Origin of the sequence: Burkholderia sola, assembly GCF_905400185.1 — a bacterium.
Lineage (GTDB): Bacteria > Pseudomonadota > Gammaproteobacteria > Burkholderiales > Burkholderiaceae > Burkholderia > Burkholderia sola.
Genome location: NZ_FR989677.1, coordinates 572,386 through 687,728, shown reverse-complemented (window position 1 = coordinate 687,728; position 115,343 = coordinate 572,386). Strand labels below are relative to the sequence as shown.

Sequence of the window (115,343 nt, the reverse complement as noted above, 5' to 3'; positions counted from 1 at the left end):
TATCGCTCAAGGCAGTCGCGGTTTTCGCGCTGCGTGTTTCGATTTGTTAGTCAGCGACTCTCTCGCGGATGGACGAACTGGAGCGCGTGGTCCGGTTCGTCCCCTGCAGGGGGCACAACAGGAGCCAGTCATGAGCGATATCTTCTTCCCCACCGATCTGCTGGCGGAATTCGACCGCCTGCAACGGCAGATGGCCAGCGCATTTACGGGCTTTCCGGCCAGTCTGCGCGCGCCGCGCCCCGGTACGTTTCCCCCCGTCAACATCGGCAGCACCGACGACACGGTCGAGATCGTCGCGTTCGCGCCGGGTCTCGACCCCGCGAAGATCGACATCTCGGTCGATCGCCGGCTGCTGACGATCAGCGGCGAGCGGACTCCCCCGGACGATGGCACGACCGACGACGAGCGACGCGTCTACGCGAACGAGCGGTTCATGGGCGCGTTCCGCCGCGTGGTCGAACTGCCGCAGCACGCGGACCCCGACAAGATCGACGCGCGCTATGCGAACGGCTGCCTGACGATCAGCGTCGGCAAGTCGGAAGCCTCGAAGCCGCGGGCGATTACCGTCCAGTAAACAGCACGACGTCACGAACGCATGACGGAGGACATCATGAGTGACACCAACACCACTGAACTGACGACCCGTTCGACCGATACGCGAACGGCCGTGACGAACCGTGAAGCGGCTCAGCGCGACACGCCGCGCACGCGGATTGCGCCCGCCGTCGACATCGTCGAGGATGCGCACGGCATCACGCTGTACGCGGACCTGCCGGGCGTGCCGCGCGACAAGCTCGACGTCCGCGTGCACGACGGCAGCCTGGCCATCGAAGCGGAAGCCGTCGTCCCGACGCCGGCGGGATTGCGTCTGCAGCACGGCGAAGTGCAGCATCCGCACTTCTCGCGCGCATTCACGCTCAGCCCGGATTTCGACGTGTCGCGCATCGACGCGCAACTGCGCGACGGCGTGCTGAAACTGAGCATCCCGCGGCGCGAAGAAGCGAAGCCGCGGCGAATCCAGGTGACGGCGGGGTGAGGAGGTTCGCCGCAAGCGCTACATGAAGCGGCGCAAGCCGCGAGGCTTGCGCCGCTTCATGCGCAGAATGCGAGCGTCCCGCGTCGGCGCAGGCGGCCCGGGCGTTGCGCGTCGACACGCGGCTGTCGAACGGCCGACCGATCATCCGAGCCACGACCGGATGTCGCTCGGCACCACGTCGATCTACGTGTCGCCGGAAGAGGCGCGGATGCGCCGCGAGGCGGCGAAGTACCATGCCCGGCTAACACGCGACGTCTGAGTGCGTCTCCCGATCTTATGAAAAGAACGCGAGCAGTCGTTGCAGCAACGGTATGCGTGCCGTCCACCAGTCCGTTCGGGACGGCGGCATGGCAATGAAGCGCAACGGAGACGACTTCGACTGGTCGTAGTAGAAAATGTTGTCGTCGCTGTACCGCAGTTCCGTGGGTGCTGCATCGTTGAGCGTGCGCACCGCAAAATAACGCTCCGCCAGCACGTCTCCTGCCGGACCCATCACCCGGAGTCGAATTTCGTCACCATCGGCAAAAGAGCGGGGCGCCCCACATAGCTCGATCTTGTACTTCTTGCCACCGAACTCTTTCGTTCCCCCGTTAAGATCCTGCGTATAGCTCTCGCAACCTTCGTATGACTTCCGTAACGCAAGAGACGGAATCGCTAGTACCAAGACAAGCGCGATCGCGATTACATGTTTTCTGGTGATCTGCATATTTCGCCGAGATTGATCTTAATGGGATTGGTCAGCTTGAGATATTGCAGATTTGAATATATCACGAAATCCTCTCCGCGATTATGCTTGTTTCTCCAATCGTTGTACGTTCGGTTGAAAACAGGATAGTGCACGTCGCACGCTCTAAATTTTTTGACGATGCCTTTACGGGTATCGATCGGTTTATCTAGAAAGTCATCAATCAGATAATTCCATTTGATCTTGGACTCGACGTCGGGCGAATTTCCGAGGTTCGAGTTCACGCCGCTCCGGTACAGAAGCTCCGAATTCTCCCACCATTCGTGATCACCATGCCGCTTTTATTCCAGTGTCCCAAATACTGACTGCTCGATCCCGGCTTCCCGTCATTGAAGGAGTAGCTGTCTTTTATGTAGGCGTAGATATGGGTTATGGATGCAGTCAGGTCAGCGCAGTACGATTTCGTCTTCTCCTGGTTGTTGTATTTGTAATATCTGTCTCCGGAAAACTCGACGCGCCCGATCGCAGCATAGATGTTGAAGTTGGCCAGGGCAGCGGTCAAATCGGTCGGCGCATAAGGAAGGCCGCCCGTCGTGTCAAAGCTGGACACTTTCACCCACTGGAATTGCCACTTCCTGCAAAACTCGACGAGATTGCCCTTGTCGCCAACCGTCTGGAAATCAAAATCCACCGACGAGCCGAATTTTTCCTTCACCACATCCCGCAGCAAATCTCTCAACAGCACTCTGGCATTCTCGTTGTAGATGCTTTTCGAGATAAGCTCGTCATAACGCTCGCGGACCTTCCCGAACTTTAGCGCCCATTCAAGCGTCACGATCGTGTTATCAAAGGGTTGGTCCGTTTTGAAACTGTTATCCCAAACGTGTTTCGGGCCGCTGAACCATCGCCTGGCAAGCTTGGCTGCAACAGGCCATTTCATCCGCTCCATCGCAGTGGGAACGTCCAGTAAATCGAAGGGTGGGGGATTCTCGCAATCCTCCGCGTCGGCTGGCTCTGTCGGCTTGGGAGGTGGAACCTGCTTGGCGGGTGGCGCCTTTGCCGGCTCCGACGCTTTCGTCGTCTCGGGCTTCGTCGGCATGGGCTCCGGAAGCTTGAACGGCTTGGGTTGGCCAGGAGCAAGCCGATCCATGCAGATGCCTTGCGTTGTATTCAAAGGAACGCATCCATCGGCCCCGGCGTATTCCTTCCACTTCGGCAGTGAAAATGGAATGGACGACGACTTAATTTCATAATACGGCACTTTCTTGACGTCTGGCATAGGGCCTTGGATATCGACTTTTCAAACGGACAGGCATCAGATTAATCGATGCATCTGAAAATCGAACGGCAATAATGAAAACAACTGTCAGATCAAGCCGCGATCGCGCAGGATGAAAAGGTAGGGGCAATCCGCCGGTGGCACGATCGACACGGAAGGCTTGGTCGCCAGCCGAGCCAACATTGCGCTTTCGAGTTCGGCCGCCTGGTTGTCCAACCACCCTGGCTGCCACGCTCGGGCCCACGCGAGCCAGGCCGCTGGCGACAGGCTGGCGGCCGCGGTCGGCCTCGATGGCACGTAAACCGCGTCACGCCACGAGAGGCCCGAATGGAACCGCACGCCAGTGACTCGAAGATGCTTGCGTGTGCAAACGAAGATGAACGCGCGGTGTGGCCGCTCGTCATACAGCACATCCGGCTCATGCACACCTCTCGCCGGCGCAGCGGAAACCGGTCCAGTCCATTCGAATTCCAGGGTAGCGCCGGTTCGCTCGGCCTGGTCGCGGTTGTAGAGGCCACCATCAATGTAGGCGTTCATGCCTGCGTCACCGAGGATCGGGCCGCCGATAAACGAGCCGGATTCTACGATGTCGCGCGCAATGTACGGCGCTGTTTCATGCGTCAATTTGATCGGCATAGCTCGACACTGTGTTAGAAAAGTGGCCGGCCATGCCGGCTTGGTTGTACGTCACCGGATCCCCGCTGCCTTACGCTCGAGCGGCGAGAATTTGCGTAGCGACGCGTAGGGATCGACGAGCCGTCGCGGCGCACGAAGCAGCTTGACGCCAGGTGTTAGCAAGCCGCCAAAGCCCAAGCCGGCGACGACTCCGGCCGCTATGCGCAGATTCGACCAGTCTGCTGGCATGATGCAAATCAACATGATCGCGATGATGCTGACGCCGAACATTACCTTCAGAAAGAACCATGGTGCTGAGAGCGCGTCGATGTCGAGGATCGAGCACGGAATCTCTTCCGATTCGTATTCCTCTTTCTCACGGACCAACTCCAAGTCGAGCGGTGCCGGCCGACTGGAGACCGGATTGACCAGGCGTTCGGTAAGCGCTGCAGTGACCACGTCAACCGCAGGGAACTCGTGCGGCCACCGATGATGTTCCGCCACACCGTAGGCCCGCAGGATCGACAGCACCCAGGCAGGATGGTTGATCGGTTCTAGCAGTTGGCCGTCTAGCACGACCCAATACATGGTCTGATGGGCGTGCATCGCCGCGTAGATCGCGAGGCGATCGGCGGCCGGGTAATCGTACGGCGCAACGTGCGCCGGGATCCATTGCGCACCCATATCGCGGAAGAATCCCACGCGATTCTTGCCCTCGTGCGCCAGAAATAGACCGAGCGGTTTGATCCAGATGAACTCGGCTCGATCGTAGCCTTCTGCCGTCGCGCGAGCCGGGTCTTGCAACCTGGCCAGCAGAGCCGGTCGCTCGTTCTCAGGAACAGAGGAGGTAGTCCATCGCCAGCTCGCGCCGATCGTCTGCGAAACAGGCGCAAGCGCGCTAAACGAATCGCCGCACGGTTCGAGTTTGCTGAACGGAAAGACGGTTCTGAAAAAAGATGCTCCGATCCGTGGGCCGTAGGCACCGTCGTGGAACGGTTCAATGAGACGCCGACCGGCCGCACTGCGGCATGCGAGCTCGTCGACTTCGTATTTTGCGTCGACGAGCAGCTTGATCTCGTCGCGCAGCTTCGAGGAAATGTTGTCCACGACGGCTTCGAGTGAGGTGGTAGTTGCGCTCATCGCTTGTTCCATTTTCAAGTCGCTCTCAACCGACTGACCGGGTATATATGTGCCTCGTGCGGGCGTAGCTTTACATTGAAATCAAAATCTAGAGACGTATGAAATGCAACATTTGCACATGGACGTCGCATACCCGTCTTCGAACCTGTGCCGCGAAAAACGGAAACCGACCGTATTTGTGGTTATGCCGGAACCGTGTCGACGAGACCGAGTTTGCCGACTAGGCTACTCATTCGCTGTTTAACTGATTATCCTCTGTCTCCATGGCAACTTATCTTGAATTGAAAGCGCAGGCTGATGCATTGGCACAGCAAGCAGAAGAAGCACGTCTCGCTGAGCTGGACAACGTCATTGCAACGATGCGCGAGCAGATCGCTGAGTACGGCATCACGGCAGAGCAGCTGTTTGGTCGCCGACGTGCCGTAGCGGCAGTAGCGCGCGCGCCGCTGGCACCTAAGTATCGTGATCCGAAAACGGGTGCGACCTGGGGTGGCCGCGGTAAGGCGCCGCGATGGATTGCAGGGAAGAATCGTGCCCGCTTTCTGATTCAGGAAGCCGAATAACTCGAAAGTTTGCCTAACGGAGTTGCGGTGATCGGGTAGACAGACTGGGTCCGGACGTGACGGCTTCGAGCTCGGATCTCGTCACGACACCGGGGAGGACAGTTGCCGCAGCAGGCGAACTCGTTCTGGCTCGATAGCCGGCAACGGACATGGTTGCACCGTTTGCGCGCGACGTGGGGCGAAGACGTCGTCGTTCAGATATACGGCGGGTGGGTACGATTGCGCGGCGATGACGGCGACTGGCGCTTCGCCAGCAAGGCGGAACTCCATTTCGCGACGCTGCGCAGACGGCGTCAAAGCCAATCAGCAACTCTTTGATTAATAAGTACCTTATTTAAAGGGCGGACCGGAGAGCCTTGTCGCAGCTAGATCGGCCTACACCGGTAAACTGCACCGAAATCCAGGGGACCCCATCATGAGTGACACCAACACCACTGAACTGACGACCCGTTCGGCCGATACGCGAACGGCCGTGACGAACCGTGAAGCGGCTCAGCGCGACACGCCGCGCACGCGGATTGCGCCCGCCGTCGACATCGTCGAGGATGCGCACGGCATCACGCTGTACGCGGACCTGCCGGGCGTGCCGCGCGACAAGCTCGACGTCCGCGTGCACGACGGCAGCCTGGCCATCGAAGCGGAAGCCGTCGTCCCGACGCCGGCGGGATTGCGTCTGCAGCACGGCGAAGTGCAGCATCCGCACTTCTCGCGCGCATTCACGCTCAGCCCGGATTTCGACGTGTCGCGCATCGACGCGCAACTGCGCGACGGCGTGCTGAAACTGAGCATCCCGCGGCGCGAAGAAGCGAAGCCGCGGCGAATCCAGGTGACGGCGGGGTGAGGAGGTTCGCCGCAAGCGCTACATGAAGCGGCGCAAGCCGCGAGGCTTGCGCCGCTTCATGCGCAGAATGCGAGCGTCCCGCGTCGGCGCAGGCGGCCCGGGCGCTGCGCGTCGACACGCGGCTGTCGAACGGCCGACCGATCACCCGAGCCACGACCGGATATTCACGCGCATCGCGCCAGCCGAGATTCCGTAGCGCTCATGCAACGTCGGCAGCGCGCCCGCGGCGAGATACGCATCCGGCAGCGCGATCTGCCGGAACGGCACCGCCACGCCCGCCGCAAGCAACGCGGTCGCGACCGCTTCGCCGAGCCCGCCGATCGTCGTATGGTTCTCCGCGACGATGACCATGCGCCCTTTTCGCGCAGCCTCGCGGACGATGGTCGCCGTGTCGAGCGGCTTGATCGTCGGCACGTGCAGCACGGCGACATCGACGCGATCGGCTTCGAGCGCCTTCGCCACCTCGAGCGCACGCATCGTCATGATCCCGGACGAGATCAGCAGCACGTCGTTGCCGTCGCGCAGCAGCTTGGCCTTGCCGAGTTCGAAGCGGTAATCGTATTCGTCGAGCACGGCCGGCACGTTGCCGCGCAGCAGGCGCGCATACACCGGCCCCTTGTGCGCGGCGATGGCCGGCACCATCTGTTCGATGTCCAGCGCGTCGCACGGATCGATCACGGTCATGTTCGGCATCGCACGCATCAGCGCCAGATCCTCGGCGGCCTGGTGGCTCGGCCCGTAGCCGGTCGTGAGCCCAGGCAACGCGCAGATCAGCTTCACGTCGAGATCGTCTTCGGCGATCGCCTGATGAATGAAGTCGTACGCGCGGCGCGTCGCAAACACCGCATAGGTCGTGACGAACGGCTGCGCGCCTTCGTGCGCGAACCCGGCGGCGGCCCCCATCAGCAACTGCTCGGCCATGCCCATCTGGTAGTACCGCTCGGGGAATGCCTTCGCGAAGAGGTGCAGGTCGGTGTATTTGCCGAGATCGGCCGTCATGCCGATCACGTTGCCGTTCGTGCGGGCGAGTTCGGTCAGCGCATGGCCGAACGGCGCGGAGCGGGTCGCCTGCCCTTCGGCCGCGATGGAGGCGATCATCGCCGACGTCTTCAGGCGCGGCTTGTTGTCGACGGTGCTCATGCGTGTCTCCCTGCTTCGAGTGCGTCGAGCGCGAGTTGCCATTCGTGCGCATCGACCCGGATGAAATGGCTTTTCTCGCGTGCTTCGAGGAACGGCACGCCGCACCCCATCTTCGTGTCGCAGACGATGATGCGCGGCTGCGGTGCGTCATGCTGGCGCGCGTGGTCGAACGCGCGTTTCACCGCGTCGATGTCGTTGCCGTCCACGCGTTGCACGTACCAGCCAAAGGCCTCGAGCTTGTCGACCAGCGGCTCGAACGCCATGACCTGCGTCGACGGGCCGTCGGCCTGCTGGTTGTTCACGTCGACGATTGCGATCAGGTTGTCGAGCTTCCAGTGCGCGGCCGACATCAGCCCTTCCCAGACCGCGCCTTCGTCGAGTTCGCCGTCGGAAAACAGCGTGTAGACGAACGCATCCGAGCCCTTGCGCTTCAGCCCCAGACACCGGCCGACCGCGATCGTCAGGCCCTGCCCGAGCGAGCCGCCGGACATTTCCATGCCGGGCGTGTAGCTCGCCATGCCGGACATCGGCAAGCGGCTGTCGTCGCTGCCATAGGTGTCGAGTTCCGCGGCCGGCAGGATGCCGGCTTCGAACAGCGCCGCGTACAGCGCGATCGCATAGTGCCCGTTCGACAGCAGGAAGCGGTCGCGCCCTTCCCAGTCGGGATCGTCGGCGCGATAGCGCATCGCGCCGAAATACGCGACGGCCAGCACGTCGGCGATGTCGAGCGCCTGGCCGACATAGCCCTGCCCCTGCACTTCGCCCATCAGCACGGCGTTTCGTCGGATGCGGTACGCGCGCTCGGCGAGCGGGACCGCGTCATGGATGGTTTCGGTAGCCATCGATTACTCCAGTATCAGGTCGGAAGGAATGCAAATGAATCGGCGGTTGTCAGCGGTTCACGGACCGGGGCACGACGAACACCAGCAGCGCACCGGCCGCGATCGCGACCGAGATGAACACGAGCCCCGCGGTGGACTTGCCGGTCAGGTCGTTCAGCCAGCCGACGATCGCCGGCGAGAAGAAGCCCGCTAGATTTGCGAAGCAGTTGACCGCGGCGATGCCCGCCGCCGCCGACATCCCGCCCAGCAACGCGGTCGGCAGCGACCAGAACTGCGACGACGACGCGAGGATGCCGGCCGACGCGATGCTCAGGCACACGATCGACGCGCCGACGCTGCCGAGCATCGGCAACGTGGCGAAGCCCGCCGCCGCGACCAGCATCGGCACCGCGAGATGGAAGCGGCGCTCGCGGCGACGATCCGCGCTGATGCCGATCAGCGGCAGCGCGACGATTGCACAGGCATACGGAATCGCGGTGAACAGGCCGACCCACAGCGGATCGGCGACGCCGGCCTTGCGAATGATCGTCGGCAGCCAGAACGTGAGGCCGTACTGCCCGAGCACCACGCAGAAGTAAATCGCGGCCATCACCCACAAGCGGCGATCCGCGACGAACGTTCGAATCGACACATGGGCGGTGGTGTGCGCGGCGTCGGCCGACACGTTGCGCGCGAGCAAGGCTTTTTCCGCGTCGGTCAGCCACTTCGCGCCGGCGATGCCGTCGTCGAGATACAGCAGGATCGCGAAGCCCAGCACGAACGAAGGCAGCGCCTCGAGCAGGAACAGCCACTTCCAGCCGGCCATCGACATCGCGCCGTGCAGCGAGTGCATGATCGCGCCCGACAGCGGCCCGCCGATGATCCCGGCGAGCGGAATCGCCATGAAGAACAGCGACAGCGCCTTCGCGCGCCGCGCCGACGGGAACCAGTACGTGAGGTACAGGATCACGCCCGGCGCGAAGCCGGCTTCGGCGACGCCGAGCAGGAACCGCAGCGCGTAGAACGCAGCGGGCGATTTGACGAACACGAAGCTCGCCGAAATCACGGCCCAGGTCAGCATGATGCGCGCGAGCCAGCGGCGCGCGCCGACGCGATGCAGGATCAGATTGCTCGGCACCTCGAACAGGAAATAGCCGAGGAAGAAGATGCCTGCGCCCATCCCGTAGACCGTCTCGCTGAAGCGCAGGTCGTTGAGCATCTGCAGTTTCGCGAAGCCGACGTTGACGCGGTCGAGATACGCGCCGAGGTAGCACAACATCAGAAACGGGATCAGCCGGCGCGCGACCTTCGCGTAGGTCGCCGCTTCGAACGTCTGCGCGTCGTTCCGTTGCAGAGGCTCGCCATGGACCGGCGATGCGGGGTACTTTGCTCTCATCCTTGTCTCCTGCCATGGCCCCGGGTTGTCCCGGGTGCATGATGGTCGGCGCCGCGCATCGGGCGGCGCCGTTCTCAGTGAATCAGCATCCCGCCGTTGACGTCGAGCGTGATGCCCGTCAGATAGCTCGACAGGTCGCTCAGCAGGAACAGGCACGCATGGGCGACGTCGGCGGCATCGCCGAGCCGGCCGAGCGGAATGCCCTTGACGATGTCCTCGCGCATGTCGGGCGTCAGCTTGTCGCCGGTGATGTCGGTCTGGATCAGGCCGGGCGTGATCGAATTGACGCGGATGCGGTCGGCGCCGAATTCGCGCGCCATCGCCTTCGCGAGGCCGAGCACGCCGGCCTTGGCGGCGCTGTAGTGCGGGCCGCCGAAGATGCCGCCGCCGCGTTGCGCGGACACCGACGACATGCAGACGATGCTGCCGCCGCGCTGCGTCTGCATCGCGGGCAGCACGGCTTGCGACATGTACAGCGTGCCGCGCAGGTTCACGTCGACGATCGCATCGAAATCACGCGCCGAGATATCGAGCGTGCGCACGGGCTGCGTGATGCCGGCGTTGTTGACGAGACCGTCGATGCGGCCGAAGTGCTCCAGCGTCGCGCGAGCGGCCGCCGCGCACGCGTCGCGGTCGGTCACGTCGCACGCGAGGCCGAGATGGCGGGCGCCGAGTTCGGCGGCGGCCGTTTCCGCATCCTCGCGGCGAAGGTCGAGGATCGCCACGCGTGCGCCCTGCGCGGCCAGCGCGCGGGCCGTGGCCTTGCCGATCCCGCGCGGCGACGCGGCGCCGGTGACGATGATGGTCCGGTTGTCGAGCAACATCGCTTGTCTCCTGTGTTGATGTGTTGTCCGGAGTGTCGGCTCACCGGACACCCGCATCAACGCGGAAACGCTCAGCCATAGTTGAGAAAAATTCAGATGACGGCGCGCGGCCCGCCGATGCTGCAACGCAAAATCACGGATGCGCCGCTCAGCCCGCCCCGCCGTGCGCCGCGACCTCCCGCTCGATCCACGCCAGAAAGCGCTTCACGCGCGGCAGTTCCGCGTTCTGCCGCGGGTAAACGAGATGATGCGCGCCGACTTCGACCGCATGGGCGTCGCCGAACACCGGCACCAGCAGCCCTTCGCGGATCCTCACCGACGCGAGCATCAGGCTTTCGAGCGCGATGCCGAGGCCGAGCGCGGCGGTCTCGAGCGACATGTACGAACGGTCGAACGAAAAATCGAAGGTCTTCTGCGCCGCCAACGGCACGCCGGTCCGGCCGAACCACTGCTTCCACTGGACCAGCGGCGTTTCGGAATAGATCAGCCGGTGCGCGAGCAGGTCTTCCGGCGCGTTCACCGGATGCCGTTCGAGATAGCGCGGCGACGCGAGCGGCGCGATGAACTCGCCGCGCACGGTCCGGACCTCGAGGTTGTCCCAGTTGCCGTAGCCGTGCCGGACGTCGATATCGTAGAAGCCGTTCGAGAACGACACGTTTTCGTACGAGCACGCGAGGTTCAGCTGGATATCGCCGTTCGCCTCCTGAAACGACGACAGGCGCGGCAGCAGCCACATCAGCCCGAAGCTCGGGCTCGAATGCACGCGCAGGATATCGACCTCGGTTCGGCTCGACGCGCGCTCGGTCGCGCGGCTCAGATCGGCCAGCGAGCCGGTGACATCGGCCAGGTAGCGTTCGCCGGTCGGCGTGAGGACGAGGCCGCGCCCCGAACGCTGAAACAGCGGCTGCCCGATCTGCGATTCAAGATTGCTGAGCTGATGACTGACGGCGGATGCGGTCAGGCCGAGCTCTTCCGCCGCGCGGTTCACGCTTTTGGTCCGGGCGACGCTTTCGAACGCGATGATGGCCTTGAGCGGCGGAATGCGCATGCTGGAATCCGTTGAAGAGAGCGGCCCGGCGCTGCGCCAGCGCTGGCGCATTGCCCGCCCAAAAGCGATACGGTACATCAGGAAGCGGCGTCGGGCGGCCCGATTCGCGGCTCGGCCCGCGCGATTCCGGCCGGCCGTGCCGCACACCGCGCCGCGCCAACGCGGCCGCATCGACGACGCCACACGCCTGACGCCCACGGAATCATGCAAAATGCTGCGCATCTGAGTGGCGGAGTTCGACCGGTGGGCATCAATTTCGATTTGACGGACTTGCAGGCGTTTCGCGCGGTCGTGGAAACCGGCAGTTTCCGCAAGGCCGCCGAAGCGGTCAGCCTGTCCCAGCCTGCGTTGAGCCGCCGGATCGACAAGCTCGAAGACGCGCTCGGCGTGCGGCTCTTCGAGCGCACCACGCGCCGTGTCGCGCTCACCACCGTCGGCCGCGTGTTCGCGCAGAGCGCCGAACAACTGCTCGACGATCTCGACGCCGCGCTGCTCGGCATCCGCGACGTGTCGTCGAGCCGCCTGGGCCATGTGACGATCGCGTGCGTACCGTCGGTCGCCTACTATTTCCTGCCACCCATCATCGCCCGCTATCATCAGCGCTTTCCGCGCATCCGGGTGAAGCTGCTCGACGCCAGCGCCAACGAAGTGCTGGGCGCCGTCATCAGCGGCGAGGCGGATTTCGGCGTGAGCTTCATCGGCAGCCAGGAGGCGGAGGTCGAGTTCAAGGTGCTGCTCCAGGAGCGGTTCGTCGCCGCCTGTCGCCGCGACCACCCGCTCGCGCGCAAGAAGCGCGTGACCTGGAACGAGCTTTACGAGCACGATTACGTGTCGGTGGACAAGACGTCCGGTAATCGCCTGCTGCTCGACCAGGCATTGGCGGCCGTCGCGCCGCGCAAGCCGAGCGTCTGCGAGGCGCGCCACGTCACGACCCTGCTCGGGCTGATCGAGGCGGGGCTCGGCGTCGCCGCGGTGCCGTCGATGGCGATGCCGGGGCATGACCATCCTGTCCTCACGAGCGTGCCGCTCGTCGAGCCGGCCGTGAAGCGGCGCGTGGGTATCGTCAAGCGGCGCGGGCGCTCGCTGACGCCGGCCGCCGAGGCGTTCCACCGGATGATCGTCGACGCGAAGCGCGGCGACGCCGGCGGCGGCACATCGGCATGACGACGACGGAACGGAAACGAAGGAAGGCTGCATCGTGAGGTGGACCCGGCTGTTCAAATCGCTGTACGTGCAGGTCCTGCTCGCGATGATGCTCGGCATCGGCATCGGTCACGTGTGGCCGGCGGCGGGCGCGATGCTCAAGCCGCTCAGCGACGCGTTCGTCGCGCTCGTGAAGATGACCATCGCGCCGATCGTCTTTTGCACGATCGTGTCGGGCATCACGTCGCTGTCGAACGGGCGGGCCATCGGCCGCACGATCGTGCGCGCACTGGCGCTTTTCTATCTGTTGACGGCCGCCGCGCTCGCGTTCGGGCTCGTCGTCGCCTACGTGCTGCAACCGGGCGCCGGCATGCATATCGACGTCCGTCATCTGGATGCGAGCATCCTCGCGCCGTATGCGAAGCATGCGGAGCCGCGCAGCCTCGTGGCGTTCGCGCTCGGCATGATTCCGGACACGATGCTCGGCGCGTTCGCCACCGGCGAAGTGTTGCCGGTGCTGCTGCTGTCGCTGTTGTTCGGCTTCTCGCTGAATGCGCATCCGCGCGCCGCCCGGCCCGTGCTGGCGCTGATCGACGGCATCGCGCAGATCGTGTTTCGCGTGCTCGCGATGATCATGCGGCTCGCGCCGCTCGGCGCATTCGGTGCGATGGCGTTCACGGTGGGCCGCTTCGGGATCGGCTCGGTCGGCTCGCTCGCGAAGCTGATGGTGTGCTTCTACGTGGCCTGCGCGCTGTTCGTCGCGCTGGTGCTCGCCCCGCTCGCGCGACTGCACGGATTCGCGCTGTGGCGGCTCCTGCGCTACCTGCGCGAAGAGTTGCTGATCGTCCTCGCGACCTCGTCCACGGAGCCGGTCCTGCCGCGCCTGATCGTCAAGCTGGAAGCGCTCGGCTGCGACAAGGGCGTCGTGGGGCTCGTGCTGCCGGCCGGCTATTCGTTCAATCTCGACGGCACCGCGATCTATCTGACGCTCGCGGCGTTGTTCATCGCGCAAGCTTGCGACGTCCCGCTTTCCGCGCCGCAGGTCGCGACGATGCTCGCGATCATGCTGGTCACGTCGAAAGGGGCGGCCGGCGTGTCCGGCAGCGGGCTTGTCGCGCTGGTCGCGACGCTCGCCGTGATGCCCGACCTGCCGGTCGCCGGGGTCGCGCTGCTGGTCGGCATCGACCGCTTCATGTCGGAGGCGCGCGCGCTGACCAGCGTGATCAGCAACGCGTGCGCGGTGATTTTCGTGTCGGTGTGGGAAGGTGCGTGCGACCGCGCGCGTCTGGTGCAGCGGCTCGCGGCGGCCGGGCCGGCGTTGCCGGACGCGGCCGATGAAGACAGTGCCGCGGCAGACGGCGGCGGGAGTGACGGGAAGACGATCTGATGCGCGCCTTCCCGTCGATCGGGTTCAATGCGCGGAAACGGAATCCAGGCCGGTCGACTTCACGTCGGCCTGCACGTCGGGCGACGCAAGATAGTCGAGCAGCGCCTTCGCTTCCTTGGGGTGCTGCGCGCCGACCGGGATGCCGGCGGCGAAGCGCGTGACGGACTGCAGCGATTCGGGGATCTTGCCGACGAAGGTCGCGCCCTTGACGGGCAGCAGCTCGCTGACCTGCTGGAAGCCGATTTCGTAGTCGCCGTTCGCGACCACCGACGCCACCGGAATCCGCGGGATCATCTTCGCCTTCGACTTCACCTGTTCCTCGATCCCGAGCTTCTTGAACAGTTCGCGTTCGATATACACGCCGCTCGCGCTGTCCGAATAGGCGATCGATTTCGCGTGCAGCAGCACCTGCTTGAGGCCGTCGGCGGTGCTGATGTCGGGCTTGGCCGCCCCGTCGCGCACGACCATGCCGATGCGCGAGTCGGCCAGATCGACGCGCGAGTCGGGGATGACCTTGCCCTGCTTGATCAGATCGTCGAGCGCGTAGCCGACCATGATCACGGCGTCGGCCGGCTCGCCGCGCGCGAGCCGGTTCGGAATCGCTTCGGGCGACTTGCCCATCGACGGGCCGAGCGCGGTCGCGAGCGTATTGCCCGTCGTGGACGCGAACCGCGGGCCGAGCACCTTGTACGCGGCGGTGAAGCCGCCCGAGCTCATCACGTGCAGTTCGGCGGCCTGGACGTTGGCCGCGACCGCCGCGGTGGCGACGAGCGCGGTCGCGCAGTATTTCAGGAACAGGTTTCTCATGGTCGTGGTCGTGCGGATGCGTGGGTGGGAATGAACGTTCCGGATCGGCCGGACATCAATGCGCGGGCGTCAACGTCGCCGTGCGGTGACGATACAGCGCGAACGTCGCGAGCAGCGCGCACACGGCGGCGAAGCTCATCCAGTAGCCCGGTGCGGCCTTGTCGCCCGTCGCGTGAATGAGCGCGGTCGAGATGGCCGGCGTGAAGCCGCCGAACACGGCCGTCGCGAGGCTGTACGCGAGCGAGAAGCCCGCGACGCGCACCTGCACCGGCATCACTTCGGTGAGCGCGACGATCATCGCGCCGTTGTAGATCCCGTACATGAACGACAGCCAGAGCAGCACGAGCAGCATGTTGACGAACGACGGCGCGTGAGCGAGGAACGACAGCGCCGGATACGCGGTCACGACGGTGAGCATCGTCATGCCGACCAGCAGCGGCCGGCGGCCGATCCGGTCGGACAGCGCCCCGCCGATCGGCAGCCACACGAAGTTCGACACGCCGACGCACAGCGTCACGAGCAGGCTGTCGGCGGTGCTCAGATGCAGCACGGTCTTGCCGAAGGTCGGCGCGTAGACGGTGATCAGATAGAAGCTCGTGGTGGTCATCGCGACCAGCATCATGCCGGCGATCACGACGCCCCAGTTCTGGACCAGCGTACCGAACACTTCCTTCATGCCCGGACGATGCTTGCGGGCCTTGAACTCCTGGGTTTCCTCCAGGTTGCGGCGCAGCATGAAGATGAACGGCACGATCATGCAGCCGACGAAGAACGGCACGCGCCATCCCCAGGCGCCGATCTGCGATGCGCTCAGCCACTGATTGAGCGCGAAGCCGAGGCCCGCTGCGATGACGATCGCTACCTGCTGGCTGGCCGATTGCCAGCTCGTGAAGAAGCCCTTGCGGCCCGGCGTCGCGAGCTCGGCCAGATAGACCGACACGCCGCCCAGTTCCGCGCCCGCGGAAAAGCCCTGCAGCAGCCGGCCGATCAGCACGAGCACGGGCGCGAGCAGCCCGATCGTCGCGTAGCCCGGCACGAACGCGATCAGGATGGTGCCGCTCGCCATGATCGACAGCGTGACGATCAGCCCCTTGCGGCGGCCGACCTCGTCGATGTACGCGCCCAGCACGATCGCGCCCAGCGGGCGCATCAGGAAGCCGGCGCCGAACACGGCGAAGGTCATCATCAACGATGCGAACTCGCTTTGCGCGGGGAAGAAGACGTTGGCGATCTGCGTGGCGTAGAAGCCGAACAGGAAGAAGTCGAACTGCTCGAGAAAGTTGCCGGCCGTGACGCGAAAGATCGCGGCGGCCTTCGAGCGTTCGGCCGGAAGGCTGGACGAGGGGTGCATCTGGGTGTCTCCTGAAAATCCTGGAATACGCGGGAGGGGCTGGTCGATTGTCGTTTTCCGGCATGTTGGCGCGGTATCGATCAAACGATAAGTGCGATTTTTGGAAGGATTGATGCAGTGTGGTTATCAATCGACGTGATTTGCACGGGTCCAGGGCCGCGCCCGGGCCGTCTCGCCGCATGGCCGCGTGGCCGCACACGTTTGCGTCGTCGCGTCGTGCCGTGGTCGTCGACGGGCTGTCGAAGGGCAGCCATGCAGGCCTCGATTTTTTGTTAACCGTGCCGTTAACGGGAATTGGACCCGCGCCGGCGCAAGTGCAGCCGGCATCTCAACACGAGCGCGAGCATGCCCGCATTCACTTCGATCGAGAAAATCGCCGACTGGGCCGGACGCCACCCGTTCGTCGTCGGCGCGTTGGGCACGCTGATGTCGCTTGCGGCGCTCGCGATCAGCGCGGTGACGCTGTGGGTCGCGCGCAGCGAAGTCGTCGAGCATGCGCACGAGACGTCGCGCAACGTCGCGGCCGTGCTCGCGAGCCAGATCGCGAGGACGGTCGAAACGTCGAACAACGCGCTGATCGCGCTGGCGGCCGACCTCGGCAAGCCGGCCGTGCAGCGCATGGACGCCGGGTTGCGGCACGACCTGCTGTTCGAGCGCACCGCCGCGCTATACGTGACCGGCATGGGCGTGACCGACAGTCGCGGCCGGCTGATCGACGGATGCTGCAGCACGACCCACCGGTGGGACTTCGCCGATCGCGACTACTTCAAGGTCCATCGCGATGCGGACAACGTCGGGCTCTACGTCTCCCAGCCCTATCGCGCACGCTCGCGCGGCGGCAAGGAATCCATCGCGCTGTCGCGACGCATCGAGCGGCCGGATCATGCGTTCGACGGGATCGCGGTCGTCGCCGTCGATCTCGCCTACTTCGAGCAGTTGCTGTCCCGCCTCGATGTCGGGCCGAACGGGGTCAGCGCGATCGTGCGCGCGGACGGCACGATCCTCGCGAGAAACCCGTCGTTGAACGAAGGCCAGATGAACCTCCTGCGTCGCTCGACCTCCTTCAAGCGGATGGTAAACAGCGAATCCGGCTTCTATCCCGCGCGTTCGAGCATCGACGGCATCGTGCGGTTGTATACCTACCAGCGGATACCGGGCACCCCGTTGATCGCGGTCGTCGCGCCGGCCGAACACGACGTGCTGGCCGGCATCCGGCGCCTGTCGTGGACGGTCGGCGTGTCGGCATCCGTGATCTGCGCATTGTTCGGTGCGGTGGTCTGGCTGCTGGCCTTCGCGTTGCGCGACAATTTCCGCAAGCAGACGCTGCTGACCGATCTCACGCGTACCGATCCGTTGACCGGATTGCGCAATCGTCGCGCGCTCGATACCGCGCTGGCCGACGAATGGGAGCGGTTGCAGCGCGGCAGCGGCGGCACCCTGTCGGTGCTGTTCATCGACGCCGATCACTTCAAGCAGTACAACGACCGGCACGGGCATGCGCAGGGCGACACCGCGCTGCGCTTTCTCGCCGAATGCATCCGCGCGCATACGCGGCGGCGCGGTGACCTCGCCGCGCGCTACGGCGGCGAGGAATTCGTCGCGGTGTTGCCCGATACGGATGAAAGCGGCGCCGCGCGGGTCGCCGAAGCGATTCGCCGCGAGGTGGAACGCAACCGGCTCGACGGGTTTGCGGAAACCGTTCCGCCTTTCACCGTCAGCATCGGCTGTGCGACCGGCCGGCGCGCGCGGCACGCTTCCATGCACGCGCTGTCGCACCAGGCGGACATGGCGCTCTACCGCGCGAAGCGCGAAGGCCGGAACCGCGTGTGTTGCGCGCAGCCCGAGCCGGCGTGAACGCGGCGGTTCGGATCGGGACGGACGGCGGCACATGCGCTGCCGATCGCGACGGCATTCCGCTCAGGACGTCGCGACAACGCGCGTGCGCTGCCGCAATCATGGCCGTTTCACTGTCCGGGTTCGATATACGCGGCCAGTTCTTCCGGCTCACCTGACGGAAACGCGTCCTTCAGGTGATCGAGAAACGCGGACACGCGCGTGCTCAATAATCGCCTGGACGGATACAGCGCCCACAGCGCGATATCGGAACCCGGCACGTCGCCCCAACTGACGAGCGTGCCGGCGGCCAGGTCGCGGCTCACCAGTGACGCCGGCAGGCACGCGGCGCCCAGGCCGAGGCGGACCGTATCGCGCACCATGCTCAGCGACGACAGCCGTGCCACGGGGTCGATCGGGATGCGCGCCGTCCCGGCCGGCCCGGCGACCTCCCAGGCAGTGCGCGTGTCGTTCGCGCCGCGCACCACGGCCGGTGCGGGCGCGTCGCCGCCCGGCCGCGGCAGTTCGGGCCGCGCGACGACGACCAGCCGGTCGCGCAGGAACACGCGCCCGATCAGGCTCTCGTCGGGGTCCGGGTTCACGCGGATCACGAGGTCGTACCCTTCCTCGATCATGTCGACGGGCCGGTCTTCGGTCGTCACCTCCAGCCGGACGTCCGGGTATCTCAGCGCGAACGTCGCCACCAGCTTGCCCATCGCGAACTGGGAAAACAGCATCGGCGCGCTGATGCGCAGCCGGCCGCGCGGCCGCTCGCTCCCCGCTGCGATCGCCGATGCGCTGTCGGCCAGCTCCGCGAGCAGCGCGCCCGTCCGCTCGTAGAGCGCGCGCCCTTCCTGCGTGAGCTTCACGCCGCGCGAGCCGCGCTCGAACAGACGCAGCGACAGGCTGTTCTCCAGTTCCGCGACGCGGCGCGACAGCGTCGCCTTCGGGCGATCCGCGACCCGCGCAGCCTCCCCGAAGCTGCCATGGCGGGCGACGAGATTGAAATCGGCGAGAGCGAGCAGGTCCATGTGTTCCACCAGTGAGACGATATGTCTATTTATCACATCTTCCGGATCATAGGTGGATCACATAACTTACGTGGGCAGTCAATCCCATCGTTATCTCAGGAGTGAACATCATGACCATTCTCGTTACCGGCGCCACCGGCCGTGTGGGCCGCCAGGTCGTCCGTCAACTCGTCGATCGCGGCGCCGACGTACGCGTGCTGGTGCGCGATCCGGCCAAGGCCGATTTTCCGGCGGCGGTGACCGTCGCGCAGGGCGACATGCTCGACGTCGACGCGCTGCGGGCGGCCTTCTCCGGCGTGCGCACGCTGTTCCTGCTCAACGGCGTGGCGGGCGACGAATTCACGCAGGCGCTGATCGCGCTGAACCTGGCCCGCGAAGCGGGCATCGAGCGCGTCGTCTATCTGTCGGTCCTGCACGCCGACCGCTTCGTCAACGTGCCGCACTTCGCGGTGAAATTCGGCGCCGAGCGGATGATCGAGCAGATGGGCTTCGGCGCGACGATCCTGCGGCCCGCGTATTTCATGGACAACGAATCGATGGTGAAGGACGTGATCGTCGGGCACGGCGTGTACCCGATGCCGATCGGCGGCAAGGGCGTCGCGATGGTCGACGTGCGCGACATCGCGGAAGTCGCGGCGATCGAGTTGATCCGCCGCAACGATGCGCCGGGCAAGCTGCCGGTCGACACCATCAACCTGGTCGGGCCCGACACGCTGACCGGCACGCAACTGGCGTCGATCTGGTCGGACACGCTTGGCCGCCCCGTTGCGTATGGCGGCGACGATCCCACGCCGTTCGAAGACAATCTGGCGACGTTCATGCCGAAATGGATGGCGTACGAAATGCGGCTGATGGCCGAGCGCTACGTCAGCGACGGGATGGTGCCGGAGGCCGGCGACGTCGAGCGGCTGACCGCGATCCTCGGCCGCCCGCTGCGGACGTATCGCGACTTCGTGGCCGCGCTGGCGCGTTGAGCGGCGTCCCGGGCGATGCCGAGCGCTTACACCCGTCTACTGGATGCACGTCGTGCCGCGCGGCACGCGGCACAACCCGGTCGCCGACGATGAATGCTGGATCGTGCTGATCGAGCCCGTGCCGACGCGGCACACCGGAGACGTGCAGTCGCCGTTGACCCGCGCGATCGACGAGCAACTGGGCCGGACGCACTGACGTCACCGCAGCGCGAGGCAAGCCCGCGCGTGCGGCCGAGGACTACAGCATCGCCTGACTGACGAGTGCGTACTGTCCGCAGACGGGGTCGGCCGGCCCTTCGTGCGCCGACGCCGGCGCGTTGCGCACCATCTTCGAACACGTATCGACCCGCGCCAAACCCTGTTCGGCCAGCCAGTCCGGCAAGCCGGTCCCGTCCGGCACGTCGATGCGGACGAATTCGCCTTCCCGTTGCGTCAGCCAATGGCTGACGAGCGCCTTCGCATACGCATCGTCGCTCGCGCGCGGCGCCGCCACCGGACCGATCACGTCGCCGCGACCGAAGCGCCGCAGCACCGAAAACGCGACCACCTCGCCATCGCGTTCGAGCACGACGCTTTCACCGCGCTGGAACAGCGCGGCCATCAGCGCATCGCGCTGGAGGCCGGACGCGCGTGCGTCCAGCTCGACGAGGCGCGGCCAGTCGGCCGGCGATCCTGCCCGCAGCCGCACGCCTTCGGGCAGGACCACGTCGGCCGGCTGCACCACGTTCCCCTGATACTGGCTCAACGATCCGCACACGTTGAAACCCAGCTTCTCGTACAGCGGCCGGCCGGCCGGCGTCGCATGCAGAAACGTGATGCGCGGCCCAAGTTCGTCGATGAGGATCTCCATCAGCTTGCGGCCGATGCCTCGCCCCTGATGCGCGTCGGACACGATCACATGCCCGATCGCGGCGCGATCCGCACCGTACTTCCAGCACATCGCCGTGCCGATCACCACGCCGTTTTCCTCGGCCGCGAATGCGGTCGACGTGTCGGCGGAAAACTGCCAGTCTTCCGCCCTGAACGGCCAGCGAAGCGCCACCGAGAGCGCGTGGGCCGCGGGGACGTCCGCGGCGGTGAAGCGCCGGTAGCGAAGCGCCGGCATCGTGTCGGAATCGTTCATCTCGTTTTCCTGTTTCATCAAGCAATCGTTACAAAAGTGTCGTCGTGCGCCACGGCCCGACTTCAATGCCGGCTTCGCGCATCATCGCGATCGCGCGAAGTAATGCTGCGCCAACGCGACCCAGTACCGGACGCCGGCCGGAATGATGTCGTCGTTGAAGTCGTATTTCGGGTGATGCAGCGCCGGTGAGGCCGCGCCGTCCTTCGCATTGCCGATCAGCACGTACGCACCCGGCCGTTCCTCCAGCATGAAGCCGAAGTCCTCGGACGTCATGTTCGGCGGCACGTCGCGCTCGACGCGCGCCTCGCCGAACGTATCGCGAATCACCGCTTCGCACAGCGCCGTCTCGGCCGGCGTGTTGACCGTCGCCGGGTAGTACTGAAAAAACTCCACGTCGACCTGCGCGCCATAGGCCGCCGCGAGCCCTTCGCACGCGAGCCGCACGTCGCGCTGCAGCTTCTGCTGCAACGCCGACGACAGCGTGCGGATCGTGCCGCGCAGCTCGGCGGTGTCCGGAATCACGTTGTCCGTCGTGCCCGCATGGAACATGCAGACGGAAATGACCGCCGGGTCGACAGGGTCCTTGTGCCGCGCTGCGATGGTTTGGCACTGCAGCACCATCGAGCACGCGAGCGGCACCGGATCGATGCCCAGATGCGGCTGCGCCGCGTGCGCGCCCTTGCCCGTCACCGTGATCCTGAAGCGCGAGCCCGCGGCCATGATCGGGCCGGTGCGCAACCCGAAATGCCCGGCCGGCAGACCGGGCCAGTTGTGCATGCCGAATACCGCTTCCGTCGGGTATTGCTCGAACAGCCCGTCGTCGATCATCTTGCGCGCGCCCGCGCCGCCCTCTTCGCCCGGCTGAAACACGAAATGGACGGTGCCCGGCAACTGCGGCAGTTCCTTCAGCACGCGTGCGGCGCCGAGCAACATCACGGTATGGCCGTCATGGCCGCACGCATGCATGATCCCGTGCGTGCACGACGCGTGCGCGAAGTCGTTGGCTTCGTGGATCGGCAACGCGTCCAGATCGGCGCGCAGCACGATGCCGCGGCGCGGATCCGCGCCGGGCAGGCTCGCGACGACGCCCGTGCCGCCGAGCCCGCGCGACACCGCATAGCCGAGCGCCTCGAGCTCGCGGGCGACGACGTCCGCCGTCCGGTGTTCTTCGAATCGCAATTCGGGATGCGCATGCAGATCGCGGCGCAGCTTCGCCCAGTGCGCGTGATGCGTTTGCAGCGATGTGTCGGGAATCACGGGGTTGTCCAATTTCGGCACCTTCGGAATGTAGCGGGCTTCGAACTGTACTGCCGGCGCGAATCGCGCGCAGCGACTGCGTCAGTCGTAAAAGCCGACGATCGACTTGATCTCCATGTACTCCTCCATCCCTTCGATCCCGTACTCGCGGCCGTTGCCCGACTGCTTGTACCCGCCGAACGGCGCCTGAGGGTCCCATGCCGGGTAGTTCAGATGCACCTGCCCCGCGCGGATGCGGGCGGCCACCGCGCGTACGCGGTCCTTGTCGGTGCCCTGCACGTGCGCGCCGAGCCCGTAGACCGTATCGTTCGCGATCGCGATCGCTTCGTCGACGGTGTCGTAAGGCAGGATCGCGAGCACCGGGCCGAAGATCTCCTGCTGCGCGATCGCCATGTCGGTGCGCACCTCGGAGAAAATCGTCGGCCGCGCATAAAAGCCGCGCTCGAGACCCGCGGGCCGGCCGGGGCCGCCGGCGATCAGCTTCGCGCGTTCGTCGATGCCCACGTCGATCATCTGCGCAACCCGCCCGAACTGTGCGCGATTGGCCAGCGGCCCGTGCGTCGTGGCCTCGTCGAACGGATCGCCGACGACGAGCGTTTGCATCGCCGCGACGGCCAGTGCCTCGACCTCGCCGAGCACGGCGCGCGGCACGATCATGCGGGTCGGCGCGCTGCACGACTGCCCCATGTTGCGGAACGCGGCGGCCACGCCGGGCGGGACCGCACGCGACAGGTCCGCGTCCGGCAACACGATGTTCGGCGACTTGCCGCCCAGTTCCTGCGCGACGCGCTTGACGGTCGGCGCGGCCGCCTGCGCGACGAGCACGCCGGCGCGCGTCGAGCCGGTGATCGACACCATGTCGACCTCCGGGTGCGACGAAAGCGCCGCGCCCACCGTTTCGCCGCTGCCGCTCACGAGGTTGAAGACGCCGGCGGGCACGCCCGCGTCGGCGAGCACTTCCGCGAACAGCAGCGCGCTGAGCGGCGACAGCTCGCTCGGCTTCAGCACGACCGTGCAGCCGGCCGCGATCGCCGGGCCGACCTTCGCGGTGATCTGGTAGATCGGCCAGTTCCACGGCGTGATCAGCGCACACACGCCGATCGGCTCGCGCGCGACCGCGGTCGTTCCGCGCCGCTCGATGAACGGGTAGCGCGCGAGGTTGTCGCGTGCGACGCGGATATGTTCGGCCGCGAGCGGCACGTGCGCGGCACGCGCATAGCCGATCGGTGCGCCCATTTCCATCGCGAGCGCGGCGGCGAACAGTTCGGCGCGCTCCAGCATCAGCGCATGCACGCGGTCGAGCAGCGCCGCGCGTTCCTGCGGCGACGTCGCGGACCAGCGTTCGAACGCGCGGCGCGCGGCCTGCACCGCGCGGTCGGCGTCGCGCGCACTGCCGAGCGGGATCTCGCCCAGCGTGTCCTCGGTGGACGGACTGACGACTGCGAACCGGTCGCTGCCGTCGGGCAACACCCAGTCGCCGTCGATGAAGAAACGCTCGAGCCGGCCGGCTTGCATCAGGTGAACAACAGGGGAATTCATTGAAAAGAGTCCTTGAGTCGATACCAGGCGCCGACGAACGGCAGGAACCACGGTTTGCCGAAGTGACCCGGAATCGCGGGCCAGTCGAACCCTTTCCACGGGTTGAGGTCGGCGCGTCCGTCCATGATCTCGGCCATCAACGTGCCCATCAGCGTGGCCATGTGCGTGCCGTGGCCGCTATAGCCCATCGAGTAGTAAACGCCGTCTCGCTCGCCCGCGCGCGGCAGCCGGTTGGCCGTCATGTCGACCATCCCGCCCCAGCAGTAGTCGATGCGTACGCTGGCCAGCCCGGGAAACACGGCGGCCAGTTGACGCCGCAGGATCGCGCCGCTCTTTTCGTCCGAACGCGGATTCGACGTCGCGAACCGCGCGCGGCCGCCGAACAGCAGACGGCCGTCGGGCGTCGTCCGGAAGAAGTTGACGAAGTTCTTCGTGTCGGTGGCCATCCGGCGTGTCGGCAGCAGGCGATCGAGCAGCGCGCGCGGCAACGGCTCGGTGACGATGATGAAGGCGCCCACGGGCACGACCCTGCGGCGAATCCAGCCGAACGGCCCGACGTGCGAAATACCGCTCGCGAGCAGCACCTGGCGCGCGCGGATTTCGCCGAGCGGGGTGCGCGCCGCATAGGTGCCGCGCGTGTCCCGCTTCAATTCCAGCACCGGCGCCTGCTCGACGATGTGCGCGCCGCGCGCCTGCGCAGCGCGCGCCAGGCCGCGTACGTAGCGGCCGACATGCATCCCCGCGCTCTTGCCGAACAGCAGCCCGCCGTGATAACGATCCGAGCCGATCTCGTCGCGCAGCTCGGCCTTCGTCACCAGGCGCGTGTCGGGGTCCACGCTCGCCGCGAGCAATGCCTGGCTGCGCGCGAGCTTGTCGTAGTGCTCGGGCTTCGCCGCGAGCTTCAGCTTGCCGGTGCGGGCGAAATGGCAATCGATCGACTCTTCTTTCACGAGCCGCTCGACCGTGTCGACGCCCGCGTCGAACGCCAGATAGAGCCGGTTCGCCAGTTCCGTACCGAGACGTTGCGACAGCGACGCGTAATCCTGCGCGAAGCCGTTGTTGCACATGCCGCCGTTGCGGCCCGACGCCGCCTGGCCGACGGTGCCCGCCTCGCAGACGATCACGCGCGCGCCCTTCTTGGCCAGCGCCAGCGCGGCGGCCGAACCGGTGATCCCGCCGCCCACCACCAGCACGTCGCAGCTGCCGTCGGGCAATTCCGGCGAGTGGCTCACGAATGGCTCCGACGTATCGAGCCAGTACGAACTGAAACGCATCACGCACTCCCAAGCTGTCGCATCGCACTGACGGACCGGCGAACGTTCGCCGCACCGATCCGGCCGCTCGTGGGCGGTCCGGCTCGATGCGCGTCGTACTCAGGCGACCGCTCATCCATGTAACGGCGTTGCATCAAAAATCGGCGACCTTGCCCCATGCGGACTCGCTGAACCGGCCGGGCCGGTACGGCGCCGGGTCCACGAAAGGTTGCGCACCGGATGCGAGATCGGCGATCAGGTGCCCGGCGCCCGGGCCGATCCCGAAGCCGTGACCCGAAAACCCCGCCGCGAGGATGAGCCCCGGCACGCCCGGCACTTCGCCGATGCCCGGCACGCCGTCCGGCGTGCTGTCGACGAACCCGGCCCACGCGTGCGTGATCTTCGCTTCGCGCAGTTCGGGCAGCAGTTCGGACGCGCGTCGGTACGTTTCGGTGATCGTCGGCATGTCGGGCTTCGGATCGAGAATGCGTACGGCTTCCATCGGCGTCGGCGCGTCGAGGCGCCAGCGCTTCAACGTTTCATGGCCGCCACGCACGCCTTCGAGGCCGCCCGGCAGCAGATTGCGCCAGCGTTTCGCGAACATCGGCACGAATTGCGGCGCGAAGCGCAGGAACTGCGGCGTCAGGTCCACGCGCGCGCGGCCGCTGATCGCCAATGCGTAGCGTCCGTCGCTGCGGCGCGTGATGGACACGCCGGACGTGTACATCGCATCCGGCAACGGCGTGTCGACGGGCGACACGCTCAGGATCGACTGACGGATCGACGCTTGCGGAAAGCGAATGCCGAGCTGGCGGCAGAACGACGACGCCCATGCGCCGCCGGCCATCACGGCCGTTCGCGTCTTGATGACGCCCGCCTCGGTGACGACGCCCGCGACACGGCCGCCTTCGAGCTCGATGCCGCGCGCCGCGCAGTGCTGGTGGACACTGCCGCCCAGCTTGATCAGCGCGGCGGCCACGGCCGGCGCGGCCTTGCCCGGATCGGCCGTGCCGTCGGTCGGCGAGAACACGCCGCCCTTCCACTGCTGCCCGGTCGCCCGTCCGCGCTCGGCGGCCTGCTTGCTGTCGAGCATGTATGTGGTCACACCGGCGGTCTTCGCGAATTCGCCCCAGCTGGCCCAGCGGGACAGCTCGGCCTCGTCGTTGCTGAGATACAGCAGCCCGCAGCGATGAAAGCCGGTGTCTTCTCCGGATTCGGCGGCGAAGCGTTCCCACAGATCGATGCTCTTGCTCGCCATCGGCAACTCGCGCGCATCGCGGTTCTGCTGGCGGCACCAGCCCCAGTTGCGGCTCGACTGTTCGGCGCCGATGCGCCCTTTCTCGACGAGCGCGACCGATATGCCGCGGCGGGCCAGATAGTAGGCGGTGAAGACGCCGATGATGCCGCCGCCGATCACGACGACGTCGGCCGCGGCCGGCGGCGTGGACAAGGTTTCGATATGGCGCAGCGGAGGGGACATGCTCAGTCTCGTTCGGTGGAGGGTTTGACGTTCTGCATCACGTAGAACTTCGCGACGCGTTCGCTGCTTTCCCACCCGATCGACGCGCCGCGCGGCACGAACAGCGCGTCGCCGGTGCCCAGCGACTGCACGCTGCCGTCGGGCGCCGCGAACCGGACGCCGCCGTCCAGCAGGAACATGAACTCGTTCGCGCGATGCGGCCGGACGATCCGGTGATACGGCGTCGAATCCCACGTGCCCGCGCAGTACCCGGCGCCGTCGTCGGTGAACACGTTGTCGCTGCGGCATTGCGGCGCGGGGCCGAGCAGCACCTCGGCCGGCAGCGTGGCGGACGGTTTGAAGTTCGCGTCGGCGTGCAGCGCGAAGATGCCGCGTTTCGTCGGTGTCTCGCACGTTGCCGCGCAGAACATCAGCAGTACCGGCGATGCCGCGGCGATACGCAGCGCGGTGCCGCAGCCGATCACGGCGCCTTGCCCAGGGCCGACCACCAGCGGTGCGGCCCCGGGCGCTTCGAGCGTCAACTCGCCCTGGACGACGACGAGGGTTTCGATGTGCGGAAAGCTCGGCACATCCAGTTCGCCCACGAAGCCGATGCGCCCCGCGGCCATCGCGTCGGGGCCTTCCCACGCGATCTCGCGATGCGACGCGAACGGATCGCTCGCGCCGAACGCCTGCTTGCTGAATGCGGTGGAAGACGGTGCGCCGTCGGCCCGGTGCAACACGAAAACTGCGGTCATTTCTGCTCCTGTGCAGTGCGTGACGGATTCGTTCGAAAGCGGTCACGCGATATCGGAAATCGTCGTTCGCCGGCTCGCCTGCCGGAAAATCCTCAGCGGGGCATGTCGTCCATACGTGTGCTTACGCCGCGTGACACGATGCATCGCGGCGTTCGGCGCGCATGCGCGTCGATGGCGCTCGCACCGGTGCGCCGCCCGTACGGGCGACCATGTAATCGCGCGGCGTGATCCCGAGCACGCGCCGGAAATGCCGGCACAGATGGCTCTGATCGAAGAAGCCGACGTCGGTCGCGACGACCGACGGCGCGAGACCGGCGCGCAACAGGTCCTGCGCCCGCCGTATCCGCACGAGACACAGATACCGGTGCGGCGACAGCCCGGTTTCGCTGCGAAAGCGCGCGGTGAAGCGCGACACGCTCAACCCGGCCACCGCCGCGAGCGTGTCGAGGTTCAGCGGCTGCGCGAACGACGCGTCGATCGTGCGCAGCACGTCGCCGATCGCCGGCGACACGGGCCGCGCGACACGCGGCGAGCCAACGAATTGCACTGTCATGTCGAATTCTCCCGGCGCGCGCTTCAATGCAGGAAATCCTGCATCCGGTAATACGCGCCGACGAGCGGCAAAAACCACGCGTGCCCGAAATGGCCGGGTATCGCCGGCCAGTCGAGCTCGCGCCACGGGTTCGACGCGGCCGCGCCATACAGCACGTCGGCCATCACGCGGCCCATGTGCACCGACATCTGCACGCCGTGGCCGCTGTAGCCCATCGAGTAATAGAGCCCGTCGTGCTGGCCCGCGCGCGGCAGCCGGTCGGCGGTGATGTCCACCAGCCCGCCCCAGCAGTAGTCGAGCCGCACGCCGGCCAGTTCCGGGAAGTAGCCGGCCATGCCGGCGCGCAGGACGTCGCCGCTCTTCGCGTCGGAGCGCGGGCTCGACATCGCGAAACGCGCGCGGCCGCCGAACAGCAGCCGGTTGTCGGGCGTCACGCGGAAGTAGTTGCCGATCTGGCGCGACGTCACGTAGGCGCGGCGATGCGGAAACAGCCGGTTCAGCTGCGCATCCGGCAGCGGCTCGGTCACGACGATGAAGCTGCCGACCGGCGCGATGCGTCGCCGGAACCACGCGAACGGCCCGTGCTGCGATGCGCCGGTGGCGACCAGAACGCGGTCGGCAACGATCGTGCCGCGGGTGCTGGTGATCCGGTGGCGCTCGCCGTCGAGCCGGTCGATCTGCGTGACGGCCGCGTGCTCGACCACGCGTGCGCCGGCCCGCACGGCCGCTTGCGCGAGGCCGACGCCGAACTTGCCCATGTGCATCTGTGCGCCGTTGCGCTGCAGGAGCCCGCCGTAGAAGCCGTCGGATGCGATTTCGTCGCGGATCCGCGACGGTTCGATCAGTTCGATATCCGGATCGACGTCGCGCCGCAATGCGTTGAAGGTCTTTTCGAGCCCCGCGAAATGCTGTGGCTTCGCGGCGAGCTTCAGCTTGCCGGCGCGCCGGAAATCGCAATCGATCGCCTGTTCGGTCACGATCGTCTCGACGCTCTTCACCGCGCTTTCGTATGCGAGATAAAACTGCTTCGCCTGCGCGGCGCCGATGCGGGCGGCCAGCGACGCGTAGTCCTGCGCGACGCCCGTATTGCACTGGCCGCCGTTGCGGCCAGACGCTTCGCCCGCGACCTGCGCGGCTTCGAGCACGACCACCGAAACGCCGCGCTGCGCGAGCGCGAGCGCCGCCGACAAACCGGTGAACCCGCCGCCGATCACGACGACGTCGGCCCGCCCTTCGACGGGGCCTTCGCTTCCGGCGCGAAACGCGGGGCGGGTATCCAGCCAGTACGATTCCAGTTTCATCGGATCCTTCTCGAGCATTTCCGCAACGACGATCGGCGACCGTTCAATGAGAATCATTTAATCACCGTCAAAAACCGCAGTTGCCGCGTATTCGCGCGCGGCACGCGTGCAAATTGCCGTTTTGCGCGACCGCCGCGGCAGACTATGCGGCGGCCCGTTCACCGCCCTGCGCGATGCACGGTTCGCGCGCCACGCACTACAGTTGCAGCGGCGCGACACCGGCGGGAATCGGCTCCGCCTGGAAGCGCGCGAGATCCTCCTCGCTGCGATGGCACAGCACCTGCGCGCCGTTGCCGAGCGTGCGCAGCGACGGGGCCGTCCGGTTGCACACGCCGTCCACGCGCATCGCGCAGCGCGACAGGAACGGACACAGCTCGTCCTCGTTCTCGCGCGCGCCGATCGGCACCAGCGGCCGGTGGCAACGCTCGGCCGCATCGTCGAGCCAGCCCGCGCGCAGCTCCGGCGCGGACGACACGAGCAGATGCGAATACGGGTGATAAGGCGGCGCGCACAGCGCGTCGCGGCTGCCCGTCTCCACGCGGCGGCCCGCATACAGCACGACGATGTCGTCGCTGATCGCGCGCACCTTCGCGATGTCGTGCGTGATGAACACGTACGACACGCCGAGCTTCGCCTGCAGGTCGCGCAGCAGCTCGATGATCGCGGCGCCGACGACGGTGTCGAGCGCCGACGTGACCTCGTCGCACAGGATCAGGTCGGGCTCGGCCGCGAGCGCGCGCGCGAGGTTCACGCGCTGCTTCTGCCCGCCCGACAGCTCGCCGGTCCGCCGCGACGCCACCGCCGGCGGCAGCCGCACGAGCTCGAGTAGCTCCGCGACGCGCTGGCGGGCACGCGCGCCCTTGATCCCGTGGTAGAACGCGAGCGGTCGTGCGAGCGTGCGCTCGACGGTATGCACGGGGTTGAGCGCGGTATCGGCGTTCTGGAACACGATCTGCACGCGGCGATGCTGCTCCTTGGTGCGCTTGACGATATCGCGTGCGAGCGGCACGCCGTCGAGCAGGATCTCGCCACCGGTCGCCGGCACGAGGCCCGCGATCACCTTCGCGAGCGTCGTCTTGCCAGAGCCCGATTCGCCGATCACGCCGACCGTCTGCCCGCGCCCGATGCGCAGGTCGACTTCGTGCAGGATTACCTTCGCGGGCCAGCCGTTCGCGGCGCGGCCGCCGTAGCCCGCGATCGCGCCGCGCACGTCGAGCAGCGGTGTGGGCGCGGCCGGCTCCTGTGCTTGCGCCTGCGCGTCGCGCTCCGCATCGTTCGGCGTGACCGCCGCGATCAGGCTCTGCGTGTACGGGTGCGTCGGCGCATGCAGGATCTGTTCGGTATCGCCCGCCTCGCGGATCACGCCGTCGCTCAGCACGACGATCCGGTCGGCCATCTGCGCGACCACGGCCAGGTCGTGCGACACGTACACCGCGCTCATCCCGCAGCGCTTGATCACGTTCTTGAACGCCTGCAGCACGTCGATCTGCGTGGTCACGTCGAGCGCGGTGGTCGGCTCGTCGAGGATCACCAGCTCCGGATCGGTGATCAGCGCCATCGCGGCCATCAGCCGCTGCAACTGGCCGCCCGATACCTGGTGCGGATAGCGTTTGCCGATCGTCTCCGGCTCGGGCAGCGCGAGCGCGCGAAACAGCTCGATCGCCTTCGCCTGCGCGTCGCGCTTCGTCATCGTCTTGTGGATCAGCGCGCTCTCGATCACCTGGTCGAGAATCGTGCGCGACGGGTTGAACGCGGCGGCCGCGCTCTGGGCGATATACGCGACCTTGCGGCCGCGCAGCGCGGTCAGCGCCGGTCCGGAAAGCGTGCACACGTCGGTGCCGTCGAGCTTCACCGAGCCGCCGGCGATCCGGCATCCGGCGCGCGCATGGCCCATCAGCGACAGCGCGATCGTCGTCTTGCCGGAGCCCGATTCGCCGATCAGCGCAAGCACCTCGCCGCGCCCGATGTCGAAGTCGACGCCGTGGACGATCGTCGTTTCGTCGCCGCCCGGCCGGCCGCCGACCACGCGCAGTCCGCGCACCTCGACGAGCGGATTCGATTCGTGTCGCATCAGTGTCCTCCGGCGGCGCCGGCCGCGCCCTTGCGGCGGCCGCGATGCGGCAGACCGTCGATCAACAGGTTGACGCCCACCGTCAGGATCGCGATCGCGACCGCGGGCATGATCGCGACGGCCGAGCCGTCGCCGAGGCTCGCGATGTTCTCGCGCACGAGCGAGCCGAGGTCCGCGTACGGCGGCTGCACGCCGAGCCCGAGAAAGCTCAGGCCGCTCAGCAGCAGCACGACGAACGTGAAGCGCAGCCCGGTGTCCGCCAGCATCGGGTGGATCATGTTCGGCAGCATCTCGACGCACGCGATGTACAGCGCGCTTTCGCCGCGCGCCTTCGCCACCTGCACGAATTCGAGCGTGCTGATGTTGACCGCCAGCGCACGCGCGATCCGGTACGAGCCCGGCATGTAGCTGACCGCGGCGGTGAGCACCAGCAGCGGCAGCGACGAGCCGAATGCGGCGACGAACATCAGCGCGAACATCTTCGACGGAATCGACGTGAGCGCGTCGAGCAGCCGGCTCATCGTCTCGTCGACCGCGCGGCCCGACACGGTCGCGAGCAGCCCAAGCGTCGTGCCGGTCACCGCGGCGAGCAGCACCGCGGCCAGCGCGAGCAGCACGGTCAGCCGCGTGCCGTACAGGATCCGGCTCAGCATGTCGCGGCCGAGGAAGTCGGAGCCGAACGGCAGCTTCGCGCTGAACGACGCGAACACGTCGGGCGTGACGATCGCGCCGACGTCATGCGGCGCGATCAGCGGCGCGAACACCGCAACGAACAGCATCAGGCCGGCCATCGACAGGCCGACGCGGCCGCCGGTCGTCAACGCGAGGCGCGTGGCGCGGCGCTTGCGCGGCTGTTCGGGAGCAGGCGCGGCAGGCGGCATGCTGCCCCGCCCGAGGGGCGGGTCGCCGGAGGGCGGCAGCGCGCTGCTGCGTTGTACGGGTTCGATCGGTTGCATGGGCGGCATCTCGGAAGAAAGACGAAACACTCAGGTGCGCAGTCGCGGGTTCGACACGATCGAGCACAGGTCGGCGAACAGCACGAGCGTCAGGTACGCGACGCAGAAGATCAGCGTGCACGCCTGGACCAACGGGAAATCGCGATTGCTGACGGCGTCGACCATCAGGCTCGCGAGGCCCGGATAGTTGAAGATCGTCTCGACGACGATCACGCCGCCGAGCAGATACGACAGGCTCAGCGCGATCGCATTGGCGATCGGGCCGATCGCGTTCGGCAGCGCATGGCGCAGCACGACGCGCGCCGGGCTCGCGCCCTTCAACGTGGCCATCTCGACGTACGACGCGCTCAGTTGCTCGATCACCGCGGCGCGCGTCATGCGCGCCATCTGCGCGATCACGACCGCGCACAGCGTCAGCACCGGCATCGCATATGCACGCAGGAAATCGTGCAGGCTTTCGATCGGGCCGCTGTACGACAGTGCGGACAGCCAGTGCAGCTTCACCGCGAACACGAGCACGGCGACCGTCGCGATCAGGAATTCCGGCGTCGCGACGAGCGACAGCGTGCCGAGGCTGATCACGCGGTCGATCACCGACTCGCGCTTGACCGCCGCGAGGATCCCGAGCAGCAATGCGATCGGCACCGACACCGCGGTCGTGATCGCCGCCAGCGCGAGCGACTTCGGCAGGCGCCCGCCGATCAGTTCCGACACCGGCATGTCGCCGGAAAACGACCGGCCGAAATCGCCGTGCAGCAGCCCGCCGAGCCAGTGCAGGTAACGCACGTGCGCCGGCATGTCGAGACCGAACTGCTGGCGCAGCGCGGCGACCGTCTCCGGCGTCGCCGACTGGCCGAGCGCGGCCTGCGCGGCGTCGCCCGGCAGCAGGTTCGTGATCGTGAAGATGATCGCGGACACGATCAGCAGCGTCAGCGCGGTGACCGCGATGCGCCGGCCGATCAGCCCGATGAGAATTCGGTTCATGGAGCGACACTCCCGAAAAGCCCCCGCGTGGCCGGCGCGGTCGCCCGCACCGGCCACGCAACGGCGGCCAGCCACAACATCATGCGTTCCACCACACGTTCTCGGCGAACGTGAAGCCCATCATCGGCCCGGTGGGGATCGAGCCGAGGCCCGCGAGCCGCTTGTCGTAGCCGTCGAGGAAGCTGATGAACGCCGGAATGCCGACCCGCCCCTGCTGCGACACGATCACCTGCATGTCGCCGTACATCTGCTTGCGCTTCGCGTCGTCGGTTTCCGAACGCGCGGCGAGCAGCAACTGGTCGAACTTCGCGTTCTTCCAGCCCGACTCGTTCCACGGCGCATCCGACTTGAAGAACTGCGTGAACAGCACGTCGGCGCTCGAACGCGGGTTGATGTTGCCGAACGTGAGCGGGTGCTTCATCCAGTGGTTCGACCAGTAACCGTCGGGCGATGCGCGGTTGACCTGCAGGTTCAGCCCGATCTTCTGGCCGGCCTGCTGCAGCAGCACGGCCATTTCGATCGACCCGTTCGCGTCGGACGTCGCATAGATCGGCGGCAGCGCGGCGCCGAGCGCCCCCGCCTTCTGGAGCAGGAATTTCGCCTTGTCCGGATCGTGCGCGCGCTGCGGCAGCGACGCGTTGAAGTAGCGATGCCCCGGCGGAATCGGCTGGTCGTTGCCGATCACCGAATAGCCGCGGAACACCGCCGTGCGAAGCTGTTCGCGATCGAACAGGTACTTCATCCCTTCGACGAAATCGGGGTTCGCGACGATCGGGTTGTCGCTGCGCATGATCAGGTCGGTATAGAGGCCGGACTTGGTTTCCTTCAGTGCGTAGCCCGGCGTCGACGAGACCCGCTGCGTCGAGCGCGGATCGATCGCGTTGATCAGGTGCACGTCGCCCGACAGCAGCGCGTTCAGGCGCGCGGCGCTGTCGCTGATGCCGATCAGCTCGATCTCGTCGAGATACGGCTTGCCCGGCTTGAAGTAGCTGTCGTTGCGCACGCCGATGGTCGACACGCCCGGCTTGAACGACTTCAGCTTGTACGGGCCGCAGCCGACGCCGGTCGAGAAGTCGGTCGTGCCGTCCTTGACGATCACGAGCTGCGGCGTCGCGAGGATCACCGGCAGATCGGCGTTCGCGCTCGCGAGCGTCAGCGTGACTTCGTCGGGGCCGGTCGCCTTCGCATCCGAGAACTGTTCGGCAAGCGTCTTGACCTTCGACGCGGTGGCCGGGTTCTTGTGGCGCATCAGCGAAAACACCACGTCGGCCGGGCCGACGGGCTTGCCGTCGTGGAACGTGACGCCCTTGCGCAGCTTGATGATCCAGGTCTTCGCGTCGGTCGTCTGCAGCGACTCGGCGAGGTTCATCTGCGGCGTCAGGCTCGCATCGAGCTGCGTGAGACCGCTGTAGAACATGAAGAAGCGCGTGTAGTCCGCGCCCGTCGAGCCCTTGGCCGGGTCGAGCGTATCGGCCGTCGAGCCGGCTTCGTTCGCAACCCGGATCTTGCCGCCGCGCTTCGGCGCGGGCGCGGCGAATGCCGAATCGGGGGTCATCAGCAGTCCGCCGGCGCCGGCGGCCATCATGCCGCCCGCCGCCATGACCTTCATCATGTCGCGGCGCGTGAAGCCGCCCTTGCCGCCGTTGTCGATATCGTCGCTCATCCGAACTGCTCCTGACTGTGGGAAGTGGGTCCAAGGGTCCAGCGTGGTTGTTCAATCGCGCCGCGCCCGCTTGCTGGTGGCGGGCGCGACGTCGTACACATGCAATTCATTTAAGCATCGCCAAAATGCGGTTTGTCGCGATTCGGGCGCCCCGCACGATACGAATCGACCGTTTTAGGCCGCCCGCGCAGCATGAATTGCTGCGTGCGCGCACGTGTCGCCGTTGGCCCGGTGGCGTGTCGCGGTGGTTGCCGAATCGGTGTCGATGCAGGAAATCGTAAGGCCGCAGCCGCCGCAGATTGCGCCGACAAAATTGCCCGTTCGGCATCCGGCGCGCGTTTGGCTCACGCAAACCGCACGTTTGTGTCGAATGCGTGTGCGCATGCCGACGACGGCCGAAATGAGCGGCGCATTGCGGCAGATCGCCGCATGCACGGGCGTCGACGGTGGGGATCGCGACGGGACGTCGCACAGGAAAGTTCAGAGGAATACCGCTCGATCGGAGCGGCTTGGCGGGAAGACGGGAAGATCACGGGACTACCGGGAAACCGGGACCGTGCAGCCGTCAGGCGACGCGTGCGTCACCGGCATGTCGACGCGCACGCCGGGCGGCCGCCAGCGCGGCGCCCGAGAAGCAGAGGATGCGCCGGCCGCGAACGGACGGCGCGAAGCCGTCACGCAGCGAGCCGGAATACCGATACGGCGGCCCGCAGGCGCGCCGCCTGCTCGTCCAGCGACGAGGCGGCCGCAGCCGCCTGCTCGACGAGCGCGGCGTTCTGCTGGGTGACTTCGTCCATTTGCGCGACCGCCAGCCCGATCTGTTCGATGCCGGTGCTTTGCTCGGCCGATGCCGCCGAAATCTCGCCCATGATGTCGGCCACCCGGTCGATCGACCGGACGATCTCCGTCATCCGCTCGCCGGCCGTCTCGACGAGCCGGCTGCCGCTGCCGGCCCGCTCGACCGACGCGTCGATCAATCCCTTGATGTCCTTCGCGGCCGCGGCGCTGCGTTGCGCGAGCGAACGCACTTCCGACGCGACGACGGCGAACCCGCGCCCCTCCTCGCCGGCCCGCGCGGCTTCCACCGCGGCGTTGAGCGCGAGAATGTTGGTCTGGAATGCGATGCTTTCGATGACGACGGTAATGTCCGCGATCCGCACCGATCCATCCGAAATCTGCCGCATCGTTTCGACGACGGCCTGCACAGCGGCGCCGCCGAGTTCGGTCGCATCCTTCGCCTGGGCCACGAGCGCATTCGCCTGACGTGCGTTGTCGGCGTTCTGTTTGACCGTGGACGTGATCTGCTCCATGCTCGCCGCCGTTTCCTGCAACGACGCGGCCTGCTGCTCGGTGCGCTGCGACAGATCCAGGTTGCCTTGCGCGATCTCGCCGGTGCCGGTGGCGATCGAGTGGGTCGTGGTCTGGATCTCGGCGATGGTGTCGGTCAGCCGCGCCTTCATGTCGCCCAGCGCGACGAGCAGGCTGCCGGGCGCGGCGTGCGCCGTATCGAACTGCACGTCCAGTTCGCCGGCGGCGATGCGGGCGGCGATCTGCGTCGCATGCGCGGGCTCGCCGCCGAGCGTGCGCCTGACGCTGCGCAGCACGCCCCATGCGATGGCCGCGAGCGCCGCGGCGATGACGAGCGCGACGGCGCCGAGCACCATCGCGAGTCGGGCAAACGCCGCGTTGATGTCGTCGTAGAAAAATCCGGTGCCGATCCACCAGTTCCAGTCCGGAATCGCGACCACGCCCTGCAGCTTCGGCTCCAGGTCCGCGTCGGGGCTGCGCTTGATCAGCACGTCGACGAGCGCGAAATGCGCCTGCGCCATCCCCGCGCGGTACGCCTCGCTGTCGGTCATGCCGCTGGTCGTGCGGTTGCCTTTCGCGCGCGTGCCGATGAACTTCGCGTTCGGGTGCACGAGGTTGACGCCGTCGGACGTCGTGACCCAGAAGTAGCTCTTCGAATTCGCGTTGAGCGCCGCCAGCGCGGCCTTGGCCTGCTGCTGCGCCTGCTCCTGCGTGAGCGTGCCGCTCGTCTGCAGCGCGCGATACGAATCGACCAGATGCTCGGCCTTGGTCAGCAGAATGACGATCTCTTCGCGGCGGCTGTCGATCAGCGCGTCGCGCAGCGTGTGCAGCGACAACGCGGCGAGCAGGACGACGCCGAGCAGCGCCGCGGCGACGAGCATCAGCAGTTTGGTGGACAACTTCATGCGGGGGCCTCGAAATATTAACCGTTCGGTACATATATCGGCCCGGGCGGCCCCGCCTTGAACGACTCGATATCGGTAATTACCCTCGTTTCGTACGCTGATCGAACGCGTGACGGGACGCGCCGGCATCACGGCTGCGTCCCGTCGCGCGTTCGATGGATCTGCCGGCGCAGCCGGCTTACAGCCCGAGCTGCGTCGCGAGCTGGCCGATGTCCGACACTTCGTAATAGTTGTAGAACGGCGTGCCCGGCTCGTGGCCGCGGTTCACGAACGCCTTGTGCTTGATCCCGAGATCCTCGGCCGTCATCAGGTCGTAGCGCAGGCTCGACGACACGTGCAGCACGTCCTCCGGCTTGCAGCCGAGCTTGTCGAACATGTATTCGAAGCCCTGCATCCGCGGCTTGTACGATTGCGCCTGCTGCGCGGTGAACACCGCGTGGAACGGCGCGCCGAGCTTGTCGACGTTGCTCATGATCTGCTCGTCCATCGCATTCGACAGGATCACCAGCTTGTACTTCGACGCCAGCCGCGACAGCCCGGCCGGCACGTCCGGGTGCGGGCCCCACGTCGGCACCGCATGATAGAAAAGCTCGGCCTCGGCTTCGTCGAACTTCACGCCGAGCCGCGCGCAGGTGCGGCGGACCGAGTTGACGACGACGTCGCGGTACGGCTTCCACGCACCGAGCACCTCGTCGAGCCGATAGGCGGCGAACGCGCGCACGAAGGCCTCCATCGCGGCCGGCGACAGCCGGTCCGCATAGATTTCGCGCGCCGTCTCGGCCATCCGGAAATGGGTCAGCGTGCCGTAGCAGTCGAAGGTGATGTACTTCGGTTCAAACTGGATCATGGTGACGTCCTGTCGGTGTGAAGCCCCGGCAGGGCCGGGGGTGGGCTGGGTTTAACGAAATTGAATCAGGGCAAAAAGTCGTTCGCGCATCGTTCGGCGTCGCTCAAAACGCAGAATCGCCGCGTGTTGCCCGGCACATGCAGCACGATCTGCGGCGCGATCGGGCGCGGCGCGGCCGGCCGGTGGGCGGCGTGCTGCCGCAGCGGGCTCGCCTGCCGGCGCAGCCCTCCGGGCAGGCGGCAGCGCGGCCGCGCATTCATCGTAGCGGCGTTCCCACAGCAGGAGTGGTGGGATTGACCGGCCGCGCCGGCACGATCAGCGCGTTCGTCCGCATCGATCGAACGGGTTTGCGTCGATCTCGCGGGCGCGTCCGTCACCGCCGGAAAACAGGCGAATCGTCCTATCCGCGCCCGTGGGTCGCTGGCAGAGTCGATAGGTCATTTCTACCCATCCGGAGTCCGGCGTGTCCGACCTCAATTCTTCCCGCACGCTCACCTATCGCCCGTTCGCCGAAACCGACCTGCCCGCCGCCCATCGGCTGTCGGAGGCGGTCAAGTGGCCGCACCGGCTCGACGACTGGCGCTTCGCGTTCCAGCTCGGCAGCGGCATCGTGGCCGAAGACGAGACCGGCGTCGTGGGGACCGCACTCGGCTGGCGCCTCGGCGAATCGCACGCGGCGCTCGGCATGGTGATCGTGTCGCCCGAGCGGGCGGGCGGCGGCATCGAGCGCGAGCTCCTGGCCCGCGCGCTCGACGGCTTCGGCACACGAACCGTCTTTCTGCATGCGATGCTGGGGCGCGAGCCGCTGTACGCCGCGTTCGGCTTCGAGCCGATCGATACGATCGACCAGCATCAGGGCGCGGCGTTCCGGCCGCCGCTGATCTCGCTGCCGCCCGGCGAGCGCCTGCGCCCGCTCGGCACCAACGACGGGCCGCGCCTCGCCGCGCTCGCGTCGCGTGCGGCCGGCTACGAACGCGGCGCGGTGACCGATGCGCTGCTCGACGTCGCGAACGGCATCGCGCTCGATCGCGACGGCGAGTTGCTCGGCTTCGCGCTGTTCCGCCGTTTCGGCCCGGGCCACGTGATCGGCCCGGTGATCGCGCCGGATGCGCTGCGCGCGCAGGCGCTGATCAGCCACTGGCTCGCGTTGAACGAGGGGATGTTCGTGCGGCTCGACTTGCCCAGCGACAGCGGGCTGTCCGACTGGCTGGAAGGGCTCGGGCTGCCGCGCGTCGATACCGTCGTCGCGATGGCGCGCGGCACGACGCCGGCGCGCGACCCGGCGCTGCGTGCGTTCGCGATCGTGAGCCAGGCACTCGGCTGAAGGACACCGACGATGAGCTTCCTGTACAAGGCCGACCCGGTGCGCGGCGCGCAGTGGGCGGCACGCTTCGCGCAACAGGCGCCCGACCTGCCGTTCCGGATCTGGCCGGACCTCGGCGACGCCGCGGCCGTCCGCTATCTCGCCGCCTGGCAGCCGCCGGACGATCCGGTCGGGCTGCTGCCGAATCTCGAAGTCGTGTTCTCGGTCGGCGCCGGCATCGACCAGTTCGACCTGTCGCGCGTGCCTTCGCACATCCCCGTCGTGCGGATGATCGAGCCGGGCATCGTCGAAGGGATGGTCGAATACGTGACGCAGGCCGTGCTGACGATCCATCGCGACCTGTTCGACTATGCGACGCAGCAGCGCGACCAGGTGTGGCGCGAGCATCCCGTACGCGCGGCCGCGTCGCGGCGCGTCGGCGTGCTCGGGCTCGGCACGCTCGGCCAGGCCGTGCTCGACACGCTGCGGCGCTTCGGTTTCCCGTGCGCCGGCTGGAGCCGCACGCCGCGCACGCTCGACGGCATCGACTGCTACGCGGGCGATGCGGCGCTCGACGCGTTCCTCGCCCGCACCGACATCCTGATCTGCCTGCTGCCGCTCACCGACAGCACGCGCGGGCTGCTCGGCGCACGCGTGTTCGACGCGCTACCGGCCGGCGCGTCGCTCGTGCAGGTCGGGCGCGGCCCGCAACTCGATGAAGCCGCGCTGCTCGCGGCGCTCGCGAGCGGCCGCGTCGACAGCGCGATCCTCGACGTGACGGACCCCGAACCGCTGCCGGCCGGCCATCCGTTCTGGACGCATCCGCGCATTCGCATCACGCCGCACATCGCCAGCGCGACGCGGCCCGACACCGCGGTCGACGCGGTGCTCGCGAACCTCGCGCGCCATCGCGCGGGGCAGCCGATGATCGGCGTCGTCGATCGTACGCGCGGCTACTGACCTGCTGCGCGCCCGGCCCGCCGGGCGCGCAGCAGAAAATGCCGAAGCGCCCCGCACAAACGCCGCGCGCATACGTTTCAGGCCGCAAATTGAAGACGCACGCGGAATTCTCGCGCGTTAGCATGAACTCACCGCTGACACCTGACGAGAGTCCCGCCTTCCCATGAACCAAGCCGCGCTGATCGAAGCCGATCGTCAACATCTGATCCACCCCGTCGTCAACTACCGTGCGCACGAGGCGCGCGGCGTCACCGTGCTGGAATCCGCGGACGGCGTGTTCCTGCGCGACGCCGCGGGCCACACGCTGCTCGACGCGTTCTCGGGCCTGTGGTGCGTGAACGTCGGCTACGGCCGCGACAGCATCGTGAAGGCCGCCGCCGACCAGATGGCGAAGCTGCCCTACGCGACCGGTTATTTCCACTTCGGCTCGCAGCCGGCGATCGAACTCGCCGAACGGCTCGCCGCGCTCGCGCCGCCGTCGCTGAACCGCGTGTACTTCACGCTCGGCGGTTCGGACGCGGTCGATTCCGCGATCCGTTTCATCACGCATTATTTCAACGCGACCGGCCGCCCGTCGAAGAAGCAGATGATCGCGCTGGAACGCGGCTATCACGGTTCGTCGTCGGTCGGCGCCGGCCTCACCGCACTGCCCGCGTTCCACCGTCATTTCGACCTGCCGCGCGCGGACCAGCACCATATTCCGTCGCCCTACCCGTACCGCCATCCGCTCGGCGACGATCCGCAGGCGCTGATCGCCGCGTCGGTCGCCGCACTCGAAGCGAAGGTCGCCGAACTCGGCGCGGACAACGTCGCCGCGTTCTTCTGCGAGCCGGTGCAGGGTTCCGGCGGCGTGATCGTGCCGCCGGCCGGCTGGCTGAAGGCGATGCGCAACGCGTGCCGGCGTCTCGGCATCCTGTTCGTCGCCGACGAGGTGATCACCGGCTTCGGCCGCACCGGCCCGCTGTTCGCCTGCGAGGCCGAGCAGGTCGATCCGGACCTGATGACGGTCGCGAAGGGCCTGACCGCCGGCTATGCGCCGATGGGCGCGGTGCTGATGTCCGACGAAATCTACGAGGGGATCGCGGGCGACCGCGCCGATGCGCCGGTGGTCGGCCACGGCCATACGTATTCCGCGCACCCGGTGAGCGCGGCGATCGGCCTCGAGGTGCTGAAGCTCTATCACGAAGGCGGGCTGCTCGCGAACGGCCAGGCGCTGGCGCCGCGCTTCGCCGCGGGGCTCGACGCGCTGCGCGCGCATCCGCTCGTCGGCGACGCCCGTTCGGTCGGCCTGCTCGGCGCGCTCGAACTGGTGGCCGACAAGGTGCACAAGACGCGCTTCGACCCGGCGCTGAACGTGCCCGACAAGATCGCGGCCGCCGCGTACGCGAACGGCGTGGTGTTCCGCGCGTTCGGCGACGGCGTGCTCGGCTTCGCGCCGGCGCTGAGCTTCACCGCGGGCGAGTTCGACCTGCTGTTCGAACGCGTGCGCAAGACGCTCGACGACGTGCTGGCCGATGCGGGCGTGCAGCGCGCGCTCGACGCCGCGCACGCGCAGCCGGCCTGACCGGACAAGGGAAAGCCGGGCTTGTGGCCGCCATCGTTCGACTCTAAAGTAACCGGACATTCCATTTTTGCCTTCTCACGTGAACATGACGGACAGCAAGCTGGATCGCATCGACCTGCGCATCCTCTCCCAGTTGCAGAAGCGCGGCCGCATGACCAACGTCGAGCTGGCCGATGCGGTCGGGCTGTCGCCCAGTCCATGCCTGATCCGCGTGAAGCGGCTCGAGAAGGCCGGCTACATCGGCGGCTACGGCGCGCACATCCAGCTCGAGAAACTCGGCGACGTGCAGGTCGTGTTTACCGAGGTCACGCTGGCCGACCACCGGCGCGAGGATTTCGACCGCTTCGTCGCGGCGATCCGCAACGTCGACGAGATCGTCGAATGCCACCTCGCGAGCGGCGGCTACGACTATCTGCTGAAGTTCATCACGCGCAGCGTGAGCCATTACCAGACGATCGTCGAAGGGCTGCTCGAGCAGAACATCGGCATCGAGAAGTATTTCAGTTACGTGATCATCAAATCGCCGTTCGTCAAACGGCACTACCCGCTCGAATCGCTGTTCGGCGAACGTCACTGACGTACGCGCGCCCCCCCTGAACGCGGCAGCCCGCTGTCCGCGTGGGGTCGTCGCGCGCCCGCTCCGCCGTCGTTGTCGCTGTCGTTGTCGTTGCCGCCGAACCGCTTCATTCAAGGAACTGTCATGCCGCTTACGCTGTCCCGAACCGAACTCGTCCGCACCGCCAACCTGATCGACGGCGCCTGGCGCGATGCGCTCGACGGCCGCCGCTTCGCCGTCACCGATCCGGCCACGCTCGATACCGTTGCCCACGCACCCGACAGCGGCGCCGCCGACGCCCGCGCGGCGACCGACGCGGCGGCCCGCGCGCTGCCCGCGTGGCGCGCGACGCCCGCGCGCGAACGCGCCGCGATCCTGCGTGCCTGGCATGCGGCGATCGTCGCGCACACCGACGATCTCGCGAAGCTGATGTCGCGCGAACAGGGCAAGCCGCTTGCCGAAGCGCGCGGCGAAGTCGCGTACGGTGCGTCGTACGTGCTGTGGTTCGCCGAGGAAGCGACGCGCACGTACGGCGACCTGATCCCGCAGCAGCAGCGCGGCAAGCGGCTCAGCGCGGTGAAGGAGCCGATCGGCGTCGTCGCGGCGATCACGCCGTGGAATTTCCCGCTCGCGATGATCGCGCGCAAGATCGCACCCGCGCTCGCGGCCGGCTGCACGGTCGTCGCGAAGCCGGCGGAGGACACGCCGCTGACCGCGCTCGCGCTCGCGTTTCTCGCGCAGGAAGCCGGCGTGCCGGCCGGCGTGCTGAACCTGATTACCGCGTCGCGCGAACGCGGCGTGGAAGCCGCGGCCGACTGGCTCGCCGACGGCCGCGTGCGCAAGATCACGTTCACCGGCTCGACGGCCGTCGGCAAGCTGCTCGCGCGCGACTCGGCGGCGACGTTGAAGAAGCTGTCGCTGGAGTTGGGCGGCAATGCACCGTTCATCGTGTTCGACGATGCGGAGCTCGATGCCGCGGTCGACGGGCTGATGGCCGCCAAGTTCCGCAACGGCGGGCAGACGTGCGTGTCGCCGAATCGCGTGTACGTGCAGGCCGGCGTCTACGATGCATTCGCCGCGAAGCTCGCCGCGCGCGTCGCCGCGCTGAAGGTTGCGCCGGCGACGGACCCGGCCGCGCAGATCGGCCCGATGATCAACGCGCGCGCGGTCGACAAGATCGCGCGGCACGTCGGCGATGCCGTCGAACGCGGCGCGCGCGTGCTGACGGGCGGCAAGCGCCTGACCGAGCTCGGTGCGAACTATTACGCGCCGACCGTGCTCGCCGACGCCACCGCCGACATGCAGCTGACCTGCGAGGAAACCTTCGGCCCGGTCGCCGCGCTGTTCCGGTTCGATACGGAGGACGAAGCGGTCGACGCCGCGAACGACACGCCGTTCGGGCTCGCCGCGTATTTCTACACGCAGAACGTGCGGCGCATAGCGCGCGTGTCGGCGCGGCTCGAAACCGGCATCGTCGGGATCAACGAAGGCGCGCTCGCGAGCGAGGCCGCGCCGTTCGGCGGCGTGAAGGAATCGGGCTATGGTCGCGAAGGCTCGCGTTATGGCCTCGACGACTATCTGTCGATCAAGTATCTGTGCCAGGGCGGGCTCGACTGAACCGGCGTCGCCGCGCGTTCGATTTCCCGTTGCGCGTTCCGCGCCCGCTGGCGGGTCCTTGCGGGTGCGGGCGCCATACCGAATCATGCATGCCCGACGCGGCGTCCCGTCATCCGCGGCGGCACCGCACCCGCGGCCCCGGGTAAAAACGCATTGCCAACCGGAATTTGTGTGCGCATTGTCGGCGGACGCCTCGTCCACCGCCCCACTCGCCATGCATTCCGCTCCGCTGTCGTCCGCCGCAAGCCTTGCCGACACCGCGCCTGACGCGCTGCCGTTGATCCGGCGCTTCGCCAGCGAGGATGTCGATACCCACGCGGAATGCACGCACGGCTGGTCGATCCGGCTCGATCAGCTGTCGCCCGGGCCGTTCCATGGCACGCTGCATGAAATCCGCTTCGACGGCATGCAGTTGCTGCGCGAACGCGTGAACCGCGCGCTGCTCAAGCGCGGCGACCAGTGCGCCGGCAGCACGTCGTTCAGCATCCCGCTGGAAACCGCCGGCGCCGGCTTCTGCGGCGGCGCGCTGCTGCGCGACAAGGCCTTGCTCGTCTCCGGCGGCACCTCGCTGCCGGAACTGCGCACGCCCGACCATCAGGACGTCGTGCTGTTGACGGTGCCCAACGACACGCTGCACCAACTGGCGTGGCTCGGCGATCAGGACGAAGACGGCGACCGCGTATCGTCGAACGAAACCCGCATCCTGCGGGTGCCCGCCGCACGCCATCACGCACTGACCTCGTTGCTGGTGGCCGGCTTCGGGGCGTGCGATACACCGGAGCGCCCGCTCGCCCGGCCGCACACGCGCAAGTCGCTGCGCGACGCCATCCTGGTCGAACTCGTGCACGCGATGGAAGCCGCCGGCCGCCCCGTGCGGCTCGATCCATCCGCGCGGCACCGCGTCGTCGATCGCGTGCGCGAACTCGTCGCGGCACGGCCCGATGTGCCGTTGACGGTGCTCGACGTATGCCGCGAAGTCGGCGCGAGCCGGCGCAAATTGCAGTATTGCTTCGAGGAAATCCTCGGCACGCACCCCGCGTGGTACCTGCGCGTGCTGCGGCTGAACGCGGTGCGCCGCGAACTGCGCGAACATTCCCCGGCGAGCACGTCGGTCAGCGACGTCGCGTGCCGCTGGGGCTTCTGGCACCTGAGCCGGTTCGCGTCGCACTACCGGGAACTGTTCGGCGAACTGCCGTCCGACACGCTCAAACGCCCGCCGCGATAATTACCAAAAGCGGATAACGCGCCGGATTTTGACGTTCCTAGACTCCGTACACATTTCAACTGTACGGGGAACGGCACGATGGAAATCCTCAGACGTCCGCACGGCGTGCGGCGCTGCCGCACACGCACCACCGCCGTCGCGATCGGCACGTTGGCGGCCACGCTCGCCTGCCAGCACGCCCACGCGCTCGAAAACGACGGTCCGATCACGCCGTTCGGCGTATTCGATTTCGGCGCGGGCATCACGCCGCCGCCCACGCCGAACGGCACGCTCGCCACGCGCTTCGCGTACTACTCGACCCGCACGATCCGCAACGGCGGCAACACCGACTTCTCGCTGACGGTCGCGTCCTGGAGCCTCGCGTACATCCGGATGACGAACGCGAAACTGTTCGGCGCGAACGTCGGCTTCGGCGCGGTCGTGCCGTTCCTGAACCTGAACGGCCACGTGAACGTGCCGACGCCGGCCGGCACGCTCGCGATGTCGGCCGATCCGACCAACATCGGCGATGCGGACTTCCAGCCGCTGATCCTCGCATGGACCTCGCCGAACCTGTTCGTCAACGTCGCGCTGCAGGTGCAGGCGCCGACCGGTGCGTATCGCGCCACACGGCTCTTCAATCCGGGCGTCAACCACTGGACCTTCTCGCCGATCATCGGCGCGACGTACATCACCGCTAGCGGATTCGAAATCTCGACCAGCATCGAGATCGATCAGAACACGACCAACCGCGCGACGAACTATCGCAGCGGCACCGGGTTCCGCCAGGAATTCGCGCTCGGCCAGCACATCGGCCCTTTCACGGCGGGCCTGGGCGGCTACATCGAGCGGCAGTTGAGCAACGACCACGGCCCGACCATCGACGGCAACCGCGCGCGCGTGAATGCGCTGGGCCCGGCGATCAGTTACGTCGAGCCGGGCAAGCCCGCGGTCTGGCTGCATGCGTACAAGGAATTCGGCGCGCGGAACCGCGCGCAGGGTTACCAGATCGCGCTGCGTGCCGCGCTGTCGTTCTGATGTTCCGATTCGGGAGCCGTCGATGAATCCGCTTTCCTCAACGCAATCCGCGCCCGCCTACCCGCGTGCCGCCCGGCAGGCCGGTACCCGCCAGGGCGCCGTACTGCTGCTCGGCAGCAGTCTCACCGTGATGGGCGCGGTCATGATCGCGCCGATCCTGCCGAAACTCGCGGCCGAATTCGTGCCGGCCGACCCGCGCATGGCCGCGCTCGTGCCGCTCATCGCGACGGGCCCCGCGCTCGCGATCGCGCTGTGCGCGCCGCTCGCCGGCTGGCTGGCCGATCGCGTCGGACGCAAGATGTTGCTGTTGCTCGCGACGCTCGTGTACGGGCTCGTCGGCGCGGCGCCGGCGTGGCTCGACAGCCTCGCCGCGATCCTCGTGTGCCGGCTCGCGCTCGGCGCGGCGGAAGCGTGCGTGATGACCTGCTGCACGACGCTGATCGGCGATTACTGGCATGGCGAACAGCGGGTGCGCTACGTGAACCGGCAGGTCGTCACGATCGGTATCGTCGGCACGGTGTTTTTCGTGCTCGGCGGCGCGGCCGGCGAGCACGCGTGGCGCTACCCGTTCTATCTGTACCTGTTGCCGATCCTGCTCGTGCCGGCGATTGCGACCGTGCTGTGGGAACCGCTGCGCGACGGTCAGCCCGCCGGGCCGGCCGACAACGGCACGCCGCCGGCCGGCAACCGGCTCGCGCCGACGCTCGCGGTCGGCTACGGGTTGATCTGCATCGGCATGGTCAGTTCGTTCGTGGTGCCGGTGCAGATGCCGCAGCTGATGGTCGACATCGGCCAGCGCTCGTCGACGATGATCGGTGCGGTCGCGGGCGTCGGCCTGCTGTCGACGCTGGCCGGTTCGATCGCGTGGCCATGGTTGCGCGACGCGCTCGGCCGCCGCTTCGTCAACGTCGTGCTCCTGGCGCTGCTCGCGGCGGGCCTGTTCTTGCTGGCCCGCGCGCATACGGTGCCGGCCATCGTCGTGGCGGTCGTGATTCACGGCTTCGGCGGCGGCATGCTGGTGCCCAATGCGATCCTGCCGCTAATGCGCACGCTGTCGCTCGCGATGCGCGGCCGCGGCCTCGGCGGTTTCACGGCCGCGCTCTATCTGGGCCAGTTCGTCAGCCCGCTCGTCGTGCTCGGCTGTGCGCAGGCATTCGGCGGATTGCGCGCGGCGGTGTTCGCGATTGCGGCGGGCACGGCCGTCGCCGCGTTGTCGTGGTTGTTGCCGGCGCTTCGCCGTCGCGACGACGCATAACCCATTCACGTTTTCCCGTTCCCGAACCCTAGACCCATGAAAGATTTTCAGACGCTCATCGCCACGCACGACGGCATCGCGCTCGCAGCGCTCGTCCGTGCAAAAGAAGTACGGCCGACCGAATTGCTGGACGCCGTGCTCGCCAGTCTCGATACGCTCAACCCCGCGCTGAATGCCGTGGCGGAACGACTCGACGACTCGGCGAGACAGGCCGCGTCGTCCGTCACCGGGCGCGAAAGCATACTCGCCGGCGTCCCGACGCTGATCAAGGACCTGTTCATGCCGGTGCGCGGCGCGCGGATGTCGAACGGATCGTTTTTGTTCGGCGACTACCGGCCGGACTTCGACGGCGAACTCGTGGCGCGGCTGCGGCGGGCCGGCATACCGATCGCGGGGACCTCGTTGTCGCCGGAACTGGGCACGTCTTATTGCACGTCGTCCGCGCGTTTCGGCGTCACGCGCAATCCGTGGCATCCGCACGTGAGCGCCGGCGGTTCGAGCGGCGCCGCGGCGGCGCTCGTCGCCGCCCGCGTGCTGCCGTTCGCGCACGGCAACGACGGCGGCGGCTCGTTGCGGGTGCCCGCTTCCTGTTGCGGCGTATTCGGGTTGAAGCCGACGCGCGGCCGAACGCCGAATGGCCCGATGATCGGCGAGGGATGGGCCGGCATGGGCATCAACCACGCGATCACGCGCTCGGTGCGCGACAGCGCCGCGTTGCTGGACCTGACCGCCGGCGCCGATATCGGCGCGCCCTATGCGTCGCCGCACCAGGCCGACACGTTTCTCGCGGCCACGCAGCGCGATCCGCGGCCGCTGAGAATCGCCGTGATCGAGCACGCGCCGCCCTGGCCGCTTCATCCGGCATGCCGAGCCGCACTGGACCATACCGTCGCGTTGCTGCGCTCGCTCGGACATGACGTCGAGCCGCTCGACAGTCCCGTCGATTCGGCCGCTTTCTATGGCCACGTGTTCACGATCATCGGCGCGCAAACGCGCGCACTGCTCGACACGATCGGCGCTCAGCGACACGCGCCGCTACGCGACGACGAAATCGAGGCGCGCACCCGCATCATCGTGCGCGAAAAGGGCAACGTGAGCGGCGCCGAGTACGCGGGCGCGGTCGACTGGATCCATGCGTTGGGCAGGACGTTCGGCCGGTTGATGGAGCGCTACGACGTTTTGCTGACGCCGACGCTCGCGATGCCGCCGCTCGCACCGGCCGCACTCGCGACGGTGGACGACGCGCAATCGTTGAGCGACGTCATCGATCGGTCGCATCGGTTTTCGCCGTTCACCGCTTGGTTCAACGCGACCGGCCAGCCCGCGATGTCGGTGCCGCTTTACCGGGACGAACAAGGTTTGCCGATCGGCAGCCAGTTCGCGGCGGCATTCGGCGCGGAGTCGCTGCTGTTCTCGCTCGCCGCCCAGCTCGAACGCGCCGCGCCGTGGGGCGATCGTGCGCCGCCGGTGTGCGTCGGGCTGTCGGGCGCGTGAACGGTCCGGTGGCCAGCGACGGGTGCGCGGCACCCGGGGGCGACCATCGCCGCGCCCGGTCGACACACACGTTGACATCGGAACCGATCGGTCCATATAATCACTCCAACTTCAGGCACCGCATCGTTTGCGAAACCGATCATGGCAAATCCGGCTGGCGTGGGCCGTCCGCGCGAATTCGAACTTGGCGATGCCGCGCGCGACGCGATGGACGTTTTCTGGGACCGCGGATACGAGGGCGCGTCCCTGCCCGACCTGATGGCCGGCACCGGCCTGTCGCGCGGCAGCCTGTACAAGGCGTTCGGCGACAAGAAGGCGCTGCTGCTGGCGGCGCTCGACCTGTACATGGCCGATGGGCTCAAGGCGACCGCGGACATCCTGTCGCAACCCGGCGCCGTGAAGGATGCGATTCGCGATTCGCTGCTGCGCTATGCGCGCCTGTCCGTCGGCGACGCGGGCCGGCGCGGATGTCTCGCGGTCGCGATGACCACCGAACTGGCCGCGCGCGACGCCGATGTCGCGGAACGCACCGGGCGCCTGTTCCGACGCCTGCAACAGCTCTATGCCGGTGCGATCGTCCGTGGCCAGGCAAGCGGCGAGATCGCGGAGCAGGACGAACAGGTGCTGGCGCGTTTGCTTGTCTGCCAGATCGAAGGGATGCGCGTGCTGGGGAAAACCGGTGTGTCCGAGCACGACATGCTCGCGCTGGTCGACCGCACGATGCGCATCCTCGACTGATATTTTTTTACCCAATTTGGAACCGAATGGTTCCGTATGGAGAGCCGTCCATGTCACGAAATGACCCCGTCTCACCCGACCCGCGCCGCTGGGCGATGTTTGCGGTCCTGCTCGTCGGCGCGTTTCTGCCGCCGCTGGATTTCTTCATCGTCAATGTCGCGCTGCCGTCGATCCGCGCGGAACTGGGCGCGTCGTCATCCGCCGAGCAACTCGTCATTTCATCGTATGCGGGCCTGTACGCGGTGACGCTGATCACCGGCGGGCGATTGGGCGACCTGTTCGGCCGCGGCCGCGTGTTTTTCCTCGGGTTGATCGGCTTTGCGATCGCCTCGACGCTGTGCGGTCTCGCGAGTTCGCCGTGGACGCTCATCGTCGGCCGCGCGTTGCAGGGCGTGACGGCCGCGATCATGGCGCCGCAGGCGCTCGCTTCGATCCAGGCAATCTTTCCCGAAGCGGAAAAGCCGCTCGCGCTCAGCTTGTACGGCGCGGTATTCGGCCTCGCCGCCGTGGTCGGGCAGGCGCTGGGCGGGATCCTGATCTCGCTGAACCTGTTGAATCTGGGTTGGCGCACGATCTTCCTCGTCAACCTGCCGCTCGCGATTCTGGTCGTCCTGTTCGGGATTCCGCTGTTGAACGAAACGCGTGCACAGCATGCGCGCAAGCTCGACCTCGGCGGCACCGCGCTGTCGATGCTGACGCTGGGCGCGCTGATCGTGCCGCTGATCGAGGGGCGCGAAGCAGGCTGGCCCGTCTGGGCCTGGGCGTCGCTGCTCGCGGTGCCGGCCCTCGCCGGCTTCTTCTGGCGCTACGAGCGCCGGCTCGGCCGCCGCGGCGGCGCCCCGCTGCTCGATCCGGCCGCGCTGCGCGCACCGGGGCTGGGCCGCGCGTTGCTGATCGCGCTGTTGCTGTACTCGATCGGCGCGTTCTTCCTGCTGTTCTCGGTGTATCTGCAGAATGCGTTGCACGTCGACGCGCTGAGCGCGGGCCTCGTGTTCTTGCCGTTCGGCGTCGGGTTCCTGCTCGGCCCGTTGTCGACGCCCTTCTGCTCGCGTGTCATCGGCGCTTACGTCAATCCGTTCGGGATGAGCCTCGAGATCGTCGGGCTCGTCGGCCTCGCGTGGTTGATCGACGCCACGCCGCTCGGGATGCCGCTCGCTGCCGTGCCGCTCGCGGTCGTGCTCTTCGTCATCGGTTTCGGACAAGGGCTCGCGCTGCCGACGCTGATGCGCATGGTGACGGGGCGCGTCGCACCGGCGCTGTCGGGCATGATCGCCGGCATCGCCAGCTCGACGCTGCAGGTCAGCACGTCGCTGAGCGTCGCGATCATCGGCGGCATTTTCTATACGACGCTCGGTACGCGCCAGGATCCGGCGGCCATCGCGCACGCGTTCATCGTCGCACTCCTGTCGATCTCGGTGTTCCTCGCTGTCGGCGCCGCGCTGGGCATCTCGCTTGCACGCGCGCCCGCCGCGCGCACGTCGATGCGTGCTGCCGTCCGTCCGGGCTTCGGCCCGGAACGCGAACGGCCGTGAGCGTCGGCGTACACACGAAAGCGAATCCGCGTCGCGGAGCGCATCAGAGCAGCCCGAGCGCCGATGCCTTGAGGGTCGCCGCGGCGCGTGTCGAACATTCGAGCTTGCGGAACGCCTTCTCGACATGGGTGCGCACCGTGCTCGGACTCATCGCGAGCGCCTGCGCGACCTGCTTGTTGCTCGCACCGCGGGAAATCGCCCGCAGCACGTCGATTTCCCGCGCGGACAGGCGCGGGCCAGCGGCCGACGCGCCCGTCGCGATGCGCCGGACCACGGGCGGCCCGCCCGTCACGAGCGCCGCCACCACTTCGCCGCACAGCCGGCCGCCGGCCACTTCTTCCTGCAACTGGCCGGCGGCGGCCGCATCGCTCAGGGCCGTTCGCCACGGACGCGCCGAGCGCAACGCGACCCACGCCAGCGACGCCGCCAGCACACGCGCTTCCAGCGTCAGCGCCGTATCGCGCACGCCGCGGAAATAGCCCGAGCCGTCCTGCCGCTCGTACGCATACGACGCAAGCACGGCGGCTTCGCCGAGCGCGCCGGTCTGCCTGCCGGCGCGCTCGGTCCAGTACGGCACGAGTCGCACCTTTTCCCACGCGCTCGCAGGCAGCCGCGTCGGCAGATTCCACACGTCGTTCGGCACCGCGGCCCTGCCGATGCCGTGAATCAGTCCGGCGCGGTACACGCGTTCGCGCGCGGCCTCGTCCGGCGACAGACGGCCGTAACACGCGGCGGCCGTCGCGGCGACCGAACGCGAAAAACCCGTCATCCACGGCAATTTCAGATCGATGACGTCCGCAATCAATTCGGCGGACGTCGCGCCCCACATGTCCGGCGTGGCCAGTGCGGCGTCCAGGTCGGCGGGCGCCATGTGTTCGAGCGCCGCCAGCCAGCGCGGTGCGTCGCGCGCAGCCGTCTCGACGAGCACGGCCGGATAGCGCGACCCCGCGCGTTGGCCGATCAATTCGAGGGCCCGTTCGATGCCGTACGTGCGGCTGAACACGTCGAGATCGCCTGCCAGCGCGACGATCGACACGGCGGGCGGCACCTGTTCGCGCACGAGCCGCGCAGGCAGCCCGTTGCCGTCCCAGGTTTCGAAAATGTGCCGCAGCGCGGTTTCCGTCGCGCGGGACAGGCCGAGTATTCGCGCAACTTCGCCCGAGACTTCGCAATGGATTTGCGCGAGCGGGATCAGCGCGGCACCCGCGCCGCCGATCGCTTCGGCCATGCCGGGCTGGCTCGCAAGCATTGCGGCGCGAATCGCGACGTCGTCGCCGAATATCTGCGCGAAGCCCGCCGCGTTCGCCGTGCAGCCCGACCAGCGCAACAGCGCCACCTCGCGGGCCGTGTCGCAGACCGATGCATCGAATCGTGCCGCGTGCGCGAGCTGCGCCGCCAACCAACTGGTGCGTGGCGAATGGTCCGTCGGCTGGCCCATGCTGAGATCGCCGATGAAGGCCAGCGCGCGGACGGCGTCGACTATGCGCAGCGGGGCGTGACGGGCTTCGGCGTCGGGCATCGGGTGGGCGGAGACATTCGCGAGGATGGGAAAACGATCATACGCGACGGCGTCGCGGCGTGCAGGGGCATGCGCGTTGGCGGCGCGCCGGGGCCAATCCGGTGCGATGTTCACTGGTATCGGTGCGAGCAGCCGGTGAACTTCGCCATCGGATATCTGACCGATGGCGGCAGGCGCGGACGATTGCGATACTCGGCGCACTGGAGATCCGGTCGAGGCCGCATTCGCGTGGTGGGAATCGTGCATGCGGGCCGGAACGACGATTCAATGTAACAAGGAGTGCAAATGACTGATCGCTACCCCGAATTCCACGCCCCTGCCGACGAACACTGGCTGAAACGGTACTACCTTTCCCGGGCGATATTCTCGCTGATCTGGGTCGCGCTGGCGTTTTCCGTCGGCCGGCAGAGCGCGGCCGGCGCGGCGGTCCTGCTGGTCGTTTATCCGGCGTGGGACGCGCTCGCCAATTTCGTCGACCTCGCCCGCAGCGGCGGGATGGCGGCAAACCGCACGCAGGCGGTCAACGTCGCGATCAGCGCCGTCACGACACTGGCGGTATTTCCGGCGTTGAGTGCGGGCCTGCCGGCGGTGCTCACGGTGTTCGGCGTCTGGGCGATTCTGTCTGGCGCGCTGCAGCTCGGCACTGCCGTGCGGCGGTGGAAGCATGCCGGTGCGCAGTGGGTGATGGTGCTGAGCGGCGCGCAATCGGCACTGGCCGGGTTGTTCTTCATTTTGCAAAGCCACGCGCCGATGCCGCCGGCGATCGTCAAGATCGCGGGCTATGCGGGAGTGGGGGCGCTTTATTTCCTGATATCCGCCATTTGGCTGCAGGTGCGGGGGATGCGGCGCAGGGTGTCGTGAGCCGTCGGTCGGAATGAAGACCTGCACGCGGTCGCGAATGGCGCTGAACGACCCGGAGCAGCCGTCGGGCTATCCCGGAAGCAGCCGTTCGCGGGACGCAGAGCAGCGACAGGAGCAATCGTGGCTCCCCTTTCTTACGAGCTGCTCGTTCCTCCATTCAGCTGGCTCAAAGAACCCCAGATATAGAAAGTCGGGGTGCGCCGCCGAACCCCCAAACGATAGATGCCGATGCCGCTCGTGAGATGGCGATCACCTAGGTGCGGGGCCTGGAATTGCCACGCGTTCCATAGAACTTCTGATTCGTTGAACGCATAGCCGTCCTGCGCATAGCATACCGTCGGCGGCTTCTGGCTGCCCTTTGGACCGAAAGGCGCGAGGTAGATGGCTGATGTTTTTAGAAGCGAAGCATCATCGCTCGGGTTTTGATGGCCTCGTGCTTGGGCGATCTGTTGAGCCAGTTGCGATAGAGATTCGGGCCTTTGGTCATACCAGTTCAACGATTCGAACTGCGCGTAGGCCAAGGGAAGATCTGGCCTGTGAATGCTAGCCTCGAGCTCAGTGTATTCATCGGTTCGCAGATAGTGCGCTCGTGACAAAAACAAGGTGCGTCGCACGCGGTAGTAGCTAAAGGTGCCGGACAGGTTCTCCATGCCCCAGGCTTGCTTGTGTGGCCACCAAGCGTCATACATGACCACATCTGCATCAAACGCGATCACGCGAATAGGATGCTCTGTCCAGTCCGTTTGGAAAACAGCACCAAGTTCAAGTGGAGGGTAGTTCATGTATGACTAGGCACCTCATACGGTTTCGTGACTGAGAGTGGCCAAAGACCCATACGCAATAGTCAACGATCTGGACGTTGAAGTCGACCGACCGCTTGTGGCCGTACATGGAAATTCGCCGATCAGCTTGATTGAAGGTTGGCTACGCAATCGTTGATTGCCTGTGCGAACTGCGGATTGGATAAATCGATACCGACACGCGCAAGCGAAAGCAACAATTGCTCGACGCCTTCAACAACCCCTACGATGCGTCCGTTTTCGACGGGATCACTGAATCTCGGGAGCGCTTCCGGCAAGTCGGATTCGATACTTGCGATTCCGCCTTCAACCCTGAGGTCGATTCCGAACGGTAGCAAGAATTCTCGAGTCTTGTTCATATCTGCTCTCCACGTCCTCCGCAGCCGCATTGTCGACGATCTTGGGACCACCGTCGACTGACCGTAGTTGGCCGAACGCGGCCGGCCGCTGCCCTGCAACGCGCGACCGACGCTGAACGACCCGTCGCAGCCATTGGGTGCCTCGGCAACTCAACGGCAAGGTTCGGTGCCAAGCTGACCTTCGAATGTCCAACTGCATGCACCGGCGAAGGTGCTCGGACAGTAGCACTGATGGCCTGTTACTCCGCGCTTTGGTAACGGACTGCGCAAGCGGGCGCCCCGGGCTGCCCTTTACTCTCTTGACGCGGCGTCAGGAGCCGTTCAAGCAGATCGGCGCTGTCTAGTTGCGCAATCCACCAGTTCAAAGCGTTCCCTACCTTGTCCTCGCGCCAAGCGAGGTAGCCATTCGTGAACTCGCGCACACCCACAATGCGACGCGCGACCAGCCTGCCTTCGTGTATCGGTTCTTTCGCTACGAAATCGGGCAGCATCCCGACAGCAATACCTTCGCACAGTGCTTGCAGTTTGGCTGCGAGCGTCGGCACGATGATCAGCGGCTGTCCGTCACGGGTGGCCACAGATTGCGGTTGCAGTTCGCGGGAAGTGTCACTGATGACAACACCTCGATATCTTGCGATCGTTTCGCTCTCCAACGGCTCGGGCATGCGGGCGAGTGGATGGTCCGGTGCCACGACAAAAACGTGCCGGAGGGTTCCGATTGGCCGGGCCGCAATATTGGCGGCATGCGGCGGCTCGCCGAACGCCCCTATCGCGAGATCGGCACGCCGCGTAACCAGGGCATCCCACACGCCCCCAAGCACCTCGGTGGAAAGACTTAGCTGGGTATTCATCTCCAGGTCGTAGAAGGCATGGACATACGGCCATAAGGACTGGATTGGCAAGATTGCATCGACGCATAGTCGAAGCTCCGATTCCCAACTGTCTCGAATACCTTTTGCTTTGGCCTCCAGGTGTCGAGCCGCGTCTAAAAGTCGACGCCCATCTTCCACAACAGCACGACCCGCTTCCGTGAGTCTCGTCCGTCTGCCGCTGCGGTCGAACAGCTCGACATCCATGTCACTTTCCAGCTTTTGCACAAGGTAAGTGAGCGTCGACGGAACTCTATGCAACAACTCGGCCGCCTCGGCGAATGTACCGGTCCGGTCAATTGCATCCAACACTTCGAGAACTTCGAATGACAGCTTGGTCGCCATATAGCAGATACTTCTATCGTTCACAGGATTCACCGCGACGGCCGAGCGGCTTTGCCGCAGCAACGCTTCCATGCGGTTGCCCAAACCTTTCGGGACTCGCTCGGATGCTGATCAGATGGACAAAGGCGATGTCGTCCCTGAACCGGATGCATCTCCCGGATGCTCTCGTTGACGAAGCCTCCGGCCACTCAATGGTCATTGCGGCAGGAGTCTAAGGTACACGCTGCCGCTTGTCTGCTCGCGTCAATTTAGTCGTCGCCCCGCCGGTGCAGCCACGGGCTGTTTATCGGTAGCGGCGACCGAGTCGCATTCCGGGTCAAGCGCCACGGCATCGGTCGGTGTCCGGTGCGCGTGTTCCAAGACGATCGGACGCGCCCACATTCGCGCCTTCGCGTACAGGGCGTGGCGTGCCGCGACGGATACGATTGGCACGCGTGTGTCCCTGGGCAAGGTACAGCCGACGTTCGAATGGCTGCTTGAGAGCGATTGCCTACGACTGTCGATGGCCGGATGCCGCCCGACGCGTTTAGAAGACACCAGCCGTTCCCAAAGCCGGTCCTATGAACCGCTTGATAACTGCGGCTCGGCCCGCATTCCTACCGCCTCCGCAACGCCTGAGCCAGCGCATCCCCCGCAGCCAGAATATGCGCTGACAAGGCCGCACACGCTGCGTCCACATCACCCTCGCGTATCGCCCGAACGATGTTCCGATGCTCATCATTCGAGCGATCCTGCCAGTCGAGCTGCTGCCACGTCGCATACAAATGCCGCGCACTGGCCCGATGCATGTCGCCAATCGCAGCGACGAGCCGCGGCATCCCGCACCGCACTGTCAATGCGCGATGAAACCTCAGGTTCAGCGTGCCAAGCACGGCTATGCCACGCGCCACCGCTTCCTGATCGAGGATCGCATCGAGCTCCTCCAGCGCATGTGCATCGAGAACGGGAATCGCCTCCCGCAGCGCCAGCGCCTCGAAAGCAGCACGCATCTTCGCCATTTCAAGCACGTCCGCCGGCTCGAGCGGCGCCGCCCGCACGCCTCGTCGCGGCTCCACCGCGGCCAATCCCTGCGCTTCCAGCCGTCTGAACGCCTCGCGTACCGGCACATGACTCGCACCGAACTCTGCCGCGATATGGTCCTGACGCAGCCATTCCCCCGGCGCGATGGCGCCCGAGATGATGCGGTCCGCCAATGCGCCAGCGATCCGATCGGCCAGCGAGCGATCCTCCTTGACTTCCAAATTCATCCCGACCACCATGCATAGATTATCTATTAAATTGTAACAAACCCGGAGGCTCGATGCGCCACCACCGCCCTGTCCGTCTGCAGCACATCGCCGGTATCGGTGTCGATCGCATGGGTTCGATCGCCGATCATGCCGACGTCGACCTTTTGCGACTCGAAAATCTCGATACCGACATCCCGCCTACCGCGGAAGCGCTCGCCTTCACCCGGGCGGCCATCCAGCGAGATTCGGCCAACTCCTATCTGCCATTCGTCGGTCAGGATCGGCTACGCGCGAGCGCGGCCGCCCACGTGTCGGCGCTTTCCGGGCAGCGCTTCACGGCCGACCAGGTGGTGGTGTCGGCGGGCGGACTCTCCGGCATTCTGAATACGTTGCTCGCTACCGTCGAGACCGGCGATGAAGTCATCGTCACCGATCCGACGTACGCAGGTCTGCTGAACCGCGTCCGCCTGGCGGGCGGCGTGCCGCGGCAAGTCCCGTTCGCCTTCACGCTGGGCGGCGAATGGAAGCTGGACCAGGCCGCGCTGCGGGCCGCAATCGGTCCGAAAACGCGAGCCATGCTGCTGATGTCTCCGTCGATGCCTTCGGGCGGGTTCTTCGACGCGTCCGACTGGCAACTGATCGCGAGCCTCTGTGTGCAGAACGATCTGCTGCTGATCCTCGACAGCGCGATGGAACGGCTGCTCTTCGATGGACGCACGGTCATCCATCCCGCCGGCCTGCCCGGCATGGCCGAGCGTACGGTGACGATCGGTGCGGCGTCGAAGGAACTGCGCATGATCGGCTGGCGGGTCGGCTGGATCGTCGCGCCGGAATGGTTGATTCCCGATCTTGTGGCCGTGTCGCTCGCCAATGTCGTGGTGCCGGTCGGCATTGCCCAGGAGGCTGCGGCGGTTGCGCTAGAACACTCCGCATCCGATCTGCCTGGCTATGTGAGCGAACTCGAGAGACGGCGGGACACGGTCGCCGCCGAACTATCCGGGCTCCCGTTCGGCATGCCGGCGGGCGGCTGGTCGATGCTGCTGCGCGTGTCCGACTTCGGCCTGACCGGATCGCAGATGTCGGAGCGGTTGCTGCGCCGCGGCGTATGTGCGACGGCCATGACCGGATGGGGTGTCGCACACGGCGAGCAGTACGTCCGTTTCGTGTTCTCGAACGAACCGGTTGAACGGTTGCGCACGCTCGGGGACAAGGTGCGCTTCGCACTGGAGGACGCATGACGGCCGCTCACGAGAAAAGCGAGCAGCGAGCAGGGCGTCGCTGGTTGGAGAGATCCGGAATTCCGCGTGTGATCGTCGAGCGAACTCACACGAGATCAATCCACATGACCTGATGCATCCGGCGCCGGGGACGACGCGATATCGCGGCCCCCAGCGGACGTAACGTTGAACGAACGCCCTACCGCCCCACCGGCGGCCGCAAAATATCGCGTGGAATCGACGCGATCAGCACGCAGCTGACCAACAGGCAAGCACCGAGCGCATAGGTGCCGTTGTTGATGTTGCCGGTCATTTGCTTGGCGACGCCGGTGATCATCGAGCCCGTGAAGCCGGACAGGTTGCCCACCGAGTTGATCAGCGCGATGCCGGCGGCCGCGGCCGTGCCGGACAGGATCTGCCCCGGAAAGGTCCAGTAGATCGGCATCAGTGCGAGGATGCCGCAGGTGGCGATAGTCAGGAATACGATCGACATCGCCACGTTCTGCGCGAACGCCGCGCTCAGGATCAGGAAAACGCCGCCGATCAGCGCGGGAATCGCCGCGTGCAGGCGGCGTTCGCCGGTTTTGCGCGAGTGCGACGCGTTCCAAACCATCGCGAAGATCGCCGTCAGGTACGGAATGGCCGTCAGCACGCCGATGTGCAGCGGGCTGTGCACGCCCGACGCGCGGATGATCGACGGCAGCCAGAAGGCCAGCCCGTAGAAGCCGGTATTGAACGTCAGCAGGATGAAGGTGAGCAGCCAGACGCGCGGGCTGCGCAGCGCGGCGCCGATGCTGTGCGACTTGTGCGCGGCCTCGGATTCGAGATTGCGCGACAGCACCGCTTTCTCGTCGGCGGACAGCCATTTCGCCGACTGCGGGCCGTCGCCGAGGCAGGCCAGCACGATGAACGCCACCACGATCGACGGCAGCCCTTCGAGCAGCAGCATCCATTGCCAGCCGCTCATGCCCGACAGGCCGTGCGTCTGCTCCATCAGCCAGCCGGACACCACGCTGCCCAGCGTCAGGCTCAGCGGGATCGCGACCAAAAAGCCCGACATCGCCACGCTCTGGCGGCGCGCCGGGAACCAGTAGTTCATGTACAGGATGACGCCCGGGAAAAAACCCGCTTCGCACAGCCCCAGCAGGAAGCGCAGCGTGTAGAACATCGTGGTCGTCTGCACGTGGAAGAACTGCGCGAGCGGCACGATGAACGCCATCGACGACGACACGATTCCCCACGTGATCATGATTCGTGCGATCCAGAAGCGTGCGCCGTAGCGGTGCAGCAGCAGGTTGCTGGGCATCTCGAACAGGAAATAGCCCCAGAAGAAGATGCTGGCGCCGAGCGCATAGACGCCGTCGCTCAGGTTCAGGTCGTCGAGCATCTGCAGCTTCGCGAAGCCCACGTTGACGCGGTCCAGGTAGGCCACGACGTAGCACAGCAGCAGCAACGGCAGGATGCGCCGCATGACCTTGCGGTAAAGGGCGTCTTCGGACGAGTCGGCCGCGGCCGGTGCGGCAGCGGCCTGCGTTAGGGATGGCATCGGTCTGTCTCCTGGTTGTATCGATCTTCTTCGTACCGTCGCGTGCGCTTCGCGCATCGATGTTACCGATAACATCCGGTGGCAAAAAAAAGCCGACGAGGCGACGGGAGCGATCGGCACGCTGATACCGGTAACAACGTTGAAGGTAGCATGCTGCGATACGCGCATACAAGTGCCGCCGAACGCGTGGTTTCCCTAGTACGGAGCTTACCGCGACGGGTACGGCGCGACCCGCCTGCGCGGTATGCCGCACCGGTATGATGTAGCCTTTCCGGCTTTCTCCCGATCGCGATTCCGATGCCCAGTCCCACCGCCGTCCGGCCCGCCGGGCCGCCCCGCATGTCCGACGTAGCGCGCCTCGCCGGCGTATCGAAGATGACGGTGTCGCGCGTGCTCGCCGGCCACAGCGTGGCCGCCGAGACGCGCGCACGGGTCTGCGAGGCCATCGACCAGCTCGGCTACGTGGCGGATGCCGCCGCCGGTGCGCTGTCGTCGGGACGCTCGGAATTCGTCGCGGTGCTGGTGCCGTCGCTGTCGAGCTCCAACTTCTCGGACACCGTGCGCGGCCTGACCGATGCGCTCGAGCCGCATGGTCTGCAATTGCTGCTCGGCGATACCGATTACGACCTGGAACGGGAAGAACGGCTCGTCCGCTCGATGCTGCGACACCAGCCGCGCTGCATCGCGCTGACGGGGTCGCAGCACACCGAAGCGACGCGCAAGGTGCTGGAGCGCTCGGCGATTCCGGTGGTCGAGATGTGGGACCTGCCCACGCGCCCGATCGACACCGCCGTCGGCTTCTCGAACGTGCGCGCCGCCCGTGCGATGGTGCGCCACCTGGCCGAGCGCGGTTACCGGCGCATCGGCTTTCTGGTCGGCGCGAGCGAACTGGATCGCCGCGGCCTGGACCGGCTCAAGGGCTACCAGGCGGAGATCAAGGCGCTGGGCCTGGGCGAACCGCGCGTCGTGCGGCTGGGCGAATCGCCGATCACGATGAGCCACGGCGGGCCCGCGATGGCCGCGCTGCTGGAGCGCTGGCCGGATACCGACGCGGTGATGTGCGTGAGCGACATGTCGGCATTCGGCGCGATCATGGAATGCCACCGGCGCGGCCTCACCGTGCCCGCCGACATCGCCGTGGCCGGCTTCGGGAACTTCGAAGTCGCCGAGTGCTGCCACCCGACCATCACCACCGTGTCGGTCGATGCGTACGGCATCGGGCTGCGCACCGGCGAAGCGTTGCTGGCGGCGCTGCAAGCGCGCGACGGCGGCGAGCCGACCGACTCGAAAAGCATCCGTATCGACTACACGATCATCGCGCGGGAAAGCGCGTGACAAGCCGACGGCCGCGCGCGTCCCAAGACGCGATGCGCGCGGCTTCGCACCGGCCCCCTGCCCCATTCCTTCGCCACGCGCGCACGAAATCCCTTCCGCTACGCAAAAAAGCCGTGCTAACATCCAATCGATGTTACCGGTACCATCCGGCACGCAAAATGAAGAAGGCCCCTCAGGAGACAGCCTGCCATGTCACACACCCCTCGCCGTCTGCGCAGCCAGGAATGGTTCGACGACCCCGCGCACGCAGACATGACCGCGCTCTATGTCGAGCGCTTCATGAACTACGGGTTGACGCGCGAGGAACTGCAGTCGGGCCGTCCTGTCATCGGCATCGCACAGACGGGCAGCGACCTCGCGCCGTGCAACCGCCACCACATCGAGTTGGCCGAACGCACCAAGGCCGGTATCCGCGACGCGGGCGGCATTCCGATGGAGTTCCCCGTGCATCCGCTGGCCGAGCAGAGCCGCCGGCCCACCGCCGCGCTCGACCGCAATCTCGCCTACCTCGGGCTGGTGGAAGTGCTGCACGGCTTTCCGCTGGACGGCGTGGTGCTGACGACCGGCTGCGACAAGACCACGCCCGCGTGCCTGATGGCCGCGGCCACCGTCGACCTGCCCGCGATCGTGCTGTCGGGCGGCCCGATGCTCGACGGCTGGCACGACGGCAAGCGGGTCGGCTCGGGCACGGTGATCTGGCATGCGCGCAACCTGCTCGCGGCCGGCGAGATCGATTACGAAGGCTTCATGCAGCTGACCACGGCGTCGTCGCCGTCGATCGGCCACTGCAACACCATGGGCACCGCGCTGTCGATGAACAGCCTCGCCGAGGCGCTGGGCATGTCGCTGCCCGGGTGCGCGAGCATTCCCGCCGCCTATCGCGAGCGCGGCCAGATGGCTTACGCGACCGGCAAGCGCGCGGTCGAGCTCGTTCGCGAAGACCTGCGCCCGTCGACAATCATGACGCGCGCGGCGTTCGAGAATGCGATCGTCGTGGCCTCCGCGCTGGGTGCATCGACGAATTGCCCGCCTCACCTGATCGCGATTGCGCGCCACATGGGCGTCGAACTGAGCCTGGACGACTGGCAGCGCCTGGGTGAAGCCGTGCCGCTGCTCGTGAACTGCATGCCGGCCGGCGAATACCTCGGCGAGAGCTTCCACCGCGCCGGCGGCGTGCCCGCGGTGCTGCGCCAGCTCGATGCGGCCGGCCTGCTGCGGCGCGACTGCCTGACCGTATCGGGCCGCGCGATCGGCGAGATCGCCGACACCGCGCAGGACGCCGACCGCGACGTGATCCGCACGCCCGACGCGCCGCTCAAGCATGGCGCCGGCTTCATGGTGCTGTCGGGCAACTTCTTCGACAGCGCGATCATGAAGATGTCGGTGGTGGGCGACGCGTTCCGCCAGACTTACCTTTCCGAGCCGGGCGCGGAGAATACGTTCGAGGCGCGCGCGATCGTGTTCGACGGCCCCGAGGATTACCACGCGCGCATCAACGATCCCGCGCTGAACATCGACGAGCGCTGCATCCTCGTGATCCGCGGCTGCGGCACGGTCGGCTATCCGGGCAGCTCCGAAGTCGTGAACATGGCGCCGCCGGCCGAGCTGGTGAAGCGCGGCGTGACGTCGCTGCCGTGCATGGGCGACGGACGCCAGAGCGGCACGTCGGCCAGCCCGTCGATCCTGAACATGTCGCCGGAAGCCGCGGTCGGCGGCGGTCTCGCGCTGCTGCGCACGAACGACCGCGTGCGCGTGGACCTGAACCGCCGCAGTGTCGACGTGCTCGTCGACGAGGACGAACTCGCGCGCCGCCGCGAAACCGCCAGCTTCACCGTGCCGCAGGCGCAAACGCCGTGGCAGGAACTCTATCGCCGGTTCGTCGGACAGCTGTCCACCGGCGGCTGCCTCGAACCGGCCACGCTGTATCTGAAGGTGATCGAGCAGCGCGGCAACCCGCGCCATTCGCACTGACCCCGCCGCCCCCGACTCTTGCCGAGCTGACCATGCGTACTCCTTCCGTTTCCGACTGCCTGCCGCACGACCTTGCCCACGCGCTGCTGATCGGCCGCGTCTGGCGGCACGACGGCGCCCACGCGGGCCCGAGCGTCGTCGCCGTACGTGGCGGCGAAGTGTTCGACATCACGCGCACCGCGCCAACCACTGCCGACCTGTTCGACCGTCCCGATGCCGTCGCGGTCGCGCGCACGGCCCCCGGCGAATCGCTCGGCCGCGTCGAGCCGTTGTTGCAGGCGGCGCTGGACGGCACGCCGGGCGCGACGCACCTGCTCGCGCCGTGTGACGTGCAGGCGATCAAGGCGTGCGGTGTGACCTTTGCGGTCAGCCTGATCGAACGCGTGATCGAGGAACAGGCCGGCGGCGATCCGGCCAAGGCGCGGGAAGTACGCGACACCATCGCCGCGACCATCGGCACCGACCTGTCGAAGATCGTGCCGGGCTCGGAAGCCGCGCTGCGCCTGAAGGCGGAGCTCGAGCGCCGCGGCGCGTGGTCGCAATACATGGAAGTCGGCATCGGCCCGGACGCCGAGGTGTTCTCCAAGGCGCAGCCGATGTCCGCGGTCGGCTTCGGCGCGGACGTGGGGCTGCTGCCCATATCGGTGTGGAACAACCCCGAGCCGGAGATCGTGCTGGCGGTCGCCAGCGACGGCAGGCCGGTCGGCGCGACGCTCGGCAACGACGTGAACCTGCGCGACGTCGAAGGCCGCTCGGCGCTGCTGCTCGGCAAATGCAAGGACAACAACGGCTCGTGCGCGATCGGCCCGTTCGTGCGGCTGTTCGACGATGGCTTCACGCTCGATGGCGTGCGGGAATGCAGCGTGTCGCTGCGCGTCGAAGGCGCGGACGACGGCTTCGTCCTCGACGGCATCAGCCACATGCGCGAGATCAGCCGCGACCCGGCCGCCCTCGTCGCGCAGACCTGCGGCGCGCATCACCAGTATCCGGACGGCTTCATGCTGTTCCTCGGCACGATGTTCTCGCCGATCCAGGATCGCGACGCGCCCGGCGGCGGATTCACGCATCACCTCGGCGACCGCGTGACGATCTCGACGCCCGCGCTCGGCGCGCTCGTCAACACCGTGCGGCTTTGCACGGAGATCGCGCCGTGGACCTTCGGCGTGCGCGCGCTGTATGCGAATCTGGCCGCACGCGGGCTGCTTGCCTGAACGGAACGAAGGCGATACCGCCTCCCCGCTTGCGATCGATCGCAGTCAGCCACGGCGTGGGCGACGCACCAGCGGACCGGCGCAGGATACGAACGAAATCCCGCCCGTCGTCGGCGGGTACGCCAGCCGGACCGACTTAGCCGCGCCGCATGAAACAGGGGCCCGCTGGCCCCGTCAATCAAACCCTCACACCGCCACCGCGCGCTCCGCCAGCTTGAACTCGCCCACCGTCTGCGCGAGCCGGGCCGCCTGCTCGCGCAGCGACGTCGCGGCTGCCGCCGATTGCTCGACGAGCGCCGCGTTCTGCTGCGTCGTGTCGTCGAGTTGCGACACCGCCTGATTCACCTGCTCGAGCCCCGTGCTCTGCTCCTTCGCGGCGACGCTGATCTCGGCGATCACGCTCGTGATGTTGCGCACGCCGTCGACGATCTCGTCCATCGTCGCCCCGGCCGTCTGGACGAGCCCGGAGCCGCCCTCGATCTTCTCGACCGACGAGTGGATCAACTGCTTGATTTCCCGCGCGGCCTGCGCGCTGCGCTGCGCGAGCGCACGCACCTCGCCGGCGACGACCGCGAAGCCGCGGCCGTGCTCGTTCGCGCGCGCCGCCTCGACGGCGGCGTTCAGCGCGAGAATGTTGGTCTGGAACGCGATGCCGTCGATCACGCCCACGATGTTGGCGATCTCTGCCGACGCCTGCGTGATGTCGTTCATCGTCGACACGACTTCGCGCACGACCGTGCCGCCCCGCAGCGCGACATCCGACGCCGATTCCGCCAGACGGTTCACCTGGCTCGCCGCATCGGCCGAGTTGCGCGCCGTGCCGGCGATCTCCTCCAACGCCGCGGCCGTTTCCTGCAGGCTCGACGCCGCGTGTTCGGTGCGGGCCGACAGATCCTGGTTGCCCTGCGCGATCTCGGCGCTCGCGAGGTTGACGGACGTGCTGAACGCGCGGATCTGCAGCAGGATCGCACTGATCTTCTCGGCGAACGCGTTGAACGCGCGCGCGATCTGCGCGGCTTCGTCCGCGCCGTCGGCCGGCAGGCGCTTCGTCAGGTCGCCGCTGCCGCTCGAGACGTCCGTGAGCGCGTCGCGCACCATCAGGATGCGCTTGAAGGCCGCGTTCGTCATCGCGCCGACGAGCGCGGCCGCGATGATGGCGACGATCACGATCGCCAGCAGCGTGGTCGTCGCGACCGCGCGCATGCCGGCCGTCACGTCGCCCTTGTCGAGCGCGAGCACCAGCGACCAGTCGGTGCCGACGATCGGTTGTGCGCGCATCAGCTTGGCGGCGCCGTCGATGTCGACCGCGACGGGCGCCGACGCCGTCTGCAGCGCGCCGAGGTGATCGGCATCGAGTTCCGGCGACAGGCCGGTGGCCGGCTTCATGATCAGGTCGGTCTTGGCCGACGCGATCACGCGCGCGCCCTTGTCCACCAGGAACGCGAAGCTCGCCGGCGTCGGGTGAACGGATGTCACGATCGAGCTCACGTTCTCCATGAACAGGCTGGCGGCCAGCACGCCCTTCACCGCGCCGTCGCGCACCACGGGCACCGCGAACGCGACGGCCGGCTTGCCGCTCGTCGCATCGCGGTAGAGCGCCGTCACGACCAGATGGCCCGCGCCGACGGCCTGCTTGTACCAGGGCCGCGCGGTCGGATCGTAGCCGGGGGCGAGCGGCACGTTCGAGAAGGCGGTCTTGTCCGGCAGGCCGAGCGTCAGCACCTCGAAGCCGCCCGACTTGCCGAGCAGCTTCAACGCCGGCACCGGGTCTCCGTCGCCGATCGCGATCGTATCCGCGAGCGCCTGGGTTTCGCGCGACCGGCTGGCCACCCATTCGTCGATCGCCAGCGCGTGGCCGGCGAGGATCGATTTGTGATTCTGGTCGATGGCCTCGTCGTTGTGGGTCTTGACGACGTAATAGACGAGCCCGCCGGTGACGGCCAGCGCCGTCACGACGATGGCGACACACGTCGCCAGGATCCGTGCGCGAATTGATGACAGCATGATGACTTCGGTCTCCGTTACCGCGTGATTGAACTGGATCGCTGAACAGGGCGACCCTGATCCGTTTAACGGCACCGTCGGCGGGAAGTTGAGCGATGCCGGACGGACGGCGACCGGCACGGGTACGCCGAGGCAGAAACCGGTTGTGGTACGCGAAAACGGAGCCGTTCGTCCGTTCGGCGTGACGAATGCGGAGCGCTGCCGGATTTTTTTGACGACAGGCAACCCGCAAACGATTGCCTCGGGCGACGGTCCTAAACTGTTCACTCTCCGTTCCGTTAATCAGGAAATCTATTTAATACCCACAACTGGATTCCTCCTATGAATGATCGACGATTAACGGTTCGCACGAAGCTGATCATGGCTTTCGGACTTCTTACGTGCACGGTCGTGCTCGTCTCCGTCGTCGGCATCGTCTCGCTCGGCAACGCGAACGCGGCATTCGACCATTATGTCAACGGCATCAACGCCCGCGCGACCCTGGCGGACAAGGTGCTCGCCGCCGTCGACCGGCGCGCGATCGCCGCCCGCAACCAGGTCCTCGCGGCCAGCCCGCGCGATGCGGACATCGAGAAGGAAGCGGCGCTGCAGGCCGACCGCGAAGTCGGCGCGCTGATGGGCGAACTGACGAATGCGGTCCGCGAGGGGAGCGGCGCGTCCGACAAGTCTCGCGAACTGGTTCGGCAAATCGCGGCGATCGAGGCGCAGTACGGCCCCGTGGCGCGCGCCATCGTCGACGCGGCGGCGAACAACCGGCGCGATCAGGCGATCACGATGATCAATGAACAGTGTCGACCGCTGCTGGCGCAGCTTGTCGCGGCCACCGACACGTATGCGAAGTACTCGCGCTCGCGGGCCGACCAACTGGTGAAGGAATCGGACGACCGTTATACGTCGCGACGACTGATGCTGATCGCGATCTGCATCGCCGCCGCCGCCGCGGCCGCGATCTCGGGCCTCTTCATCACCCGCGGCCTGCTGCGCGCGCTGGGCACGGAGCCTGCCGTGCTCAGCGATATCGCCGGCCATATCGCCGCCGGCAATCTCGGCGCCGAAGCCGCGACCGGCGCCGCGCCGGCCGGCAGCGTGCTGGCTTCGATGCGCGACATGCAGGCAAACCTCATCCGCCTGATCTCGGAGGTTCGTACCGCATCGGGCAACGTCGCGACCGGCGCCGGCGAAATCGCGTCCGGCAACCAGGACCTGTCGTCCCGCACCGAACAGCAGGCCGCGTCGCTGCAGGAAACCGCGTCGAGCATGGAGCAATTGACGTCCACCGTGCGCCTGAACGCCGACAATGCGCAGCAGGCAAGCGGCCTCGCCAACAACGCATCGGAGGTCGCGCAGCGCGGCAGCTCGGCCGTCGGCCTGATGGTCGACACGATGACGGACATCAGCGCGAGTTCCGCCAAGATCGCCGAGATCACCGCGATCATCGAAGGGATCGCGTTCCAGACCAACATTCTCGCGCTCAACGCGGCCGTGGAGGCCGCCCGCGCCGGCGAACAGGGCCGCGGCTTCGCGGTGGTGGCGAGCGAAGTCAGAAGTCTTGCGCAGCGTTCGTCGAGCGCCGCGAAGGAAATTCGCGAGCTGATCTCGCAATCGGTCCGGAAAATCCAGGACGGCTCGCATATCGCGAACAACGCGGGCGATACGATGAGCGAGGTCACGCACGCGATTTCGCGCGTGACCGACATCATGGGCGAGATCGCCGCGGCGTCGAGCGAGCAGAGCCGCGGCATCGAGCAGGTCAATCTGGCCATCACGCAAATGGACGAGGTCACCCAGCAGAATGCGGCGCTCGTCGAGCAGGCGGCCGCCGCCTCGAAGTCGCTCGAGGAACAGGGAAACCGGCTTGCCGAGGCCGTCTCGCTGTTCCGGCTGGACACGCGCGCGGTGGGCGCGTAGGCCGGCGCCCTCTATCGATGACGGACGGCGCATGAATTCCGCCGTCCGTCATGTTCAGCATCGGAAATTAACCAGATAGTGGGAATTTTCGCCCGCCGCATGCGACGCGAAACAATTCCGTAACGACCGCGTAACGATCGCTGACCACAATCCTCCGTCTTCTACCCTCAGGATGGAGTCTTGCATGTTTGCGTCACGAAGCCGTTTCCCGCTGCACGTCGCGGCATTGTCGAGTGCGATCGTACTGGCTGCGTGCGGCGGCGGCGACGACGTCGCGTCGACCGCCACGATCGCCGCGGCCGTTCCGGCGCCGCCCGCCGACCCCGGCTTCGTCGACAGCGCGCCGATCCCGAGCGCGCCCGCTTTCGTCGACAACGTCGCGACCAACCAGCGCGGCGATGCGCGCTATGCGACGCTGTCGACCAACGCCGCGGTGCGCGTGTTGAGCCGTTTTCTCGACCTTTGGCAACCGGCGACGATGCTGGTCGACGCGGGCGTGACCGCGCCGGCGAACGGCGCGTTCCCGGCCATCTCGCCGTCGACCTGCTCCGGGCTGCCGAACAGCGGCGTGCCGTGCGGTACGATCCTGAACGATGCGGTGCTGTCGGCCAACGTGCAGTACGTGGTCAACGCGACGACCGCCCGCACGCCGCAGCAGGCCGATGCCGCGTACTACGACGACCGGCGCGGCAAGGGCTACAGCGTGACCGACGGCATGGGCCCGCTCACCGCCGCATGGCGCACCGCGGCCCAGCAGACCACCAGCATCACCAGCGTGCCCGCCGATGCGACGACCGTGCTGTACAACGATTCCGGCAACAACGTCGGTGTCGGCAGCAGCGGCGGCAACGCCAGCTTCGGGAAGGTCGTCGACCTGCTCAACGAAATGGGCAACAACGCGTCGACCGAACCGTCGAAGCGCTTCTTCAAATATGCGCGCCCGTACCGCTGGAGCAGCAGCGTGGTCGTCGCGCCGACGCTCGTGCCGGCCGAGAGCACGACGCCCGCGACCGACGGCGGCTTCATCAGCGGCCACACGGCCGAGGCGATGCGCGATGCGACGACGATGGCGTGGCTCGTGCCGGAACGCTTCCAGGAAATGGTCAGCCGCGGCCTCGAACTCGGCGAGAACCGGATCCTCGCCGGCATGCATTCGCCGCTCGACGTGATCGGCGGACGCATGCTCGCGCTGGCCGTCAGCGCGGCGAACCTGACCGCATACGCCGGCGACGCACAAGCCGCGTACACGCAAGCCCATCAGACGCTGCAACAACTGACGGGCACGAGCGCGACGACCTTCTCCGCATTCGCGCGCTCCGGCACGACGGCCACCGACCGGTTCGCCGACTACACGACGAACAAGACCGCATTCCTGCGCCGCATGACGTTCGGCTTCGGCGCGATCGAATCGACGAACGCGCCGCCGGTCGTGCCGAAGGGCGCGGAGATCCTGCTGCAGACGCGCTTTCCGTACCTGAGCGCCGACCAGCGGCGCGTCGTGCTGAAGACGACCGAGCTGCCGTCCGGCTATCCGGTGATGGACGACGCGGAAGGCTGGGGCCGCCTGAACCTGTTCGCGGCGGCCGACGGCTACGGCGCGTTCAACGGCAACGTGATCGTGTCGATGGACGCATCGCAAGGCGGGCTCAGTGCTGCCGACCTGTGGCGCAACGACGTCGCGGGCGCCGGCAAGCTGACGCTGCAAGGCAGCGGCACGCTGACGCTGGCGGGCAACAACGCGTACACGGGCGGCACGCAGGTGAGCGGCGGCACGCTGGCGGCCGCGTCGGCGACGGCGTTCGGCAAAGGCGACGTGTACGTCGGCCCGGGCGGCAGCGTGCGGATCGCGGCCGCCGCGCCGGTGACGATCGCGACCCGCTACACGCAGCTCGACAACACGACGCTCGAACTCGATATCGACGGCAACGGCGGTGGGCGTCTGCGCGTGGGCGGGCCGCTCACCGTCACGGGCGGCACGCTGCACGTGACATTCGTGAACGGCTACGCACCGAAGGCCGGCGACACGATCGCGCTGATCGACGGCGCGGCGGCGGCCGCGAAGTTCGCGACGGTGACGGTCGACGGGTTCAAGGCCACGCCGGTCTACACCGCGACGGGCGTGTCGATCACGCTGTCGGCGGCGTAACCGGCAGCGAAGCTCGATCCTGCAACGGCGCCGCTCACGGGCAAAGCCGCGTACCGAAGCGCCGTTGCAGTTCGATGATCGTCGGCAGGTTGAAATCGTGGACGTCCGGCGCGGCGCCGCCCTGCCGCCGGCTAACCTCGACACTGAGTTCCAGCGCACGCGCGCGCGTCTCGGCGAGCAACCTCAGCGCCTCGCCGAGCAAGCCCTTCTCGAGTTCCGATAGCGAGCCGTCCTGATCGATTTCGCCGATCGTCGGCTCGCGCATGCGGGTTTCCATCGCGGCTTCTCCTTCGCTGTCCGATTGCGCGCGGTCGCACGTCGCGTCGCGCATCACATGACCGCGCCGCGCAGCCACGGCACGAATTCGCGTTCGCCAATGCCGTTGTCCTCGCTGCGGGATCTGCGTCCGGACGCGACGTCGAGCATCAGCCGGAACAGCCGTTCGCCCGCTTCATCGACCGTCAGCGAACCGGCGACGATCCCGCCGCTGTCGAAATCCATATCCGATTGCATCCGCTCGAACAGGCCGGTCGTCGTCGCGATCTTGATCGTCGGCACCGGCTTCGAGCCGAACACCGAACCGCGGCCCGTCGTGAAGCACACGAGATTCGCGCCGCCGGCGATCTGCCCGGTGGCCGACACCGGGTCGTAACCGGGCGTATCCATGAACACGAGCCCGGCCTGCCGCACCGGCTCCGCATAGTCGTAGACCGCGCGCAGCGGCGAGCGGCCGCCCTTCGACACCGCGCCGAGCGACTTCTCGAGAATCGTCGTGATGCCGCCGGCGAGGTTGCCGGGCGACGGGTTGTTGTTCATTTCGCCGCCGTCGTCGGCGACGTAGCGCTCCCACCACTGCAACCGGCCGAGCAGACGCTCGGCCACGTCGCGCGACGCCGCGCGCGCGATCAGCAGATGCTCGGCGCCGTAGATCTCGGGCGTCTCGGACAGAATCGCGGTGCCGCCGTTGCGGACCAGCAAGTCGACGGCCGCGCCGAGCGCCGGATTCGCGGTGATGCCCGAGTAGCCGTCGGAGCCGCCGCATTGCAGGCCGACCGTCAGCCGCGAGGCCGGCACGGCGCTGCGACGCGCACCGTCGGCCGCCTCCACCAGTTCGCGCACGATCGACACGCCTTTGGCCACGGTGTCGCGCACGCCGCCCTCGTCCTGGATCACCAGCGTGCGCACGGTGCCGGGCGCGGCCGCGTCGAGCCGTTGCGCGAGCGCGCCGACCTGGTTGACTTCGCAACCAAGGCCGACGAGCAGCACGCCCGCAAAATTCGGGTTCCGTGCATAGCCGACGAGCGTGCGCCGCAGCAGTTCGATGCCGTCCCCGGTCGCGGACATTCCGCAGCCGCTCTGATGGGTGATCGCGACGACGCCGTCGACGTGACCGAACGCATCGAGCGCGCCGTGCCGGTAAGCATCGGCGATCGCATGACAGACGCTCGCCGAACAATTGACGCTCGCGATCACGCCGACGTAGTTGCGGGTCCCCACGCTGCCGTCGGGCCGCACGAATCCGTCGAAGGTATCGCGGCGATCCGTCGCCACGTCGTGCGCGTCGCCGACGAGCCCGTCGTCGTGCGCATGCCGCTCGGGCATCCCGACGTTGTGCACGTGCACGTGCTCGCCCGCGGCGATGTCGCGCAGCGCGACGCCGATCGGCTGCCCGCATTTGACGATCGCGCTGCCGCGCGCGATCGGCGCGGTGGCGACCTTGTGGCCGGCCGGTACCGCGTCCGCCAGCCGCAACGGTGCGCCGTGCACGTCGATCGGCACGTCCGGCGCCAGCACGTCGAGTGCGACGGCGACGTTGTCGTTGCCGTGAAGGATCACGACTGCCGGTTGCTTCACGATGTATTTCTCCCAGTGGTTGCGATGCCGGCCGGCTCATAGCGGGCGACGAGTTGCCGCAAGCGCGGTTGGTCGGCCGGCAGCGCCAGCGAATCGGCGAGCGCGAGCAGCGGCTCGATCCGCCGCGCCACCTTCTCGCGATGGTTGACCGCGATATCGGCGATGCGATGCGCGAGAAACGGATTCAGAAAGCGCTCGCGCACGCTGTCGACGTAGCGTTCGGCCGTTTCGCGCAGGCCGAGCGCGACGAACACCGGCGCGACTTCATCCCGCCACACGGCTTCGAGACCGTCGCGCAGCCGCGCATCGTTCATCGCGTTCAGCACCGTTTCCGATGCGTCGCGCCCGGCCGCGAGCCACTGTTCCGCGAGCCAGCTGTGCCCGAGATTGAGGAAGAACAGCTTCAGCCGCTCGTGGCTGCGCAAATCGTCGGTGACGACGATCTGTGCATGCCGGCACGGCAGCGCCATGCCCGCACGTCGTTCGATCGCCCATAGCGCATACGGCTCCGCGATCGCGCCGACCGGATGAAGCGGCTCGGACACGATGCGGTCGACGAGCGAGTTGACCCACACGCAGCGGTTGCCCAAATAGTCGGCGAACGCGCCGGGCAGCCGCCACCGGCGTGCGAGGCCCAGCACGATGTCGCGCAGCGTGTCGCCGTTGTTCGTCACCAGTTCGCAAGGCAGGATGGACACGCCGTCATCGGGCCGCACCTGCCAGCGCGCATGCAGCAGCGCGAGCAGCTTCGCCGGAAAGCCGTGCGGCGCTTGCCCGGGTTGGGCCAGCAGGTCCACGGTGTCGCGCGGATCGGCACGATAGCCTGCGTCGCCGGTGTTCGACACGATGGCGCGCACCGTCTCGATCGCGGCGCCGCGTATCTCCGCCCAGTCGCGCTCGGCGTCCCACGCGCGATGCACGGCGCGGCACTCGACGACTTCGTCGACCACGCCGCCGCGCTCGCGCCCGCGAATCCGCACCGGATAGCGGCCGGTGGCGCGCAGCGCGTCGATGCGGGCGCGGCTGGCCGGATTGCCGGTCGTCTGCACGACACCGATGCCGCCCATCGCGTGGGCATCGTCCAGCGCCTGCGAGACGAATAGGTCGACGTGCGCGAGCAGGAAGCGGCTCGTGCCGAATTGCAGGATCGGCGGCGTCATCGCGTGCGCTCCGCGTGCCGGATTCGCTGGATCAGCATTCGACGAGCGCCTTCACGACGGTCTGCCCTGCATCCAGCAGACGCGGCAGCGCGTCCGGCACCTCGTCGAGCCGCATCCGGTGCGTGTTCAGCGCGCGGTCGGGAATCCTCCCTGCCCGCATCGCGTCGAGCACCGTCGCGAAATCCTCGGCCGTCGCGTTGCGGCTCGCGAGCAGCGTCGTTTCCCGTTTGTGGAATTCGGGATCCGAAAACGCGACGTGCCCGCGCACGATCGAGATCAACGTGTATTTGCCGCCATGCGCGACGAATTCGAAACCGCGATTCATCGCATCGAGGTTGCCGGTCGCGTCGAACACCGCATCGAAATACTCGCCGTTCGTCAGCGCGGCGAGACGCGCCGCGTCGCCTTCCCCCACCTCAACCGCCGCATCGACCGCCAGATGCTGGCGGCAAAACGCGAGCCGGTCGGCCCGCGTGTCGAGGCACGTGACGTCGGCGCCGCGCAGCTTCGCGAAGATCATCGCGGCCATGCCGATCGGCCCGGCGCCGACGACCAGCGCGCGCTGCCCGGCACGGACGTCCGCGCGCCGCACCGCATGCGCGCCGATCGCGAGAAATTCCAGCATCGCCGCCTGGTCGAGCGAAATGCCGTCGGCCTTGTGGACGAACTGCGCGGGCACGCTCAGGTATTCGGCCAACGCCCCGTCGCGATGCACGCCGAGCACCTTGATGTTCACGCAACAGTTCGTGTTGCTGTGACGGCATGCGACGCAGTGTCCGCACGACAGATACGGCATCACGTATACCGCATCGCCGGCGCCAAGCCCCGACGCCGGCTCCGCGTCGACGACGACCGCCGAAAGCTCGTGGCCCATCACGCGCGGATAGTCGAGGTACGGCTGGTTGCCGGTAAAGATGTGCAGGTCGGTGCCGCAGATGCCGACCCGTTGCACGCGCAACAACACTTCGCCGCTGCCGCGCACGGGCGGTTCGCGATGCTGCACGCGCAGCACGCCGGGGGATTCGCAAATCACGCTGAGCATGTCGGGTTCCTTTCGTTCTGGTTCATTCGTCGTGGCGTGCGGTGTCGATCCGGTAGAAGCGGCGCGCGTTGCCGCCGAAGAGGCCGTCCAGCGCCGTGGCGCCGAGCAACCGCGCGCAATCGTCCTCGCACGCGGCCAGCCATTCGCCGTATCCGCCGCATGCCGACGCGAGCCGCAGCACCGGCCAGTCGCTGCCCCACATCAGGCGCGTCGGCCCGAACAGATCGGCCAGCGCATCGACATACGGCCGCGTGCGCGCGCGCACCGCATCCGGGCCGGCCGACGGCCCCGCTTCGGTCCAGAGGCCGGACAGCTTGCAGTGAAGGTTCGGCAGGCGCGCGAGCCGGCTCATCGCCGACAGCCACGGCTGCAATTCGCCGCGCTCGATGAACGGCTTCGCGCCGTGGTCGATCACGATCGGCAGATCCGGATGGCGTCGCGCGAACGCATGCAGCGCATCGAGATGACGCGGCATCACCAGCGCATCGAAACCCAGCGCATGCTTGCGCATCGCGGCGACCGCGCGATCCAGCCGCGGATCGTCGATCCACGCGTCGTCCGGCAGATCCTGCAGCATCGGTCGCAAGCCGCGCGCCTTCGGCGCGGATGCAAACGCCGCGATTCGCGCCGGTGCGTCGTCGGCCTTCAGGTCGACCCAGCCGACCACCGCGCCGACGCGCGGCGTTTCAGCCGCGAGATCGAGCAGAAAGCGCGTATCGGCTTCGCTCGGCAGCGACTGCACGAGGACGGTGGTATCGATGCGCGCCGCGTCGAGCAGCGGCGCGAGATCGGCCGGGCCGAAGTCCCGGTGAATCGCATCGAGTTCGGCCGGCGGCCAGCAACCGGCTCGCGCACCGATGCGCCAGTAATGCTGATGGGCGTCGATCCGTGCGGTCATGCGCGTGCTCCCGGCACCGGCGCGTGCGCATCGATCAGACCTTCGTCGCGCAGCGCATCCCACAGCTCGGCCGGCGCGGGGCGCTCGAACCAGTCGATGTTCTGCTTCAACTGGGCCACGCTGCGCGCGCCGACCACGCACGACACGACGGCCGGATGGCCGAACGGAAATTGCAACGCAGCGGCGGGAAGCGGCACGTCGAAGCGGTTGCACAGCGCGCCGAGCCGCGTGGCCTTGTCGATCACGTCGGCGCTCGCGTCCGCATAGTTGAACTTGCCGTTGCCGGCGAGCAGGCCGGAATTGAACACGCCGCCGATCACGATCGCCGTCCCGTCACGCGCGCACGCGTCGAGCAGCGGTTCGAGCGCCGTCTGTTCGAGCAGCGTATAGCGGCCGGCCAGCAGCACCGCATCGAGTTCCGCTTCGTTCCGCGCGTCGGCCGCGACTTCCCATTCGTTCACGCCGAGACCGAACGCGCCGATCTCGCCGCCCGCGCGCAGCGCGTCGAGCGCGCGAAACCCGCCGCCACGCGTCAACTGTTCCCAGTAGTGCGCGTGACGATCGCCGTGCGTCATCGCGCCGATGTCGTGCACGTACAGCATGTCGACGCGCGCGAGCCCGAGCCGCTGCCGGCTGTCGTCGTGCGAGCGCATGATCCCGTCGTAGCTGTAGTCGTAGACCGGCCGGAACGGCAGCGGCTCGGCCCAGCCGTCGTCGCCCGGCTGCACGCTGGCGTCGGCGCGCATCAGCCGCCCGACCTTCGTGCTGAGCGTGAACGCGCGGCGCTCGCGCGGGGCGAGGCCGGCCCCCACGCGCCGCTCGGACAGCGTGTAGCCGTAATACGGCGCGGTGTCGAAATAGCGCAGGCCGGCCGCCCACGCGGCGTCGACGAGCGCGGCGGCATCGGCGGCCGACATTGGCCGATAAAGGCCGCCGAGCTGCGAGCAGCCGAGGCCGAGCGCGGACACCGTCAGCCCGCTGCGCGGCAAGGTGCGCGTATCGTTTGCGTTCATGAGGCGTGACTGGATGCGGGGTAAAGGGATCAGTACAGGACGTTCTTCGCGGCTTGCGAATCGAGATTCTGCTTGTCGACCATCACGACGCCGGTATCGATCAGCTTCGGCGCGGGCTTGCGCTCGATCACGTCGAGCGCGGTACGCACGCCCTGGTTCCCCATCTGCCACGAGCCCTGCACGGCGATCGCCTGCACGGTGCCGTCGCGCACGAAGCCCTGCAAGTCCTCGTTGCCGTCGAAGCCGATCGCCACCACCTTGCCCGCCTTGCCGGACTGCTTCAGCGCCCGGCCCATGCCGACCGCGGTCGGCTCGTTCGCGCCGAAGATGCCCTTCAGGTCCGGGTTCGCCGACAGCACGTCGGTCGTCTGGTTCAGCGCGGTCGCCATTTGCGATTGCGAGTAGTAGGGGCCTACGACCTGCAGCTTCGAATGGCTCTCGAGGTACTTGCGGAACCCGCCGACGCGGCTGACCTCGGACCCCGCGCCCGGCACGTACGACATGATCGCGATCTTGCCGGACTGCCCGATGCGGTCGATCAGCGCCTTCGCGCACAGCGCGCCCGCCTTTTCGTTGTCGGTCGACAGGAACGCCTGGTAGTACGGCTTGCCGGCGTCCGCGATCGCCGAGTCGATCAGCACGACGGGAATGTGCGCTTCCCACGCCTTCTTGATCGCGGGCACGAGCGCATCGGGATCGGACGGCGCGAGCACGATGCCCGCCACGTGACGCGTGACCGCGTTGTCGACCATGTTGACCTGCCCGCTGATATCGGACTCGGCCGCCGGGCCCTGGAACGTCATCGTGTAGCCCTTGGCGCCGTCGAGCGCCGCCTTCGCGCCCTTCTGCACGTTCTGCCAGTAGTTCGAATTGACCGTCTTGACGATCACCGCGATCTCGCCGCCCGCCGCATGCGCGCCGCTGCTGCATACCGCGAATACGCACGCCGATGCCGCCAGCAGGATGGATTTGTTCATGTCTCGCTCCGCTTCTCGTTGGTAGGGACTGCTTGCTGCCGGTCAGGGCCGGCGATTGCGCAACTGGTCGATCCACACCGTGCCGAGGATCACGACGCCGATGATGATCTGCTGGATGAAGCTCGACACGCCGTTCATGTTCAGGCCGTTGCGCAGCACGCCGATCACGAACGCGCCGATCGCCGTGCCGGAAATCGTGCCGACGCCGCCCATCAGCGACGTGCCGCCGATGACCGAACTGGCGATCGCGTCGAGCTCGTACATCACGCCTTCGTTCGGCTGCCCGGTGACGAGCCGCGACATCAGCACGCAGCCGGTCACGCCCGCGAGTGCGCCGGACAGCACGTAGGTGAACAGCTTCACGCCCTGCACGTTCACGCCCGACAGCCGCGCGGCTTCCGCGTTCGACCCGACCGCGTAGATATGCCGGCCGAGCGACGTTCTCGACAGCAGCACGGACACCACGACGAACAGCACGACCATGATCACGACCGGATACGGGATGCCGGGAAAGGTCGTGTCGGGGAACCCGTCCGCGCCGATGTGCGAGATCCGCAGCAGCGCGCCGTTGCCGAGCGCGCCGAACGCGTCGCCGAGATCCGAGACCGGCCGCGCGCCGGTGATCTGCAGCGCGATGCCGCGCGCGACGAGCATCATGCCGAGCGTCGCGATGAACGGCGGCAGGCCCATCTGCGTCACGCAGATGCCGTTGACGAGCCCGCACAGCGCGCCGACCAGGATGCCGGCCGCCATCGCGGCGGGCACCGGCACGCCGGCCTTGACCAGCAGCGCCGCGCACACGCCGGCCAGCGCGAGCACCGAGCCGACCGACAGGTCGATGCCGCCGGTGATGATCACGCAGGTGGCGGCCACGCCCAGATAGGCGATCGACGTGACCTGCAGGCCGACCGTCATCAGGTTGTCGACCGAGAAGAACGCCGCGCTCGATATCGAGAACGCGAACACGAGCACGACGAGACTGCCCAGCGCCGCGAACTTCTGGATCAGGTCGCGCCGCCGCTGTCGCGCCGCCCGTTCGTCGGCCTGGCTTCGATCGGATGTCATTTCAAGCATGGGAACGCCCCGACGCGTAGTGCATGATCTCCTCCTGACTGGTGTGTTGAGTGTCGAGCAACGCGGTCAATCGACCTTCGTGAAACACGGCGATCCGGTCGGTCATGCCGAGCAGTTCGGGCAATTCCGAACTGATCAGCACCACGCCGACGCCGTCGGCGGCGAGCCGGTCCATCAACCCGTAGATCGCGAATTTCGCGCCGACGTCGATGCCGCGCGTCGGCTCGTCGAAGAACAGGATCTTCGAGCCGCGGTACAGCCATTTGCCGATGACGACCTTCTGCTGGTTGCCGCCGGACAGGTTGCGCACGCGCTGGTGCACCGACGGCGTGCGAATCGCGAGGTCCTGCACGTAGCGGCGCGCGACGTCGAGCTCGTCGTCGAAGCGCAGGAATCCGAAGCGTGACGTGATGCCGCGCACGTTCGCGAGCGTGAGGTTCGCCGCGACGGGCATCGGCAGCGCGAGCCCCTCCTTCTTGCGGTCCTCCGACAGATACGCGATGCCGTGCCGGATCGCCTCGCGCGGCGAGCGGATCGTCACGGGCCGGCCGTGCAGCGCGATCGTGCCGCCGTCAATGCGATCCGCGCCGAAGATCGCGCGGGCGATCTCGGTGCGCCCGGCGCCCATCAATCCCGCGAAACCGAGGATCTCGCCGCGGCGCAGCGCGAACGACACCGGCCCGAACACGCCGTCGCGGCGCAGGTCGCGCACGTCGAGCAGCACGTCGTCCGTCGGCACCGATTGCCGCGACGGATACGCGTCGTCGAGCGTACGTCCGACCATGCGCGCGACGATGTCGTCGATGCTCACGTCGGCGAAATCGTCCGTCGAGATGTGACGCCCGTCGCGCAGCACCGTCACGCGATCGACGATCTGCGCCATTTCGTCGAGCCGGTGCGAGATATACAGAATCGCCACGCCGTCGGCGCGCAGTTCCTCGATGATCCGAAACAGCTGCACCGTCTCCGCTTCCGTCAGCGACGACGTGGGCTCGTCCATGATCAGCACGCGCGCATCGTGCGACAGCGCCTTCGCGATCTCGACCATCTGCTGCTGCGCGATGGACAGCACGCCGACCTTCGTCGTCGGGGCCACGTTCAGCCCGATGCGCGCGATGCAGCGCGTCGCATCCGCGTTCATCCGTTTCGTATCGACGAACGGCCCGCGCCGCGGCTCGCGTGCGAGGAACAGGTTCTCCGCCACGCTCAGGTGCGGGACGAGATTGAGTTCCTGGTGAATGATCGAGATGCCGGCCGCCTGCGCTTCGGAAGCCGAACGAAATCGCACCGGCGCGCCGCGATAGTGAACGACGCCGTCGTCGGGCAGGTACTGGCCGCTGATGATCTTCATCAGCGTGGATTTGCCCGCGCCGTTCTCGCCGCACACCGCATGCACCTCGCCGCGGCGCAGGTCGAGGCGAATCCCGTCGAGCGCGAGGACGCCCGGGAAGCGCTTGCGAATCCCGTCCAGGCGCAGGATCTCCCGGTCCGCTTCGTCGTGCGCGGCCTGACCGGGCAGATTGCGAGGCATTGCCATTGCGTCTCCTTGGGGTGGATCGACCGCGGCACTATCTGGTCAGTCCAATTTGGATGAATTACAGCAATCAAACCGAATTTGGTCAAGCCAATTTATCTATCCTCATCCGATCTTACCAATAGTGAAAACCCCGACATCCGGATGAACCCGCTGCCAGACGGGGCAAAGCGGCAGGCGTGATAGACTCCGCGACACGCGCTTGCGCCGAAAGCGCATTGATCCCTATCACTCGTATGAAATCGACAGAACCCAAGCGGCTTTACCAATCGGTCGCGGCCCAGATCGTCGCGTTGATTCGCCAGGGCGAATTCGCGATCGGCGAGCGGCTGCCGCCGGAGCGGGAGCTGGCGCTGACGCTCGGCGTATCGCGCCCGTCGCTGCGCGAAGCGCTGATCGCGCTGGAAATCGGCGGGCAGATCGAGATCCGGATGGGCTCCGGCGTGTATGTGCGCGACACGGCGGCCGACGCGGTCGGCCCGATGGCCACGCTCGGCGACAGTCCGTCGGAATTGATGCAGGCGCGCGCGGCCGTCGAGGGCAGCGTCGCCGCGCTGGCCGCCGCGCGGATGACGGCCGCGATGCTCGAGCGCCTGCGCCGCACGGTGCAGCGCATGAAGCGGCTCGCGGAGGCCGGCAAATCCCCGGTCGAAGCCGACCGGCAGTTCCACATGCTGATCGCGGAAGCCGCCGGCAATTCGGTGCTCACCCGCTTCGTCGGCGAGCTGTTCGACAGCCGCCACGACCCGATCGCGACCGCGATGCGCGGCCATGCGGAGAATCCGCAGACGTGGACGGCCGCCGTGCGCGAGCACGAGGACGTGCTCGTCGCGTTGCAGGCCGGCGATCCGATCGCGGCCCAGACGGCCATTCGCGCGCACCTTCGCGCGTCGGAAGCGCGGTGGATCGAGGGTGGGCTGAAAGCCGATCCGGATTGAGCGGGCGCCGGCGCGCGTCGGCGAGGGCGCGGCAACGCGCTATTCGACGCCCTGCCACGCGGCCCGTTCGCTCGTCGTGCGGCGCGACGGCAGCGTGCGCGGCACCAGGCTCGTCACCAGCACCGCGCCGACCACCAGCAGCCCCGCGACCACCGCGAACCCGGCATACGGCGCGCCGGTACGTGCGAACAGGATGCCGACCAGCCACGAACTGAACGCGCCGCCGAGCGAACCCAGCATGCTGATCACCGCGATGCCGGCTGCCGCCGCGCGGCCGGTCAGCTGGGCAGCCGGAATCGTCCAGAACACGATCGGCACGGTGAACGCGCACAGCTGCGCGATCGCCAGCAACGCGACGGTGACTCCTACATGGCCGACCGAGAAGCGCAGGAGCAGCAGACTGCACGCGGTGACGAGCATGCAAGCCACCGTATGCCAGCGGCGCTCGCCGTATCGGTCGGAACTCCATGCGATCGCCACGTTGCCGATCATCGTGAACACGGAAATCAATCCGGACAACCAACCGATTCCGGTAACGCTCGCGACCCCGGCCGCCTTCAGCACCGTGGGCGACCAGAACGTCACCGTCCCCATCCCGACGTAGACGCAGAAATAGATCGCCGCCAGCCCCAGCACGCGCGCGTGGCGAACGATGTCGAGCACGCCCGTTCGGTCATGGCCGACCACGGCCGACGCCCGCTCCGCGTCCAGATCGCGCAACAGCGCCTGCCGGTCCGCAGGCGACAGCCATGCCGCCCGTTCCGGCCGGTCGCTCAGCATCAGCGGCGCAACCAGCCCGAGCGCAATGGCCGGCAATCCCTCGATCAGGAACAGCCACTGCCATCCGCGCAACCCCATCGTGTCCTGCAGGTGCGCCATGATCCAGCCGGACAGCGGTCCGCCGATCATCCCCGCGACCGGAACGGCGAGCAGCAGCACGCTGTTGACGCGGGCGCGCACCCTATCCGGAAACCAGTACGACAGGTACAGGATCAGGCCCGGAAAGAAGCCGGCCTCGGCGGCGCCGAGCAGAAACCGCACCACGTACAGCGACACGCTGCCGGTCACGAACATCTGCGCGACCGTGCACAGGCCCCACAGCGCCATGATCCGCATCAGCGTGCGGCTCGCGCCGATGCGCGCCAGCAGCAGGTTGCTCGGCACCTCGAACGCGGCGTAACTGATGAAGAAGATGGCCGTCGCGGAGCCGAATACGGCTTCGCTCAAGCCGAGGTCCTGCAGGAACTGCAGCTTGGCGAACCCGATGTTGACGCGATCGATGAAGTTGACGACGTAGCAGACGAACAGAAACGGAATCACGCGCAGCGCGATCCGGCGATACAACAAGGCAGGGGGTGACTCGGACATGGACCGCTCCCGGTATGTGGACAGGCGTCACGAACAGGCGAGGCGTTGCGGGGTAATTATACAAATCCCGTATTTCGGGATTTATTGGTAGTTAACACGAGAGGAGGCGTCGTGCGTGCCCTGGGCCATGACGTGAATCGACATCCGACAGTTTTGTAAGAAAATACCGATGGTGCGCGATCGTGTTGACCATGAAGCCCCCGTTACTCGGCAGCGCATGACGCCATGTGCAAACCCCACCGAAAAAATAAATTTAATCCCCTATAATGAGATTTTGAAAAATGGAGTTGCCAATGACATTCGTCAGTCGATATCGTCCGGCACCCCCGAATTTCTTTCGGTTTGGCTATGCGCCGCCGCCTTCCGCGGGCCGCTCGCTCGACAAACGCCACCGGACTTTTCGATCGCGTCACGCGGTGTTTTTTTCTGGATATGATCGTCGGCGGGACTGACCGCGTCGCACCGCGCGTTCGGAAAGCCATCCGGGCGGCGCGCGCATGGCGCGATCGCGCTGCCCGCGCCGGCAGCATGAGCCGGCTTCGGCCGGCATCGAATTTGAAACGGGATGCATTCGCCACGCCATGAACCTGCGCGCTGAAACACTGTGCTTCTCGGATGTGTTCCTCCATTCCCAGGCGATCGTGAACTGGTCGCAGCACTACGACCAGATCAGTCCGGGCACCGCGACGACCACGCTGCGCCAGGTCGCCGGCCAGCGTTTTCACGTCTTTCGCGAACGCATCAACCAGCGCGTGATGCAGCACGGCCTCGCGCCGCGCGACCGGCTCTGCTTCGCGCTGCCGATCGCCAGTGCGGTCGCGCCCGTGGTCCAGGGGCGCACCGTCGAGCGGCCGAGCCTGCTGACGCTGCGCGGCGGCGAGGAATTCGTCGCCCACCTGCCGTGCGACACCGAGGTGCTCGCGTTCACGATCGACCGCACGCTCGCGGCCGATCGCGAGGTGGACGAACTCGCGAACCTGCCCGCACGTTTCCTGAAGCAGCCGGTGCTGCCGATCTCGCCCGCGCGCTACCGCAACGCGCTGGACGGCCTCGAACGCGTGCTCGGCCAGGCGCTCGACAGCGGTTCGCTCACCGCGCGCGATGCGTTCGACGAACGCGTGCTCGCGCACAGTCTGGTCGGCATCCTGCTCGACCTCGTGCAGCCCGACGACCCGGATGCCGGTGCGCTGCCGTCGGCCTCGACGCAAAGCTACATCGTGCGGCGCAGCCAGGAAATCGCGCTGGAATCCGACGACGTACCGACGGTCATCGATCTCTGTCATCACCTGCGGATCAGCCGCCGCACGCTGCAATACAGCTTTCAGAACGTGGTCGGCACCACGCCGACCGCCTATCTCCGCTCGATCCGGCTGAACGCCGTGCGCCGCTTCCTGATGACGACGCCCGACACGATGCGGATCGGCGACGCGGCGGCGCAATTCGGCTTTTGCCACTTCGGACGCTTCTCCGCGTACTACCAGCAGCATTTCCACGAACTGCCGTCGCACACGCCGCGCCTGAGCTGAGCCCGCGACAGACGCATGGCGGCGTCGCATCCGGGTAATCCCCTGCCGCCCCCGCCCATGCGGATTGCCGATTACGGACAACGCCCGTTTTTTCGGCACCGTAAATTTTGTCGTCGGCCCTGCTCGATGCGCTGCACCGCATCGAGCGGCCGTCCAAGCGCATACCTGTGTCGTCGGCGGAGGTCGGCATCGATTGCCGGCACGTCAGGATCGGCGCGCGGCACGGGGATATCGATCAGGCATGCCGGTGTCGACTCCTGACGGACGAGCCGGCCAGCGGGACCCATCATGAACGAATCGTCACCCCGGTCCGAAGCGGGGCTCAGCAAGAACGCCGTCGGACTCTCCCACATCGTCTTCTTCGTCGTCGCCGCGGCCGCGCCGCTCACCGCGATGGTCGGCGCGACGCCCGCGGCATTCTCGCTCGGCAACGGCCCCGGCGTGCCCGGCGTATTCGTGCTGGCCGGCGTCATGTACCTGATCTTCAGCATCGGCTATGCGGCGATGAGCCGGCACATCTCCAATGCGGGCGCGTTCTACGCGTACATCGCGAACGGGCTCGGACGCCCCGCCGGCGTGGGCGGCGCGTTCGTCGCGATCGTCGCGTACAACGCGGTGCAGATCGCGATCTACTGCATGTTCGGCTTCTTTCTGAACGACAGCATCCAGCGGCACTACGGCGTCGACGTGCCGTGGTGGGCGTTCGCGCTCGCGTGCGTCGTCGCGGTCCACTTCTGCGGCGCGCGGCGCATCGAGTTCAGCGGCCGGCTGCTCGGCATGCTGATGATCGGCGAAATCGCGATCGTGATGCTGCTCGATCTCGCGATCGTCGTGCACGGCGCGAGTGCCGGCGGCTTCAGCGCGAAACCGTTCAGCCCCGCGATGGTGTTCGCGCCCGGGCTCGGCACCGCGCTCGTGTTCGTGCTCGGCTCGTACATGGGCTTCGAGGCGACCGCGATCTTCTCCGAGGAGGCGCGCGACCCGAAGCGCACGATTCCGCGCGCCACCTACCTCGCCGTGATCCTCATCATGGCGTTCTACGCGCTGTCGTCGTGGGCGATCGTCGAGGCGTGGGGCGAGCGCGCGATCGCCGCGCAGGCCGCGCGCGATCCGGCCAATCTGTGGTTTGCCGTCAGCGGCCGGCTGCTCGGCAGTATCGCGACGGACGCGATGAACGTGCTGCTCGTCACGAGCCTGTTCGCGGCCATCCTGTCGTTCCACAACACGATCACGCGCTATTTCTACGCGATGGGCCGCGAACGCGTGCTGTGGCGCAAGCTCGGCCATACGTGCCCGGTGCATCGTTGCCCGGACGTCGCCGGCAAGGTGCAGACGCTGATCGCGCTCGCGGCCATCGCCGGGTCGGCCGCGTTCCGCCTCGATCCGTTCGCGGTCGTGTTCTCGTGGATGAGCGCGCTGGCCACGATCGGCATCATCGCGGTGCAGATCCTGGTGGCGGCGTCGGTGATCGCGTTCTTCGCGCGCGATCACCGCGACGCCGGCGTCGTGCACCGCCTGATCGCGCCGCTCGTCAGCGTGATCGCGCTCGGTGCGTGCCTCGTGCTCGTCGTGCGCAACCTGTCCGTGCTGAGCGGATCGGATTCGACCTTCGTCGCGATGTTTCCGTATTTCCTCGTCGCCGTCGGTGCGCTCGGCATCCGCGCCGCGCTGCGGTTGAAGCGCAGCGACCCGGACCTGTATCGCGAACTCGGGCGCGCCGCCCAGTAGCCGCCGACCGGACGGTGCCGCGCCGCACCGTCGTCTCGTTGTTCACTCCCCGAGCATTCCCCGCTGCCAACGTGACGCGCGATGCGTCGCGCCGGCACGGGTATTCCCTATCCCGATCGCGCCGCAACGATTGCCGATAGCGGACAAGGCGCGCGTTTTCATCGACATACAGTGAATGCGACGTCGAAGCCTGACGGTGGCCGTTGTCATCGCCCTCACCCGTTCGGCCCGACGATTCGCCCCTGGGAAACACGGAACACCATGATGAAAATTCAGAATCTGATCGACGGCAGGCATTGCGACGCAGCGGCCGGCCGTACCTTCGAAAAGCTGGCGCCGGCGACCGGCGACTACGTGGCCGCCGTGCCCGCATCGACCGCCGAAGACGTCGATCGCGCGGTGCGTGCCGCGCACGCCGCGCTGCACGGCGACGCGTGGGCCCGCGCGGGCGGCTCGGCCCGCGCGCGCTGGCTGCTTCGGCTCGCGGACCTGGTCGAGCGCGACCGTGACGCACTGGCGGAATGCCTGGCCGTCGAACAAGGGCGCCCGCTTGCCGAGATGCGGATGATGGACCTGCCGATGTGCATCGACACGCTGCGCTATTTCGCCGGCTGGGCCGACAAGCTCGAGGGCCGCACGATTCCGACCGACGGCTTCATGGGCCGCCCGACGCTCAGCTACACGCGGCGCGCGCCGGTGGGCGTCGCCGGTCAGATCATCCCGTGGAACGCGCCGTTGATGATCGCGGTGTGGAAGCTCGCGCCGGCGCTCGCGGCCGGCTGTCCGGTGGTCATCAAGCCGTCGGAGGACACGCCGCTGGCCGTCGCCCGGCTCGGCGAACTCGTCTGCGAAGCCGGCCTGCCCGCCGGGGTCGTCAACATCGTCCACGGCGTCGGCGCGGAAGTCGGCGCCGCGCTGGTCGCGCACCCGCTCGTGAACAAGATCAGTTTCACCGGCAGCACCGAAGTCGGCCGCACGATCGCGGGCGTGGCAGCGAAGACCTTCAAGCGCGTCACGCTCGAACTCGGCGGCAAGGCCGCGCAGATCGTGTTTGCGGATGCCGATCTCGACCGGGCGATTCCGTCGCTGATGGCCGGCATGTTCGCGAACCAGGGGCAGACGTGCGCGGCCGGCTCGCGCGTGCTCGCACATCGCTCGATCGCGCAGGCGCTCGAAGAACGGCTTGCCGACGCAGCTCGCGCGATGCGCGTCGGTCCGCCGTCGGAGCCCGGCGTACAGATGGGTGCGCTGATCAACCCGCGCCACCTCGCGCGGGTACGCGCGCTCGTCGACGGCGCGCTCGCCGAAGGCGCGGTGATGCTCGCCGGCGACGAACAGGTGCCGCCGCGCGGCTGCTTCATGCGCCCGACGATTCTGGGCGGCGTTCATCCGGGCATGCGGATCGCCCGCGACGAGGTGTTCGGCCCGGTCGGCATGGTGATGCCGTTCGAGACCGAGGACGACGCCGTCCGCATCGCCAACGACACGCCGTTCGGTCTCTCCGCTTCGGTGTGGACGCAGGACGTCGGCACCGCGCACCGCGTCGCCGAGCGGCTCGACGTCGGCGCGGTCGCGATCAATGCGTGGAGCCCGATCGACGCGCGCCTGCCGTGGGGCGGCACCAAGCAAAGCGGGATCGGGCGCGACCTGTCGAAGGCCGCGCTCGATTCGTATCTCGAGGAAAAGATCGTCACCGCAGCCCTGTGACCCGACGGCGCACACCGCGCCCCAACCCTGTTCAAGTACTTCGCAAGAGAGACGAGAGACACCATGGACTATCAAAAGCGTCAAAAACGATTCTGGCACCCGATGAGCTCGGCGGCCGCCGGGCATACGACTCCCACCGTGATCATCGAGCGCGGCGACGGCAACTACGTGTACGACGTCGACGGCCACCGCATGCTCGACGGCGTCGGCGGACTGTGGAACGTCAACGTCGGCCACAACCGGCCGGAAGTGAAAAGCGCGATCGCGCGGCAGATGGACGCGCTGTCGTACTACCAGACCTTCGACGGCGTCGCCCATCCGCGCGTCTACGATCTGGTCGACCGCCTGTGCGCGATGTTCGCGCAGGAAGACATGCAGCGGGTGATGTTCGGCAGCGGCGGCTCCGACGCGATCGAGACCGCGCTCAAGATGGCGCGCCAGTACTGGGTCGCCGCGGGCGAGCCGTCGCGCACGAAATTCCTGTCGCTGCGCAACGGCTATCACGGCGTGCACATGGGCGGCACGTCGATCGGCGGCAACGGCGTCTACCATTACAATCATGGCCCGCTGCTGCCCGGCTGCGTGCTGCTCGACACGCCCTGGCTCTATCGCAATCCGTGGAATTGCGACGATCCGCAACAACTCGTCGAGCACTGCATCCGGCAGCTCGAGGAAACGATCGCGTTCCACGGCCCGCAGACCATCGCCGCGTTCGTCGCCGAACCGGTGCAGGGCGCCGGCGGCCTGATCGTCCCGCCGGCCGATTACTGGGCGCGCGTGCGGGCCGTGTGCGACCGTAACGGCATCCTGCTGATCGCGGACGAGGTGGTCACCGGCTTCGGCCGCACCGGCAGCCTGCTCGGCAGCCGCGGCTGGGGCGTCGCCGCCGACATCCTGTGCGTCGCCAAGGGCATTTCCGCCGGCTACGTGCCGCTCGGCGCGACGCTGTACAACGGGCGCATCGCCGACGCGATCGAACATGGCGCGGGCTTCTCGCACGTGGTCATGCACGGCTATACGTACAGCGGGCATCCGCTCGCGTGCGCCGCGTCGCTCGCGGTGCTCGACATCGTCGAGGCCGAGGATCTGCCCGGCAATGCGGCGCGGGTCGGCCAGCGCCTGCTCGAGCAATTGCTGCCGCTGAAGGCCGACTTCGAGACCGTCGGCGACGTCCGCGGCAAGGGACTGATGCTGGCGCTCGACCTGGTGACCGACAAGGCCAGCCGCACGCCGCTCGATCCGGGCAAGGGGTTCGCCGCCCGCGTGGCCGATGCCGCGCGCCGGCGCGGCGTGCTGGTGCGGGCGATCGCGAACAAGGTGGTGATGTCGCCGCCGCTGACGCTGCAGCCAGGCGAAGCCGACTTCATGGCCGTGACGCTGCGCGAGGCGTTGCAGGAGTGCTGCGCGGATTCGCGCGCGATCGCCTGAGCGCGCGAACCGGCCCGGCGCACGGGCCTTTCGTCGAAGGCTCGTGCGCATCGCCATCCGGCCTCGGTTCGACGAAGATCGCCGCGGGGCGCCGAAGTCGATGATCGGCATCCCGCGTGCCCCGTTTCGTTTAAAAGGAAGACAAATCAAATGGAAAACCAGGCCATCGCATTCCCCGCGGAGAAATACCCGCTCGCGCTTCGGCTGCTGCACTGGGTCAGGGCAATCCTGATCGGCGCGCAGCTGTGGACCGGCTGGACGATGGTCCGGCTCGACGACAACCTGCCGGCCAAGTTCGACTGGTATTACCCGACGCACAAGGAGTTCGGCGTGCTCACGCTGCTGGTGGTCGTCACGCAACTGGCGATTCGCTCGATGAAGCCGTTGCCGCCGCTGCCTTCCACGCTGCCGACGCTCGATCGCACGCTCGCGAAGATCGGCCATTACCTGCTGTATGGGCTCGCGATCATCGTGCCGCTGATGGGCTATTCGATGTCCAGCACGTATACGCAGAGCGACGGCGTACCGTTCTTCTTTTTCCGCGTACCCGAGCTGCTGCCGAAGAACGACCATTGGTTCGAGGCGTTTCAATGGCTGCACAAAACGCTCGCCTATACGTTGCTCGCGCTCATCGTACTGCATGTGCTTGGCGCGCTGAAACACCGGTTCTTCGACCGCAACCCGGAAAACGACGTGCTGCGGCGGATGCTGTAACGCCGCCGCCACGCGGAACCGCGCGCCCGGCGAGGTTCCGTATTCGGTCCGCCCGATCGCGGCGTGTCTCTTTTCTTCAAATTTAATATTTCGTTTTACTAACGACAAGCGGACCCGCTACACGCGTCCGGTGCTGACGTATGCCGTCGGAAACCGCACCGCGCCGCGTGGGCCGTCCACACCTGGAGATCGACGATGAAGAAGATGATGGCGGCCGTATCGGCCGCGAGCGCGATGGGATTCGGCCTGACGGCCCATGCGCAAAGCACCGTGACGCTGTACGGCCTGATCGACGAAGGCGTCAATTTCACGAGCAACGCGGGCGGCAGCAACGCTTACCAGATGGTCAGCGGCGATACCGTCGGCAGCAACTGGGGGCTGAAAGGCACCGAGGATCTCGGCGGCGGGCTCAGAGCGCTGTTCCAGCTCGAGAACGGCTTCAACGCGAGCACCGGCGCGCTCGGCGTGACGTCGCGGATGTTCGGCCGGCAAGCCTACGTCGGGCTCGATTCCGACCGGTTCGGCACGCTCACGTTCGGCCGCCAGTACGATCCCACGCTCGACATGTGGAGCCCGTTCACGGCCACCGGCAACTGGCTCGGCGACTTCGGCGCGCACCCGTACGACAACGACAACGCCGACTGGGACTACCGCATCCAGAACAGCGTCAAGTACGTGTCGCCCTCCTACGCCGGCTTCAAGGGCGAAGTACTCTACGGGCTCGCGAATCAGGCGGGCGGCTTCGCCCGCAATCGCGTCTATAGCGCCGCCGTGCAGTACCAGGCCGGCGCGTTCTCCGCCGCCGTCGCGTACCTGAAGGCCAACAACGGCGGCGCAACCGCGGGCGGGGCGTTGTCGAGCGACGACACGGTTTTCAGCGGCCGCTCGCAGCAGAACATCGATGCCGGCATGTCGTACAAGTTCAGCGACACGCTGACGCTGTCCGCCGCGTATTCGCACGTCGACGTGACCAACCCCGAGTCGAATCTGTACTTCGCGAACCAGCCGGCCGCAGGCTCGCAGCACGCGTGGAAGTTCGACAACTTCGAGGTCAACGGCCAGTATTTCTTCCGGCCGGATCTCTGGCTCGGCGCCGCCTATGCCTACACGCATGCGCATGTCGCGACGACGGCAGGCGATGCGTCGCCGAGCTGGCATCAGATGTCGATGATGCTCGACTACGATCTGAGCAAGCGGACCTCGACTTACATCCAGGGCGCGTACCAGCATGCAACCGGCCATACCGGCACCGACTTCGACTACGCGCACGTGCTGGGCACGGCCGGACAGTCGTCGGGCCGCAACCAGCTGGCGTTGCGCGTCGGGATGATGCATCGGTTCTGAACCGGGTGAGGAAACACGGGCTCTCGCGCGACGGACGCGGCAGCCCGTGTTTCTCGCGCATCGTCAGAACTGATGCCGCAGGCCGAGCCGAACCGCGGTCTGCGTCGAACCGGACGCCGCCCCGCCGAGCGCCGCCTCGACCTGCGCGCCATACGCACTGTCGTGCCCGTGTGCGAATACCGCGTAAAGGCCGGACCGCTTCGACAGCGAATAGTCGGCGCTCAACGTGATCTGGTTGGCCGAGCCGATGTCGCCGCCGCGCTGCTGGTACTGGAAGCCGCCGCCCAGTTGCAACGCCGGCGTGACCGCATAGGTCAGCCCGGCGTCATAGGTGGTGGCCCGCAGCGGCGCGGCAGCGCTGATCCGCACGTCCGACACCATGCCGAAGACACGAAACGGCCCGACGTTGTAGCCTGCGCCGCCCGAGACATTGCGCAGATTGCCACCGGCAGTGACGTCATGCTGGCCGAAATAAGCGAGCGCGGCGCTGAACGCACCTTGCGTGTACGACAGCATCGCGCTTTGCACGCTGCTGCGCGCGACCGTGCCGGGCACGTTGCCGAATCCCCATAGGCCGCCGAACGACAATCCGCCGAATGTCGGGCTCACGTACTTCACCGCATTGTTCACCTGGACGCCCCATACGCGGTTGTCGAGCGCGCCGCCCGCCGACGCGTTCGCGGGCAAGCCCCACGCGAGCAGGCCGGCCGGCGTGTTCGCACCGGTTGCAAAAGCCGGCATGAGATCGCCGACGAAATCGAACTGGCGCCCGAGCGTCACGGTCCCCCAGTCGCCGCCGAGCCCGACGTATGCTTGCGAACTGAATGCGGAGCCGGGTACGGTCAGCGCACCGTCGGACGTCTGGAACTGGCTTTCGAGCCGGAAGACCGCATAGTCGGCGCCGCCGAGATCCTCCCTGCCCGTCACGCCCCACACGTCGTTGCGCGACACGCCGGCCTGCAACGCGATCTGACGTCCGCCGCGCGGGGCGGACGCCACGTCGTTCGTATAGGTCACGCCCGTGTCCAGCGAACCGTAGAGCGTCACGCTCGATTGCGCGAACGCCGGTGCGACGGCACCGCAGCCGCACCATGCCACCATCCGGAACCACCGTTTCATCTGCTTCTCCTCATCGAATTTTCCCGGACGATGCACGCGTGAACCGGCCGGCGCGGCAGCAACATCGATCCAGTGCGATTTCATTGTCTAAAATAGGAATCCATATCAATCTTCTGAAAAACGATCCAACTCGATACGATTGGCTCGCTTCCACGCATGCGTCGACGCGGTTCCGGTTGCCGCCCGCACGACTTAAGTTAGACTACGGCCTGTCGCCCGCCGCGCTGCATTTCGTGCCGCAGCGCGGCAACCCGAAACCGCACTCGCCCTTCACGTTCCCTAGCCGCAAGCCGTCTGATCCCGGATTACGTCATGTCGAGCCTCACCAAAATGCTGTCCATCCTCGACGTCTTCTCTTCGTCGGCGACGTCGATGACCGCCGAGGAAATCGCCGAACACATGGGCTTTTCGCGCACCACGTGCTATCGCTACGTGAAGGAACTGGCATCCGTCGGCCTGCTCGTCGGCACCAACGGCCGCTATACGCTGGGCCCGCGCATCATCCATCTCGACTACAACATGCGGCAGTCGGACCCGACGCTCACCGCCGCGAAGCCCGTGATCCAGAAGCTGGTTCAGGTCACCGGCGGCGATGCGCTCGTGTCGACGCTGTTCGACGAACAGATCATCAACGTGATGCACGAAACCGGCGCCGAGAACCTGCAACTCGGTTTCGGCCGCGGCCGCATCATGCCGCTGTTCCAGGGCGCGTCGTCGAAAGTGATCGTCGCCGCGATGTCGCGCGCGCGGCTGAAGCGCCTGCACGAACGCCACAACGCCGAGCTCGGCGAGTTCGCGAGCGACTGGACGCAGTTCTGGCGCGCGTGCCAGCAGATCGTCGACGCGGGCTACTGGATCTCGCGCGGCGAACTCGATGAAGGGTTCGTCGGCATCGCCGCGCCGATTCGCACGGCCAGCAGCGGCGAGGTCAACAGCAGCCTGTCGCTGGTCTTTCGCGCCGAACACTTCGCGCTGTTCGACGAGCACGTGCTCGGCAAGCTGCTGATCGACGCCACCGCACAGATCGGCGACGCGACCTGAGCATGCGACCGTCGTCGCGCGCGACGGTCGACCGACATCCGGTCAGTTCATCTGCGTGATGAATTTGGTGACCAGATAACCGTCGAACGTCTCCATTCCGCCCTCGCTGCCGAAACCGCTGTCCTTCACGCCGCCGAACGGAATCTCCGCCGGCCCCATCCCGAAGTGATTGATGTTGACCATGCCGGCTTCGAGCGCGCGGCCGATCCGGTGCGCATCGCGCGCCGACGTCGTGAACGCGTACGACGCAAGGCCGAACGGCAAGCGGTTCGCTTCGTCGAGCGCATCGTCGAGCGCGTCGAACGGCACGATCCCGACGATCGGGCCGAACGGCTCTTCGTTCATCAGCCGCGTGTCGCGCGCCGGTCCCAGTACGACCGTCGGCGCGAAGTAGTGCCCTGGTCCGGCCACGCGCGTCCCGCCGCATGCGATCTTCGCCCCTTTCGTCTTTGCGTCGGCAACGAACGCGTCGATCTCGGATACGCGTCGCGCATGCGCAAGCGGCCCCATCGTGGTCGCCTCTTCCAGCCCGTAGCCGACGCGAATCTTGCCGACCGCTTCCAGATACGCGCCGACGAACCGGTCGAACACCGCACGCTGCACGAAGAACCGCGTCGGCGACACGCAAACCTGCCCGGCATTGCGAAACTTGTACGCGGCCAGCATCGTCGCGGCGCGGTCGATATCGGCGTCCGCACAGACCAGCACCGGCGCATGCCCGCCCAGCTCCATGGTCATGCGCTTCATGTGCGACGCGGCGAGCGCCGCCAGTTGCTTGCCGACCGGCACCGAACCCGTGAACGAGATCTTGCGCACGAGCGGCGACTCGATCAGCTGCCTCGACACGTCGGCCGGCACGCCCCACACGATGTTCAGGCAGCCCGCGGGCAAGCCGGCGTCGTGAAAGATCCGCGCGAGCGCGACGATCGCGCTCGGCGATTCCTCCGGCCCTTTCAGCACCAGCGTGCAGCCCGACGCAAGCGCGGCCGCGATCTTGTGCATCGCCTGGCTGAACGGAAAATTCCACGGCGAGAACGCCGCGCACACGCCGATCGGTTCGCGCAGCACCGTCTGCGCGACGTCCGGCGAGCGCGACGGCACGACGCGGCCATAGGTGCGACGCCCCTCCTCCGCATGCCATTCGAGCTGCTCGGCCGACGACACGACCTCGGCAATCGCCTCGCGAAGCGGCTTGCCCTGGTCCATCGTGATGTGGCGGCCGATCGCCGGTGCCCGCTCGCGCACCAGCGCAGCTGCGCGGCGCAGGATGTCCGAGCGCGCGAGCGGCGACTCGCGGCGCCACGTCGCGAACGCACGATGCGCGGCGCGCACCGCGGCGTCGATATCGTCCGGCGTCGCATGCGGCAAGTCGCCGAGCACGCTGCCGGTTCCCGGATCGAGAACGGGCTGCGTGCGCCGGCCATCGGCCTGAAGGAACCGGCCGTCGATATACAGATGGAGCGACGCGTAATCGCGTTGCGCATCAGGCGTCATGCGGGAAGTCAGCGGCGTAAACGGGATCAAGACGGATACCTCGGTAGAGACTGTACGATGGGCCGGACATGCAACGAACGCGCATCACGCGGCCGATGGCGGTGCACGCAGCAGACCGCCGATTTCCTGTCGGAGAATCTGGTTTTCCTGCCGGACGAGCAGATGCCGGACCTTGCCGCGAAACGTCCTGAAGTCGGGATCGGCCATCAGCACGGCACGACGCCGCGCCCGATCGTCCAGCGAATCGAACGCCCACAGATAGACGAGCTGATTCAGCGGTCCGACTTCCGTCGCGAAACAGCCGACCATCGTGCCGAGCGCGTGCTCCTGCGGCGCGCGGCCGCACTCCGCATAGAGCCGCAGATACTCGGCGACGCCGCCCGGCACCAGCGTGTACGTGCGTTGCTCAACAAACATCCGCGGTCTCCCGTTGTCGCGGCGCAAACGCCTGGAACGCCGCGGTCACGCCTGCGATGCCGGCGGCGTCCGTCTGCGCGGCCACGTAGCGGTCGGGGCGCACGACCACGAGCGGGCCGCGATGCCGGTCGAACCATGCCGCCAGCGCGTTGTCGACGTCCTCGACGCACACGCTGCCGTGGGCGCTCGTCACGCGCCGCGCGCGGCCCGTCCCGCTGCGCGAGCGGTTGACCTGAACGAAGGTCGCGCCCAGCGCCGTCCAGTACGCGCGATCGTCGTCGCTCAGGCACGCCTGCGGATCGCATTGCCAGCCGACGATCGAAAACCATGGGCCGAGCACGTCGTCGAGCTTGCGGCGCACGCCGTCGGCCGTTTCGACGTCGGGCTGCGCGATCATCCTGCCCGCCGCGTCGCCCGGCGCGCCCGGCAGCACGACGCCGCGCGTATAGCTCGGCATCGGCTTGAAACGCATCTGCAGCACGTAGTCCTTCAGGCCCGGCGCATACCGCGCGAGCCCGAGGAACCGGTCGCGCAGAAACGCGACGACCCGGTTGGTCGGCATCAGCATCGCACCGAACGTGTCCGCGAGATCGATCATCGCCTTCGCGTGGTCGCGGCGTTCCGATTCGTAGGTAGCGATCACGCCGGGATCCAGCGTGCCGTTCACGACGCCTGCGAGTTTCCACGCGAGATTGCCGACGTCGCGCAGGCCGGCGTTCAGGCCCTGGCCGATCCACGGCGGGCTCAGGTGGGCAGCATCGCCGACGAGCGCCACGCGGCCCGCCACGAAACGCTCGGCCACGCGAGAATGGTGCGTATAGGTCCGCGCGCGCACGATCTCGATACGATCGACGTCGTCGACGTACGGCGCGATCAGCGCACGGATCGATTCCGGCCGCGCGATCGCCTCTGCGTCCTCGTGCGGGAATACGAGAAACTCCCAGCGCCGGAAATTGAACGGCAGATAGATGCACACGTTCGGGCGGCGCGGGTCGCAGTTCAGCGCCGTGCACGGCTGGTCGAGCCCGGCATTCTTCACGTCGACCACGACCCATTTGATCGGATGCGTCGTGCCGGCCAGCTTGATGCCGAGCCAGTCGCGCATCGGGCTGCGTCCGCCGTCGGCCGCCACCACGTAGTCGGCGTCGAGCGCATACTGCCTGCCGTCGGCGGCGCGCACCTGCAACGTGACGCATCGGTCGTCCTGTTCGACGCCGACCACTTCCTCGCCGGTCCGCAGCGCTACGTGCGGATAGCGCGCCAGCCCCGCGCGCAGCGTGTGTTCGGCCAGTTGCTGCATGAAGATGTTGCGCCGCCACCAGCCGAATTCGCGTATCGACGGGCGGATGTCGGCAAAGCATTCGCCGTTCGCCTTGAACATGCGCAACGGCACGTTCTGGATGATGTCGCGGCTCAATTCGTCGGCGAGCCTCGCGGTCTGGAACATCCGCAATGCTTCGTCGTCGATGCCGACCGCGCGCGGAAAATCGACGACGTCCGCCGCCTTCTCGATAATCACCGTCGCGACGCCGTAAAGGCCCAGCAGATTCGCCATCGCGACGCCGTTCGGCCCCGCGCCGACGATCGCGACCGACGTCCGGTTCCGGTTGTTCGCTTTCATTCGCCCACGCCTCCGCTGCGCCATGCAGGATCCTCGAGACGATCGAGCCACGACCGCAACGCGCGATTGAACGCATCGGGTTGATCGTCGTGCACGTAATGCGTCGCGCCGGGAATGTCGATCCGCTCGATTTCCGCATTGGCGGCCGCCATTTCGGCCGCCACGTCCGCGGACAGGAAATCCGAGTCGCCGCCGCGCACCAGCAACGTGGGCACGTGCAGGTTGAGGATCAACGGCCACAGATGGACGAGCTGCTCCGGCGTCGCCGCCAGCCGTGCGGCCGCAATTCCTTGCGCGTCGTGCCGCCAGACGATCCGGCCCGGCTCGCCTTCTTTCAGCGAATGCGCGATGCGCGAATCGAGCGCGGATTCCGCGATGTTCGGCCGCTGGCGCCGCCAGAACGCGCGTGCGTCGTCCCACGACGCGAACGCGTCCGGCGTTTCCTGCAGCTCGCGCTTGATGCGCTCGGAACCCGGCGAGCCGGCCGACGCGCCGGGGCCCATGTCCTCGATCACGAGGCCCGCGAGCCGTTCGGCGTGCCGTTCGGCGTGCCTTTCGGCGTGCCGTTCCGGCTGCGCCGCCGCGTAGACGAATGCATTGGCGCCGCCCATCGAGTGCCCGACCAGCACGAATCGTCGCAGGCCGAGCGCGCGCACCAATGCGTCGAGATCGCGCACGTAGGCCGCCGCGTAGTAGTCGCGCCGCGGATCCCAATCGCTGAGCCCGCGCCCGCGCTGATCGAGCGCGACGACCCGGTAGCGGTCGGCCAGCGCAGCGGCGACGGGCGCCCAGGTATGCGCGTAACTGCGCAGGCCGTGCAGCATCACCACGGTCGGCGCATCGTCGCGCCCCCAGCTCACGTAGTGCAGCCGCAGTCCATCGTTGTCTATCCATCCATCGTTGACGGACGCCGTGTTCATCATCTGCTCCTCGCCCGACATGCGCGCTCAGACCAGACCGTCGCGACCGACGATCTCGCTCGCCTTCAGCCCACCGAGCCGCGCATGCAGCCGGCCGCGTGTCGCGAACGCGAAGATCACCAGCACTTCGTCGTCGTTCGGCGCATCGGGAAACAGGCACGTCACCGTGTCGTAGTGCGAGCGCACGTAGAGCGCATCCTTGTGCGCGAGCGGCACGTCGATCACCGTATTGATCGGGCCGCGCTTGCCGCTCGACGGCACCCACGATTTGCCGCCGCCCAGCGCCGCGCGGATCGGCTCCGCGAAGATCGACGTGAGGAACGCGTTGCCGTGTTCGTATTCGCCGGCCGAACCGACCAGGCACGCCTTGCCGTAGCTCTCGATCGCGCGGCCGTCGGCGAGCGACTCGATGCGTCGCGCAAACTCCTTGCCGAGCGCGGGCGACGGACGCACGAGATCGTCGAGGTTTTCGCTGAATCGCCCTGCGTACGGGTTGTGAACGGCCGCGGCGATCACGATCTTGCGCAACGGCTCGCCGTCCGCGAGCTGGCCGGTTTCGTTCGCGAGCGAATCCTCGATCTGCGTGTACCACTTGCGGATATGAAAGCCTTCGAAATTGGCGATCTTGCTCATTTGCATTCCTATATAAAACGTCGATGATGCGGATGGAAAGGCGGTGCGTCAGTCGAACAGCGGTTCGAGCTGGACGGGATCGCTCGGCGCGTTGTATCGATGCAGCACGCGCTTGCCCTCTTCGTCGTCCGTGACCATTTCGCAGAAGAATTCGAGCCGGTTGCCGTCCGGGTCCGTGAAATACACGCCGATCCCGACCTTGTGATCGGTGATCTTGACGATCGGCACGTCGCGGCGAATCAGCATCCCGTACAGACGGCGCAATTCGGTCAGCCCGCCCGCGATTTCGAGGCCGTAATGCTGCAGGCCGATCGTGCCGAGTTCCGCATCGGATGCCGCGCGAATCAGCGCGATGTCGTGGTGCTTCTGGCCGAACGACATGAACACCCACTGCTCGCCGCGCGCGGTTTCCGTCATGCCGAGCACCTCGGCATACCAGGTGCTCGAGCGAACGGGATCGCGCACGAACAGCGACAGGTGGGTGCGTTGCACGCGCGGCGTCGGCAGCGGCAGGCCGCTCGCGTTCGCACGCTCGGCGCGTTGGCGGATATCGGAGGGTGTCATCGTTCGCTCCGCTCAGTGGGTCGACTGCGCGTGGGCGGCCAGCGGCGCCTCGAACGGCGTCCATGCCACCGCCGTGATCTCGCTGAAATCGCGCCATTCCTTGGTCCAGTTCCGGCCGCCGTCGCGCGAGCGGAACAGGTGCCCGTACTTGGTGCCCGCATACACGAGCGCCGGCCGGGCCGCATGCACGCCGAACGCCCAGAACGTGGAGTTCGGCGGCGTGTGCAGATCCGTCTCGTGCCACGCGTGGCCGCGATCGGTCGAGCGGTAGATGCGGCTGCGGCTGCCCGGCGTGCCGTCGCCGATCGCCATCAGCAGGTCGCCTTCGGGCTCCGGCAGTTGCACGACGGTGCGCGTGTAGTACAGCCCGTCGAAGCGGTCGCGCGACAGCTTGCCGTCCCACGTCACGCCGTCGTCCTCGCTCACGTACACCGCGTTGACCGTCAGCAGCATCGTGGTCTTCGGCCGGCCTTGCGCGGCGGGCACGACGGCGATCGCATGAATGTCGCTGTTGCGGATCGCGGTGCCGGGGCCGTCCACGCGCGTCCAGCTCGCACCGGCATCGCGGCTGCGCCACGCGCCGCCCTCCTCCACGCCGTACCAGACGTTGCGGCTGTCTTCCGGGTCCACGCAGATCGTCAGCAGCCGCGGACGATTGACGCCCGCGCAAAACTCCGGAAACTCGGGCGCCGTTCGCGCCCAAGTTGCGCCCGCGTCGCTCGACTTGTAAAGCGCGGCGCGCGACGGCGCGCCGGTGCCCGCATAGAGCACGGCCGGGTTGGCCGGATCGATCGCGATCGACCAGACCGTCTGCCCGTTCAGCAGGTTCTCGGGCCGGAACCAGTGCGCGCCGCCATCGTCGCTGATGCACAGCCCCGAATCGGCGCCGGCATAGACGCGCGACGGCATCGCCGGGCACACCGCGAGCGCGCGCACGATGCCGTCGAACTCGATCGGCTCGGCAAGCCCGAGGCGATGCCAGGTCTCGCCGTCGTCGTTCGAGCGCAGGATGCCTTGCCCGGCGGTGGCGACCAGTACGGTTGCGGTCATGAAGTGCTCCTTGTGTCAGAGAAAAATGCCGCGCGTGAGCCCGCCGTCGCAGCCGATCGACTCGCCGGTGATCGAGCCGGACTTCGGCGACGCGAGAAACGCGACGATCCACCCCATTTCTTCCGGCTGCAGCACGCGGCGGATCGGCGTGACCTTCACGTAGTTGGCCTCGACTTCCGCGGCCGTGAGCCCCTGCTTCTGCGCTTCCTTCTCGTAGAGCTCATGGATGTGCGGCGTCTCGACGACGCCCGGATGAATCGTGTTGACCGTGATGCCGAACGGGCCGAGCTGGTCGGACAGCGTCTTGGTCAGGTGCACGATCGCCACGTTGCGCATGCCGGACAGCTGCTTGCTGCCGCGGCCCGTCAGGCCGCCGATGTTGACGATCCGGCCGAAGCCGTTGGCCCGCATGTACGGTGCGGCCGCCTTCGCGCAGCGCAGGTAGCCGACCACCTTGATGTCGATATCCTGCAGCAGTCCCTCCGGGTCAGCGTGTTCGAGTTCGGCGCGCACGAGCCCGCCCGGATGCGCGGCGCCGTTCAGCAGGATGTCGAGCCGGCCGAAGCGCTCGACGCACGCGGCCATCGCCGCTTCGATCGACGCCATGTCCGTTGTGTCCACCGTGACGGGCAGGATCGCGCCGGCCGCGTCGCCGAGCGGCGCGAGCGTCGTGCGAATCTCGGCGGCCGCCGCTTCGAGGTGTTCGATGCGTCGCGCGGCGGTCGCGACGTTGACGCCTTCGCGCGCCAGTTCGAGCGCGACCGCCTTGCCGATGCCCATGCTGCCGCCGGTGATGAACGCGGCTTTTCCGTGCAGTTGCAGATCCATGTCGATGAAAGGTGAGAGTCGGGATTAAGGAAAGAAGCGCGTTGTGCGATCAGGACAACTGCATTTCGATGAGCGTCGGCCCGTCGGTATGCGCGAGCGCGTTGTCGAGCGCTTGCACCAGCGCTTCCGTCGTGCCCACGCGTTCGGCCGGCACGCCGTAGCCGCGCGACAGCGCGATCCAGTCGATCGGCGGATCGTCCAGTTGCGTCAGGCGGCTCGCGTGCGGCGTGTCGGCCGGCAGGCCGCTGCGCGCGAGTTCGGTCTGCAGGATGCCGTAGCGCCGGTTCGATGCGATCAGCATCACGATCGGCAAACGCTCGCGCGCCATCGTCCACAGCGACTGGATCGTGTATTGCGCGCTGCCGTCGGACTGCAGCGCGAACACGCGGCGGTCCGGGCACGCGACGGCGGCGCCGAGCGCCACCGGCAGGCCCTGGCCGATCGCGCCGCCGGTGTTCGTCAAAATGGTGTGACGACGTGCGCGCGCCGATGCGGTCACGAACGGGTAGCCGCACGTACCGCCTTCGATCGACACGATCGCGTCGTCGGGCAGCGCATTCGCGAGCACGCGGCCGACGGCCTGCGGCGTGAGCGGGCCGTCCTCCACGCGCCAGCGCTCGACGTGCACGCCATCGTCATTCGCCGCCGCACCGATGCGATCGGCCAGCGCCTCCAGCGCGTCGTCCGCCGCATCGCCCGGTGTTGCCAGCGTCACGATGTCCTCGGGCCGCGCAAGTTCGCCCGGAATGCCGTCGTAGCCGAAGTAGGTGACGGGCGCGAGCGCGCCGGCCAGCACCACGCGCCGGCCGGCCAGCGCCGCGAGCGCCGGCTCGGGGAAATAAGGCAGGCGGTCGATGTCCGGCAGGCCGCCGCCGCGCTCCGCCCGCGCAGGAAAGGTTTCGCTGAAGCAGGTCGCGCCGGTGGCCGTCGCGATGCGTGCCGCCGCCCGCTGCCCGCGCGCCGACAGCGCGCGGGCGCCCATCAGCAGGACGGCGCGATGACCGCCGAGCAGCAGATCGGCCACCTGTTCGACCCGCGCGGCGTCGAACGACACCGCGGCCGGGCGTACGACGGCGGGCCACGCCGCGCCGCGCACGCTGGCCGACTGGAGATCGACGGGCAGCACGAGGGTCGCGACGCCGCGCGGCGTGCCCATCGCGGCCGAAATCGCATCGGCCGTATCCGTCGCGAGATCCGTGTCGCGCGCCACACTGCGATACCACACCGACACCGGACGGGCGAGCGATTCGATGTCGGACGTGAGCGGTGCGTCGTACTTCAGATGCGCGCGCGCGTGATCGCCGACGATGTTCAGGATCGGCGTGCGGGCGCGGCGCGCGTTGTGCAGGTTGGCAATGCCGTTCGCGTGGCCGGGCCCGAGATGCAGCAGCGTCATCGCGGGCTTGCCGGTCATGCGGCCATAGCCGTCGGCCGCGCCCGTGCACACGCCCTCGAACAGCCCGAGGATCGACCGCACGCCGGCCACGGTGTCGAGCGCACCGACGAACGGCATCTCGGTCGTGCCGGGATTGGCGAAACAGACGTCGACGCCCGCGTCTCGCGCAGTGGCGAGCACGACGCTCGCCCCGCTTCTTGCTTCGGTATCGCTGTCCAACTGTGGGATGTTCATGCTGCTGCTCGACGGGTTTGGCTGAAGTGTTTTTACTTTAATCCCGAATTACGGGATTTGTCAAACAACCCAATTCACATTCCATGACTTCACCAAGGTCCACGTTTACCCGATATTTCTTGCCAATTTCCCATATTGCAGATGTTGAGGCGATATACGATCGCCACCACGACACGACACATTTCCCACCATTCGGAATTTCACGAAACCGCTACGCCCGATCGACCGCGTCCGCGACGCGCACCGTTTCCCTTCTCGCATCCATTCTCAAAATTACGATTGCAAATGCCTCTCATTTGCATTAAATTGCCGCGCAAATGTACTGTTTGGAACACAGATGTCGGCGCAAGGCCGCCCGCCGTGCCCGAACGCGAACGACACGAAAAGGAGAGGTATGAGCAGGAGGAACTGGGCGGCCGCGCCGATGGCCATCGTCGTCGGCACGACCGGCATGGGCGCCGCCGACGCGCAGGAAACGTCGCTGCCCACCATCGAAATCTCCGCGCAACGCGCGACGGCGCCGTTCCGCACGCGCGAATCGACGAGCGCGACGCGCAGCGAGGCCGACGTGATGGAGATTCCGTTCGCGGTCAGCAGCGTCGACACGAAGCTGATCCAGACCGTGGCCGCCACGCGCGGCGACGATCTTTACGACTGGGTCGCGGGCGTCTCGCGCCAGAACAACTTCGGCGGCCTGTGGGACAACTACGCGGTGCGCGGCTTCGCCGGCGACGGCAACACGTCCGGCACCGACTACCTGGTCAACGGCTTTTCGTGGAATCGCGGGATGAGCGTGCCGCGCGACACCGTCAACCTCGAGCGCATGGAAGTGCTCAAGGGGCCGGCATCCGCGCTGTATGGCCGCGGCGATCCGGGCGGGATCATCAGCTATACGACGAAGCAGCCGCAGTTTGCACGCGCGAACACCATCGGCGTATCGGCCGGCAGCTACGGCGCACTGCGCCAGACCCTCGATTCGACCGGCCCCGTCACGAAATCGCTCGCGTACCGCTTCGTCGCGATGAACGAAAACAACGGCAGCTTTCGCGACACGGTGTCGAGCAAACGCTACCTGTTCTCGCCGTCGTTCACGTGGGACATCGGCGCGGACACGACGCTGCACTACGAATTCGAGAGCGCGCGTCAGCGCGCGCCGCTCGATCGCGGCGTGCTGGCGGTCAACGGCCAGCTCGGCGTGATCCCCGCGTCGCGCTTTCTCGGCGAGCCGCGCGACGGCGACTACGACGTGCGCAACACGGGCCACCAGTTCACGCTCGAGCATCGCATCGATTCCAGCTGGTCGGTCAATGCGGGCGTCGCGCAACGCAACACCGACCTGTCGGGGCGCTCGTCCGAGGCATTCGCATTGCAGCCGGACGGCCGCACGCTGTGGCGCCGCTACCGGCAAGTCGCGTTTCATTCGAACGACCTGCAGGGCCGCGTCGAAACCACCGGCTCGTTCCGCACGGGCGGTATCGGCCATACGCTCGTGATGGGTGTCGATGCGTATCGCTTCAACTACGACCAGTTCGTCGCGCGCTCCACCCCGAGCGCCGCGGCGCCGTATGCGATCGACATCTTCGATCCGGTGTACGGCCAGCCCGCGCCGACGCCGCGCACCGCGACCAACCTGCTCGAACGCGATAACGGACAAGGCGTCTACGCGCAGGACACGCTCGCGTTCGGGCCGCACTGGAAGATCCTGGCCGGGCTGCGCTGGGATCGCTTCCACCAGTCGATCGACAACCGCCTGAAGGGCGTGACGACGAGCCAGTTGCAGACCGCGGTGAGCCCGCGTATCGGCGTCGTGTATGAAATGAGCCCCGCGTGGTCGTTCTATGCGAACACCGCGTATTCGTTCCGGCCGAACAACGGCGCCGACGTCGGCGGTAACGCGTTCGATCCCGAAAAGGGCCACGGCTACGAAGCCGGCGCGAAATGGGCGGGCGCGCGCTCGCTCACGACCGTCTCCGCGTTCTACGTGACCAAGCGCAACGTGCTCACCGCCGATCCGGCGAACGCCGGCTTCTCGCGCGCGGCCGGCGAAGTACGCAGCCGCGGCGTCGAATTCGAATGGAGCGGCGATCTCGGCCACGGCCTGCGCGGCATCGCCAATTTCGCGTACGTCGACGCCGAGGTCACGCGCGACACCGTGCTGGCGCCCGGCTCACGCCTCGTCGACGTGCCGCGTCTGAGCGGCAGCGCGCTGCTGATGTACGAGACGACCCTGCCGTTCGCGGACAAGGCCGGCGCCGGCGCCGGCGTGATCTACGTCGGGCGCCGCGCCGGCAACACGGCCAACACGCAGGACGGCTTCGAGCTGCCGGCCTACGCGACCGTGCAGCTCAACGGCTACGTTCAGGTCAACAAGCACCTGCGCGCGTCGGTCGTGCTGAACAACCTGTTCAATCGCACCACCTACGTCAGCTCGTACAACAGCCTGTGGGTCGCGCCGGGCGCGCCGCGCAGCCTGTTCGCGTCGCTCGCTTACTCGTTCTAAGCCGGCCCGGACGGTTGACGCGACGCGCATCGCGCGTCAGCCGCCGACCACGAACCGCGCGCCCAGCGCGAGCAGCAACGCCGGCGGCATCACGCACGCGCCGACCGCGAGGAATGCGCGGAAACCGACCTGCAGCCCTTCGCGCCGGATCGCCGTCAGCCACAGAATCGTCGCGAGCGATCCGGTGATCGACAGGTTCGGGCCGAGATCCACGCCGATCAGCATTGCATCGACCACCGTTCGCGGGCTGTGCGCGACGTGGATCGTCGAACTCGCGATCAGCCCGGCTGGCAGATTGTTGACCCCGTTCGACACCAGCGCGACCGCGACGCCGGCTACGGCCGCCGCAACGTGCTCGCCGCTTTGCATGAGCGCGTGTAGCAGCCCCGCCAGCGCGCGCACCGCGCCGGTCCGGTCGAGCGTCTCGACGACGACGAACAGCCCCGCGACGAGCGGCAACACGCTCCATGAAATCGCGCGAACGATCGGCACGCCCGCCGCGCGATCCCGCATCACCACGCACGCGACCGTGACGACACCCGCCAGCGCGGTCGGCAACCCGAGCGGGCGATCGGCGATCGATACCGCCATCAGCGCGACGGCCGTTGCGGCGATGCCTGCCAGCGCGATGCGGCCGCCGCTGGTCAGCGGCGGCACCGGCAGCGCGGACTCACAACGGCCGGAAAGCGCACGTCGCTGCACGATCCGCAGCATGACGAACGTGCACGCGATCGACGCGACGGACGGCGCCGCGAAGTGCGCGAGCCAGACGCCGAGGGCCGGCATGTGCGCGCCGTACAGCACCAGGTTCGCGGGATTCGAAATCGGCAACACGAAACTCGCGGCATTGGCGACGAGCGCACAGCTGTACAGCAGCGGCATCGGATCGGCCTTCGCGCGGCGCGCGGCGGCCAGGACCGCGGGCGTCAGCACGACGGCGGTCGCATCGTTCGACAGGAACACCGTGGTGACGACACCGACCGCGTAGATCAGCGCGAACAACCGCCGCGGCGATCCCTGTGCGAGATTGACGACGTGCGTCGCGACCCAGTCGAACAGCCCCTCGCGACGGGCCGCCTCGGACAGCAGCATCATGCCCGTCAAGAACAGGTACACGTCGCCGCCTTTCGCGACGGCGTCCAGCGCCTGCGCGACGGGCAACAGGTTCAACCCGACCAGCAGCAGCGCGCCGCTCACGGCCCACGTGGCCTCGGGCCAGCCGAACGGGCGCGTGATGACGCCCGCGGTGGCGAGCGCGGAAATCAGCCAGGCAAGCGAAACAGGATTCATGGGCAAGTGGACGGAGGCAGGGGAATCGACATCGCTGTCACGACGATGTCGCCGATAAATCGGCGGGCTTGCCGCACGCGCTGCTCAGCGATCGCGCATGGCCGAGCCACAGCGCGAGCGAGCCCGTCGACACGGCGCCCAGCACGACGAACGCGGCCGGATAGCCGAAGTGCTGCGCGAGCATGCCGCCCAGCACCGGGCTGAGCGCCGCGCCGATGCCCTGCGCGGTCGCGACGGCGCCCTGCCCGGCGTTCACGCGGCCGGAGCCATGCAGCAGGCGCACCACGAGCGCGGGCACGACCACGCTTTGCAGACCGGCGCCGATACCGTCGAGCACCTGCACCGGCCACACGCCCGCTTCGCTCATCCACGTCGCGGCGACCAGCCCGCGCACCGGCAGCACGAGATACGAGCACAGCAGCACCCGCCAGTAACCGTGCGCGCGGATCAGCCGGGGCGCGAGCCACGCCGCCGCAATCATCACGCACTGCGCGATGACGATCGTCTGCGCGGTGAACGCGCTCGCGTTGCTGCGATGCGTGACGACGACGCCCATCCCGTAGAGCGGCAGCATCGCGGCGTTGCCGAGATGAAACAGCGCGAGCGACGCGCCGAGCAGCACCAGCGGCCGGTTCTCGGCGAGCGTGCGCAGGCCGCCGACGCGCGACGTCGACGCCGCGTCGAACGCATCGGGATGCGTCGCGTCCGTTGCCGGCGCAGCACCGGCAGGATCGAGGCCACGTGCGGACGCATGATCGATCGCGTACCTGGGAATCGCCAACGTGCTCACGATCGCGAGGACCGTAAACACGCCGACGAGCGCGAACACCGCATCGAACCCGACATGCCAGCCGAGCCACCCGGCGAGCGCCGCCCCGGCGACGTTGCCGGCGTGGTTCGCCATCTGGTTGCGCCCGAACTGCCGGTCGAAACCCTGCCGGCGCACGATGCCGAGCGTCACGCCCGCGGCGGCCGGCGCCAGCACCGCGCCGCTGACCGCCGCGAGGATCTGCGACGCCGCCACCGCCGGATAGCTGTGGACGAACAGCATCGCCAGCGACGCAAGCGCCGTCGCCGCGGTCGCCACGACGATCAGCGCCCGCTTCGCGCGCACCGCATCGACGAGCGCGCCGGCCAACGGCGTCGCGGCCATCGCGGCGAGCCCGGCCAGCGTCATCACCGAGCCGATCGCATCGGCGCCCCAGCCGCGCGACAGCAGGATGACGCCGATGAACGGGCCGATGCCGGCCTGCACGTCGGCCAGGAAGAAGTTGAGCGCCTCGAGCGCGCGTGCCGGTCTCATGGGCGTCTCACCGTCACACGATCATTCGGCATCCGCATCGACGAGCTCGGCGATCTCGCTCACGTCGAGCGTCGTGCCGTGCGGCGTGACGACGCCGTGGCCCCACGCCTGCACATGGACGCCGGGAAGCAGATAGTCGCGCAGGGCTTCAGCCGCATGCGGCGGCACCCGCAGCGCGACGCCGCTCGTCAGCAACGCACCGTTCAACTCGCCTTTCGGGCCATGCAGCCCGAACGCGACTTCGCCGCTCGATTCCATCGGCTGTCGAGGCGGTCGCGGCGGCTTCGGGACGGCGTGCTCCGGCCCGGCGTCGATGATGTCGATGCCGCCGCGACCGGTCAGTTGCACGGCCGCGATCATCGCCGCGCGACGCGGCTTGACGCCCCGCACGCGGATGCGGTCGCCGACCGCGACATGACGCACCAGTTCGCGGCCCAGATGCGGTGGTACGTGCACCTGGAGGTCGCCGTTCAGGATCAGGCCGTCGATTTCTCCGTGCGGATTGAGCAGGAACTGCGTGACGCGGCCGCGCGTTTCGGGCAGGCACGCGGGATCGATCCAGTGCATGACAGGACTCCTTTCGATGGATGGGGGAATAGCGTCGCGCGATCAGCGCGCGACATCGTCGTAGAGGTTCACGACATGGCCCGGCGCGCCGAACGCCGTCGCCTGCAACGCTTCGCCGTACGCATTGCGCGTGCCGTAACCGACCGCGGCCACGCGCTCGCCGGGAACGAGCAGCGCGCCGAATTGCTGCGCGGCCGGAACGGTCAGCTTGACGATCGTCCCGCTGTCGAGCATCACGCCGTCCGGCTCGCCGCGCGGCGCGTGCGTCACGCGGCGCACGACGCCGGACACGCTCAGGCGGGCGAGATTGACGCCGCGCAGCATCGGCGGCACGGGTGCGACGGGCGCGGGCGGCTGATCGGACAGCGACGCGCCGGTGCCGTCGTTGCGGACGACGCGTGCGCGGATTTCATCGTCGACGTGTCGTTCGCCGGCTATCGTGACACGCTGGCCCGACCGCACGAGCGCCGTCAATTGCGAACCGAGATGCGGCGGCAGGCGGACGAGCGTGCCGTCGGTCAGCACGAAGCCGTCGACGGCGCCTTCCGGATTGATCGTCAGCCGCGACAGCGTGCCGGAAACCAGCGCATCCGACGCGGCGTCGTTTCCGGGCGCGGCAGGCACAAGCGCACGAGGCCGAGGAGGAGCAGGCGGCGGCATGGCGCCGGCCGGGTCTTCCGCACGCGGCGCCGGCGGCACCTGCGCCACGCTGACGGTTGCGACGGCAACGAGTGCGGCAGCGCAGAGCATGCGATACGACCGGTGAACGGCGGCACGGCGCCGCGACCGCGATCGAACGACAGGCTGGTACGACTTCATGACGGGCTCCGGCGACGGGTTGCGATGCATCGATATCCGCAATACCCGTGCCAACCTGAGAAGCACCGTGTGGCCGTGCGCCGAATCGCGAAGCACGTCTGACGTGTCGGATTTCCCGACACGTCGCTTCACCGGATGTCGGCATTCCCGACGGTCGAAACGGCGCGACTAGTCGTCCCGCTCGATCCCGAGATTCGCCATGCGCGCATAGAGCGACTGGCGGCCGATCCCGAGCTGCCTCGCGGCCTCCGCGCGATTGCCGTTCGCGCGCTCGAGCGCGTGCAGGATCGCCGCGCGCTCGACCGTCGCCAGCGCATCGGGCAGCGGCATGTCGAGCAGGTGCGCCGGCACCGCCTCGGCGCCCGACGCGCGCGCCGGCACGGCGGCCAGGCCGAGGTCGGCCGCGCCGGCGGCCGGCCCGGGGGCGAGCGCGGCCGCCCGCTCCATCACGTTGCGCAGTTCGCGCACGTTGCCCGGCCAGCGGTGATCGAGCAGCGCGCGCTGCGCGTCGTTCGTCAGATGCAGCGCGCGCATGCCTGCCGCGCTGCCGAGGAAATGCGCGGCGAGCGGCAGGATGTCGGCGACGCGCTCCGCGAGCGGCGGCAGGTGCAGCGGAATGACGTTCAGCCGATAGAACAGGTCTTCGCGGAACGTGCCGTTCGCGACGGCCGCGGCGAGGTCGCGGTGCGTCGCGGCCACGACGCGAATGTTGATCGCGGTCGGGCGATCCGCGCCGAGCGGCATCACCTGGCGCTCCTGCAACGCGCGCAGCAGCTTCGCCTGCATCGCGGCGGGCATGTCGCCGATCTCGTCGAGAAAAAGCGTCCCGCCGTCGGCCTCGACGAGCCGCCCCGCACGATCGGCGTGCGCCCCCGTGAACGCGCCGCGACGATGCCCGAACAACTCGCTTTCGAGCAGATCGGCCGGGATGGCCGCGCAGTTCACGGCGACGAACGGCCCCGCATGTCGGGCCGATGCGGCATGCAGCACGCGGGCCGCCACCTCCTTGCCCGTGCCCGTCTCGCCGGTCACGAGCACGGTCGCGTCGCTCATCGCGGCGCGGCCGACCTGCTTTTGCACGTCGCGCATCGCGGCGCTCACGCCCAGCAGTTGCGGTCGGTCCGCCGACGGTTCGCCCGCGAAACCGCTGTCAGGCGGCGCGAGCGCGGGCGGCTGATTCGCCGACACGATGCGTTCGAGCAGTTGCGCGATGTCGCGACGCCCGATCGGCTTCGTCAGGTGATCGAATGCGCCGAGCCGCATCGCTTCGATCGTGTTGTCGCTGGTCGCATGGGCCGTCAGCATGACGACCGGAATCGCGGCCAGCGCAGGATCGTCGCGCAGTTGCGTGAGCACGGCCAGCCCGTCCAGATCGGGCAGGCGGAAATCCAGAAAGATGCATTCGATGCCGCCGCCGTCGCGCAACGCGCTGAGCGCGGCGCGACCGGTTGCGGCCTCGACGGCCCGATGACCGAGATCGGCGAGCGTTTCGGCGAGGCTGTCGCGGAAGGCCGCGTCGTCGTCGACTATGAGGATGTTTGCCATGGAATTTCAATCACGAATGCGGTGCCCCCGTCGAGGCGCGCGTGCCCGCCATGCGCCGCCGCCACTTCGCGGACGACGGCGAGGCCGAGGCCCGTGCCATCCGCGCGGCCCGTCACGAACGGCTCGAAAATCCGCTCGCGCTGCGCGGCCGGCACGCCGGGGCCGCTGTCCGACACGGTGATGCACAGCCAGTCGCGCCCGGCGAACGCGCGCCGCTCGGCGGCGAGCGTGACCGCGCCGCCGTCGCCCGCGTGGTGCAGCGCGTTGAGCAGCAGATTGTCGAGCGCCCGCCGCATCTGGTCGGGATCGAAGGCGGGAAAATCCGACGGCCACGCGAGCCGCTCGCCCTGCCCCGCGAGCGACAGCGTCAGGTCGATCGCTTGCCGCTGCGCGAGCTCGCGGTGCGCATCGACGACCTGCGCGAGCCACGCGTCGACGTCGACCCGTGTCGCATGCGGGCGCACCGGCTGCGTCAGCGCGAGCAGGCTCGACAATTGCGCATCGATGCGCTCGATCTGCGCGAGGATCACGCGCAACGCGTCCTGCTGCCGTCGGCCGTCGCCCGCCAGTGCGTTTTCCGCCTTCAGCCGCATCGCGCCCATCGGATTGCGAATCTCGTGCGCGACCTGTGCGGCAAGCTTCCCCAGCATGCCGAAGCGCTCGGCCTGCGCGAGGCGCGTGCGCAGTTCGTCGGCCTGCTGTTGCAGCAGGTCGGCGCGCCGCGCCCGCTCGTTGAACGCATCGATGACGCGGTCGAGATCGGGTTCGCCGACGTACGGCAGCTGATGCTCGCGACCGTCGGGCCCGAGCCCGCTCTCGATCCGCGCGAGATTGCGCTTCCATCGGCGCAGCGCCACGGCCAGCGCCGCCGCGATCGCCAGAATCACCGCGAGCACGGCCGCGAGGCCCGTGGCCAGCAATTCCCCGTGCCGGCCCAGCGGCGGGCGCGCACGCGTCAGCATCCACACGTACAGCCCCGATCCGCCGCGTACCGGACAGGCCGCCGCGATCACCGCATCCTGCGCGCCTTCGACGACGTTCGCCGTCGCGGCATGCGTCGCGGCCGCGGCGCGCAGCGTGCGGAGGATCAGCGGCGTTTCCGCTTCCGGAACGTCGTGTTTGACGCCGCTGCCCTGATAAGTCGGAAAGGAATACGCGAGAAAGCCGCTCGCCGCCGGGGCGGCGTCGGGCATCCAGAACCCGCCCTCCATGTCCGGCGCGCGGGACAGCACGATGTCGAGGATCGCGTGCATCAGGTCCGGGGCGGGCCCGGCGCCCGCCGACGCGGAAGACGCGCCGTAACGCGACGCGACCGCTTCGCAGGCCGACGCGCCGGCGGCCTTCGCGCTGGCCACCTGCTGACTCTCGGCGGAAGTCGCCGTAACCCAGACGACCGCGACCAGCGTCGCGCACAGCGCCGCGACGAGTGCCCAGAGCATGACGAGTTGGGTGGAAAACGACGGACGCTTCATCGGATCGGGCTGGCGGTTGAGGACGACAGAATAGCGTATTGCATGTCATGCGAAGCGGTCACGACCGGCATGCATTGCGCCGACTGCTGGCCCGATCGGATCGGAACGGCAACGGCGCGCGCCAGTGCCGTCACGCTCGCCACTTGCATTTCGGTATCGGCGACAAATCCCGCCGATCGCACGCGCCTGGGCCGCCTTGCCGCCATCGACATACGTGTCCGCAATCACCGCCTTCGCCGAGCCCGCGCCGTTGCGCCGACCGTACTCAGGCTTGAAGGTACCTGCCCGGAAAATCGAACGGGAATCGAAAACGCCCGCCGCCGGAAATCCGGCGTCGGGCGTCTCGACCCCTCTTGGCGTGCGGCGCGCCCCTACCGCGCAAGCGCGGCGACTTGCCCCGCCGTCAGCGCACCGTGGTACACGCGGAAATCGCTCACCAAGCCGTCGAAGGCCGGATCGGCCGCGAACTGCGACCGCCCGATCCAGTTGTTCGCGGTCGGAGCGAGCCGCCACGGCGCGAGAAACGCGTCGGCCGCGCTACCGACTGCTGCGCCGTCGACGTAGAGCGTGGCCGTCGTCCCCGCCAGCGTGACGGCCACGTGCGTCCACTGCGCGGCTCGCAGCGGCGCTTTCGCATCGATACGCCGCTCGCCGTGCGCCCCGTTGACCGTGATCGCGAAGCGCAGCGCGCCGGTGTCGGCGAGCGGCGTGAGCATCATGTAGCGCCCGACACCGGAGCCGAAGTCGAACACCCGCGACCACTTCCGCACGGTGCGCGCACACACCCATGCCGCGACCGTGAAATCCGACACGTCGGCGAGCACGCCCGCCGCAAGCGCGACGTAGCTGCCCGCACCGTCGAGCGACAGCGCATTGCCGCTGCGCCCCGGCGCGAACGCCGCCCCGCCGACCAGCGTACCGGGGTGCCCGTTGCCGCTGCGATCGGCGGCGGTGACGCCGCGCGATTCGTCGAACGGCAGCCAGATCTGCAGCTGCTGGCCGGTCACCACGCGCGCCTCCGCGGAATGCTGCGTTTCGCCGGTCGGCGTGGTTGCGCTCACAACGTAATACCAGGTGCCCGCGGCCGGGCTGTCCGTCCACGTCAGCGGATCGACGATGCCGGTCGCGACGGTCGCGTACGGGCCGCCCGACGCCGCGCCGCGCTTCACCGTATAGTGCGTGCCGTTCGCGACACCCCACCACGACAGCACCGCGCGCCCGGCGCTCGCGTGCGCGGTGAGCCCGCTCGGTGCGGGCGCCGGGCCGGCCGGATCGCGCGTATACATCAGCGTGCCGTAGCCGAGCTGATCGTAGCCGCCGCTGTTCGGCCCGTAGTTGCCGCCGCCACCCTCGGGCTGTGCGGCGAGCGCGAAGCGCTTCGACCACGGCGCCGCGAGCCCCTTGCGGTTCACGTAGTGGTTGTACACGAGCGCCCAGCACGGCCGGACCCCGCCCTGGCCGCCGGTCGCGAACTGCGTTTGCGTGACGTTCACGTTCGAGTAGGTGACGTACGGCACGTCGAAGAACGGGCCGTCGGGCGATTGGCGCAAATTGGCTTTCGCGACGTATTCGGCGCCGGCAAGAAAACGGTTGTTGTCGTACCCGTACAGATCGACGCCCTGATTCCACGCCATCTCGCAGATCGCGCCGGCCAGCGCGATGCCGAGCGTGTTGTGCCCCTGGTCGCGGCCGCTCTCCTGCCACTGGCCGAGATGGCCCGGATGCAGGTAATACACCGCCTGCGGTATCGCGCCGTTGCCGGGCCCCGCGCGGAAATAGTCGATCGCCTCGTCGAACAGCGCGCGGTCGTCGCACAGCACGCCGATCGCGAGGATCGACGCGATATTGCACAGGTCCCAGTTCGCCCAGTAGTGCGTGATCTCGGTATTGTTGTGACGATGCAGGAAATCGGTGTTGATCGGGTAGAACACGGTGCGCATCATCCGCTGGAACGCGGCGAAATCCGCGGCCGCCCAGCCCGGATAGCCGCGCATGATCTCGCCGGCATTCGCGAACTCGTAGCCGTACAGGCCGGCCGCGAGGTCGACGTTCGAATCGCCGCCCAGGCGCTTCAGCGTCGCCGCCCATGCGTTCATGATCCGCACGGCCGTGTCCGCATACAGCTTGTCGCCGGTCACCTTCCAGCGCAGCGCGCACGCATAGGCGGCGGCGACGTCGTTGTACAGGATTCCGTAGTTCTGCGGCCCGCTGCCGCCGCGATCGATCTCGACCTGCGGCCGCGGCTGCCACGACTGGCTCGCGTGGCCGTTCGCGATCAGCACCGACCAGCCGTCGAACCACGGCTGCGCGTGCGTCATCACCTTTTGCGCGACGCGATCGAAATCCGCCTGCGTATGCAGCAGGCCCGGATGGACGAAGGCCGCCGTCGAGCCCTGCGATACCGCGGCGAATGCGGCGCTCGCACCGCCGAACGTCCCGCCGCAGGCGAGCATCGCCCATGCGCCCAGACTGTGGAGAAACGTGCGCCGCGACATCGCGTCGTCCGACATCCATTCGGGTTGCGAAGCGTCGCCCGTGCGATGCGCGACCGCTTCGCGCATCGCGTTGTCCTTCGTCCAGTCCTTGCCGCTCATGCGTCTCCCTTGGTCGTTGCGGCCGCGCCCGCGCGCGGCCCTGGGTTCGAACTTCGTCGAAAGTGTGCCGCTGTCGCCGGAAATCCCGGCACGGTGAAGCAGACGGCGGTTGGTCAGGCATCTGCGGAAGCGCCCCGCTTCGCCTGCACCGGCTCCGGCCGCCACACGTCATGCGATCCTGAACGCAAACGATGACAGTGGCGGGAAGCGGCGGCAACCGCGCATGGTGCGCGTCGGGATCGGGCGGGTCAATTACGCGTTGTAAGGAAACGGCCGCGTCAGCCCACGATTCGGGGAATCGTCGTCCGCTGATCGGCGTGCGATTCGATTCGCCGCGTTGAGCGTCGACCGCGCGGCATGCGCGGCGCATTCGGTCCGCGGCCCGCGCGTCGGAGCCGCCTCGCCTTTCAACGCGCGTCCGCGGCAACGGCAGCGCGCTGCGACGCACCGTCCCGCTCGACTCGCTCGACGATGCGCGCCAGCCGAATGATGTCGGTCAGCGCGAAATCGGCCGCATCGGGCCGGGGCCGGCCGCGCTGGTCAGCCATGCGCATCGCGAACGCGAGCGCCTCGGAACGCTCGCGCAGCAGCGCGCGCAGTGCATCCGCGATCACCTGCCGGTCGCGCGGGTCATCCAGGTCCAGCACGGAACCGGCATCCGGCATCGCGAACGGTCCGGCCACCCGCACGGAAACATCCGCCGCGCGCATCGTGTTTCGTTCCATCGTCGTCCTCTTCGTCGACTCGCGACCGACCGGCGCCGACCCGCACGTCAGCGCCGGTTCGACCGCGACACCACGTCGATCCACACCGCCAGCACCAGCACCGCGCCCTTGACGATCATCTGCCAGTACGCGTCGACGTCGAGCATCGACATCCCGTTGTCGAGGCTCGCCATCACGAGCGCGCCGATCAGCGCGCCGTAGACGGTGCCCGACCCGCCGCGCATCGACGTGCCGCCGATGAAGCACGCAGCGATCGCATCGAGTTCGCCCATCGAGCCGGCCGACGGCGACCCGGCCGCGAGCCGCGCCGTGTTGACGAGGCCGGCGAACGCGCACATCAGCCCCATCAGCGCGAAGATCACGAGCTTCACGCGATCGGTGTCCACGCCCGACAGCCGCGTCGCCTCCAGGTTCGACCCCACCGCATAGATGCG

At 67.5% G+C, this 115,343-nt stretch carries 104 protein-coding genes and 1 pseudogene (1 of these 105 running past the window's edge); 41 read left to right on the top strand and 64 right to left on the bottom strand.

The genetic code is table 11. From position 1 onward, the window contains the following. The first annotated feature begins 130 nt into the window (after positions 1-130). The 3 genes from KR541_RS33125 to KR541_RS33115 all read left to right on the top strand — a co-directional run bounded on the left by KR541_RS33125 (position 131) and on the right by KR541_RS33115 (position 1,295). Positions 131-574 carry an Hsp20/alpha crystallin family protein gene (locus KR541_RS33125; RefSeq protein WP_050016923.1) on the top strand — a complete coding sequence of 148 codons (444 nt, stop codon included), beginning with the start codon at positions 131-133 and terminating at the stop codon, positions 572-574. 36 nt (positions 575-610) lie between these two features. Continuing rightward, a complete protein-coding gene (locus tag KR541_RS33120) occupies positions 611-1,036 on the top strand; it encodes an Hsp20/alpha crystallin family protein (RefSeq protein WP_050016913.1) in 426 nt (141 codons plus the stop codon). A gap of 67 nt (positions 1,037-1,103) precedes the next feature. Further along, positions 1,104-1,295, top strand: a complete 192-nt coding sequence (locus tag KR541_RS33115) for a hypothetical protein (protein ID WP_124592782.1) — start codon at positions 1,104-1,106, stop codon at positions 1,293-1,295. A 15-nt stretch (positions 1,296-1,310) separates the two neighbouring features. On the opposite strand, the gene KR541_RS33110 is transcribed toward KR541_RS33115, so the two are convergent. The 5 genes from KR541_RS33110 to KR541_RS33095 form a co-directional block, all read right to left on the bottom strand. Continuing rightward, a complete protein-coding gene (locus KR541_RS33110) occupies positions 1,311-1,742 on the bottom strand; it encodes a hypothetical protein (protein WP_124555811.1) in 432 nt (143 codons plus the stop codon). Then, positions 1,718-2,005, bottom strand: a complete 288-nt coding sequence (locus KR541_RS36845; RefSeq protein WP_252996708.1) for a DUF6402 family protein — start codon at positions 2,003-2,005, stop codon at positions 1,718-1,720. Before KR541_RS36845 ends, KR541_RS33110 begins: the two co-directional genes overlap by 25 nt. Continuing rightward, positions 2,002-3,000: a DUF6402 family protein gene (locus KR541_RS33105; protein WP_252996707.1), complete on the bottom strand. Its 999-nt coding sequence runs from the start codon at positions 2,998-3,000 to the stop codon at positions 2,002-2,004. Before KR541_RS33105 ends, KR541_RS36845 begins: the two co-directional genes overlap by 4 nt. Positions 3,001-3,087: 87 nt before the next feature. Further along, a complete protein-coding gene (locus KR541_RS33100; RefSeq protein WP_089490398.1) occupies positions 3,088-3,636 on the bottom strand; it encodes a hypothetical protein in 549 nt (182 codons plus the stop codon). 51 nt (positions 3,637-3,687) lie between these two features. Then, positions 3,688-4,755, bottom strand: coding sequence for a hypothetical protein (locus tag KR541_RS33095; protein WP_050016915.1), 1,068 nt, complete (start codon positions 4,753-4,755; stop codon positions 3,688-3,690). Between the two features lie 263 nt (positions 4,756-5,018). Here KR541_RS33095 and KR541_RS33090 point away from each other — a divergent pair, with 263 nt between their 5' ends. Continuing rightward, on the top strand, positions 5,019-5,318 hold the full coding sequence (locus KR541_RS33090) for an H-NS histone family protein (protein ID WP_080334363.1): 300 nt from the start codon (positions 5,019-5,021) through the stop codon (positions 5,316-5,318). A 415-nt stretch (positions 5,319-5,733) separates the two neighbouring features. After that, positions 5,734-6,159 carry an Hsp20/alpha crystallin family protein gene (locus KR541_RS33085; protein ID WP_216090103.1) on the top strand — a complete coding sequence of 142 codons (426 nt, stop codon included), beginning with the start codon at positions 5,734-5,736 and terminating at the stop codon, positions 6,157-6,159. Between the two features lie 141 nt (positions 6,160-6,300). On the opposite strand, the gene KR541_RS33080 is transcribed toward KR541_RS33085, so the two are convergent. From KR541_RS33080 to KR541_RS33060, 5 genes are all read right to left on the bottom strand, one after another. Next, positions 6,301-7,299, bottom strand: coding sequence for a transketolase family protein (locus KR541_RS33080; RefSeq protein WP_089490399.1), 999 nt, complete (start codon positions 7,297-7,299; stop codon positions 6,301-6,303). Continuing rightward, positions 7,296-8,141, bottom strand: coding sequence for a transketolase (locus tag KR541_RS33075; RefSeq protein ID WP_089490400.1), 846 nt, complete (start codon positions 8,139-8,141; stop codon positions 7,296-7,298). Before KR541_RS33075 ends, KR541_RS33080 begins: the two co-directional genes overlap by 4 nt. A gap of 49 nt (positions 8,142-8,190) precedes the next feature. Further along, positions 8,191-9,516, bottom strand: a complete 1,326-nt coding sequence (locus tag KR541_RS33070; protein ID WP_124630191.1) for an MFS transporter — start codon at positions 9,514-9,516, stop codon at positions 8,191-8,193. Positions 9,517-9,590: 74 nt separating this feature from the next. Further along, entirely contained in the window at positions 9,591-10,340 is a 750-nt protein-coding gene (locus KR541_RS33065) for an SDR family NAD(P)-dependent oxidoreductase (protein ID WP_050016904.1), read from the bottom strand. Positions 10,341-10,488: 148 nt separating this feature from the next. Continuing rightward, positions 10,489-11,388 (bottom strand): LysR substrate-binding domain-containing protein, encoded by a 900-nt coding sequence (locus KR541_RS33060; protein WP_089490401.1) that lies wholly within the window; start codon positions 11,386-11,388, stop codon positions 10,489-10,491. Here KR541_RS33060 and KR541_RS33055 point away from each other — a divergent pair. The 3 genes from KR541_RS33055 to dctA are packed head-to-tail and all read left to right on the top strand — an operon-like array spanning position 11,387 to position 13,918. Continuing rightward, a complete protein-coding gene (locus tag KR541_RS33055; RefSeq protein ID WP_150126546.1) occupies positions 11,387-11,614 on the top strand; it encodes a hypothetical protein in 228 nt (75 codons plus the stop codon). The genes KR541_RS33060 and KR541_RS33055 overlap by 2 nt on opposite strands. Before the next feature lie 17 nt (positions 11,615-11,631). Continuing rightward, on the top strand, positions 11,632-12,552 hold the full coding sequence (locus KR541_RS33050; RefSeq protein ID WP_050016900.1) for a LysR family transcriptional regulator: 921 nt from the start codon (positions 11,632-11,634) through the stop codon (positions 12,550-12,552). A gap of 34 nt (positions 12,553-12,586) precedes the next feature. Then, on the top strand, positions 12,587-13,918 hold the full coding sequence (gene dctA / locus KR541_RS33045) for a C4-dicarboxylate transporter DctA (protein ID WP_213347065.1): 1,332 nt from the start codon (positions 12,587-12,589) through the stop codon (positions 13,916-13,918). Positions 13,919-13,942: 24 nt separating this feature from the next. Here the strand turns inward: dctA and KR541_RS33040 are convergent, their stop codons facing one another. Together KR541_RS33040 and tcuC are read right to left on the bottom strand one after the other, a co-directional pair. Then, positions 13,943-14,725 carry a substrate-binding domain-containing protein gene (locus tag KR541_RS33040; protein WP_050016896.1) on the bottom strand — a complete coding sequence of 261 codons (783 nt, stop codon included), beginning with the start codon at positions 14,723-14,725 and terminating at the stop codon, positions 13,943-13,945. 55 nt (positions 14,726-14,780) lie between these two features. Further along, positions 14,781-16,076: an MFS transporter gene (tcuC, locus tag KR541_RS33035; protein WP_089490404.1), complete on the bottom strand. Its 1,296-nt coding sequence runs from the start codon at positions 16,074-16,076 to the stop codon at positions 14,781-14,783. 345 nt (positions 16,077-16,421) lie between these two features. Here tcuC and KR541_RS33030 point away from each other — a divergent pair, with 345 nt between their 5' ends. After that, positions 16,422-17,930, top strand: a complete 1,509-nt coding sequence (locus KR541_RS33030) for a GGDEF domain-containing protein (protein WP_050016892.1) — start codon at positions 16,422-16,424, stop codon at positions 17,928-17,930. A gap of 110 nt (positions 17,931-18,040) precedes the next feature. Here the strand turns inward: KR541_RS33030 and KR541_RS33025 are convergent, their stop codons facing one another. After that, a complete protein-coding gene (locus KR541_RS33025) occupies positions 18,041-18,940 on the bottom strand; it encodes a LysR family transcriptional regulator (protein ID WP_050016890.1) in 900 nt (299 codons plus the stop codon). Positions 18,941-19,050: 110 nt separating this feature from the next. Between KR541_RS33025 and KR541_RS33020 the strand changes: the two genes are divergently transcribed. After that, positions 19,051-19,914: an SDR family oxidoreductase gene (locus KR541_RS33020; protein ID WP_176015959.1), complete on the top strand. Its 864-nt coding sequence runs from the start codon at positions 19,051-19,053 to the stop codon at positions 19,912-19,914. Positions 19,915-19,945: 31 nt separating this feature from the next. Beyond that, positions 19,946-20,110, top strand: a pseudogene (locus KR541_RS33015) (cupin domain-containing protein); the annotation flags it as partial. A gap of 42 nt (positions 20,111-20,152) precedes the next feature. On the opposite strand, the gene KR541_RS33010 reads toward KR541_RS33015, so the two are convergent. The 15 genes from KR541_RS33010 to KR541_RS32940 all read right to left on the bottom strand — a co-directional run bounded on the left by KR541_RS33010 (position 20,153) and on the right by KR541_RS32940 (position 38,151). After that, entirely contained in the window at positions 20,153-21,055 is a 903-nt protein-coding gene (locus KR541_RS33010; protein WP_050016886.1) for a GNAT family N-acetyltransferase, read from the bottom strand. A 63-nt stretch (positions 21,056-21,118) separates the two neighbouring features. Beyond that, the gene (locus KR541_RS33005; protein WP_050016884.1) at positions 21,119-22,306 is read right to left on the bottom strand and encodes a M20 aminoacylase family protein; all 1,188 of its coding nucleotides are present in this window, start codon (positions 22,304-22,306) and stop codon (positions 21,119-21,121) included. A gap of 69 nt (positions 22,307-22,375) precedes the next feature. After that, positions 22,376-23,833 (bottom strand): aldehyde dehydrogenase family protein, encoded by a 1,458-nt coding sequence (locus KR541_RS33000; RefSeq protein ID WP_216090102.1) that lies wholly within the window; start codon positions 23,831-23,833, stop codon positions 22,376-22,378. After that, positions 23,830-25,107 (bottom strand): NAD(P)/FAD-dependent oxidoreductase, encoded by a 1,278-nt coding sequence (locus KR541_RS32995; protein WP_089490488.1) that lies wholly within the window; start codon positions 25,105-25,107, stop codon positions 23,830-23,832. Before KR541_RS32995 ends, KR541_RS33000 begins: the two co-directional genes overlap by 4 nt. A 133-nt stretch (positions 25,108-25,240) precedes the next feature. Next, the gene (locus KR541_RS32990) at positions 25,241-26,566 is read right to left on the bottom strand and encodes an NAD(P)/FAD-dependent oxidoreductase (RefSeq protein ID WP_050016878.1); all 1,326 of its coding nucleotides are present in this window, start codon (positions 26,564-26,566) and stop codon (positions 25,241-25,243) included. 2 nt (positions 26,567-26,568) lie between these two features. Continuing rightward, positions 26,569-27,303, bottom strand: a complete 735-nt coding sequence (locus KR541_RS32985; protein ID WP_209924362.1) for a cupin domain-containing protein — start codon at positions 27,301-27,303, stop codon at positions 26,569-26,571. Between the two features lie 121 nt (positions 27,304-27,424). Next, the gene (locus KR541_RS32980) at positions 27,425-27,856 is read right to left on the bottom strand and encodes a helix-turn-helix domain-containing protein (RefSeq protein ID WP_050016963.1); all 432 of its coding nucleotides are present in this window, start codon (positions 27,854-27,856) and stop codon (positions 27,425-27,427) included. A 23-nt stretch (positions 27,857-27,879) separates the two neighbouring features. Then, positions 27,880-29,157 (bottom strand): NAD(P)/FAD-dependent oxidoreductase, encoded by a 1,278-nt coding sequence (locus KR541_RS32975; RefSeq protein WP_425542646.1) that lies wholly within the window; start codon positions 29,155-29,157, stop codon positions 27,880-27,882. A gap of 196 nt (positions 29,158-29,353) precedes the next feature. Next, the gene (locus KR541_RS32970; RefSeq protein WP_050016874.1) at positions 29,354-31,228 is read right to left on the bottom strand and encodes an ABC transporter ATP-binding protein; all 1,875 of its coding nucleotides are present in this window, start codon (positions 31,226-31,228) and stop codon (positions 29,354-29,356) included. Beyond that, positions 31,228-32,184, bottom strand: a complete 957-nt coding sequence (locus KR541_RS32965) for an ABC transporter permease (protein ID WP_050016872.1) — start codon at positions 32,182-32,184, stop codon at positions 31,228-31,230. Before KR541_RS32965 ends, KR541_RS32970 begins: the two co-directional genes overlap by 1 nt. Positions 32,185-32,214: 30 nt before the next feature. After that, positions 32,215-33,168 (bottom strand): ABC transporter permease, encoded by a 954-nt coding sequence (locus KR541_RS32960; protein ID WP_012336804.1) that lies wholly within the window; start codon positions 33,166-33,168, stop codon positions 32,215-32,217. Between the two features lie 79 nt (positions 33,169-33,247). After that, positions 33,248-34,831 carry an ABC transporter substrate-binding protein gene (locus KR541_RS32955; RefSeq protein ID WP_050016869.1) on the bottom strand — a complete coding sequence of 528 codons (1,584 nt, stop codon included), beginning with the start codon at positions 34,829-34,831 and terminating at the stop codon, positions 33,248-33,250. A 674-nt stretch (positions 34,832-35,505) separates the two neighbouring features. Further along, positions 35,506-37,044 (bottom strand): methyl-accepting chemotaxis protein, encoded by a 1,539-nt coding sequence (locus KR541_RS32950; protein ID WP_050016867.1) that lies wholly within the window; start codon positions 37,042-37,044, stop codon positions 35,506-35,508. A 178-nt stretch (positions 37,045-37,222) separates the two neighbouring features. After that, complete coding sequence (locus tag KR541_RS32945) at positions 37,223-37,891, bottom strand: haloacid dehalogenase type II (protein ID WP_050016866.1); 669 nt, start codon at positions 37,889-37,891, stop codon at positions 37,223-37,225. 65 nt (positions 37,892-37,956) lie between these two features. Beyond that, complete coding sequence (locus KR541_RS32940) at positions 37,957-38,151, bottom strand: hypothetical protein (protein ID WP_089490412.1); 195 nt, start codon at positions 38,149-38,151, stop codon at positions 37,957-37,959. 203 nt (positions 38,152-38,354) lie between these two features. Between KR541_RS32940 and KR541_RS32935 the strand changes: the two genes are divergently transcribed. The 11 genes from KR541_RS32935 (at position 38,355) to KR541_RS32885 (ending at position 51,152) form a co-directional block, all read left to right on the top strand. Further along, positions 38,355-39,215 (top strand): GNAT family N-acetyltransferase, encoded by an 861-nt coding sequence (locus tag KR541_RS32935; protein WP_216090101.1) that lies wholly within the window; start codon positions 38,355-38,357, stop codon positions 39,213-39,215. A 12-nt stretch (positions 39,216-39,227) separates the two neighbouring features. Beyond that, positions 39,228-40,154 carry a 2-hydroxyacid dehydrogenase gene (locus KR541_RS32930; protein WP_050016859.1) on the top strand — a complete coding sequence of 309 codons (927 nt, stop codon included), beginning with the start codon at positions 39,228-39,230 and terminating at the stop codon, positions 40,152-40,154. Between the two features lie 163 nt (positions 40,155-40,317). Next, positions 40,318-41,718, top strand: coding sequence for an aspartate aminotransferase family protein (locus KR541_RS32925; protein WP_050016857.1), 1,401 nt, complete (start codon positions 40,318-40,320; stop codon positions 41,716-41,718). Between the two features lie 85 nt (positions 41,719-41,803). After that, positions 41,804-42,295, top strand: coding sequence for an Lrp/AsnC family transcriptional regulator (locus KR541_RS32920; RefSeq protein WP_006749694.1), 492 nt, complete (start codon positions 41,804-41,806; stop codon positions 42,293-42,295). A gap of 123 nt (positions 42,296-42,418) precedes the next feature. Next, a complete protein-coding gene (locus tag KR541_RS32915) occupies positions 42,419-43,891 on the top strand; it encodes an NAD-dependent succinate-semialdehyde dehydrogenase (protein WP_050016851.1) in 1,473 nt (490 codons plus the stop codon). Between the two features lie 214 nt (positions 43,892-44,105). Next, positions 44,106-45,116 (top strand): helix-turn-helix domain-containing protein, encoded by a 1,011-nt coding sequence (locus KR541_RS32910; protein WP_089490414.1) that lies wholly within the window; start codon positions 44,106-44,108, stop codon positions 45,114-45,116. 78 nt (positions 45,117-45,194) lie between these two features. After that, entirely contained in the window at positions 45,195-46,133 is a 939-nt protein-coding gene (locus KR541_RS32905) for a SphA family protein (protein ID WP_216090100.1), read from the top strand. 22 nt (positions 46,134-46,155) lie between these two features. Beyond that, positions 46,156-47,388: an MFS transporter gene (locus tag KR541_RS32900; protein WP_050016845.1), complete on the top strand. Its 1,233-nt coding sequence runs from the start codon at positions 46,156-46,158 to the stop codon at positions 47,386-47,388. Positions 47,389-47,424: 36 nt separating this feature from the next. Further along, positions 47,425-48,882, top strand: coding sequence for an amidase (locus tag KR541_RS32895; protein ID WP_050016843.1), 1,458 nt, complete (start codon positions 47,425-47,427; stop codon positions 48,880-48,882). Positions 48,883-49,023: 141 nt separating this feature from the next. Continuing rightward, positions 49,024-49,620, top strand: coding sequence for a TetR/AcrR family transcriptional regulator (locus tag KR541_RS32890; RefSeq protein ID WP_050016842.1), 597 nt, complete (start codon positions 49,024-49,026; stop codon positions 49,618-49,620). A 50-nt stretch (positions 49,621-49,670) separates the two neighbouring features. After that, positions 49,671-51,152, top strand: a complete 1,482-nt coding sequence (locus KR541_RS32885; protein ID WP_050016840.1) for an MFS transporter — start codon at positions 49,671-49,673, stop codon at positions 51,150-51,152. A gap of 43 nt (positions 51,153-51,195) precedes the next feature. Here KR541_RS32885 and KR541_RS32880 read toward each other — a convergent pair whose 3' ends face one another. After that, positions 51,196-52,671 (bottom strand): HD domain-containing phosphohydrolase, encoded by a 1,476-nt coding sequence (locus KR541_RS32880; RefSeq protein WP_050016960.1) that lies wholly within the window; start codon positions 52,669-52,671, stop codon positions 51,196-51,198. Here KR541_RS32880 and KR541_RS32875 point away from each other — a divergent pair. Continuing rightward, positions 52,570-52,944, top strand: coding sequence for a hypothetical protein (locus KR541_RS32875; RefSeq protein ID WP_162484457.1), 375 nt, complete (start codon positions 52,570-52,572; stop codon positions 52,942-52,944). The two genes, KR541_RS32880 and KR541_RS32875, sit on opposite strands and share 102 nt — an antisense overlap. A 12-nt stretch (positions 52,945-52,956) precedes the next feature. Further along, positions 52,957-53,532 (top strand): DUF308 domain-containing protein, encoded by a 576-nt coding sequence (locus KR541_RS32870; RefSeq protein WP_050016839.1) that lies wholly within the window; start codon positions 52,957-52,959, stop codon positions 53,530-53,532. A 134-nt stretch (positions 53,533-53,666) separates the two neighbouring features. Here the strand turns inward: KR541_RS32870 and KR541_RS32865 are convergent, their stop codons facing one another. The 4 genes from KR541_RS32865 to KR541_RS32850 form a co-directional block, all read right to left on the bottom strand. Then, positions 53,667-54,314, bottom strand: a complete 648-nt coding sequence (locus KR541_RS32865; RefSeq protein ID WP_150123357.1) for a hypothetical protein — start codon at positions 54,312-54,314, stop codon at positions 53,667-53,669. Between the two features lie 122 nt (positions 54,315-54,436). Continuing rightward, positions 54,437-54,691: a hypothetical protein gene (locus KR541_RS32860; RefSeq protein ID WP_150123356.1), complete on the bottom strand. Its 255-nt coding sequence runs from the start codon at positions 54,689-54,691 to the stop codon at positions 54,437-54,439. Positions 54,692-54,930: 239 nt separating this feature from the next. Continuing rightward, a complete protein-coding gene (locus KR541_RS32855; RefSeq protein ID WP_089490418.1) occupies positions 54,931-55,905 on the bottom strand; it encodes a LysR family transcriptional regulator in 975 nt (324 codons plus the stop codon). Positions 55,906-56,501: 596 nt separating this feature from the next. Next, on the bottom strand, positions 56,502-57,152 hold the full coding sequence (locus KR541_RS32850) for a GntR family transcriptional regulator (protein WP_252996706.1): 651 nt from the start codon (positions 57,150-57,152) through the stop codon (positions 56,502-56,504). 53 nt (positions 57,153-57,205) lie between these two features. On the opposite strand from KR541_RS32850, the gene KR541_RS32845 reads away from it, so the two are divergent. Next, entirely contained in the window at positions 57,206-58,372 is a 1,167-nt protein-coding gene (locus KR541_RS32845) for a pyridoxal phosphate-dependent aminotransferase (RefSeq protein WP_216090098.1), read from the top strand. Positions 58,373-58,550: 178 nt separating this feature from the next. Here KR541_RS32845 and KR541_RS32840 read toward each other — a convergent pair whose 3' ends face one another. Further along, on the bottom strand, positions 58,551-59,897 hold the full coding sequence (locus tag KR541_RS32840) for an MFS transporter (protein WP_089490421.1): 1,347 nt from the start codon (positions 59,895-59,897) through the stop codon (positions 58,551-58,553). Positions 59,898-60,194: 297 nt separating this feature from the next. On the opposite strand from KR541_RS32840, the gene KR541_RS32835 reads away from it, so the two are divergent. The 3 genes from KR541_RS32835 (at position 60,195) to KR541_RS32825 (ending at position 64,414) form a co-directional block, all read left to right on the top strand. Beyond that, entirely contained in the window at positions 60,195-61,232 is a 1,038-nt protein-coding gene (locus KR541_RS32835; RefSeq protein WP_080334360.1) for a LacI family DNA-binding transcriptional regulator, read from the top strand. 189 nt (positions 61,233-61,421) lie between these two features. Then, the gene (locus KR541_RS32830) at positions 61,422-63,203 is read left to right on the top strand and encodes an IlvD/Edd family dehydratase (RefSeq protein ID WP_204384514.1); all 1,782 of its coding nucleotides are present in this window, start codon (positions 61,422-61,424) and stop codon (positions 63,201-63,203) included. Positions 63,204-63,235: 32 nt separating this feature from the next. After that, on the top strand, positions 63,236-64,414 hold the full coding sequence (locus KR541_RS32825) for a fumarylacetoacetate hydrolase family protein (protein ID WP_050016820.1): 1,179 nt from the start codon (positions 63,236-63,238) through the stop codon (positions 64,412-64,414). Between the two features lie 186 nt (positions 64,415-64,600). On the opposite strand, the gene KR541_RS32820 is transcribed toward KR541_RS32825, so the two are convergent. Next, positions 64,601-66,418 (bottom strand): methyl-accepting chemotaxis protein, encoded by a 1,818-nt coding sequence (locus tag KR541_RS32820; RefSeq protein ID WP_050016818.1) that lies wholly within the window; start codon positions 66,416-66,418, stop codon positions 64,601-64,603. A 28-nt stretch (positions 66,419-66,446) separates the two neighbouring features. Here KR541_RS32820 and KR541_RS32815 point away from each other — a divergent pair, with 28 nt between their 5' ends. The 3 genes from KR541_RS32815 to KR541_RS32805 all read left to right on the top strand — a co-directional run bounded on the left by KR541_RS32815 (position 66,447) and on the right by KR541_RS32805 (position 70,472). Continuing rightward, positions 66,447-66,743: a hypothetical protein gene (locus KR541_RS32815; protein ID WP_124592751.1), complete on the top strand. Its 297-nt coding sequence runs from the start codon at positions 66,447-66,449 to the stop codon at positions 66,741-66,743. Then, the gene (locus tag KR541_RS32810; RefSeq protein WP_216090097.1) at positions 66,740-68,326 is read left to right on the top strand and encodes a methyl-accepting chemotaxis protein; all 1,587 of its coding nucleotides are present in this window, start codon (positions 66,740-66,742) and stop codon (positions 68,324-68,326) included. The genes KR541_RS32815 and KR541_RS32810 overlap by 4 nt, the downstream gene beginning before the upstream one ends. Positions 68,327-68,510: 184 nt before the next feature. Beyond that, positions 68,511-70,472 (top strand): phosphatase PAP2 family protein, encoded by a 1,962-nt coding sequence (locus KR541_RS32805; protein ID WP_089490423.1) that lies wholly within the window; start codon positions 68,511-68,513, stop codon positions 70,470-70,472. Positions 70,473-70,506: 34 nt separating this feature from the next. Here KR541_RS32805 and KR541_RS32800 read toward each other — a convergent pair whose 3' ends face one another. The 9 genes from KR541_RS32800 to KR541_RS32760 form a co-directional block, all read right to left on the bottom strand. Next, positions 70,507-70,737, bottom strand: coding sequence for a hypothetical protein (locus KR541_RS32800; RefSeq protein ID WP_235356277.1), 231 nt, complete (start codon positions 70,735-70,737; stop codon positions 70,507-70,509). Between the two features lie 65 nt (positions 70,738-70,802). Continuing rightward, positions 70,803-72,326 carry a UxaA family hydrolase gene (locus KR541_RS32795; RefSeq protein ID WP_216090096.1) on the bottom strand — a complete coding sequence of 508 codons (1,524 nt, stop codon included), beginning with the start codon at positions 72,324-72,326 and terminating at the stop codon, positions 70,803-70,805. Further along, positions 72,323-73,486 carry a mannitol dehydrogenase family protein gene (locus KR541_RS32790; RefSeq protein ID WP_216090095.1) on the bottom strand — a complete coding sequence of 388 codons (1,164 nt, stop codon included), beginning with the start codon at positions 73,484-73,486 and terminating at the stop codon, positions 72,323-72,325. Before KR541_RS32790 ends, KR541_RS32795 begins: the two co-directional genes overlap by 4 nt. A 31-nt stretch (positions 73,487-73,517) precedes the next feature. Further along, a complete protein-coding gene (locus KR541_RS32785; RefSeq protein ID WP_050016808.1) occupies positions 73,518-74,528 on the bottom strand; it encodes a zinc-binding alcohol dehydrogenase family protein in 1,011 nt (336 codons plus the stop codon). Positions 74,529-74,550: 22 nt separating this feature from the next. Next, a complete protein-coding gene (locus tag KR541_RS32780) occupies positions 74,551-75,426 on the bottom strand; it encodes an amidohydrolase family protein (RefSeq protein WP_050016806.1) in 876 nt (291 codons plus the stop codon). Then, entirely contained in the window at positions 75,423-76,439 is a 1,017-nt protein-coding gene (locus tag KR541_RS32775) for an aldo/keto reductase (protein ID WP_050016804.1), read from the bottom strand. The genes KR541_RS32780 and KR541_RS32775 overlap by 4 nt, the downstream gene beginning before the upstream one ends. A 29-nt stretch (positions 76,440-76,468) precedes the next feature. Then, complete coding sequence (locus tag KR541_RS32770; protein ID WP_089490428.1) at positions 76,469-77,416, bottom strand: ABC transporter substrate-binding protein; 948 nt, start codon at positions 77,414-77,416, stop codon at positions 76,469-76,471. A 42-nt stretch (positions 77,417-77,458) separates the two neighbouring features. Further along, positions 77,459-78,490 (bottom strand): ABC transporter permease, encoded by a 1,032-nt coding sequence (locus tag KR541_RS32765; protein WP_050016800.1) that lies wholly within the window; start codon positions 78,488-78,490, stop codon positions 77,459-77,461. Then, entirely contained in the window at positions 78,483-80,027 is a 1,545-nt protein-coding gene (locus KR541_RS32760; protein WP_124630168.1) for a sugar ABC transporter ATP-binding protein, read from the bottom strand. Before KR541_RS32760 ends, KR541_RS32765 begins: the two co-directional genes overlap by 8 nt. A gap of 233 nt (positions 80,028-80,260) precedes the next feature. Here KR541_RS32760 and KR541_RS32755 point away from each other — a divergent pair, with 233 nt between their 5' ends. Beyond that, entirely contained in the window at positions 80,261-80,962 is a 702-nt protein-coding gene (locus tag KR541_RS32755; protein WP_050016796.1) for a FadR/GntR family transcriptional regulator, read from the top strand. 39 nt (positions 80,963-81,001) lie between these two features. Here the strand turns inward: KR541_RS32755 and KR541_RS32750 are convergent, their stop codons facing one another. Next, entirely contained in the window at positions 81,002-82,330 is a 1,329-nt protein-coding gene (locus tag KR541_RS32750) for an MFS transporter (protein ID WP_050016794.1), read from the bottom strand. Positions 82,331-82,499: 169 nt separating this feature from the next. On the opposite strand from KR541_RS32750, the gene KR541_RS32745 reads away from it, so the two are divergent. From KR541_RS32745 to KR541_RS32715, 7 genes are all read left to right on the top strand, one after another. Further along, positions 82,500-82,766 carry a hypothetical protein gene (locus tag KR541_RS32745; RefSeq protein WP_216090094.1) on the top strand — a complete coding sequence of 89 codons (267 nt, stop codon included), beginning with the start codon at positions 82,500-82,502 and terminating at the stop codon, positions 82,764-82,766. 145 nt (positions 82,767-82,911) lie between these two features. Then, the gene (locus KR541_RS32740) at positions 82,912-83,856 is read left to right on the top strand and encodes a helix-turn-helix domain-containing protein (RefSeq protein WP_050016792.1); all 945 of its coding nucleotides are present in this window, start codon (positions 82,912-82,914) and stop codon (positions 83,854-83,856) included. A gap of 288 nt (positions 83,857-84,144) precedes the next feature. After that, the gene (locus KR541_RS32735; protein ID WP_050016791.1) at positions 84,145-85,584 is read left to right on the top strand and encodes an APC family permease; all 1,440 of its coding nucleotides are present in this window, start codon (positions 84,145-84,147) and stop codon (positions 85,582-85,584) included. A 261-nt stretch (positions 85,585-85,845) separates the two neighbouring features. Continuing rightward, positions 85,846-87,291: an aldehyde dehydrogenase family protein gene (locus tag KR541_RS32730; RefSeq protein WP_124555368.1), complete on the top strand. Its 1,446-nt coding sequence runs from the start codon at positions 85,846-85,848 to the stop codon at positions 87,289-87,291. A gap of 63 nt (positions 87,292-87,354) precedes the next feature. Next, a complete protein-coding gene (locus KR541_RS32725; RefSeq protein ID WP_216090093.1) occupies positions 87,355-88,719 on the top strand; it encodes an aspartate aminotransferase family protein in 1,365 nt (454 codons plus the stop codon). A 150-nt stretch (positions 88,720-88,869) separates the two neighbouring features. Next, positions 88,870-89,433 (top strand): cytochrome b, encoded by a 564-nt coding sequence (locus KR541_RS32720; protein ID WP_204384510.1) that lies wholly within the window; start codon positions 88,870-88,872, stop codon positions 89,431-89,433. 195 nt (positions 89,434-89,628) lie between these two features. Next, the gene (locus KR541_RS32715) at positions 89,629-90,777 is read left to right on the top strand and encodes a porin (RefSeq protein ID WP_050016784.1); all 1,149 of its coding nucleotides are present in this window, start codon (positions 89,629-89,631) and stop codon (positions 90,775-90,777) included. Positions 90,778-90,840: 63 nt separating this feature from the next. Here the strand turns inward: KR541_RS32715 and KR541_RS32710 are convergent, their stop codons facing one another. Next, complete coding sequence (locus KR541_RS32710; protein WP_216090092.1) at positions 90,841-91,896, bottom strand: porin; 1,056 nt, start codon at positions 91,894-91,896, stop codon at positions 90,841-90,843. A gap of 312 nt (positions 91,897-92,208) precedes the next feature. Here KR541_RS32710 and KR541_RS32705 point away from each other — a divergent pair, with 312 nt between their 5' ends. Beyond that, the gene (locus KR541_RS32705; protein ID WP_039356037.1) at positions 92,209-92,937 is read left to right on the top strand and encodes an IclR family transcriptional regulator; all 729 of its coding nucleotides are present in this window, start codon (positions 92,209-92,211) and stop codon (positions 92,935-92,937) included. 42 nt (positions 92,938-92,979) lie between these two features. Here the strand turns inward: KR541_RS32705 and KR541_RS32700 are convergent, their stop codons facing one another. From KR541_RS32700 to KR541_RS32660, 9 genes are all read right to left on the bottom strand, one after another. Continuing rightward, positions 92,980-94,431, bottom strand: a complete 1,452-nt coding sequence (locus KR541_RS32700; RefSeq protein WP_185641064.1) for an NAD-dependent succinate-semialdehyde dehydrogenase — start codon at positions 94,429-94,431, stop codon at positions 92,980-92,982. A gap of 84 nt (positions 94,432-94,515) precedes the next feature. After that, positions 94,516-94,848, bottom strand: a complete 333-nt coding sequence (locus tag KR541_RS32695) for an NIPSNAP family protein (RefSeq protein ID WP_050016779.1) — start codon at positions 94,846-94,848, stop codon at positions 94,516-94,518. Then, a complete protein-coding gene (locus KR541_RS32690) occupies positions 94,838-96,469 on the bottom strand; it encodes a bifunctional 3-(3-hydroxy-phenyl)propionate/3-hydroxycinnamic acid hydroxylase (RefSeq protein ID WP_209924328.1) in 1,632 nt (543 codons plus the stop codon). The genes KR541_RS32695 and KR541_RS32690 overlap by 11 nt, the downstream gene beginning before the upstream one ends. Then, positions 96,466-97,389: an alpha/beta fold hydrolase gene (locus KR541_RS32685; RefSeq protein WP_176015942.1), complete on the bottom strand. Its 924-nt coding sequence runs from the start codon at positions 97,387-97,389 to the stop codon at positions 96,466-96,468. The genes KR541_RS32690 and KR541_RS32685 overlap by 4 nt, the downstream gene beginning before the upstream one ends. A 27-nt stretch (positions 97,390-97,416) precedes the next feature. After that, entirely contained in the window at positions 97,417-98,022 is a 606-nt protein-coding gene (locus KR541_RS32680) for an amino acid synthesis family protein (protein ID WP_023476921.1), read from the bottom strand. A 48-nt stretch (positions 98,023-98,070) separates the two neighbouring features. Further along, positions 98,071-98,586: a VOC family protein gene (locus KR541_RS32675; RefSeq protein ID WP_050016774.1), complete on the bottom strand. Its 516-nt coding sequence runs from the start codon at positions 98,584-98,586 to the stop codon at positions 98,071-98,073. A gap of 12 nt (positions 98,587-98,598) precedes the next feature. Next, positions 98,599-99,636, bottom strand: coding sequence for a sialidase family protein (locus KR541_RS32670; protein ID WP_050016772.1), 1,038 nt, complete (start codon positions 99,634-99,636; stop codon positions 98,599-98,601). A gap of 15 nt (positions 99,637-99,651) precedes the next feature. After that, a complete protein-coding gene (locus tag KR541_RS32665; RefSeq protein WP_216090091.1) occupies positions 99,652-100,464 on the bottom strand; it encodes an SDR family NAD(P)-dependent oxidoreductase in 813 nt (270 codons plus the stop codon). 49 nt (positions 100,465-100,513) lie between these two features. Beyond that, positions 100,514-102,094 carry an acetolactate synthase large subunit gene (locus tag KR541_RS32660; protein ID WP_089490439.1) on the bottom strand — a complete coding sequence of 527 codons (1,581 nt, stop codon included), beginning with the start codon at positions 102,092-102,094 and terminating at the stop codon, positions 100,514-100,516. A 394-nt stretch (positions 102,095-102,488) separates the two neighbouring features. On the opposite strand from KR541_RS32660, the gene KR541_RS32655 reads away from it, so the two are divergent. Then, positions 102,489-104,594, top strand: a complete 2,106-nt coding sequence (locus KR541_RS32655; RefSeq protein WP_089490440.1) for a TonB-dependent siderophore receptor — start codon at positions 102,489-102,491, stop codon at positions 104,592-104,594. 36 nt (positions 104,595-104,630) lie between these two features. Here the strand turns inward: KR541_RS32655 and KR541_RS32650 are convergent, their stop codons facing one another. From KR541_RS32650 to KR541_RS32610, 9 genes are all read right to left on the bottom strand, one after another. Beyond that, the gene (locus KR541_RS32650) at positions 104,631-105,884 is read right to left on the bottom strand and encodes an arsenic transporter (protein ID WP_216090090.1); all 1,254 of its coding nucleotides are present in this window, start codon (positions 105,882-105,884) and stop codon (positions 104,631-104,633) included. A gap of 37 nt (positions 105,885-105,921) precedes the next feature. Then, entirely contained in the window at positions 105,922-107,187 is a 1,266-nt protein-coding gene (locus KR541_RS32645) for an MFS transporter (protein ID WP_089490442.1), read from the bottom strand. 21 nt (positions 107,188-107,208) lie between these two features. After that, positions 107,209-107,754 (bottom strand): hypothetical protein, encoded by a 546-nt coding sequence (locus KR541_RS32640; protein ID WP_089490443.1) that lies wholly within the window; start codon positions 107,752-107,754, stop codon positions 107,209-107,211. Between the two features lie 42 nt (positions 107,755-107,796). Further along, entirely contained in the window at positions 107,797-108,378 is a 582-nt protein-coding gene (locus KR541_RS32635; protein ID WP_235356275.1) for a hypothetical protein, read from the bottom strand. Between the two features lie 363 nt (positions 108,379-108,741). Then, the gene (locus tag KR541_RS32630) at positions 108,742-110,118 is read right to left on the bottom strand and encodes a sigma-54-dependent transcriptional regulator (protein WP_216090088.1); all 1,377 of its coding nucleotides are present in this window, start codon (positions 110,116-110,118) and stop codon (positions 108,742-108,744) included. Further along, positions 110,100-111,590, bottom strand: a complete 1,491-nt coding sequence (locus tag KR541_RS32625) for a sensor histidine kinase (protein ID WP_216090087.1) — start codon at positions 111,588-111,590, stop codon at positions 110,100-110,102. Before KR541_RS32625 ends, KR541_RS32630 begins: the two co-directional genes overlap by 19 nt. Positions 111,591-111,961: 371 nt before the next feature. Beyond that, a complete protein-coding gene (locus KR541_RS32620; protein ID WP_050016834.1) occupies positions 111,962-114,100 on the bottom strand; it encodes a LamG-like jellyroll fold domain-containing protein in 2,139 nt (712 codons plus the stop codon). Between the two features lie 491 nt (positions 114,101-114,591). Further along, a complete protein-coding gene (locus tag KR541_RS32615) occupies positions 114,592-114,909 on the bottom strand; it encodes a hypothetical protein (protein WP_080334358.1) in 318 nt (105 codons plus the stop codon). Between the two features lie 47 nt (positions 114,910-114,956). Continuing rightward, positions 114,957-115,343 carry the final stretch of a sugar ABC transporter permease gene (locus KR541_RS32610; protein WP_050016755.1) on the bottom strand. The gene runs 813 nt beyond the window's last position, so 387 of the gene's 1,200 nt are visible here — the last part of the coding sequence; the start codon falls outside the window, past its right edge — the gene reads right to left on this strand; the stop codon is at positions 114,957-114,959.

Excerpts from the sequence above, each read along its gene's own strand:
- KR541_RS33125 (WP_050016923.1), top strand. The coding sequence starts at position 131 with ATGAGCGATATCTTCTTCCCCACCGATCTGCTGGCGGAATTCGACCGC.
- KR541_RS33120 (WP_050016913.1), top strand. The coding sequence starts at position 611 with ATGAGTGACACCAACACCACTGAACTGACGACCCGTTCGACCGATACG.
- KR541_RS33115 (WP_124592782.1), top strand. The coding sequence starts at position 1,104 with ATGCGAGCGTCCCGCGTCGGCGCAGGCGGCCCGGGCGTTGCGCGTCGA.
- KR541_RS33110 (WP_124555811.1), bottom strand. The coding sequence starts at position 1,742 with ATGCAGATCACCAGAAAACATGTAATCGCGATCGCGCTTGTCTTGGTA.
- KR541_RS33105 (WP_252996707.1), bottom strand. The coding sequence starts at position 3,000 with ATGCCAGACGTCAAGAAAGTGCCGTATTATGAAATTAAGTCGTCGTCC.
- KR541_RS33100 (WP_089490398.1), bottom strand. The coding sequence starts at position 3,636 with ATGCCGATCAAATTGACGCATGAAACAGCGCCGTACATTGCGCGCGAC.
- KR541_RS33095 (WP_050016915.1), bottom strand. The coding sequence starts at position 4,755 with ATGAGCGCAACTACCACCTCACTCGAAGCCGTCGTGGACAACATTTCC.
- KR541_RS33090 (WP_080334363.1), top strand. The coding sequence starts at position 5,019 with ATGGCAACTTATCTTGAATTGAAAGCGCAGGCTGATGCATTGGCACAG.
- KR541_RS33085 (WP_216090103.1), top strand. The coding sequence starts at position 5,734 with ATGAGTGACACCAACACCACTGAACTGACGACCCGTTCGGCCGATACG.
- KR541_RS33080 (WP_089490399.1), bottom strand. The coding sequence starts at position 7,299 with ATGAGCACCGTCGACAACAAGCCGCGCCTGAAGACGTCGGCGATGATC.
- KR541_RS33075 (WP_089490400.1), bottom strand. The coding sequence starts at position 8,141 with ATGGCTACCGAAACCATCCATGACGCGGTCCCGCTCGCCGAGCGCGCG.
- KR541_RS33070 (WP_124630191.1), bottom strand. The coding sequence starts at position 9,516 with ATGAGAGCAAAGTACCCCGCATCGCCGGTCCATGGCGAGCCTCTGCAA.
- KR541_RS33065 (WP_050016904.1), bottom strand. The coding sequence starts at position 10,340 with ATGTTGCTCGACAACCGGACCATCATCGTCACCGGCGCCGCGTCGCCG.
- KR541_RS33055 (WP_150126546.1), top strand. The coding sequence starts at position 11,387 with ATGCTGGAATCCGTTGAAGAGAGCGGCCCGGCGCTGCGCCAGCGCTGG.
- KR541_RS33060 (WP_089490401.1), bottom strand. The coding sequence starts at position 11,388 with ATGCGCATTCCGCCGCTCAAGGCCATCATCGCGTTCGAAAGCGTCGCC.
- KR541_RS33040 (WP_050016896.1), bottom strand. The coding sequence starts at position 14,725 with ATGAGAAACCTGTTCCTGAAATACTGCGCGACCGCGCTCGTCGCCACC.
- tcuC (WP_089490404.1), bottom strand. The coding sequence starts at position 16,076 with ATGCACCCCTCGTCCAGCCTTCCGGCCGAACGCTCGAAGGCCGCCGCG.
- KR541_RS33030 (WP_050016892.1), top strand. The coding sequence starts at position 16,422 with ATGCCCGCATTCACTTCGATCGAGAAAATCGCCGACTGGGCCGGACGC.
- KR541_RS33025 (WP_050016890.1), bottom strand. The coding sequence starts at position 18,940 with ATGGACCTGCTCGCTCTCGCCGATTTCAATCTCGTCGCCCGCCATGGC.
- KR541_RS33020 (WP_176015959.1), top strand. The coding sequence starts at position 19,051 with ATGACCATTCTCGTTACCGGCGCCACCGGCCGTGTGGGCCGCCAGGTC.
- KR541_RS33010 (WP_050016886.1), bottom strand. The coding sequence starts at position 21,055 with ATGAAACAGGAAAACGAGATGAACGATTCCGACACGATGCCGGCGCTT.
- KR541_RS33000 (WP_216090102.1), bottom strand. The coding sequence starts at position 23,833 with ATGAATTCCCCTGTTGTTCACCTGATGCAAGCCGGCCGGCTCGAGCGT.
- KR541_RS32995 (WP_089490488.1), bottom strand. The coding sequence starts at position 25,107 with ATGCGTTTCAGTTCGTACTGGCTCGATACGTCGGAGCCATTCGTGAGC.
- KR541_RS32990 (WP_050016878.1), bottom strand. The coding sequence starts at position 26,566 with ATGTCCCCTCCGCTGCGCCATATCGAAACCTTGTCCACGCCGCCGGCC.
- KR541_RS32985 (WP_209924362.1), bottom strand. The coding sequence starts at position 27,303 with ATGACCGCAGTTTTCGTGTTGCACCGGGCCGACGGCGCACCGTCTTCC.
- KR541_RS32980 (WP_050016963.1), bottom strand. The coding sequence starts at position 27,856 with ATGACAGTGCAATTCGTTGGCTCGCCGCGTGTCGCGCGGCCCGTGTCG.
- KR541_RS32975 (WP_425542646.1), bottom strand. The coding sequence starts at position 29,157 with ATGAAACTGGAATCGTACTGGCTGGATACCCGCCCCGCGTTTCGCGCC.
- KR541_RS32970 (WP_050016874.1), bottom strand. The coding sequence starts at position 31,228 with ATGCGACACGAATCGAATCCGCTCGTCGAGGTGCGCGGACTGCGCGTG.
- KR541_RS32965 (WP_050016872.1), bottom strand. The coding sequence starts at position 32,184 with ATGCAACCGATCGAACCCGTACAACGCAGCAGCGCGCTGCCGCCCTCC.
- KR541_RS32960 (WP_012336804.1), bottom strand. The coding sequence starts at position 33,168 with ATGAACCGAATTCTCATCGGGCTGATCGGCCGGCGCATCGCGGTCACC.
- KR541_RS32955 (WP_050016869.1), bottom strand. The coding sequence starts at position 34,831 with ATGAGCGACGATATCGACAACGGCGGCAAGGGCGGCTTCACGCGCCGC.
- KR541_RS32950 (WP_050016867.1), bottom strand. The coding sequence starts at position 37,044 with ATGAAGTTGTCCACCAAACTGCTGATGCTCGTCGCCGCGGCGCTGCTC.
- KR541_RS32945 (WP_050016866.1), bottom strand. The coding sequence starts at position 37,891 with ATGATCCAGTTTGAACCGAAGTACATCACCTTCGACTGCTACGGCACG.
- KR541_RS32940 (WP_089490412.1), bottom strand. The coding sequence starts at position 38,151 with ATGAATGCGCGGCCGCGCTGCCGCCTGCCCGGAGGGCTGCGCCGGCAG.
- KR541_RS32930 (WP_050016859.1), top strand. The coding sequence starts at position 39,228 with ATGAGCTTCCTGTACAAGGCCGACCCGGTGCGCGGCGCGCAGTGGGCG.
- KR541_RS32925 (WP_050016857.1), top strand. The coding sequence starts at position 40,318 with ATGAACCAAGCCGCGCTGATCGAAGCCGATCGTCAACATCTGATCCAC.
- KR541_RS32920 (WP_006749694.1), top strand. The coding sequence starts at position 41,804 with ATGACGGACAGCAAGCTGGATCGCATCGACCTGCGCATCCTCTCCCAG.
- KR541_RS32915 (WP_050016851.1), top strand. The coding sequence starts at position 42,419 with ATGCCGCTTACGCTGTCCCGAACCGAACTCGTCCGCACCGCCAACCTG.
- KR541_RS32910 (WP_089490414.1), top strand. The coding sequence starts at position 44,106 with ATGCATTCCGCTCCGCTGTCGTCCGCCGCAAGCCTTGCCGACACCGCG.
- KR541_RS32905 (WP_216090100.1), top strand. The coding sequence starts at position 45,195 with ATGGAAATCCTCAGACGTCCGCACGGCGTGCGGCGCTGCCGCACACGC.
- KR541_RS32900 (WP_050016845.1), top strand. The coding sequence starts at position 46,156 with ATGAATCCGCTTTCCTCAACGCAATCCGCGCCCGCCTACCCGCGTGCC.
- KR541_RS32895 (WP_050016843.1), top strand. The coding sequence starts at position 47,425 with ATGAAAGATTTTCAGACGCTCATCGCCACGCACGACGGCATCGCGCTC.
- KR541_RS32890 (WP_050016842.1), top strand. The coding sequence starts at position 49,024 with ATGGCAAATCCGGCTGGCGTGGGCCGTCCGCGCGAATTCGAACTTGGC.
- KR541_RS32885 (WP_050016840.1), top strand. The coding sequence starts at position 49,671 with ATGTCACGAAATGACCCCGTCTCACCCGACCCGCGCCGCTGGGCGATG.
- KR541_RS32875 (WP_162484457.1), top strand. The coding sequence starts at position 52,570 with ATGGTCCGTCGGCTGGCCCATGCTGAGATCGCCGATGAAGGCCAGCGC.
- KR541_RS32880 (WP_050016960.1), bottom strand. The coding sequence starts at position 52,671 with ATGCCCGACGCCGAAGCCCGTCACGCCCCGCTGCGCATAGTCGACGCC.
- KR541_RS32870 (WP_050016839.1), top strand. The coding sequence starts at position 52,957 with ATGACTGATCGCTACCCCGAATTCCACGCCCCTGCCGACGAACACTGG.
- KR541_RS32865 (WP_150123357.1), bottom strand. The coding sequence starts at position 54,314 with ATGAACTACCCTCCACTTGAACTTGGTGCTGTTTTCCAAACGGACTGG.
- KR541_RS32860 (WP_150123356.1), bottom strand. The coding sequence starts at position 54,691 with ATGAACAAGACTCGAGAATTCTTGCTACCGTTCGGAATCGACCTCAGG.
- KR541_RS32855 (WP_089490418.1), bottom strand. The coding sequence starts at position 55,905 with ATGGCGACCAAGCTGTCATTCGAAGTTCTCGAAGTGTTGGATGCAATT.
- KR541_RS32850 (WP_252996706.1), bottom strand. The coding sequence starts at position 57,152 with ATGAATTTGGAAGTCAAGGAGGATCGCTCGCTGGCCGATCGGATCGCT.
- KR541_RS32845 (WP_216090098.1), top strand. The coding sequence starts at position 57,206 with ATGCGCCACCACCGCCCTGTCCGTCTGCAGCACATCGCCGGTATCGGT.
- KR541_RS32840 (WP_089490421.1), bottom strand. The coding sequence starts at position 59,897 with ATGCCATCCCTAACGCAGGCCGCTGCCGCACCGGCCGCGGCCGACTCG.
- KR541_RS32835 (WP_080334360.1), top strand. The coding sequence starts at position 60,195 with ATGCCCAGTCCCACCGCCGTCCGGCCCGCCGGGCCGCCCCGCATGTCC.
- KR541_RS32830 (WP_204384514.1), top strand. The coding sequence starts at position 61,422 with ATGTCACACACCCCTCGCCGTCTGCGCAGCCAGGAATGGTTCGACGAC.
- KR541_RS32825 (WP_050016820.1), top strand. The coding sequence starts at position 63,236 with ATGCGTACTCCTTCCGTTTCCGACTGCCTGCCGCACGACCTTGCCCAC.
- KR541_RS32820 (WP_050016818.1), bottom strand. The coding sequence starts at position 66,418 with ATGCTGTCATCAATTCGCGCACGGATCCTGGCGACGTGTGTCGCCATC.
- KR541_RS32810 (WP_216090097.1), top strand. The coding sequence starts at position 66,740 with ATGAATGATCGACGATTAACGGTTCGCACGAAGCTGATCATGGCTTTC.
- KR541_RS32805 (WP_089490423.1), top strand. The coding sequence starts at position 68,511 with ATGTTTGCGTCACGAAGCCGTTTCCCGCTGCACGTCGCGGCATTGTCG.
- KR541_RS32800 (WP_235356277.1), bottom strand. The coding sequence starts at position 70,737 with ATGCGCGAGCCGACGATCGGCGAAATCGATCAGGACGGCTCGCTATCG.
- KR541_RS32790 (WP_216090095.1), bottom strand. The coding sequence starts at position 73,486 with ATGACGCCGCCGATCCTGCAATTCGGCACGAGCCGCTTCCTGCTCGCG.
- KR541_RS32785 (WP_050016808.1), bottom strand. The coding sequence starts at position 74,528 with ATGCTCAGCGTGATTTGCGAATCCCCCGGCGTGCTGCGCGTGCAGCAT.
- KR541_RS32780 (WP_050016806.1), bottom strand. The coding sequence starts at position 75,426 with ATGACCGCACGGATCGACGCCCATCAGCATTACTGGCGCATCGGTGCG.
- KR541_RS32775 (WP_050016804.1), bottom strand. The coding sequence starts at position 76,439 with ATGAACGCAAACGATACGCGCACCTTGCCGCGCAGCGGGCTGACGGTG.
- KR541_RS32770 (WP_089490428.1), bottom strand. The coding sequence starts at position 77,416 with ATGAACAAATCCATCCTGCTGGCGGCATCGGCGTGCGTATTCGCGGTA.
- KR541_RS32765 (WP_050016800.1), bottom strand. The coding sequence starts at position 78,490 with ATGCTTGAAATGACATCCGATCGAAGCCAGGCCGACGAACGGGCGGCG.
- KR541_RS32760 (WP_124630168.1), bottom strand. The coding sequence starts at position 80,027 with ATGGCAATGCCTCGCAATCTGCCCGGTCAGGCCGCGCACGACGAAGCG.
- KR541_RS32755 (WP_050016796.1), top strand. The coding sequence starts at position 80,261 with ATGAAATCGACAGAACCCAAGCGGCTTTACCAATCGGTCGCGGCCCAG.
- KR541_RS32750 (WP_050016794.1), bottom strand. The coding sequence starts at position 82,330 with ATGTCCGAGTCACCCCCTGCCTTGTTGTATCGCCGGATCGCGCTGCGC.
- KR541_RS32745 (WP_216090094.1), top strand. The coding sequence starts at position 82,500 with ATGGTGCGCGATCGTGTTGACCATGAAGCCCCCGTTACTCGGCAGCGC.
- KR541_RS32740 (WP_050016792.1), top strand. The coding sequence starts at position 82,912 with ATGAACCTGCGCGCTGAAACACTGTGCTTCTCGGATGTGTTCCTCCAT.
- KR541_RS32735 (WP_050016791.1), top strand. The coding sequence starts at position 84,145 with ATGAACGAATCGTCACCCCGGTCCGAAGCGGGGCTCAGCAAGAACGCC.
- KR541_RS32730 (WP_124555368.1), top strand. The coding sequence starts at position 85,846 with ATGATGAAAATTCAGAATCTGATCGACGGCAGGCATTGCGACGCAGCG.
- KR541_RS32725 (WP_216090093.1), top strand. The coding sequence starts at position 87,355 with ATGGACTATCAAAAGCGTCAAAAACGATTCTGGCACCCGATGAGCTCG.
- KR541_RS32720 (WP_204384510.1), top strand. The coding sequence starts at position 88,870 with ATGGAAAACCAGGCCATCGCATTCCCCGCGGAGAAATACCCGCTCGCG.
- KR541_RS32715 (WP_050016784.1), top strand. The coding sequence starts at position 89,629 with ATGAAGAAGATGATGGCGGCCGTATCGGCCGCGAGCGCGATGGGATTC.
- KR541_RS32710 (WP_216090092.1), bottom strand. The coding sequence starts at position 91,896 with ATGAAACGGTGGTTCCGGATGGTGGCATGGTGCGGCTGCGGTGCCGTC.
- KR541_RS32705 (WP_039356037.1), top strand. The coding sequence starts at position 92,209 with ATGTCGAGCCTCACCAAAATGCTGTCCATCCTCGACGTCTTCTCTTCG.
- KR541_RS32700 (WP_185641064.1), bottom strand. The coding sequence starts at position 94,431 with ATGACGCCTGATGCGCAACGCGATTACGCGTCGCTCCATCTGTATATC.
- KR541_RS32695 (WP_050016779.1), bottom strand. The coding sequence starts at position 94,848 with ATGTTTGTTGAGCAACGCACGTACACGCTGGTGCCGGGCGGCGTCGCC.
- KR541_RS32690 (WP_209924328.1), bottom strand. The coding sequence starts at position 96,469 with ATGAAAGCGAACAACCGGAACCGGACGTCGGTCGCGATCGTCGGCGCG.
- KR541_RS32685 (WP_176015942.1), bottom strand. The coding sequence starts at position 97,389 with ATGAACACGGCGTCCGTCAACGATGGATGGATAGACAACGATGGACTG.
- KR541_RS32680 (WP_023476921.1), bottom strand. The coding sequence starts at position 98,022 with ATGAGCAAGATCGCCAATTTCGAAGGCTTTCATATCCGCAAGTGGTAC.
- KR541_RS32675 (WP_050016774.1), bottom strand. The coding sequence starts at position 98,586 with ATGACACCCTCCGATATCCGCCAACGCGCCGAGCGTGCGAACGCGAGC.
- KR541_RS32670 (WP_050016772.1), bottom strand. The coding sequence starts at position 99,636 with ATGACCGCAACCGTACTGGTCGCCACCGCCGGGCAAGGCATCCTGCGC.
- KR541_RS32665 (WP_216090091.1), bottom strand. The coding sequence starts at position 100,464 with ATGGATCTGCAACTGCACGGAAAAGCCGCGTTCATCACCGGCGGCAGC.
- KR541_RS32660 (WP_089490439.1), bottom strand. The coding sequence starts at position 102,094 with ATGAACATCCCACAGTTGGACAGCGATACCGAAGCAAGAAGCGGGGCG.
- KR541_RS32655 (WP_089490440.1), top strand. The coding sequence starts at position 102,489 with ATGAGCAGGAGGAACTGGGCGGCCGCGCCGATGGCCATCGTCGTCGGC.
- KR541_RS32650 (WP_216090090.1), bottom strand. The coding sequence starts at position 105,884 with ATGAATCCTGTTTCGCTTGCCTGGCTGATTTCCGCGCTCGCCACCGCG.
- KR541_RS32645 (WP_089490442.1), bottom strand. The coding sequence starts at position 107,187 with ATGAGACCGGCACGCGCGCTCGAGGCGCTCAACTTCTTCCTGGCCGAC.
- KR541_RS32640 (WP_089490443.1), bottom strand. The coding sequence starts at position 107,754 with ATGCACTGGATCGATCCCGCGTGCCTGCCCGAAACGCGCGGCCGCGTC.
- KR541_RS32630 (WP_216090088.1), bottom strand. The coding sequence starts at position 110,118 with ATGGCAAACATCCTCATAGTCGACGACGACGCGGCCTTCCGCGACAGC.
- KR541_RS32625 (WP_216090087.1), bottom strand. The coding sequence starts at position 111,590 with ATGAAGCGTCCGTCGTTTTCCACCCAACTCGTCATGCTCTGGGCACTC.
- KR541_RS32620 (WP_050016834.1), bottom strand. The coding sequence starts at position 114,100 with ATGTCGGACGACGCGATGTCGCGGCGCACGTTTCTCCACAGTCTGGGC.
- KR541_RS32615 (WP_080334358.1), bottom strand. The coding sequence starts at position 114,909 with ATGGAACGAAACACGATGCGCGCGGCGGATGTTTCCGTGCGGGTGGCC.